This is a genomic window from Endozoicomonas sp. Mp262 (assembly GCF_025643335.1).
Classification (GTDB): Bacteria; Pseudomonadota; Gammaproteobacteria; order Pseudomonadales; family Endozoicomonadaceae; genus Endonucleibacter.
Window position 1 is genome coordinate 890,001 of the sequence record NZ_CP092489.1, and the last position, 115,343, is coordinate 1,005,343.

The following is a 115,343-nucleotide window of genomic DNA, read 5'->3' on the forward strand; positions in this document are numbered from 1 at the left end:
TTTTGACGATAGACTTAATGCTCTTGAATCCATATTTCCATGGCACCACCAGCCTGAACGGTGCACCATTTTGATTGGGCAATACCTGACCATAGAGACCTACAGCCAATAAGGTTAGAGGATGCATAGCCTCATCCATTCTTAGCCCTTCAACATAAGGCCAATGAATAGAGCCAAACTGATTTTTTTGCCCCGGCATCTGCTCAGGATCGAACAGTGTCGTAAACTCAACAAACTTTGCCCTGGAGGTGGGATTAAACCGTTTCAACAAATCACCCAGTGAAAAGCCCACCCAGGGAATAACCATGGACCAGGCCTCCACACACCTTAGTCGGTAGATACGCTCTTCCATCGTATGGGGCTTAAGTAGATCTTCCAAAGTATAAGTGCCGGGTTTATCCACCTCACCCTCTATAACCACAGACCATGGATCTGTCTTAAAGCGCCCGGCTTTTTTAGCAGGGTCTGTTTTCCCTGCGCCAAATTCATAAAAATTATTATATCCGGCCACATCATTAAATGGTGTGAGGGGTTCTTCTATTTGATATTGGCTTTTGTTAAAGCCCTTTACCTTTTGATCAAGCCAGCCTGGTGAAGGAAACTGGCTGGAAGCTCTGTCGCCAACAACAGACTCTGTAGCAGCAGTGACTTTGCTGTCATCCGAACATCCTGACATAGCAAAACCCAAACCTGCCAATGCATAATATCCGCTTTTTTTAAGGAATTTACGTCGCTCCCTATAAACAGGCTCAGGTGTTATTTCACTGCTGAAAACGTCATGCGCTTTTCTTATTTTTATCAACATAGTTGTAACCATAAAAAACGCTGCCCTGGGGCAGCGCCTAAATCAACTTTCTATTTTTGCTTTCCTGGCCTCATTCAGCCGCCAGATAGCGGTTATTGGTCCAGAGCAGGCATAGCCCAGGAAAACCAACATTAAGACCCGGGGAGGATCCGTAAAGATGACAGCAAAGGCCAGTACAATCACCAGCATAAAGATAAAGTGCACCCGTCCCTTCAGGTCAATTTTCTTAAAACTGTGATAGCGTATATTGCTGAACATCAGCACACCGGCCATAGCAACTATCACTGCCGCCATCAGAGCAATAAAGATCGACTCACCATCAACACCGTAGTCACTGAGAGCCCAGACCATTCCCACCACCAGCGCGGCGGCAGCCGGGCTTGCCAGCCCCGTGAAATAGCGACTGTCAGTCACCTCAATCTGGGCATTGAACCGAGCCAGTCGTAAAGCACCACAGGCTGCATAGATAAAGGCAACCATCCAGCCCACTTTACCAAGATCATTCAGCGCCCAGCTATAGGCCACCATGGCCGGAGCCACCCCAAAGGTCACCATATCAGCCAGACTGTCATACTGCTCGCCAAACTTACTTTGGGTATTGGTCATTCTGGCTACCCGGCCATCAAGACCATCCAGCAGCATTGCTACAAACACGGCAATACAAGCGGAGGAGAACAGGCCAGCCTGGGCAGCAATAATGGCATAAAAGCCACAAAAGAGGTTGCCAGTGGTGAACAGATTGGGCAGAAGATAAATACCTTTACGCCTGATGGTCTGACCACCCTCATCGATTTCTTCTACATGCTCATCTACGGGAAAAAGGCCATCAACGACATTGCTGTCTTCTTCTGGCCGCTCCTTTTTATCGTCCATTACACACCAGTATTAAAACATCGATAGATTGACACTTTACCATGAAAGAAATTTAGCGGGTATGCATTGATCTGAATCGGGAAAATGAGACTTTGCTTGCAAAGGTATCATGACAGCCACAGCGTGGATAGCAGGCTTAAAGCTGGGTTTATTATTTTGATCACATGGTTATAGCTAATTCCGGAAAGGGATAATATGCTGCACATGCGGGTATGAAAGCAGCTGATAGAACAGATAATCGGATTATGGTTTCAATACAAGCTGCCGAGATTGTTTGATCGTCGTTTTAATCATCTGGATGACAAGATCTCCACCTAATCCACCCTTAATTAGTTTGGCAGCTATGCTATGTAAAATCAGTTGCTTGTGTCGAACTCAGGCCATATGCCTATCAGAGTTACCTTCAATCCAATCAATTAGTAGGTTCACATAGTCTTGCCCTGCATCTTCCGAAGAAAAGTGCGACGCATTATCAAAAATAACCAGCTTATTGTTGGGAATGTGTTTGGCTAAAAACTCCCCATTATCAACCAGCACAAAAGGATCCAGCCTCCCCCAGGTGATTAAAGTCGGCACCTGTATGCCTTTCAGATGCTGTTCAATCCATGGCAGTTCTTTTGAATAAGTCCCGAAGAAACTGATCGCACATTGATGCCCTTGTTCGTTGTAGCAAATGTCATAGTACTCTTTTATTGCACGCCTGGAGGGCTTGTAGTGGTGATACCCCTCGCTAACAGCGGTCAGGAAATTGGTTTTCATCACGGGTTTTTTATTTAAACCTTGTGCTAGCCAGCGTACAAAACGCGATTTTATTACAGCCGTCAGAATGGGCGACAACCTGGGTGGAAAGTTTCCCGGACCATCAAAGATATTCAGACTCAGGAATCGCTCTGGATGGTTAATCACAGCGGTCAGGGTAATGGGGACTCCAACATCCGGCCCAACCAGATGAGCCTGCTTGATATTGAAGTGATCCATTGTCTGGATAATCACTTCACTCAGTTGACTGGCTGACATATCAGCTTCTTCCGCTTGCGACAAACCAAACCCGGGAATATCAAAGGCCAGCACATCAAACCGGGTACTGAAGTCTTCAAATGAGGATTCCCACATACGAATGCTCTGAGGCAGGCCATTCAGTAAGAGCAGTGCAGGTGCATTGGGCCTCTCGCTGCGCAGGAAGCGAATATTGAATTTCCCTACTTTTACAAACTGTGGTGCAAACGGATCAACAGCAGGTTCTGGTTGCTCAGAAGCAAACCGGGAAAGAGCCTTGTTTAAAAGAGACCGTGTCATGTCGTTGCCTATAGCTGCACCTTCAAGTGCTTATTTTTAATATTGGTTACTATTATATACTAGGTTATTCTATTAAGTGTTACTTCACAAGAAGGCATTATTTAGTGCCTAAGTTACCTTTTGATAACCTACGGGGAATGCGCGATGGGCTCACAAGCAGGCAGTGAAAGGCGAAGTTTCAGGAACAGTGAAGATTGTCCTATCCGTGATGTGGTTGCTCAGATTGGTGATAAATGGTCGATTCTGATTCTGTTTGCACTGGTGGATGGCCCGGATCGCTTTAACTCCCTTAAATCCCGCATAGAAGGCATTTCACAGCGTATGCTGACACAAACCCTACGGGACTTACAGCGTGATGGTTTTGTTCTGCGCACTGTGTACCCACAGGTTCCCGTAAAAGTGGAATATGAATTGACCGAACTAGGGAAAGGCTTATCCGCTTCTGTTTGGAAATTAGTATCCTGGGCTGGTGACCATCACAGCGATATCCGTAACGCACGCCAGCAATATGACGAAGAAACTGGAGAGTAGATTATTTAACTGTTAGTCATATAGATGTATCAAAGATATCAACTGAAAATACGGACTATACTAATTCTGTAATTGCAAAATAGTCTGTCTCTGTTCATGCAAAATATGTACAACAAGTATCTTGTATTGCCTATGTTGTGCTTTAGTGAAAGATGGATAAAAAATAGCAGGGTATTTTACATTCTGTTATTTTTAACGGGTGTGATAAATGACTACACCTTCGGAAGGTTTCGATTTTCTGATAGCTTTCCTCACTTCGATTACTGGAGCTTACCTCATATTGCCAGTTGGTTAATGTTAACCTCTCCAACAGAGGGTATATTGTCCCTTAGTGATCATCGACAACACTTCATACAAAAATTGAAACAGTTATATCCGCCTGTGTCAGAAGAGGATGTACTTGAGTATCTTCGGCGCGTGGAAGAACATAGTGTTGAGCAATTAGATTTCACACTATTGAGTGACTTCCAGCTTATGACTCCGGTTTTGTACGCTTTTTCTTCATCAAGAAATATTATTTTTATTCACTATAAAGCAAGTGCAGTCATTAAAGGATTTCTTATCAACACTACCCTTGATTACTATCCAATTCATCAAGAACAATGGATCCATGAAAGCAACTATGAATTTCTAGACTCACCCTCTGTTATTTTTGCAAAATCAGAAAACCAATGGTTTTTTAAGGATGTAGATGATCGAGAAGATTTAAAAGAATGGCTTGATATTTTAGCAGGACAAATAGAACAACAAAATGCAACTATTAAAGAAAGCATATCATTGCCTGACATAGTGCCAAATAGCTATGCTATTAAATGCTTTTACAACCATAAGAAATCAATTCTGCAACTTGCCAAGCTAATCCCTGGCTGCCCTCAAGGTTCACCAAGAGATGATATAGATAATTTCTGCAGATATACTTTCTATTTTCTCTTGCCAAATGAAAAAACTTATCAGCGTGAACAATTTTTGCAACCACATAGCAACTCGGAGATTTATCCTGATGACAAAGAATTTATTACTTTCACATCCCTCAAGACAGAGCATGTTAACCTCACAGAGTCATGTCAAATTCCAATCCCATGTTCAAGCAATGATTTTTCAAAAAGAACCGATCTTCCGATACCTGATCTGTCAACAAGTTCAGAAGAAATGATTCGTTATATGCAACGCAAACCGGCCATTACCATGATTCCAGACAGACATATGGTTGATCCTCTCCCCCATTCTCCTGCACAGCCGCCTGCTCCCTCTACCAGGAAAAGAAAAAGGAGTACGGATAGCGATACCCTTGATACTTTTGGAAAAAGAATACGCCATAGACATGGTAAAAATGAAGCGGTATATGACCAAACCGACCAGATACGACAGCATGAGGATACAAAAAAATATCTTTCTGAAAATCACCCAAATCTCTACAATACGCTAAAAGAAATAGAACAACTTCTTGAGAATCCATCCATAGAAGATAACGATGAAACTGGTAGTTTTGAAGAAAAACTGCAAGAGTATATTTACAAGGCACTTCATGCCTATCAGACGATGATGCGAGAGGATAAAAACCTACAGAGAACTGCCGCTGTACCTGAAATGACTGATAGCTACATTAACTTTTTATTAGAGCACCCTCTTTGCAAGTTCTATTATATGAGCGCTGACAGGCATCCCATTTTATGGCATGATGTAATTAACTATCTCAATAGTTTAAGCAATACAAAGGGATGGGGCGTAGAATTCACTGCCCATCCTCAACCCAATAATACACTTAATTTGATATACAAAGAAATTAACGCCCTATTAAACGAGAACGAGAACGAGAACTTAAACAAAACTCTATTAAGCCGACTTGATAGCACTAAAGAAGAATTAATCAAGCAATTAAAAAAAAGTCAGCCATTATCATTAGCTAGTGATAACCATATAAAACAAATACGCGCAATATTATTAAAACATAAAAGAAAAATATTAAGTATTGAGCAAGAAGATACAAGTGAGTCTGTAGTCGCATACAAAATAATAAAACAGCTTTTTGAGAGATTTGACAAACCGGATACTACCTTAAAAAAACGCCTCTCATCCCAAGATACAACCCCTCGCTGGTTTTATAGGGATTATGTTGATATGGCAAATTATCTACTAGGTGGAAACTGGTTTGATCTCATATCTATACAATGGCTGCCTGCCACCCAAGTACGCTTAATACAATCCTCAAAGCGGGTTATTCTGGAAATGACATCATATGAAAACGAGCGAGTTCGATTCAAGCCAACCCAAGCTGCACTTGCTCTTTTTACAAAAAAAATAAACCTATCTGCCTTGTTGAAAGTACCCTGTTTCAAAAGACTCCTCTGCATTGAATCAGGTATTGATGAGCTAAGGAAAAGTCTTGAAGTGGATCACACTTTTGTCTGCTCTTCGGGCAGCCTCATGGACTTGCACGCTGTATTTTTCAATGCCAGTGATACACTGCAACCACTATCAGAAGAAGAAATACAAGAGATTGAGCGATCTGATCATCTTATGGAAACAACCCCTTTAGACAGCGTTACCGAAGAAAGAGATTCTGTAGAAATTGGTGGAGAAACCATTGACTTTAGTCTGTTATAAACAGTCAGCTGGATTCAAACAATAAGCGCAATCATCGTAGCAGATTTAGGCCGCCTTCAAGCACAACAATAGCCTTTAGAGAGTATAATCAAATAATCCTCCGGCTATGCCGAAGATCAGTTAACTTTATTATTTTTTCTTTTTTATTATCTACCCCCCCAAACTCTTCATCATAAGGATATAATAGTACGCAACCGGTAAAGCATATTTATTTCACCAACTACATATGATTAAAAACCCGAATACTATTGCTTAGTTTATTACAAAGTCATATGGCTCATAGCTTTTTTAAAAACACTTCTAGCCATTGATAATCAGATAAAACAGGTACATTTATCAATTCATTAGTTGAAAATGAAGTTGGTTGTTGTGATTGGATTTTCAAATATTTATCCTGATATAAAAATGGTTTACGATTTCTATTCAAATTCATAAGCTGGCTTACTTTTACCTGAAACCCCTCTGCTGTACTCTTTATACTAATATCATCCAGCAAAGCCTCTTTATCAACTTTACCCATAAATGCCACTTTTATTTTCTCTGGTGTTCTTTCAAAAATACTAATAACTTTTAATCCTTGCTCGCTTTCAAATTTCTGATAACATTCAGGAACCTTACCATTTCCCAAAAGTTTGACCTTTAGTGTTTTTTCTTTTCCACAAACAAGAGCCTCGGACTCTAATTCGCTTTCGATAGCATCATCATAGAAGTCATGTGGCTGCATTTGATATATTGACTGAGAAAAGCGAAATACAGGGGACGGTGTTACTATAATCGGACCAATTGAGGTAATATAACATTGCGGTTCAGGAAAATACCAGCAAGGTTTAGCGCAGTGGAATTTAAAATTCAAAAGCAACATCATTATTCTGTTATCAGATGTTTTTTCTTCTGATAGATTTAGTTGTAAGTGATCATCTTCTTTACATGCTGATACAGTAAATTCCTTATCACTAGTATAAAGTTTATGACTTACCATTTGCTGTTGACTTGAGAAGTCTTTTTCATCAAAAGGCGCTGACATTTGATTAAATGTTACTTCTATCTTTTTTATATTACAAAAGGATACGTTATGAATCACAATACCTTTTATTAATCCTTGATAGCAGGTTGCGGTATCAAAGTTCCAGGTGTTTCTACGACTATCTCTAATTGTCAAATACCTGCCTATAGAACTTGTCGGAATGGGGTTGGCCGTTTCAAGTTGCTGCAAAATAACAACCTGTTTTTCAGGTATAGTTACAAGAGCATAATCGGGGGTAGTTTTTTCATGTTCCGGGTGACCTAGCACCAAGCATTCAGGCTTGGTCAATGACATATTTTCTATGTCCTTTACGATAGAAAACTCTATTTCTCCAAGGCTTGAGTGTTCTTTATAACAAACTAATACTCCAAATGGTTCATCTTTATTTATCGTCAATAATAGAGAGGCATCCAAGAAAGAGCTGTATAAAAAATAAGTAAAATAAAGTATTCCTTTTAAAAAAACATTACACATATCTTTCTATATCCAATGTACCGAAACGTAAGCGGTTGCTGGAGGTAGATTTCTTACCTCCAATAAATATAGTTCAAGCCGCTCTTTTCGCTTCTTACTTAATTTAAAAACAGGGGAAGCCATAAGCCTGAATCCGTGATTTCTTGATTTGCCCGGCAGTTTTGAAAATGTGCTGATTAATTTTTTCCTTTGAAAATAACTCGGGTTATTGATTGAAGTGTTTTTATGTCGTTTTTAAGCATAAATGCTGATCAAAATATCATCAAACTTGAAGACAGGTTGAAAGAAGCCCTACCGTTATCAATACAGTACTTTCTCATTTATGGCATTTTTTTCTATCTCGCTATTCAATCAACAAAGTGCATGCTGGCTTATTAATTGATGGAAAGACCTGAAACCAGGACAGTAACGACCAAAGCGTAGCCGGTATTGATGTCCTTTTTTCAGAAGACGGGCAGCCAGGTAGATGAGTTCCTGTATCACGGTTTTTAACCGGCGTCGTTTGGCTTTATGACGTACCGGCGCATCTGGCCCGAGCAAGCAACTCTGCCCCATGTAGCGCAGAATGTTATAGACCAGTGCACCCAAACACATCACCAGGTCGTTGGTGTCAAACTTGCCTGAAGGCAGGCGCTCTAAATCCATATCAGTCTTCAACTCACTGTGAAACTGCTCGCTGGTCGCATGATCCTCATAAAGATTAATGATCTGATCATCGCTGTAGTCAGCTTCGCTGAGTGTTGTCCACCATCCTTCCAGCTCATAATCGGGTGTCAGAAATCTCTGCCCTACAGTATCAGTGGTACGCTTGATAATGCGAATAATCAGACGCTGGTTACCATAGTTGGTTTCATAGACGGTTGAGAGTGTCGCATAACTCTTTCCTGGACGCGACTCCTCCCATTTGACTTGCTTTTCTTCAAAAATGGGGAGCCAGTGTTCCTTGGTGTGATACTTTCTTGGGTTGAGCTTGATAATGTGATTCACACCTTTGAACCCGGCGATTTCCCGGCGCGATTCCTCAGCATCGTGGCCACTATCAAGGCGAACCAGAATAGGCGCTCGGGTCAAACGTCGGCTGCGGTGCAGCACTGCTTGTAAAAAGCCAATAAAATCATTCTGGGAGTGCTGAGAGCCTGGGCGTAATTCACATCCCAGGCACCAGCCTTCGCAGCCAAAGTAAGCGGCAATAGGGGCATAACCAAAGAATTTTTTATACGTGTACTCGACCCCCTCCTTTTTGGTATTGCTGTTATCCATAGGGAATACGTCGATATCCAGTGGTATGTGCTGCTTCTTATCGAGTTTTTTCGGAAGGGGTGTGACGGGCACCTGAAGATTAACCAGGACATCGGTAAGGCTGTCCTCGATGAAAGGAATCAGTTGGGCGGCATCTTCATTGAAACGCTGTCTTAAGCGGCTGGCTGAAGGCATTTGTTTAATGCCCATTGCCAACCGGAACCAGTCGTTATCCCGGTTATTATCAACATTATCAAAATCACTTTTACCCTGAGCCAGTTGGCCGCAGTAAGCTCTGATCAGGTCGATATGAGTGATACGGTGCCTTTTTTTTATTTTGCGCAGGGATTTGCTTAACGCTGTCTTTTTGTTGAGTGCATGACCAACGAAATAAAGCCCTGCGACCGGTGTATAAAATTCCGTCTGTGATTGTTCAATTTTCAGTTTCACAAAAATGCACCCAGGTGGTGAAAATTAGAGTGGGTGCATTTTAACTTGGAACTTACGTTTTGTGGTTGATCCAGAGGAGTTGGGCTACAGTGAACTCACGGATTCAGGATAAGGATCAGTGAGGCTTTCAAATAGTGCGACTTTATCTAAATCGGCACAAATGCCATAGTGGCCAAGCCCTGAACCACTCGATTTATGGTTCGGTTGGTTTTTTGGGCCACCAGCGTAGCCATCATATCCTGACGAGCAATGAGTTTGCCAAATAGTCGCTCAAAGCTCAGATTGATGGCACCCGAGGTAGCGTTGGTGAGCAAATACAAGCCACCTTTTTCGTCCCGTCGCTGGTTGAGCCGCCAGATCAGTACTTCGATATTTCTTGCGCTATTGTATAGTTTTTGTTGATCTAGCTTACTGGTAATAAAAAACTCACGCTGATTATCATAGGCATCATCCAGCATGGTTGTTAAACCCACCATCAAGGCAAAAACCCTATCTCCCTCAAACTCCGGATCAAAGGCTAACAGCATGGCATCAACACTGCGCTGATAACCTAACTCCTCAAAGGCAAAGGTGGAGGCTGTCAGGAAAAGCTGCTGTTGACGGTCTTCAAGGGATTGACCCGGTATTTTTCTGAGTTCTCTGGGGTTACGGCTATAGAGCTTTACGGTTAATTCCTGAAGCAGGTTTTCTATGGCCAGGATATTGGCATCAGCAACCATATCAATATCTGTTTTGGCCAGGCTTTGAACATCAAACTCTGTGGCGCTGCGACAGCCCGTCAAGAATAGAGCACTGACTAAAAGACCCACTAAACCGGTCAACGAAGGTAACTTTAGTTTTTTTATTAATAGGGTAACCATCTCCTACCCTCATACCCTTGAGCCAACAATGATTACTATTGTAATAACACCTATTACAGAAAAAATACATCAACCTCATCACTGCACGGAGCCTGATTCCCCTACTATTTTTTCAGGTTAATGATTTTTTATTCAAAACCAGACCATTTATGTCATTAAAAACACCCAAGTATACCGCTCTCTATGTACCTGATACTTATAGAGACCTGGGTAATAAAGTTTATAAAATATGCCTAAATCTTATAAAGAATGGTCATCAGGTAAATATGTCGGAAATATTCCAATCAGAGAGGAGGTGCAGCCTTAAGCTCATACTATGGGCAACCCTGTTTCTCCCCCCGGTAGCAGCGCTGCTGCTATTAACCCCCCTGAACCAGGCACTGTTTATGTGGCTGAACAGCCACCTGGTGCAATGGCTGGGTGAATCATTCTGGGCTGTGTTTACCAATCTGGGAGACGGTTTTTTCCTCTTCCCGCTGGCCATGGTTCTGGTCATAAAAAACCCCAAGCGTCAGCTGGCGATGATTATTACCATTATTCTGGCCGCCCTGGCCCTGAATATTTCCAAAAGCATTGTGGATGCAGCACGGCCCTTTGCTGTGCTGGGTGATGCGGTATCTGTAGTAGGGCCAGAGCTTAAAAGCCATAGCACCCCTTCCGGACACAGCGGCACTGTATTCCTGTTGGCGGGGCTTGGCCTGATTTACCTTGGAAAACGTGGCGCAACCATTGCTGCCACTATTGCCATTTTGACCGGGATATCCCGGGTAGCCGTTGGTGCTCACTGGCCAGCCGATGTTGTTCTGGGCGCATGGATAGGGCTACTCTGTTCCGCATTAGGCGCCTTGGCAGCACACAGGTTAGAAGCTGGCATTAAGACCAGGGCATTCTTTATACTGCTGGGCTGTGTTGCTATTTGTGTACTGCCAACCTATGACAATGGCTTTCAGGATATCCTCTCGGTAAGAATACTCCAGTACAGCCTTGCCCTGGCCGCCCTGGTACTCACAGTGTCCGAGTCCATAAGCTTTGCCAGGGACCTCTCTGCTAAACGCACGCAGCAAAATGCTCCCGGGCGTTCCAATATAGTCTCTGGAGATTGACGGGAGATTTCGTGTCTAAATTGAGTAATACCATCACTGCCTCACTTCAGGATAAATACGGGTGGCTGATAAAAAGGCTACTGAAATTTGGCTTGGTGGGTGCCAGTGGTTTTCTGGTTGATATGGGGGTTTACACCCTATTATCCCTTGCTCTGGGCATTCCACACCTGGTAGCCCGGGGCAGTTCTTACTGGGTTTCTGCCAGCTGGAACTGGTTCTGGAACAGAAACTTTACCTTTTCCAGTGTAGAGAAAACCAAAAAGCTGCCCCAGTGGGGCAAATATCTGGGTATGTGTATAATTAGCTTTGTTCCGAATTGGGGTACCTATTATCTCTTAACCACCTGGATACCCTTCTTTTCCGACTATAAGCAACTGGCATTAATTGCCGGTGTAGGTTTAGGCATGCTGTTTAATTTTACCATTGCCTCTCTGTTTGTTTTTTCCAGTAAGAAAGATGCTGTTATGGCTGGGGAGCACTGAATGAAAGTCGATACCATGCGGGCAATCGACAGATACGTTGGCATTCCACTCTGCTTTGCCGTGAGCTGGGCATTCAGGATTAAGGAAAAACTGTTTCGTCCCAAAGCCCAAAAGCCTAAAAAAGTGCTTTTTGTTGAGCTGTCAGAAATGGGGAGTGCTATTTTAGCGGATCCGGCAATGCGCTGGCTGAAAGAACAGGGCTGTGAACTGCATTTTGTCATTTTCAAATCCAATGCGGTTAGCCTGGATCTGCTCAAAACCATTCCTTCTGACAATATCTACACGATCCGGTCTGACAGTTTTGTCACACTGACCACCGACACCTTAAACTTTCTTAAATGGTGCCGGAAAAAAGGCATTGATACCGTCATCGACCTTGAGCTGTTCTCTCGGGTAACATCACTGATGAGCCGACTGTCCGGTGCAGTGAACCGTGTTGGCTATGACGGGGTTCATGAAGAAGGACTCTACCGGGGCAACCACCTGACCCACCCGGTGATGTATAACCCCCACATGCACATTTCCAGAAACTTTATGGCCCTGGTAAGAGCGGCACTGCAACCCGCAGGAGAGCCTTACCAGCGTCAGTTAATCACCCAGGATGAAATTGATCTGGCTCGTGCAGAGGTTTCTGAAAAAGATCAACAGAAGGTTATTGAAAAAATCCGCTCGCTGTATCCCGAGTTTCAACCGGGGAAACAGCGCTTGATGCTTGTAAACCCCAATGCCAGTGACTTGCTTCCCCAAAGGCGCTGGATGGCAGACCGCTTTGCGGAAGTGATTCGCACGGTACTGGCCGATTATCCCGATGTTCTGGTTGTTATTACCGGTGCTCCGGCAGAAAGGGAGGGTGCGGAAAGCCTTAAAGCTGCCGTCAATAATCATCGCTGCCTGAACTCCGCAGGCGTATTTCTGTTTAACGAACTGGTGCCTTTGTACTCCATTTCAGCACTCATGGTATCCAATGACTCAGGGCCACCTCACTTCGCTTCGGTGACAGACCTTCCAACCTATGTCATCTTTGGGCCGGAAACCCCAAGCCTTTACGGCGCACTGGGCCATTCGACCCCTATTTATGCAGGCCTGGCCTGTTCACCTTGCGTTAGCGCTGGCAACCATCGAAAAACCAGCTGCACCGACAACCAGTGCCTGAAGGCCATATACCCGGAGCAGGTACTCAACGCCATCAGACCTGCCCTGGACCCTGTCATTGTTAAAACGCCTGTGCAGAGCTTAGAGGCTGATTTACAAAAAGCACAGAAGGCCAAGACAGAGGAAGTCAGCTAATGCTTATTGGGGAATAGAATATAGCGTTCTATTCCCCATCTTTCCCATCAATGATTAATTGATTTCCAGATTTTGCCCAGCACCAGGCTTTGGCGCTTCCACCCAGGGATAATGCGAACTATTCATCAATGACTGCTTTACTTCCGGCAACAAAGCGTCAAACAGCTCGGCTGTATGCTTTTCAATCTGGTTAATTTTTTTATTGACCCTGCGTGCCACTCTTTTGCGTAGTTTTTCTACAGGTTCACCCAAAAGTCCCCCCGCAAGGTCACCCACAATACCACCGAGAAAAGCACCACCTAACCCTGCAACACCACCACCAATAACAAATCCTGCTAATAAGCCAACAATACTGGTGTCTTCATCACCTATCCGATGCTTAATACCCAAGTTTAAATCTATAGCTGTTATAAGCTGCCGAAGCCAGGGCTTATAACCTTCAGATAAAACAATTATTGAGTTATCCAACTGATCAACCAGCTGCTCAATATGCTTTTTAATAATCAGGTTGGCTTCTCCGGGGAACTCCTTTTGCAAACCTGAGCTGGTGTAGTGATTATCTAATGCACTGGTTATCTGCTGGTTCATTGAAGCCAAAAGATGATTTTTATGCTCTAACCTGAATCCGTGAGTTCACTGTAGCCCAACTCCTCTGGATCAACCACAAAACGTAAGTTCCAAGTTAAAATGCACCCACTCTAATTTTCACCACCTGGGTGCATTTTTGTGAAACTGAAAATTGAACAATCACAGACGGAATTTTATACACCGGTCGCAGGGCTTTATTTCGTTGGTCATGCACTCAACAAAAAGACAGCGTTAAGCAAATCCCTGCGCAAAATAAAAAAAAGGCACCGTATCACTCATATCGACCTGATCAGAGCTTACTGCGGCCAACTGGCTCAGGGTAAAAGTGATTTTGATAATGTTGATAATAACCGGGATAACGACTGGTTCCGGTTGGCAATGGGCATTAAACAAATGCCTTCAGCCAGCCGCTTAAGACAGCGTTTCAATGAAGATGCCGCCCAACTGATTCCTTTCATCGAGGACAGCCTTACCGATGTCCTGGTTAATCTTCAGGTGCCCGTCACACCCCTTCCGAAAAAACTCGATAAGAAGCAGCACATACCACTGGATATCGACGTATTCCCTATGGATAACAGCAATACCAAAAAGGAGGGGGTCGAGTACACGTATAAAAAATTCTTTGGTTATGCCCCTATTGCCGCTTACTTTGGCTGCGAAGGCTGGTGCCTGGGATGTGAATTACGCCCAGGCTCTCAGCACTCCCAGAATGATTTTATTGGCTTTTTACAAGCAGTGCTGCACCGCAGCCGACGTTTGACCCGAGCGCCTATTCTGGTTCGCCTTGATAGTGGCCACGATGCTGAGGAATCGCGCCGGGAAATCGCCGGGTTCAAAGGTGTGAATCACATTATCAAGCTCAACCCAAGAAAGTATCACACCAAGGAACACTGGCTCCCCATTTTTGAAGAAAAGCAAGTCAAATGGGAGGAGTCGCGTCCAGGAAAGAGTTATGCGACACTCTCAACCGTCTATGAAACCAACTATGGTAACCAGCGTCTGATTATTCGCATTATCAAGCGTACCACTGATACTGTAGGGCAGAGATTTCTGACACCCGATTATGAGCTGGAAGGATGGTGGACAACACTCAGCGAAGCTGACTACAGCGATGATCAGATCATTAATCTTTATGAGGATCATGCGACCAGCGAGCAGTTTCACAGTGAGTTGAAGACTGATATGGATTTAGAGCGCCTGCCTTCAGGCAAGTTTGACACCAACGACCTGGTGATGTGTTTGGGTGCACTGGTCTATAACATTCTGCGCTACATGGGGCAGAGTTGCTTGCTCGGGCCAGATGCGCCGGTACGTCATAAAGCCAAACGACGCCGGTTAAAAACCGTGATACAGGAACTCATCTACCTGGCTGCCCGTCTTCTGAAAAAAGGACATCAATACCGGCTACGCTTTGGTCGTTACTGTCCTGGTTTCAGGTCTTTCCATCAATTAATAAGCCAGCATGCACTTTGTTGATTGAATAGCGAGATAGAAAAAAATGCCATAAATGAGAAAGTACTGTATTGATAACGGTAGGGCTTCTTTCAACCTGTCTTCAAGTTTGATGATATTTTGATCAGCATTTATGCTTAAAAACGACATAAAAACACTTCAATCAATAACCCGAGTTATTTTCAAAGGAAAAAATTAATCAGCACATTTTCAAAACTGCCGGGCAAATCAAGAAATCACGGATTCAGGTCTAACAGATCATTAGCAATAAGACTAAAGGTAGACTCAAACATTTTTGATCGGCCATCCTGGCTATCATCAAACAGCCCCTCGTTTTTATCCTCACCATTGAGCAGTGATAAAATCGGGTTCTGTTTCATATTCAGGCAGCTGTCCGACAGCGTTATATCCACAATTAATCCCCCATTATTTGTTCAGAACAATTTATCACTAAATTTATTGGGCAAGATTTAAACTGAACAATTTTCGTGCATGGTATTTTAAAATTATTTTTATCCATATGCCGGCTTGCTTGTTATTTCTAATCACCACGCCGGTATTATTTGATTTGGACGCGATACCCTTTAGTCAGTTACAAAAACAAACAGCACCGTATAAGGAAGCCGATCGTATCATGAAAAAATCATCCATTTTATTGCCCGGCATCAAGTATATTCACCATAAAAATGGTTGACTATCCGATAAAAAATAACACTACAAACCCAACTTATTATTAATAAATACTCAGAATTAGAACATATCTGATAATTTCGACTATTATAAATTAACTTGGCAACGTCATTAATCCCCAAGCAAATGCCCGTAAAGGAGAAGCTGTTAACTTTTATAAAGTGCTGTATATCTATAATTGTAATGGAACTATTGTGCCCTATGCCGATACACAAGAATACTGAAAATAATAAAAATCCATATCATCTGGTGGGACAACAGACAGCAAACAGTAAGCGTTGCTATCCAAAAACAGCACCCAGTATCGTCATCGCCCACTCACCGGCATCCTCTGAACGCTATATTGGTTCCCCCAGTATTACCATTCTGCCAAACGGCACATATGTGGTATCTCATGACTTCTTTGGTCCGGCGGCAGAGCACCAGTCAGCGCCTGTCACTATTGTCTACAACTCTTTTAACAGAGGAAAAACCTGGAATAAAATTTCCGAGATAAAGCCCCTATTCTGGAACAAATTGTTCACACATCAGGAAAAACTATACAGCCTGGGCATTCAGCATGAATATGGAAACGTTCTGCTGAGATGCTCGGAAGATGGCGGTCAAACATGGACACAACCAAATGATGCATCCAGTGGGCTGCTGAAAAAAGGAGCATACCATTGCGCCCCTTGCCCAGTGGTAATTCATCGGGGTCGAATCTGGCGATCATTGGAGCTTGCTGAAGGAAAGAGACCTGAGTGGTGTACAGTGGTTATATCAGCCCCCGTTGACTCAAACCTGCTAAATGCGGACAGCTGGACATTCAGCGAACCATTCAGTCATAGCTGGTCGCAAAGCCAATGGATTGAAGGCAACATTGTTGTTAATCCCTCTGGGGAGTTACTGAATATACTCCGAACTAACGGCAATGGTAATGATAAAGCAGCGATTACTCACATTAACCCTAGTGGGCTAACCCTGTCCCACCACCAGGATAAAGATATTATTCACTTTCCTGGAGGTGGTGTGAAATTTACTATTCACTTTGACCCAAAAACATCCCGATACTGGTCCATTGTCAATCAACAGCAAAGTGTAGATATTGGCCGAAACAATCTGGTATTAACATCATCCGCTGACCTGTACAGATGGCGAGTCGATTACCCCCTTTACTACCATCCCGATAAATATAAACATGCCTGGCAGTATGTAGACTGGCAGATAGACAATGATGATATTGTATTTGTCAGCCGTACCGCTTTTGATGATCAATATGGTGGTGCTCACAATGACCATGATGCAAATTTTTTAACATTTCATAGAATTATTAATTTTAGAAACCCTGAGGCCAGAAAGTTGGCTCAATAACAGGGAGTTATGGATAGCTAAAAAATAATAGAGTCCGATACCATAGCTTCATGTAATTGACCAGCCTTGGTTACAACGCTTCAATAACGAAGACCAAAATCGTTCCGCAGACTGATGCAGACGAATATCATTGCGATAAAGCACCACTTCAATTTCACACCACCAGTCCAGCCCTCCCACATCCACTAATGTTGTATTTTTCAGTTCTTTCTGAATGGAGTATTCCGGTAACCAGGCTATGCCTGAACCATTGAGTGCCATCACTTGCAAAAGACTGGTTAGGGATGACTCCATCACCGGCTCAAAACTGGCCGATTTTCCCAACCGACGCAGAATGCTATTGACCTGTCTTCCCATAAACGATGCAGAACTATACTTGAGCAATGGTGCAATTATTCCCTCATCAATACTAAATAATGGTTTCCCCCTATCATCAGGCGCACAAACGGGACGAAGGTTGGTTTTGCCCAGAGATAATCCCAGAAAGGGGGGTTGCATCAATGCCTCCATATTAAAGGCCAGCAAGAAGTCACTACGCCCTTCCTGCAATGCTTCTACCGCTAAATCAACATCAATGCTTTCAACACGACTATGAAAGGGCGCGCCATTGACACTCATTGACGAGATCAATTCTGGCAATAGGGTAACAGACAGCGAGTGGGCAGCTGCAAACTCCAGTGGTTGAAAACCAGAACCATACCCCTTTAACTGGTTTAAACCATCATCCATTTGACGGAGCAGATTTCTGGCGGTAGTTCTAAATAAACGACCTCCGGCGGTTAAACCCACAGGTGTGGTTCCCCGGTCTATCAACTCAATGCCTACCGCTTTCTCAAGAGAGCGAATTCGACGACCAAAAGCCGGTTGAGTGACATTACGTACCTCAGCGGCCCGGGAAAAATTACGCAATTCAGCAAGTGCCAGAAAATCTTCCAGCCATTTAGTTTCCAGGTTCATTGGTGCCTAAAGCGTGCCTGTTAGAAAGGTGCAGTTTGCCAGATTTGAGCTGGGCACGCTTTAGTAATCGCTGTGCTGGCTTTATGATTCGGGGTAAGGCAAGCAGGAAGCAGCAGACGAAAAAATCAGGCAGCGAGAGCCTGTTGATGGTGATACCAGTCTACACAGGCCTGTGCCAGTAATGCTGTTGCATCAATACAACGCCTGGGATTTTTTTTCAGAATAATCTCAAGGCCAACGGGTATTTCAGTACAACCAAGAATAACGGCATCGGCACCTTTGTTAATCAACGCATTAAACACCTCATTCATACCCAAATGCCCCGACTCCAACTGCCCTGCCTTAATATTGTAAATCGCGGTCATTAACTGTTGCTGATGAGAGGAATCTGGTTCAATACATGTTTTTCCAGTACAGGCCAGGCGCTGGCGGTACATCCCCGCAGCAACAGTAGCACTTGTCGCCATCAACCCCACCTGACGGAACCCTTGCTGCTCAACATAGTGCTCAACACAATCAATAATGCTGATCATGGGTACACGGGAAATGTCGGACAACCGGTCAAACCAGTAATGGGCGGTATTACATGGCATAACAACACATTGGGCACCACTGGCTTCAAGATTTCTGAGTCCCTTGTATAAAGCAGGAAAAGGGTCTTCTGCCCCTTTCAGGATACAGGCGCTACGGTCAGGAATTTGAGGTACGTTATGCACCAGCATGGGGATATGTTCCTGATCGCTGGACACTGTCGTGCATGCTATCAGCTTTTGCATAAAGTCCACTGTTGCCAGCGGTCCCATCCCCCCTAGAATACCTAACATGACTCCCGACTCCTGATGATAGTACTCAATGTGCCATCATCATTCTCTTCAGCGCCTTTTTTGTGAAATGCTAAAAATGATAGGGCTATGCAGAAAGAGCACAGATTTTGGGGAATAGGGAATAGTATGATTTCCTAGGGGCCTGTCGGGCTTAAGCGTCCGTAGCGAGGATCGTAGAAAATTGAGGATAAAAATTCACTTTTGTGAGGTGAATAGTGGTTCTATTTACCGAACAAAAGCGAATTTTTAGACCAATTTGCTTCGACCGCAGTAGGGCAAACTTAAGTCCGACAGGCTCCTAGGGAGTGACGCTCTCATCATATTCGACCATTAACCTTAATTCCTCGGTTCTCTCTTGAGTTAACAGCGCCTGCCATTGCTGCAACGACACTTTATGATTCAGCTCTGCCAGCATGACCGCTGTTTTATCCCGATAGTCGAGCCAGCGTTTTTGGACTTCGCGCACATCAGCCAGCTCTACCCGCATATTAAAGCCAGTAATAGGCATCATTATCAGCCTTCCCCTGACTTGCTGATAGACTTCATTCAATAGCTGGTTGGCTTTTTTCAGGTCAGGAAAACTCTTGGGAAAAACCCCTTTCAATACACTGGCTATTCGCCCAAAATAACGATCCTTTTGTTCACTGGCTGACTCCAGCCGCCAGGCAATATAACCTGTGCCACCATGAAACTCTTCTTTTAAGGCTTTGGTTTGAAAGAAGTCTGCCGCCTGATAATAGGCTTCCATCACAAGTGCTTGCTGGCTTGTATTCAGAGAACCAGTTATTCGAACCAACTCTTTTTCCCGCTCCTTGTCTTGTTCTCCCGCCCAGCGCTTTGCACAAAAACCGGTACCGACACCACTGGTACTATATCGACAAAGATCAAAGGTAAAGTCTGCTCCCGATTTCCAGTGCTGATAGGCATCATTTACCGCATCTTCTATCTCAGCCGGCGCAGCGAACTCCTCAAGACATATCAATTGAAGAACCCGCTTATTTTTATCTTTGCCATAGGCCCGGTTGAGAGAAACCCGCTCGGCAACCTGGAAAAACTGATAGATACCTCTCTCTTTCTCCGCTGAAAGATAGGCTTGGCGATCTTCTTTTTTTAGCAGGTTAACGGTGATTTTTCCGGTTTCCTTACAGTAGGCGTCAATGGCATCAGCTTCGGCAAACACAAAAGCCGGGCTACTCCATAGAACGGTGTGAAAAGCCATATTTTTTAGCAAAGAAGCAATAGACACCATAATTATCTCAGCAGTTCTTATCAGCTGAAACAATCATAAGACAATTATTTTAATTCGGTGGAATATTACAAAAAGCCGTGCAGGAAAACACGGCTTCTAGGGGCTGTTGACGTTACCCCTGGTTTAGCAGGCTGCGGGCAGCTTCTATCACAATACCAATGGCATTGGGCTCAACACTGGCCAGACGCTCAGGGTCAGGCGTTTCATCCAGAGTTCGATTAACAATAACACCGGCTACACAAGCAGCACGAAGGCCCTGGCTTGCGCACATGGTCAGCAGGGTCGCAGATTCCATTTCATAATTCAGCACTCCCATGGACTGCCACTCATCCATAGAACCACGGAAACGTTTGGAAACCCGGCCAGAAAAGGTGTCATAGCGCTCTTGACCTGGATAGAATGTATCAGAAGAAGCAGTGACTCCGGTAAACCACTTGATCCCTTTACCCTCAGCCGCTTTGACCATCGCCTGAGTACACTCAAAGTTTGCAACAGCAGGAAACTCCATTGGCGCAAAATGAGCACTGGCTCCATCAAGACGCACAGAGCCTGTAGTAACAATCACATCGCCAACACTAATGTTAGGCTGAATCGCTCCCGTGGTTCCTACACGAAGAAATGTGCGCACCCCCAGCTGTGCCAACTCCTCAACCGCTACAGAAGTAGAAGGACCACCAATCCCGGTAGAACATATAACCACAGGCTTGCCATCCAGCTTGCCACGCCAGGAAGTAAACTCTCGCAGGCTGGCCAGCTCAACCGGCTCCTCCAGCAACTCGGCAATACGGCGAACACGCTCAGGGTCACCGGGAACGATGGCCAGTTCTGCACCTTGCAGGTCGTTACGACAGATCCCAAGGTGAAATACTTTACTATCAGGCATCAGGAACTCCTGAAATTCCAGTGAAAAAACAGACCGGCTAGGGTATGGGGATTGTAGTCTTACTGGCAAGCCCTCTCCGCCATAAATTCTTGTTTTCAGGAAGAATCACTGTAATTCATGGCAGAGAGCCTGACAATATAACTACTGCTGATTTTAAAGCATGGTACTTTTACTAAAAAATGCGTCAGCAGCAGTTTTTAACAAGGCTAGCAGCCTGTCGGACTTAGCCGATCGTAGCGAGAAAAAGACCGGTTTGAGCCATTTTTTTTGCTGATTCGAGGCGAATAGTGGTTCTATTTAACGAGAATCAGCATAAAAAATGGCCAAATCCGGCTTTTTCGCAGTAGGTCAGAGCTAATTCCGACAGGCTGCTAGAAAACCGAATGCCCCGTTTTCTGGACAAAGAACTCCAACGCCCTCATGCCTGCGATAGAATTACCCTTGGCTCCAAGTTCAGGCCCCCAGACACAAATCGACATTTCACCCGGCATGATGGCAACAATGCCGCCACCCACACCGCTCTTACAGGGCAGACCCACCCGAAAAGCAAACTCTCCCGCTTCATCGTATGTGCCACAAGTCATCATCAATGAGTTAATACGACGGGCCTGCAACCTGGACACCACTTCCTCTTCACGGAAAGGGTGGGCACCATCCTGAGCCAAAAACCGAAAGGCTCTGGCCAAGTCAATACAGCTCATGGACAGGGAGCATTGGTAAAAATAGAAATCCAGTATTCTGGAAATATCATTTTTAATATTGCCGAAACTCTTTAGATAATGGCATAAGGCGGCATTACGATTACCATGATCAAATTCCGAACGATAGACTCGCTCATCATAATGAACATCGATATTGTTGGATAACCCCCTGACAAAATCCAAAAAGTCCTGATTAGGTGAACCCAGGTGTTCCAGCAAGATATCACTGGTCACCAGTGCACCGGAATTAATAAACGGGTTACGGGGAAGCCCATTCTCATAATCCAATTGTGATAAGGAGTTAAATGGTGTACCCGATGGCTCAACTCCAACCCGTTCAAACAGCGCTTCACCAGAATAATGAATCGCCATGCTTAGGCAAAATACCTTGGAGATACTCTGTATGGAAAACCGCTTCTCCGCATCTCCTATTACAAAATCACGGCCGTCTACAGTACTGATCGCCATCCCAAATTTGCTCCTGTCCACTTCAGACAGTGCTGGAATATAGTCTGCCGGCTTTCCTTGACCCTGAACATCAGCGACAACCCCTGATACAAGAGCAAGAATTTCTTCGATATTTCTTTCCATTACATATACCAGAATAAGTGGGCCGCAAGAGTAAGACCTACGGCAGCAAAAGATCAATATAGAATTAACAGGTTTGGCTAAAATGAATGGTTGCTAGCCTCACCCAAGTCAGATGTCGTAAAGTTGTTCTGATTGCAATGCCAAAACCCCTATAAAAGAGACATTCATGCGCTACTTCCTTGCCATTATATTGCCCCCTCTGGCAGTTTTTCTTTGCGGTAAGCCATTCCAGGCTGTACTAGGGGCTGTTGACGTTTGCTCGTGAGCTCAGTGGCTCGTAAAGCGGTTTTCCGCAAGGCGGACTGGTGCAGGCATAGTTATTCTACGTCAAGCCAGTCCAACGCAGTCGGAAAGCCGCTTTACGAGCCACCCGAAGGGCCAAAACCAGCGGTTCCGTGCCGTCGTTGCAGTAGCTTGAAAGACATGAGTCTTCCTGCGCTACTGCGTCTAGCCACGAAACCGCTGGTTTTGGCTGAGCACACGAGCAAACGTCAACAGCCCCTAAATATTCTTCTCACTATTCTTGGCTGGATTCCGGGTATAGTGCATGCATTATTTGTTGTACATAACCACCTGGCTGAAAAGCGAAATCAGGCGGTTATTGATGCCATAGAAAAAAAGGGTAACGAGTAATTATGAAACTTCTGCAAAACCATCGCTTTCTTGTTCTTGGTGTTCTTGTCTTTATGGCCGGATGCCAGAGTACCTATTACAGTGCAATGGAAAAGGTTGGTATCCACAAACGGGACATTATGGTGGATCGCATCGAGGATACTCAAAACGCCCAGGAAAATGCCCAGGAGCAGTTTAAATCGGCCCTGGAAAAATTTCGTAGCGTTGTTCACTTCGATGGTGGTGATTTGGAAGATGTCTACAATCAGCTCAATGACGAGTATGAAAATAGCGTTACTGCTGCCGAAAAAGTAAGAGGTCGAATAGATGGGGTCAAAAGTGTATCGGATGCTCTTTTTAATGAATGGGAAGAGGAGCTTGGCCAATATTCAAACAGTAAGCTGCGCAGATCCAGCGAGCAACAGCTGAAGACAACCCGGCAGAATTATAAGCAGATGCTGGCCAGTCTGGAGAAATCTGAACAACAAATGCAGCCTATTCTGGATGCATTTCACGATCAGGTGCTCTACCTGAAGCACAACCTGAATGCCCGTGCCATCGCTGCCCTGAAAGGTGAGTTTGGCAATATCAAAGCGGATATTGAACGGCTGGTAAGGGATATGCAGGCCTCAATAGACCAGTCTAAAAAGTTTATTGCGACACTTAAGAATTGAGAGATGACTATCAACTGTTCACAAATTTCATGAGGCAAAGAAGCCAGCTCCATACTATGCTGTAGGTTACGTAGCATTTGAGGTTCCCTGTTTTTTGTATACCCTGATACTTTCTGGCTTTATGGAGATTAGTATCTAAAAGGCAAGAGGACTCCATCCATTTTTATGGCTGTGGCTTTTGGTTTTCAATTATTCTCGTTTTGTAACTGCTCATATTTTGCTAGCAAGATTTACTCAAACTTATCTACAGCTAGTAAAACCGTTGAGTCCCCTAAAATCAAGCTGTTGCCAGTAAATTATGAGCAGTTACCTCATTTTTAGACGGGGACTACCACAAGTTATAGCATGTCAGGAAAATGTCTTTATGCTAACCCGGATATTTCATAAACGTACTCCCAACCTTGCTTGCCCTTTGCTGCTCTCGGTAACTTTTCCTGCATTACTCTATCTCCTGCATCCATGCAATCGTAAGATAGTTTTGCTCAGTCGACCCTACTCCCCGGTACGGTACGCCATTCCTCCACAAAATTTCATAGAGCCACAAAGCCCGGCGAAATGCTCGGGGCAATTTATGAAAAAAACTCAGCTACCAGCTAAAAGCAGACAGTTAAACAATGAGAACCTTTTTTAACATTTTTTCTTCAAAAGAAAATAAAAACATTATGTTCTTCATAGCAGGTATGATTATAACTAATGGAGCCACTGCTACCTTAATTTTTTCAAAAGAGGATGATGAATTATTAAATTCTTTATGCAGGAAAAACTTTGAAAGCGTGATAAGTGAAGTATCTGATGACCAGTGGAAGTTATGCACAGGATCTTCTACGTTCTCTTACCTGGAAGACATGAAGTTATTTTTATTAACAGATACATCTTTTTCTGAGAATCAAATATTAAATAATGCAGCAAAAAATCTAGTAGCAATTACAGGCAGCAACCCTTTTTTACCTGATATGGCTTTTAATATACAGAATTTTCTTAACGCGATGCTAAGTGAAAAAAAACTTTCTTATGTAATGCATTTATTGGCAACACGTTATCAGTTCACAGGGTTTGTCAAATTTATTCTTGATCTTTTTAAAAATAAAAGACAAGTAAAAACTAAAAAAGTGACATTTGAAACACATAAAACTCCAGAAAAACAACCAATGTATACGGCAAGCATGCCATGGCCAAAGTCAGATATTCATGATGATAAAACTGCAAATAATGGTGATGGCATGAACTCTTATTTAAATGAATATCTGGAAAATGAAAAACAAAAAGAAAATACTGTCCGTACAGACTGCAAGGGTATGTCATCACCTATTGTTCCTTCTGAAAATCTCCATCCAATGCTTTTATCAGAAAACAAAAAACAATTGATTGGCAAATTAATGGAAATACAAGACAAACTCCAAAAACATGAAGAAGATATGCCAGAAGTAAGTGAATACAGATTGGATTGTCAGACCCATTTAACAAGCATATTTACTGGGAATCACTTAGATATAAAAGAAATTAATTCCTTTATAACAAAAATGGAGGAACTTGATTGTGCAATAAATTGGTCACACCTATCAAAAGAAAAACCGCAATTTAAAAAAAATAATGATTCATCTGCTGTTGTTTTTCCAACGCCTCAAGCATTAAGAGAAGATAAGCAAGATGATGTGGTTGATTTTTTTTTACAAGAAAAGAATCAATTCGATGAAATTATTGAGCAAAACAATTGTTTTCATGAACCATGGCTCACCTTACTTAGAGAGTCACAAATATTATGGAATAAAATCACCTCTCAATCAGATGTCCAAAATAATGAAATAACTGATTTAACTCTTAAATTAAAAGCTGCAAAAAAAGAAATAGAGTCTTCTCAATTATATGATATTTCTGATTTACATTTAGAGGAGTTACTTAATGAAAGATCAGAAGATAATTTTTACAGAAATCCTGAACAAAACTTTCACAATCAAAAACCAGAAGAATTTCATGGTGGATTTCCTAGCCTCATGAATCGTGTGGAGCCTAGAGTTTTTGCATGTTATATGGAAGAAGATATCGCTTTCCGTATAGTTGAAGGAACGAAGGATGATACTTCATTGCTATCAGATATTTTTAATAAATGTAAAGTGAATATTTTTCAATTTGCTCATATTTTTAATAGACCTGAAGTCTCGATTAATTTTCAAGAAAACTCAGCCAGATTTATTTATTTAAGAACATTGCACTGGAACCTCCCTGCAAAAAAACTTATTTGTTACGCTAATAGCTTGCCAGCTGTTTCTGATACAGATGTTTTAACCAAAATCGATAAAATAGTTAGCCTTTCAAAAAAACATATAAAGAAAAAATACTCAAAATCTTTAGAAGAGAGATTGAAAACAAAATTAGTTACCAATAAAGAATTAGAGGAAATGGAATCTCAACAAGATAAGTGCAGAAGAGTTTTTTGTAGAGTTTGTGCCGAGATTATTCACTCCTTAGAAAACAAAAAACACGACAAAAAAATTAGAGAATCTGCTGAAAATATTTTGTATTTAATGAATAAAGACACTAGAAAATGCATCAGCGCTGTACTGGAAGAATTTAATTTCTATGCACTACATATATTAAGACTAGGTGATAGCGACAACAAACCTTCAGTATTTGATGATAGCTTATCTACGCGGCTGACTAGAATCATTAGATCATATCAGATGGAGTGTTATTCTGATATGCAAAAGATATATACAGCAATGCTTGAAAAAAAACACAACAGAACAGTTAACAACCAAATTCATGATGTTTTAGCTTTACAAGTGTATGCGTATCACCATCTTGGGGTTTTATTTGATGATGTAGATGATTTTACTACAGCCGATCAATATTCAAGAGATCTTATGGAAGATGAAATAAAAGTACTTCGTGATGGTTTTAATAAAAAATTTAATGTAGAAATGCTTGAGTCAGAAAATTGCCCTTTATATTCAAAAGTCTCTGATATTTTAGGTTCCGAAGAGGACTTTAGAGACTTAATGATATATTTTTTTGAAGGATGTCAGCCTATTATTGCTCCAGACTTACCGGAAAAAGAAAGTATATTGGCTCGGGTTTTTCCCACTGCAGAACAGACAGGGCAATGGAAGATAGAACCAGGGTACTTTATCCATCTATGTCAATCATGTGGTTTACTACGCCATAGAACGAAAAAACAATAACTTGAAGGTGCCTATAATCATTTACATAACCACTTTACGGACAGTCATAGTTATATTGATACCATATAAAATCACCTATAAACCTTAGCAATAGAAGGCCTTTGAGTTGATAATATTTGAAAATCAATCCTTTTCCCCTTTACACTTAATGACGTACATTTTCAAATGATATTTAAAGCGATCTTTTTCTTCTTCTTTTTCATCAGCCTCTCAGGCTATTCCATAAAATCACATAGTTTTGATTTTTTTGTCGACCATGAAGAACTCATAGCAAAAGCTGATACAACACACCCATTCCCAGGGGTATGCTTAATTTATAAAACAACCCATGGGCACCCCCCATTTGAAAGAGTCATATATTTTGATGAAAACGACAATAGCATAGCATTCGTTATTTTAAGGTTCCCAAATAGCTCCCATAAAGGTCGCCAGTATTTAACTGGTTATCATTGTCCTGAAGGATTAATTGCCACTATGGAAGCACCCCTATTTCATGACAAAAAAATACATGATATAGCTGCTTATATTGAGAGAAATCTACTTTTAAATGGTGTAAGTGCTGGCGCTTCAGGTTATAGACTACAAACTTTTGATGAGTTATCAAATTTCTATTATTGCCTGGACAGTAAGTTTGCCTTTATTTTAGAAGCTGATATTTTGTTTATGCTTCCAAATGGTGCTATTTTTTTTCCCACAGGTATTGATCGATATATAAAACTCCATCCCCAGGGATCAAAAAACCATGTAACCAACCTTGAAGGCAACATCTTAGGATATGACCTTTGTTCATCATTAAGTGAAGAACAACTTTGTGAATTCCATAAAAAATATAATAAAGCAACCACAAGCCTATCTTCCACATGCAGTCAATCAAAAGACAGAGAAAAAGAAGAAGATCAATTGCTAAGAGTGGTCATCACAGTATTAAACAGTGAAAAAAAAGCCATGGCTCTTATGAAGCGAATGCCTTACCTGACTAATAGGTGGCCAACCCGTCTTATCCAAGAAGTTGTTTGTGATTATTCCGAATTAATAAAAGAATTCCATATGCAACGCACTGGCAATAAAAAAAAACACCGCGTCACAATTCATGGAAAAGATGATGACAATCATTTCTCTATTTCTAAAATAACTTTAAATGAAATTTAATACCCATAGCAATTAGTAAAAAAAACATTCTTGGGAAATAATAAAATCATTTTATCATCAGGCTTATCTTGACTTAAGAAAGCCTGATGATTCAATCTAAAATTAATTCTTAACCTTATCCACTAGCTTATTTTCTGTAATCCAAGGCATCATTTCCCTAAGCCTTGCACCCACCTGCTCAATGGGATGGGCAGCATTATTTCTGCGGTAGGCGGTCATGGAAGGATAATTGGTTGCGCCCTCAAGAATAAATTGCTTGGCATACTCTCCATTCTGGATGTCCTTCAATGCCTGCTTCATGGCCTTGCGGGACTCATCATTAATCACCTTGGGACCTGTGACATACTCGCCGTACTCTGCATTATTGGAGATGGAGTAGTTCATATTGGCAATGCCGCCTTCGTACATAAGGTCAACAATCAGCTTTAACTCATGCAGGCACTCAAAGTAAGCCATCTCCGGCGAATACCCTGCTTCAGTGAGCGTCTCAAAGCCTGCCTTCACCAACTCAACAGCACCACCACAGAGCACAGCTTGCTCCCCAAACAGGTCGGTTTCCGTTTCATCCTTAAAGGTGGTTTCAATAATACCGGTACGCCCTCCACCAATGGCTGAAGCATAGGACAGCGCCAACGGCCTGGCTTTGCCAGAAGCATCCTGATAAACAGCGATCAAATCAGGAATTCCCCCTCCCTTCACAAACTCTGAGCGAACAGTATGGCCAGGTGCCTTGGGGGCAATCATAATAACGTCCAGATCAGCCCTGGGCACAATCTGGTTGTAATGAATGGCAAAACCATGGGCAAATGCCAGCGTTGCCCCTTGCTTCAGGTTCGGAGCTATATCCTGTTTATAAAGTGCTGCCTGAAACTCATCGGGTGTCAGAACCATCACCAGATCGGCCTGACGCACTGCCTCAGCCACTTCCTTGACAGGTAATCCTGCCTCTTCAGCCTTATCCCATGAAGCCGATCCCTTACGCAAGCCAATGGTTACCTCAACACCCGAATCACTCAGGTTGTTGGCGTGGGCATGCCCCTGGGAACCATAGCCAATAATGGCAACTTTTTTACTGCGGATAATGGCAAGATCGCAGTCCCTGTCGTAATACAGATTCATTTTATAGTTATTTCCTGATGCAACACTGACCCTGCCCTAAGCATTACCTTAAGGCGGGACAGCGTATGATTTATAATGCCAGTGTCTTTTCACCCCGGGCCAGTCCCGTCACACCACTACGAACCACTTCCAGAACCTGCGTCTGGCCAATGGCTTCAATAAAGGCATCGAGCTTATCGCTGGTTCCAGTCAGCTGTATGGTATATACCGAACTGGTGACATCAACAATTTGTCCCCTGAAGATATCTGCCGTCCGTTTCACCTCGGCCCTGGCGGGGCCATTGGCACGAACCTTCATCAACATCATCTCCCGCTCAACATGAGCCCCCTCGGTAAGGTCAACCAGCTTTACCACATCCACCAGCTTATTGAGCTGTTTAGTAATTTGTTCAATGACCTCAGAACGGCCAAAGGTGGTAATGGTGAGTCTGGAAAGGGTGACATCCTCGGTGGGAGCCACATTCAGCGTCTCAATGTTATAGTTGCGCTGTGAGAACAGCCCGACAATACGGGACAAAGCCCCCGGCTCATTTTCCACCAGTACAGAGATAATCCGTCTCATCAGGTTTTCTCCGTTTTGCTCAGCCACATGTCCCGCATGGAGCCATCCTTAATTTGCATGGGATAGACATGCTCGTTAGGGTCCACCTGAATATCCATAAATACCAGACGGTTTTTCAGGGAAAAGGCTTCCTCCATGGCTGGCCGTAACTCAGCAGGATCCGTCACCTTCATACCCACATGGCCGTAAGACTCTGCCAGTTTGACAAAATCAGGCAGTGATTCCATATAGGAGTGGGAATAGCGGCTGTTATATTGCATATCCTGCCACTGACGCACCATGCCCAATGCCTGGTTATTAATGTTGATCACTTTGACATGGAGATCATACTGAAGGCAGGTGGACAGCTCCTGGATATTCATCTGAATGCTGCCTTCACCGGTCACACAGGCCACTTCAGCATCAGGCAGTGACAGCTTAATGCCCATGGCTGCCGGTAAGCCGTAGCCCATGGTGCCAAGCCCGCCAGAGTTGATCCAGCGGTTGGGCTTATCAAAACGATAATGCTGTGCAGCAAACATTTGGTGTTGCCCAACATCCGATGTGATAAAGGCATCCCCTCCGGTGACTTTATAGAGGGTTTCAATAACCTGCTGCGGCTTTAATACCTGCCCACTGTCATCCTTGTCATAAGGAAACAGTCCACCACGGCTATCCCGCCATCCATTAACCTGCCGCCACCAGGCATTCAGGTCATCAGGATTGAGTTGATTGCCAGTGGCTCGCCACTGCTTAAGCAGGCTATCCAGAATGACATCCACAGGCCCCACAATGGGAATATCCACCGCCACATTCTTGGAGATACTGGCAGGGTCAACATCAATATGAATCACCTTGGCATCAGGACAGAACTTTTTGGTGTTGTTGGTGACCCTGTCATCAAAACGAACACCCATTGCTAAAATCAAATCTGCATGGTGCATGGTTTCATTGGCACAATAACTGCCATGCATACCTAACATACCCACAAACTGTGGGTCAGAACCGGGAAAAGCCCCCAGTCCCATGAGCGTATTCGTCACCGGGACATTAAGTTCCCTGGCCAATTGCGTCAGCTGCTCTGAAGCCCTGCCGAGCACAACGCCGCCCCCGGCATAAATAACAGGCCGCCTGGCATTCAATAACAACTCAATGGCTTTACGAATTTGGCCATTATGCCCTTTAACGGGCGGGTTGTAGGAACGAATGCGGATATTTTCGGGATAGGTATAAGGAAACTTATGTGCCGGGTCAGTGACATCCTTGGGAATATCCACAACAACCGGCCCCGGTCGCCCGGTTTGGGCAAGATAGAATGCCTTTTTGATAACGGATGGAATATCCTCAGCTCGTTTCACTAGAAAACTGTGTTTCACAATAGGCCGGGAAATCCCAACCATATCCACTTCCTGAAACATATCGCTGCCAATAAAGGCGGACGGCACCTGTCCAGAAAGTACCACCATGGGAATGGAATCCATATAGGCCGTTGCAATCCCTGTAATGGTGTTGGTTGCCCCCGGGCCAGAGGTCACCAAAGCAACTCCCGGCTTGCCTGTAGCTCTTGCATAGCCATCAGCCATATGGGTAGCAGCCTGTTCGTGACGTACCAGTATATGAGTTACCGCATCCTGACGAAAAATAGCATCATAGACATGTAGAAGTGCTCCCCCCGGATACCCATAAATATATTCAACTCCCTCATCGGCCAGTGAACGGACTACCATGTCCGCGCCCGATAAAAGCTCCATCTGTTACCCCAGGCATTATTTTTTTATGTTTATTGGAAAATGCATTCTTGACTGTACAAACAGCCCAGTCAATAGAAGGGCAAAAATATACTACGATATTTGTTTGTATAAAGATTAATTAAAACATAGAGATAAACTACAAACCGCTCATTCTCATTTAGATTTTTCAGCATTTAGCAACGCCCTGGTTTTATTCTCTGATGGCGGTCTGGTATAAATAAATGATCAACAGGGATAGTTGATCATGAAAAAAATCGTCTGGTTATTTCTTTTGCTGCCTGGCATTTTGGCGGCAGACAAGGTTTATAAGTGGCTGGATAATAACGGTGTCATACATTACTCAGTGGAACCACCGGTAATCACCCGCCCAGGTGATATAAAAATGGATGCGGGTGAGATTCTGTTTTATGAACCCCAAGTCAGCCCCGAGTACGACAAGACATCTTATGTTATCAATGCAGCGGATGAACCAGAGCCTTCCGCCTATTGCCAGAAGATACGGCAAAACCTGGTGACGCTGTATAAAAATGACCGGGTTCGTATCAAGCAGCCCGATGGCACCTATCACGAACTTGATAACCATCAGAAAAAAGCAAAGATTGATGAAATCAGTGCATTGCTAAAACAACATTGCCACTAAAAAAAAGGGCAGCAGATCGTAAACATCTACAGCCCAATGATTAGAAAAATTAACCCATCAGCTGGTCAAATTGGCCAATTATTTCCAACAGGGTGACTGATTTCACACCATCCACAGAAAATGCCTCTTCTGCATAGGGTTTCATATTCGCCCCCACAGGCAGTGCAGCCCCTTGATCAAGGATAGCCCGTACCCTGGGAATAAAAAGCCACTGCAACCATTGGGTCATACGAAGTGTGTCCATACAAAAGGGAGTAGCACTGGAGAGCGCTTCAATGGAAGGTGGCATGGTCTCCCATAAACCCAGCGTTTTGAGTTCCTGCTCCATTGCAGTCAATAGAGCCAATACATCGTTTTTCATAGCCATTAAAAATAGAGGGGTCAGAGTTGCCTGAGGAAAAGATTTAAATCTCGTTTCATACTGTTGTCAGGGTCAAGGCTCAATGCCCTTGAAGCAAGCTGGCGAGCCTGATCAGGCAGTCCCTGCTCTTTCCTTAACACAGCCATACGATAATAAACGGCAGGTTCACTGGGGTTGATACGCATTGCCCGCACCAACCAGCCATCGGCTGTATCATAGTCTCCCTGAGACTGGGCCGTCCAGGCATAATCCAGAAATGTCCCGAAAGCATCCTCACGCCCTGTATAAGGAGAACTGTTTTCCGGAGCCATAATAGCAGGCCCCGCACAGCCCACTAACAGGGTTAGTGTCAAAGGTATGATTAACCTGAATAATTGCATGCTCTAATTCCTATTGAAACCAGGCCTTGACCCGATCCATCATTGATGTTCCAGGCTGGGGATCACAGCCTCCGTACCGGGAAGGCTCCGAGTCCCTGATATATGGAATCTTTCTTGCCCCCTCACAATAACTGTGTGTTCTCTGGTTTTGGGCTGCCAGCACCCATTCATATTCCAGGCTATCGCTATTCAAGGGTCTTACGGGATTCAGGGGAACAGAAGACATAAGGCGAGTCCAGGCTTTCATGGCCCCGGTACTGCCATACAAATGGGTTGGGCTGTTGTCGTCATAACCTATCCAGCTGACCGCCATCAGGTTGCCTGAGTAACCAGCAAACCAGCTATCCCTCTGATCATTAGACGTGCCGCTTTTTCCTCCCAGGGCAACTGATGGGTCTATTGTCTGATAAACACGCCTGCCTGTTCCTTCTTTCATGGTAATACCCAGAGCATGTCGTAATAGCTCCATCGCATCGGCATCAATGGTTCTCTCTACAGAAAGCGTATACCGTTGCAGCGGCTTTCCCCTGGAATCCACTACTGCATCAATGGCTCTCAGGGGCATACGAAAACCACCACTGGCAATGGTCTGATACATTGCTGCCAGATCCATGGGAGTCAGAGAAGCAGATCCCAGCAGAATGGATGGATAAGGAGGCAGGTTTTCTTCAATACCGAGTTTCTTCAGGGTATCAAGAACATTATCAACACCCAGTTCCATACCCAGGTTAACCGTTGCCAGGTTGTAGGATTTTGCCAGCGCAATAAAAAGAGGCACCATCCCATGAGAGGTCCGGTCATTATTATGGGGCTCCCAGTAACCGCCCCTGCCATCTTTCACCTTAATAGCCACATCGTTAACGGGTGAGGTCAGGGTATAGCGATCGGGCTGCTCAAGGGCAGTGAGAAACACCGCGGGTTTCAAAAGGGAACCTACCGGACGCTTGGCTTCCAGAGCCCGGTTAAAACCGGCAAAGCCTGAATTACGGTCGCCCACCACAGCCAGTACATCCCCTGTCTGGGCTGATGTTACCACCATAGCCCCTTGCAGTTTTTTACCCTCTTGCCGGTCAAGGGACAGCAGTGTTTTCTGAATACTCTCCTGGGCCTGACGCTGAACAAAGGGATCCAGGTTGGTAAACACCCTCAACCCTTCACTGGTCAGGTCCTTCTCATCGTAATCTTTTCTCAGCTGCTGTTTAACCAAATCCAGGTACGCAGGAAAAACATTGGCGTTAAGCTGCTGACGACTGACAATGCCAAGGGGAAGTTCTTTTGAGCGAGCCACTTCAGTCTTGGAAACCAACCCTCTGTCCTCCAGAACATCAAGTACCAGATTCCGACGCTCAAGGGCTCGTTCCGGGTAGCGACGGGGATCATAATAAGATGGCCCTTTCACCATCGCGACCAATAGCGCTGTCTTGGCAAGGCTCAACTCCTGTAACGGCTGGGCAAAATAAAACTGGCTGGCCAGGCCAAACCCATGAATGGCACGACGCCCTTCCTGCCCCAGATACACCTCATTCAGATAGGTCTGGAGAATTTCCTCCTTGTCATAATGAAACTCCAGCAACAGCGCCATAATGGCTTCCTTGCCTTTACGCAACAGTGTTCTTTCATTACTTAAATAGAAGTTTTTTACCAGCTGCTGAGTCAGTGTACTTCCACCCTGAACCACACTGCCGGACTTCAGGTTTACCACCATGGCCCTGGCAATAGATGATAAGGAAACACCATGATGTTCATAAAAATTTCTGTCTTCTATCGCCAGCAATCCAGGCACCAGATACTCTGGCGCCTGACTGATATGAATCAGCAAACGGTCTTCATAACTTGAAGGATAGATACCGCCTATTAGCTGTGGATCAAGGCGAAGTACAGGAAGGTTATTACGTGCCTTATCAACTAAAGACTGAATCCGGTGATGTTGAAAGCTGACCCTCGCATAACGGGAGTTCTCTGTACCATCAGCAAAGTGGAAGCCACGGCTATAAATAACAAAATCATTACCATTCCTGGAAAATGTGCCGGGGCGTGAAACCTTACGTACGGCCTGATAGCCCTGTAGCTTCAGTTGAACCTGAAGCTGATTCGGCGACAAATCCTTACCCTTGTAAAGTTCCAATGGGCGGGCATAAACCTTGGCCGGAATATCCCATTTTTTCCCTTCAAACTGCCGGGTAACCACAGCATCCAGATACATCATCCATGCTGTTAGTAACACCCCGACCGTAAACGCGACTTTGATAAAAAGCGTACCCCATCTTTTAGCCGGTGATTTTTTTTTCTTTTTCCTGGCAGGTTCCTTTGCTCCTGCCGTTTTTTTACTCTGTTTCGCCATATTTGCACTATACGCTTTGATAACCAGCCCATGCATTACTTAACCAGTTAACGTATCATTTTCCCAGAACAAAAATAAGCAATAGGAAGTTTGCTGTGATTAAAACACTTACAACACTGTTATCCACAGGTGTTTTTTTATTTAGCACCTCGACATACAGCTCACAAAACATTACCGATGCCATTGCACCAGAAGAAGGGACAGGCGTTACAGAACAATCCCTGGTAACGGCCAAACAGTTTATGGTTGCTGCTGCTAACCCCTATGCAGTAAAAGCCGGATACCACATCCTGAAGAAAGGCGGGTCAGCCGTCGATGCCATGATTGCCACCCAACTGGTTCTTAACCTTGTTGAGCCTCAGTCATCGGGTATTGGTGGAGGTGCCTTTGTTGTTTACTTCGATAAAAAAGCCAATAAACTCACCACATGGGATGGTCGGGAAACCGCACCCCAGAAAGCATCAAAGGATCTGTTCCTAAATAAGAAAGGCGAACCTCTTGGCTTTTATGACGCCGTTGTGGGCGGGCGTTCGGTAGGAACACCGGGAACCCTCATGCTGATGTATACCATGCACCAGCGCCATGGACGGCTTGAATGGGGTGAACTCTTTAAGCCGGCAATAAAACTGGCAACCGATGGATTCAAGGTATCCAAACGGCTTGCTACTTTAATCGCCAGGGATAAGGAGAGACTCAGTCATTACCCGACAACAGCCAAGTACTTTTATCCCAATGGTCAACCCTTAAAACAAGGGGAGACCCTAACCAACAAATCCTTTGCCAATACGCTATCGATTCTTGCAAGCCAGGGGATAAAGCCTTTTTATCAGGGAGATATAGGCCATGATATTGTCAAAACCGTAAACACCACCGAAAATCCTGGTACATTATCCCTGGCTGATCTGGCAAGCTACCAGGTCAAGGAACGCCCTCCAGTCTGTCTCGATTATCGTCAGTACAATGTTTGTGGTATGGGGCCTCCCAGCTCAGGCGGTATTACCGTCAATCAAATTCTGGGCATGCTGGAATCTTATAATATGCCCGCCCGGTCTCCTGTTGCCGCAGAGAGCTGGCGGCTGATTGGCGATGCATCCAGACTGGCTTTTGCTGACCGTGGCCTTTATATCGCCGATACGGATTTTGTCGAAGTACCTGCCGGACTCCTCAATAAAAACTACCTTGCCAAACGGGCTAAACTGCTCAGTGGAGATCAAGCCCTTGCCAATGCGTTACCCGGCACCCCACCTGATACCAACTTGGTGGCACGCTACCCGGATGAGTCCATTGAGTTTCCCTCAACCAGTCATTTAAGTATTGTTGATCGAGCAGGCAATGTGGTCTCAATGACAACCACCATTGAAAACGGTTTTGGTTCACGCATAATGGTCAGGGGCTTTCTGCTTAATAACGAACTTACCGACTTTTCATTTTTACCTGAAAAAGATGGCAAAATGGTGGCTAATCGTATTGAACCGGGTAAGAGACCCCGTTCATCAATGGCTCCCACTATTGTTTTAAAAGATAATCAGCCCTACATGGCTATTGGTTCACCAGGAGGCAGTCGTATTATTGGCTATGTTGCCAAAACATTAGTTGCTCACCTTGACTGGAAATTACCTTTGGATAAAGCCATTAATTTACCTCATCTGGTAAATCGTTTTGGCACCTACGAGCTTGAAGCAGGAACCTCTGCACAAAATATAGTCACCAACTTAAACAAGCTCGGTTACCAAACCAGCATACGCGACCTTAACAGCGGTCTTCATGGCATTATCATAACCAACAAGGGATTGAAAGGCGCTGCTGATATGAGAAGGGAAGGAATGGTTATGGGAGATTAGGGAGCGTTGACAATTAAACGTTAATGCTCCATTTGAACTCTCGCTCACTTTTTGAGAGGCTCTGGTCAAATAATAATAAAAACTACAGAGTGATTAAAAAGTGAGCATAGAACTCCTTAATGCCATGAAAGCAGCTGCTTTATATGATCACAAGACGTCCGAATTCACACTTATTGAAACTCATATCTCATGGGTTCTGCTCACAGGCCCCTTTGTATACAAAATCAAAAAACCGGTGAATCTCGGCTTTCTTGATTTCAGTACCCTGGAAAAACGAAAGAAATTCTGTGAGCTGGAAGTGGCACTGAACAAAAGGCTAGCCTCCGATTTATATGAAGGTGTCATCCCCATTAGTGGTTCTCCAGAAGCGCCTAAACTGAATGACAATTCAGCCCCCTTTGAATATGCCATTAAAATGAACCAGTTTTCCCAAGCTTGCCTATTCGACACTATGCATAAGAATGGCCTGTTAGAGGTTGATCATTTGCAGGACATCGCACAGCAACTCGCAAGATTTCATGCCTCCATTGAACCCTGTAAAGAAAACAGTCAGTATGGAACACCTGAGCAAGTATGGGCACCAGTCCAGCAAAATTTTGAACAAATTAAACCGCTGCTTACTCAGGAACAAGACCTTAAGCAGCTAGAGAGACTGGAGCAATGGGCGAATAACGAGTTCAAAAAACATCAACCGGTTATAAAAGAAAGAAAGAAAAAGGGATTCATCAAGGCCTGTCATGGCGATGTTCATCTTGGAAATATCACCCTGTTAAATAATCAAGTGACCCTATTTGACTGCATTGAATTCAATGAGAGTTTTCGTTGGACCGATACAATGGCTGACCTTGCTTTTCTTGTTATGGACCTTGAAGCAAGGCAACTCAATCATTTTGCTGCCATCGTTATTGACACTTATATGGAGTATTCCGGCGACTGCTGTGGCCTCGCCCTGCTTCGCTTTTATAAGGCCTATAGAGCCCTGGTTCGAGCTAAAGTGGCCTTATTTGGACTATATAACGATTCACTTAATGAAAAGGACAAGCAATCTATAGTCAAAGAATACCGTCAATATGCCAACCTGGCGGAAAGTTACTGCTCCTTTAAAAAGCCTTTTTTAGCCACCATGAATGGGCTTTCAGGCTCAGGAAAAAGTACGGTCAGTGAGTATATAGTTTATACCCAGCAGGCCATTAGGCTTAGGTCTGATGTGGAAAGAAAACGACTGTTTGGCTTAAAGGCCGATGAGTCCAGTCAATTAATCAAAGAGGATATCTATAATCTGAACACAAACCAGAAAACTTATAAGAAGCTTGAATGGCTTACGAGACAGCTACTGGAAAGTGGTTACCCGGTTGTCGTAGATTCTGCTGCACTTAAGGAAGAGGAAAGAACCCTTTTTTATACGTTATCCAGACAGATATCTGTGCCTTTTATAATAATAAGGTGCCAGGCACCTGATACAGAGCTGATCCGACGTATCAAAAAACGCCAACAAAATGACTCCGATGCCTCAGAAGCCACACCTGATATTATTTATCAGCAACACAGCTGGCAAGACGAAATTACCAGCAAGGAGTTACCTCATACCCTAACTCTTGACACTTCTGACAAAAATTGGAAATTGCAGTTAAAGGAAAGATTCTTATCTTTATTAGCGACATCAGTGGAACCTGCGTTTTAAAACTTTTATACCAGACTGCGTTCAAAACGGTTAGCTTTACGTCAAAAAGTATTTCCTTACGGGCTACTCACTACAGCTGAGCTTACTACGTTCAGCTTTGAAAAGTTCACATCTTAAAAATTTATTAATATAAAAATGTCTGAAAATCTGGGCAGTTGTAAAGTAACGTCTATTATTAAAGTAAAGCTAATTCTGTTATTCAGGAATATTAAGCCTCTGGTACGGACGTCGGAGTTTTAATTAGGGAACTGGCATGTCTAATGAGCTGATAGAACTGAAAAACCTTGGGAAAACTTCTGTCCAGTGGCTTAATGCTGTGGGTATTAGAACACCAGATCAACTTCGCAACTCCGGATCTGTAGCCACTTACTGTAAAGTGCGGGATCGTGGGTTCAAAGTTTCAAAAGTACTGCTTTACGCTCTTGAAGGCGCCCTGACCAATGCTCACTGGAATGAACTATCCCCTGACCATAAGGCCCGCTTACTTCAAGAAGTCGAAAAGCATAGCAGCGAGCCAGGCAACATCTCCGTCCATAGATAGAGGTGGCTCCTTTTATATTACAAAGATGCTACCTCATTAATACCGATAGCTTTTAACCTACTCTTTCAACTGCAAACAGGGCAGTCCGGATCAGCTTCAAGCGATAGTTTTTGCCATTGCATGATTTCAGCATCAAATACAAGCAGGTAGCCATGAAGTGACTCTCCAAACCCTGTCATCAACTTCATCGCTTCAAGTGCCTGCATCGTACCAATAGTCCCCACCACTGGCCCCAAAATACCAGACTCGGAACAGGTCAGTTCTTCAGCCATCTCTTCGTTATACAGACAGCGATAACAGGGTCCCTGTTGTAACCGGTGGTCAAAAACAGTTAACTGACCATTCAAACCTATGGCTGCCCCACTCACAAGGGGCGTTGATGCTTGGTGGCATATCTCATTAATGGCAAAACGACTGCTAAAATTATCAGTGGCATCCAGCACAACATCTGCCTGTTTAACCCTATTAAGTAATGCATCTCCTTCCAGCCTGGAATTAATGTACTCCACATTAACATCAGGATTTATTTTCATTAAAGCATCTGCAGCTACCCTTGCTTTAAAAGCCCCCTGGTCAGTATGAGTGTAGAGAAACTGTCGTTGTAAATTAGGCAGGTCAATAACATCCGGATCAACTAACGTCAGTCTCCCTACTCCGGCAGCTGCAAGATAAGTTGCTGCCGGGCAACCCAACCCCCCCAGTCCAATGATAAGCACATGGGCATTTATTAAGCTGTTTTGTCCCTCGATATCAATCTGGGGTAATAGTATTTGCCTGCTATATCTCAGCAGCTGGTCATCTCTCATCATACATCCATAGGGTCACTAACACTTAAACTTAAGCACTCCCCTCATTCCCTTCAAAATTCAGAGAGTACCTAGCAGCCTGCCGGACTTAGCTCTGACCTACTGCGAAAAAGCCGGATTTGGCCATTTTTTATGCTGATTCTCGTTAAATAGAAACACTATTCGCCTCGAATCAGCTCAAAAAATGGCTCAAACCGGTCTTTTTCTCGCTACGATCGGCTAAGTCCGACAGGCTGCTAGTAAAAAAACAGGAAAGGGCGGCTGATCAGCCATCAAAACCGGTCAGTCTTCAGACTCAACAAAATCCGCGTAGCTATCAGCATCCAAAAGATCCCCGAGTTCACCGTCGTCAGACAGTTTCATTTTGAATAACCAGCCATCATTATAAGGATCACTGTTTACAATTTCCGGTGAACCCTCAAGGGCATCATTGATCGCAATAACTTCACCACTTAATGGTGCATAAATATCAGAGGCTGCCTTTACTGACTCAATAACACCCGCTTCATCACCTGCGGTTAAAGTGGCCTCTACTTCTGGCAACTCAACAAAAACAACATCACCTAAAGCGTCTTGCGCATGCTCGGTAATCCCCACCGTAACACAACCATCACCTTCAACTCTTACCCATTCATGAGACTGAAGGTATCTTAGCTCAGCAGGTATATTGCTCATACAGTGACTCCTTGGGTCAAAATTAGCACTGGGGGCTAAAGGTATGAATTCTAACCAGATTAGTATTTTTCCGGCAATATTTTCAGAATTTGTTTTAACCTAAATCATATCCTGCAAAAAAACTGTGGTGACATGGCAGGCAGTTGATGACCTATTCAGGTTAAGCTAACTTAAAAAGATAAGATCCCATACTTCTCCCTGACAAGGTGGTACTCAGGAAGGTTTATCAGATATTCCAAGGAGCGGAATTTTGAAACCTTTTATAACCTCCGTATTGGTAGCATCCCTCCCGAACCATCAACCTTTGTACTATTGGCTCCCGTGATTTTAGTAAGGCCATGATGACAGCCACCAATAATAAAAAGATAAAAGGCCATGATGACTTTCAGCTTCAAAAACCTGCCAATAAAACGAAAACTGCGTTATGCCATGCTGATTACGGCATACACTGTTCTACTGGTCACTTTATCCATTCAAACAGTCAGTGATCTGGTAAATGCCCGCTCCACCCTGGTCAACAATATGGAAACGTTGGCAGAAGTGATCGGAGCCAATGCCGAAGCCGCACTGATGTTTGAGGACACTGAATCTGCCGAGCGTTTATTAAATGGCTTTAACCTGGCTCCACATATCAAGTCAGCCTACCTGATCAATTCTGACGGCGACCAGGTCGCTGCCTACCATCGAAAGCAAACCAAGCCCTGGGCCTTTACTTTAGAAAATCTTGAAGAGCCGGTAACCGCCTTTAGTAGCAACCGCCTGCACCTTTACCGTCCCATAATAATAGAAGGACAGCTGCTTGGTGCTATTTACATACAGTCAGGCCTATCACAGCTTTACCAGCAACTATGGAAAAACCTGTTAATGGCGCTGCTGGCCGTTATTTTATCGGTATTAGCAGCCTATGTCCTGACCTCCCGGCTGCAAAAACTGCTTGGCCGCCCCATCATTCAGCTCGCGGAAACCATCACAGACATTACCGAGCATGGTCAATATGACCGGCAGGTTAATAAATTCAGCCATGATGAAATAGGCAAGCTGTATGATTGTTTCAATGAGATGTTAATGCGCATTAATGAGCGGGATCAGCGTCTGCAGCAACACCGGGATAACCTGGAAGCGGCAGTGGCTGACCGCACCAGGGAACTGGACAGCATTAACAGTGAGTTAAAAGCCAGTATTAAAGAAACAAACGAGGCCAAGGATGCCGCCCTTGAGGCAGCCAAGGCAAAAAGCATGTTCCTGGCCAACATGAGCCATGAAATACGCACACCCATGAATGGCGTCCTGGGTATGTTAGAACTCCTTAAAGACACTGAACTGGACAACGCCCAGGCTGAGTTCCTGAATACAGCATACTCCTCTGCTGATGCCTTGCTGCAAATTATCAACGACATCCTGGACTTTTCGAAAATCGAAGCCGGGAAAATGGAAATCGAATGCATTGACATGAACCCGAAGGCTTTGACAGAAGATGTCTCTGCCCTGCTGGCCAGTAAGGCCAGGGAGAAAGGGCTGGAGCTTAATTGTTATACTGATATTAACCTCCCCTCGACCCTTAAAGGGGATCCAGTACGACTAAGACAGATCCTCACCAATCTTCTGGGTAATGCCATTAAATTCACTGAAGAAGGGGAGGTTATCGTCCGTATTAGCCAACTTGAGAAAAACTCACATTCTGCAAAAGTTGAGTTCTCTGTAGAAGATACAGGCATCGGTATTCCCGATAAAATCCAGGCAAAGTTATTCAGTGCCTTTACTCAGGCAGATGGCACCACAACCCGCAAGTTTGGCGGCACCGGACTGGGTCTTACCATCTCCAGACAGCTTGTTAATCTGATGGGTAGTGATATCAAGATCATCAGTGCTGAAAACCTGGGTTCAACGTTTTCCTTTACCATTGATATGGAAATCTCGGCATCCCAGGAACAGGAAGTCGTTAATGTTGACTCCCACGTCCTTAAGGGCATTAAAACCCTGATCGTCGATGATAACACCACCAATAGAGAAATCCTGAAGCATTACCTGGCAGCGTGGCATATGGATTTCAATGAAGCAGCCAGTGGCAAAGAGGCTTTGGAGAAAATGAAAGCTGCTACTGACCAGGGAGCGCCTTATGAACTGATTTATCTCGATATGGATATGCCAGAGATGGATGGGCTGATGCTTAGTAAAGCCATTGAAGAAGATACCCGTCTTAACGCCGCCAAGCGGATTATGTTGAGCTCTATTGGTTCCATTGCCAGAAAAGTACAGGAAAACCATGGTATATCAGCCAGTCTAAGTAAGCCCTACCGGCAATCAAGATTACTGGAGACCACCATTGGAGTGTTAAAACAGCAAATAGCATCCCAGTCAGTCTCTCCCAAGAAAAAGGAGTCATCTACAAGTCAGTTTTCCGATACAACCCGAATTCTCCTTGTTGAAGACAACATCGTGAACCAGAAAGTTGCCTTAAGCATGTTGAAAAAAATAGGTTTAAAAAATATAGAGGTGGCCGATGATGGAGAAGTAGCTGTAGAAATGACGGCAGCTAACCATTACGACCTGATTTTAATGGACTGCCAAATGCCCAGGATGAGTGGATATGAGGCTACAGGCAATATAAGAAAAAGGGAGCAGGAGCAGCAGTTGTCCCATACGCCTATTCTGGCGATGACAGCCAATGCAATGGCTGGTGATAGAGAGAAATGCCTGGCTTCTGGAATGGATGACTATTTAACCAAGCCTATTAAAGTCGACTTACTTAAAGAACGTCTGCTTCACTGGCTAAATTTCAAACAGCCGGAAAGCACGGAAAAGCCTGAAATACAAAAACCGGCAAACAAATCAACCAGGGAGAATTTCTCAAATATGGATATTATTGATACCCAAACCTTCGACATGCTGAAGGAGCTGATGGAAGAAGAGTTCACCGGTTTGCTGGAAAGCTATATGGAAGATGCACCCAAGCTACTGGCAGACATTCAAAGCTCATCCCGTCAGGCTGACATGGAAGTTCTGGTAAGGGCAGCACACACCCTGAAGTCCAGTAGCAACAACATCGGGGCAAAACGCCTCGGAGAAATAGCCTCGAAAATGGAGGCTGTTGGCAAAGAAGGCAAGCTGCCTGAAGCCACCGCCATGATCCCTGACCTTGAGAAAACCCTGGAAGAAACAATGGAAGCCATCAAAAGCCGTTAAGGATCAATAAAGGGCTAATAATGAATATCATTGAGAAAGTAAAACTGAAAGTCCTGTCATCCTTCCTTGGAGAATCTATTCTGGGGGGCGTTACAGTTATTCTTCCCCTTATTATTATTGCTTTCTTTTTTAGCTGGCTATTAAAAATAACAGGGCATCTGCTGGAACCCCTCGCTCACCTCTTCGACTCCTTTGGGCTTCCCATGGTTCTTTCTGATATTGTCGTTGCACTGCTGCTTATCTCCGTTTGCGCGGGTGTAGGACACCTGGTCAGAACTCGCCTGGGAGAATGGCTGTATAAAAAACTGGAAACAGACTTTTTTGTAAGGATTCCAGGATACACCTCTTTAAAAGAACTCATTGAAATTCTTATAGGCAAAGAATCCAGCCCATTTAAAGGCGAAGTTGCTAAAGTATGGCTTTATGGCAGGTCTGTCCCCACATGGACAGTGGCCCTGATTACCAGCAAACACCCTGATGGCACTTACACAGCCTTTGTGCCCACCTCTCCAAGTCCTGCATCCGGCGTTATTTACCATCTGGGAGCCGATCAGGTGGAAATTCACCCGGAAATTTCCATCGATCAGGCGTTTAAAATCATCGTATCCTGTGGTGCAGGATCAGCGGCCATATTTGAAAAGCTCTCTGACCCTGCGCCCGAACAAAACGGCAATGTTTAAAGCTGGTTTTCATCCAGGTCATAGAGTACTTCTGAGCCTGAATCCGCAGTCTCTGCCAAAGCAAAACACCTGGGCAACAACCGGCGAAAATAGTATCTGGCCGTACTGACCTTTCCCTGATAGAACGCTTCATCTCCAGAGCCCGCCTTTAGCTGCTTGACGGAGGCGTCTGCCATTAATAGCCACATCCAGCCATAAGCAACGTAGGAGAAGGCATGCAGGTAGTCAACGCAGGCACTGTTGATGGCATTGGGGTCTTCCCTGGACTGAATTAACAATGATTCAGTCAGTGCTTCAAGCTTGTCCAGGGCCTTAGACAGCGGTATAGAGAATTCCTCCTGCTCACTGGCATCAATGGCCTGCCGGACTTCCGCAACAAACTGCTTAAAGTGCACACCATGATTTAACACTATTTTCCGGCCTAGCAGATCAAGTGCCTGTATACCATTGGTTCCCTCATAAATCTGGGCAATGCGAACATCACGAACCAGCTGCTCCTGTCCCCATTCCCGGATATAACCATGACCTCCAAAGACCTGTTGACCAGCAACACAGCTTTCCAACCCCATATCGGTAAAAAATGCTTTGGCTACAGGCGTCAGCAAGGCCACTCTGTTATTTGCCAGAGCCTTCTCTTCAGGATCGTCACTGAATTTTGCCGTATCCAGTTGCATGGCAACGTACGTTGAAAGAGTCCTGCCCCCTTCATTCAGGGCTTTCATATTCAGCAACATTCGCCGAACATCGCCATGGACAAGAATAGGATCTGCCGGCTTTTCTGTCTGGATGGCACCTGAGGCTGCCCGTCCCTGTACACGCTCCTTTGCATAAGCCACAGCGTTTTGATAAGACATTTCACTGCAACCAAGACCCTGGATACCCACAAACAGACGCTCATAGTTCATCATGGTAAACATGGCCGCAAGGCCTTTGTTTGCCTCACCCACCAGATAGCCCCTGGCCTGATCAAAATTCATGACACAGGTAGCCGACGCTTTAATTCCCATCTTATGTTCCAGGGAACCGCAGCTAACACCATTTGTTCCGGTGAGCGCCCCATCTTCTCCAACATTTATTTTAGGAACCAGAAACATTGAAATGCCTTTGGTGCCTGCTGGCGCATCAGGCAATTTAGCTAACACCAAATGGATGATATTGTCGGTAAGGTCATGCTCCCCACCGGTGATAAAAATCTTGGTTCCGGTAATGGAGTAACTGCCATCATTATTGGCAACAGCCTTTGTTCTTATAATGCCCAGATCCGTACCCGCATGAGGCTCAGTCAGACACATGGTTCCTGCCCACTCACCACTATAGAGGCGTGGCAAATAACAGGATTTCAGTGCTTCTGAAGCATGGGCATCCAGAGCCAGAGTGACACCGAAGGTAAGGCTTGGATAAAGAGCAAAAGCCAGACTGGCACTACAGAGCATCTCATCAAACTGGGCAGCCAGAACCTTGGGCATTCCCATGCCACCATACTCTGGGTTACCTCCAAGTCCCACCCAGCCTCCTTCTGAAAAGTTTTTATAGGCATCCAGATATCCCGACGGCGTGGACACAACCCCGGCATTCCACTGGCAGCCTGATTCATCTCCGGAGCGGTTTATTGGTGCCACTTCCTTTGATGCCAGTTTTGCCCCTTCCTCAAGAATGGCGTCTGCCGTATCCCTGTCAACCTGATCCCGGGTTCCAGGCCATTCAGCCCACTTTTCTGCAACGTTTAGCACCTCGTACATCACGAAATGCATATCACGCAAAGGTGCTTTATATTCACTCATAATTTGGTACTCCAAAAGGTATTTTGATTGCTGTTTTTTTAAGAAATACCATGCGTGTGCAGTTTGTGCCCTGCTCCTTCAACGGGCAAAAAGTAACTACCCATTCCCAAACTAACTGCATGACCGATTTGACTAGATCAGTTTACCCAAGAGCCAGAGAGCCTCAAAGCAGCATTTAATATCAAAGTGCTTAAAATCTGATTGAAAACCCCACTGTTGCCACTACACCAGCCCATGAAAGTTCAATACCCAGCCCTTTGTAATCAATATCTGTTATAACCTGAAATAAGGGAAAAAACCGTGTATTAAACAATGTCAGGTATTTGGTATAGCCGTACATCATGCCCAACCGGTAGCCCAGTTCAACTTGAGCCTCGCCATAGGATGTTTGTACCCAGCTTCTCTGCACGCCAAGGGTAACCACCCTGTCACTGTGCGTATTAATAAAAGTGCCGCCATAATAACCGTTATATGAAAAGGCCAGTAGTTGATTATTCCAGTCTTGCCCTTTCCCTTTTCCCTCTTTTTTCTTTTCTTTTTGAAAGTGGTAGGTCCACATCCCCAGGTAAAGGCGATTACTGGCAGGGGTTCCCCAAAACTTCTGTAGCCAGCCCTCTGAATCAACAGGTTCATCATCCAGAGGATATGGGGTCGGTTCTTCAGAAAAAGTTTCTTGATGTTGCGACAGTGAAAAACCGTCGTTATACACCCTGTAGCCTGCTTTTTCCCCAAACTCATATTGACCCACTGATACCTGTTCTATGCCGCAGGCTATAACCCTCTCCCCCCAAAAAACAGCAACACACACCAGAACCAAAACAAATTTGCTATTTTTTTTGACAGCCATATCTTTACCTTTTACTGCATTGGAAATCGTTAGATTCCTAATATAGCTGTGAGTTTTTTGTACTATTGTTTAAATAAGGGAAAAAGTGGAACTGCCCCCATAGGGCTTACAAAATACGTTGGTATAGCTCCTCATAGTTAATAAACAATTAATCAGAACGATTTCAAATACACTATGCTGCGTTATTGGTCAAAATTACTATTACACCTGCTGATTCCAGAGTTACTGGCAATGCGGCCCCGTGCTGTCAAATACGGTATCCATACAGATCACAAAGAAATACAACACCATAAAAAAAAGCTTATTTACGGCATTTGGAGCATTGCAACCCTTCTCATGCTCACTAACCCAGTGCTGCCCATTATTTTAATTATCGCCCTGCCTGCTACTTTTTTATCCTTTGTGATTCTTGATGAGAATACTTTCTAACCCGGATATTTTATAAATATCCGGGTTAGAAATGGCCTTACTGATGAATCTAAACCTCCCCAAAGTCCTCTTCTGCCATATCCAGCAAGTTATCAGGCCCTGACTCTACACAGGATTTATGACCCAGTATTCTTGGCAACAAGCGTTGGAAATAGAAACGGGCTGTCTGTACTTTGGCCGTATAGAAACCGGCATCTGTCGTACCCTCATCAAGCTTTTCCTTGGCCACCCGAGCCATATCTGCCCAAAAATAAGCCAGGCAGGCATAGCCAGAGTACATCAGATAATCCACCGCCGCAGCGCCCACAACCTCACGGTTTTGCATGGCTTGCATGCCAACCTTCATGGTTAGCTTTCCCCACTCTTTATTAAGGGCTGCCAGGGGGTCAATAAACTCACGGAGTGCTTCATTGTCACTATGAGCCTGGCAAAACTTGTGAACAACCTTGGTGAAGGATTTGAGAGATTCGCCCTGGGTCATCAACACTTTTCGCCCTAATAAATCCAGGGCCTGTATTCCGGTGGTTCCCTCATACAACATGGAGATGCGGCTATCCCGAACATTTTGCTCCATTCCCCATTCAGCAATATAACCATGCCCTCCATAACACTGAAGCCCAAGGTTGGCGGCTTCAAATCCTGTTTCCGTCATAAAGGCTTTAACAATAGGGGTCAGGAAATCCAGTTGCAGCTTGGCCTTTTCTTTTTCATCCTCATCTTTACTATATTGAGAAAGATCCACCAGCCTGGCGGTATAATAAGCCAGCGCCCGGTTGCCTTCAGTAAAAGCCTTGATGGTCAATAACATTCTGCGGACATCCGGATGAACAATAATCGGATCTGCCGGACCATCAGGATTGGCCGGACCACTCAATGACCGGCTTTGCAAACGCTCCCGGGCATATCTCAATGCGCCCTGAAATGCCACTTCCGAATGAGCAAGCCCCTGAATCCCCGTTCCCAGACGAGCAGCATTCATAAACGTAAACATGCAGTTCAGCCCTTTGTTGGGAGGGCCAATCAAAAAGCCTTTAGCGCCATCAAAATTCATCACACAGGTGGCGTTACCATGAATACCCATCTTATGTTCCAGGGAACCACAGCTGACACCATTGCTTTCCTTGCTGATACCGCCACCTTCCGGAAGTCGTTTCGGTACAATGAATAACGAAATGCCTTTGGTTCCCTTTGGCGCATCGGGCAGACGAGCCAGTACGATATGAACGATGTTTTCGCTCATATCGTGTTCACCGGCCGAAATGAAAATTTTGGTGCCTGTCACTTTATAAGAGCCGTCGGCATTTGGCTCAGCCTTGGTTCGGAGCATGCCCAGATCAGTACCACAGTGAGACTCGGTCAGGCACATAGTGCCCGTCCATTCACCGGAAATAAGTTTGGTGAGATAGGTTTGTTTCTGCTCTTCTGTACCATGAGCCTCAAGGGTATTCATAGCTCCGTGGCTTAATCCGGGATACATCCCCCAGGACCAATTGGCTTCTCCCATCATCTCACTCAGCACAAGCCCTAAAGAGCTTGGCAAGCCTTGACCACCGTATTCGGCATCGTTCGCAAGGGAAGGCCAGCCGCCTTCGACAAATTGCGTATAGGCTTCTTTGAAGCCTTCCGGCGTTTTAACGCCATCATCCGTCAAGGTGCAGCCCTGCTCATCTCCAACTCTGTTTAAAGGTGACAGAACTTGCTCACAAAACTTTGCGCCCTCCTCCAAAATGGCATCCACCATATCGGGTGTTGCTTCTTCCGCACCAGGCAGAGTGGCATAGTGGTCAGCATACTTCAGAAGGTCATTTCGGACGAAGCGGATGTCTCTAAGAGGCGCTTTGTATTCAGGCATAACTCTACCTCTGCAGTCTTATGATTATTAGTAATATTAGAGAGTATAGCAGCGATTCAAACGTACGTTTGAAACCTACGTTTAAAAAACGAGTTTGTCAACTTTTGTTACATATCGATATCTTTTATTGGTAGTTAGCTATAGGTTCGACACATTCAGCCAGGGCAGATAGCATTACCAATAACAGGGAAAATATATATTTCTTACATGGGCAGCCCCCCAATACACGCTAAAAATAAAGGGCTTGTGGGGTAAATAAAGCGAAACAGCGGTTGCAGAAACAAGCAAAACTCCACATTATAAATCAATGGAGCACAACAATCTTTGCCATTCTGTAGATCAATAATGGTTTAACTCGCCACTATTGTCTGATGTCAGCCATGGATACAGGCAGTCAGCCCTGGCCCTCTTCCCGGTGCCCCTGTGCTCTGTAACCATATGATATTCACAGGGGAAAAGAGGCCTGCATTTGGATTCTGCCGGTGTACTAGGGGCTCAGGTATCGAATACTATTTTATTACAGGGCGGGTAAAGGCATGGATATTTTCAATAATTACCAACAAAGATACCAATCAAAGCAACAAGAAGAACTATCCATTCAGGAATACCTTGAACTCTGCAAAAAAGATCCAGTGACCTATGCCAACGCAGCAGAAAGAATGCTGACCGCCATAGGTGAACCGGAAATGGTGGACACTTCACGAGACCAAAGACTCAGCCGCATATTTTCAAATAAACTCATCAAACGCTACCCCGCCTTCTCAGAGTTTTATGGCATGGAAGAAGCCATTGAGCAAATAGTCTCTTATTTCAGGCATGCCGCTCAGGGGCTGGAAGAAAAGAAGCAGATTCTTTATTTACTGGGTCCGGTTGGCGGGGGGAAATCATCCCTGGCAGAACGACTGAAGGCATTAATGGAAAAAGTACCGTTCTATGCCATTAAGGGTTCTCCTGTATTTGAGTCGCCACTAGGTCTGTTTAACCCCGAGGAAGATAGCAAAATACTGGAGCAGGAATACGGAATACCTGATCGTTACCTGCGGAGCATTATGTCACCCTGGGCAGTTAAACGACTCCATGAGTATGGCGGTGATATCAGCAAATTCCGGGTCATTAAAATTCATCCCAGCATACTGGATCAGGCAGCTATCGCAAAAACAGAACCCGGTGATGAAAACAACCAGGATATTTCCAGCCTGGTTGGAAAAGTAGACATCCGGCAGCTAGAAGAATACTCACAGGACGACCCTGATGCCTACAGTTTCTCCGGTGCTCTTTGCCGCGCCAATCAGGGGCTTATGGAGTTTGTTGAAATGTTCAAGGCTCCCATAAAAGTCCTGCATCCTCTATTAACGGCAACCCAGGAAGGAAACTACAACAGCACTGAGGGGATGGGAGCCATTCCTTTTGACGGCGTGATTCTTGCCCATTCCAATGAGTCTGAATGGCAATCTTTCCGTAATAATAAAACCAATGAAGCGTTTATCGACCGCGTCAATATTGTCAAAGTACCCTACTGTACCCGAATCACTGAAGAGATTCATATTTACGAAAAACTGCTGATAAACAGTTCGCTAAAAAACGCTCCTTGTGCCCCGGATACCCTTGATATGCTGGCAAAATTCTCGGTGTTATCCCGAGTAAAAGAGCCTGATAATTCCAACGTATACTCCAAGATGAGAGTCTATGATGGGGAAAGCCTGAAGGATACCGACCCCAATGCCAAGCCTTTACAGGAGTACAAAGATGCGGCGGGTGTTGATGAAGGAATGGAAGGGCTATCTACCCGTTTTGCGTTCAAAATTCTTTCCAAAGTCTTTAACTTTGACCCCACAGAAATTGCCGCCAATCCTGTCCACCTTCTGTACGTTCTGGAGCAACAGATAGAACAGCATCAATTTCCCAAGGAGACCCAGGAGCGCTATCTTCGCTATGTGAAAGAGTATCTTGCGCCAAAATATATTGAATCCCTTGGCAAGGAAATTCAGACCGCTTATCTGGAGTCATACTCTGAATACGGCCAGAATATTTTTGACCGGTATATTACTTACGCCGACTTCTGGATACAGGATCAGGAATACCGGGACCCTGAAACAGGCGATATTCTTGATCGTGTTGCGATTAATGACGAACTGGAAAAAATAGAGAAGTCAGCCAATATTGCTAACCCCAAGGATTTCCGCAACGAAGTGGTTAACTTTGTTCTGCGTGCCAGAGCTAACAACAAAGGCAAGAATCCAAGCTGGCTCAGCTATGAAAAAATGCGAACCGTCATTGAGAAAAAGATGTTCTCAAATACTGAAGACTTACTGCCCGTTATTTCCTTCAATGCCAAAGGCAGTCAGGAAGACCAGCGTAAACACAATGAGTTTGTGAAGCGGATGGTGGAACGGGGCTATACTGAAAAGCAAGTCAGACTGCTCTCTGAGTGGTATATTCGGGTTAGAAAATCTCAGTAAATGTCGCCAGGACGCGACCGGGGGTTCCGCCCCCTACAACTAACACAGGGAGCGTGTAAATGAGCATTATCATCGATCGCCGCCTCAACGGTAAAAATAAAAGTACAGTGAACCGCCAGCGTTTTCTGGATCGTTACCGTAAGCACATAAAAAAAGCCGTATCAGAGGCTGTAAACAAACGCTCCATCACTGATGTTGAGTCAGGCAGCCAGGTTACCATTCCCCGCAAAGACCTTTCGGAACCCTTTTTCCGGCATGGCCAGGGTGGACATCACAAACAGGTTCACCCCGGTAATAAAGAATTTACCGCTGGTGATCGTATTAAACGCCCAAGTGGCGGTAAAGGTGGCAAGGGTGGCGCGGGGAAAGCCAGCAACAAAGGAGAAGGAATAGACGACTTCTCTTTTCAGATTAACCACGACGAATTTCTGGAATACATGTTTGATAACCTGGAGTTGCCAAACCTGGTTCGGAAACAGCTGCAGGACGCCACTGAATTCAAGTATGTACAGGCCGGCTTTAACAATGACGGTTCTCCGGACCGCCTTAATGTTATCCGATCCCTGAAGTCCGCTCATGCCCGAAGAATTGCATTATCCGGGAAGGACCGGCGGGAAATTCGAGCCCTGAAAAAAGAACTCAGGGAAATGGAGGTCAGCCCTGATGAAACCGATATGGAGAAAGCGGAACAATTAAGGGCACGAATCAAAGAGCTCAATAGTAAACTCAAACGCCTGCCCTTTATTGACGACTTTGACCTGAAATACAACAATTTGATCCGGGTACCATCTCCCAGCAATAAAGCCGTAATGTTCTGCGTTATGGATGTTTCTGGCTCCATGACCCAGGAAATCAAGGATATGGCCAAACGCTTCTTTATCCTGCTCTATCTGTTCCTGCAAAGAAGTTATAAACAGATAGAAGTGGTATTTATTCGTCATCACACCGCCGCCAAGGAAGTTGATGAGGATGACTTCTTCTATTCACGGGAAACGGGGGGAACCATTGTTTCAAGCGCCCTGGAAATGACCCGGGACGTTATTGAAAAACGGTATAGCCCTACCGACTGGAATATTTATGTGGCACAGGCCTCCGATGGCGATAACTGGGAAGGGGATTCATCAGTTTGTTCAAAAATTCTCACTGAGCAAATAATGCCAAAGGTTCAGTATTTTTCTTACGTAGAGATTACCGACCGTGCCCATCAAAATCTCTGGCGTGAATACCAGTCTGTTGCAGAAGCATTCCCGGAAACATTTGCTATGCAGCAAATCAAAACACCTGATGACATTTATCCGGTATTCCGACGCTTATTTGAGAAAAAGGAGCATGCATGAGTCCGCCTTTATCCACCGGCTCCGAGTGGACTTTTGATCTTATTGAAAAATATGACCAGGAGTTAGCCCGGATTGCCGGTCAGTTCCGGCTGGACACCTATCCGAATCAAATAGAAATCATTAGCTCCGAGCAAATGATGGATGCCTACTCCTCTACAGGTATGCCCCTGATGTATCACCACTGGAGTTTTGGCAAACACTTTTTACAGACCCAGCAAAACTATCAACGGGGTCGAATGGGGCTGGCTTACGAAATAGTCATCAACTCTAACCCATGCATTGCCTATCTTATGGAAGAAAACACCATGGCAATGCAGGCACTGGTTTTAGCCCATGCCTCCTATGGACATAATTCTTTTTTTAAAGGCAACTACCTTTTCCAGACCTGGACAGATGCTGACTCCATTATCGACTATTTGCTCTTTGCCAAAAACTACATTGGCCACTGTGAAGAAAAACATGGAGTTGAAGCGGTAGAGGATATCCTTGATGCCTGCCATACCCTAATGAACCAGGGTGTTAACCGGTACCTTCGCCCTCGTCCCCTCTCACCTGAGCAGGAACAGGCAAGGCTGGAAGAAAGGGCAGAATATATCCAAAGAAACCTCAATGAGATTTGGAGTACAATTCCCAAAGCGCCAGAACAAATAGAGGAAAAAAAGGAACGCTTCCCTAAAGACCCGGAAGAAAACATTCTTTACTTTCTAGAGAAGAATGCTCCCCTCCTGGATACCTGGCAGAGGGAAATCATCAGAATTGTCCGAAAAATAGCCCAGTATTATTATCCGCAACGACAAACCCAGGTAATGAATGAGGGTTGGGCATGCTTTTGGCACTATCACCTGCTTCATGAGCTATACAAAGAAGACAAGGTGACCGATGGTTTTATGATGGAGTTTTTACATTCTCACTCCAGCGTGATTTATCAGCCTGAATTTGATAACCCACACTATAGCGGTATTAACCCTTATGCTTTAGGGTTCAATATATTTCAGGACATCCGCAGGATCTGTGAAGCACCCACTCCTGAAGATAAATTATGGTTTCCGGATATAGCGGGCAGTGATTGGTTAGAAGCAGTTCACTTTGCTATGAAGAATTTCAAAGATGAAAGTTTTATTTTACAGTTTCTTTCCCCAAAAGTAATGAGAGATATGCACCTTTTTTCTATCACGGATGACGAGGGCAAATCCTATCTTGAAATTGACGCTATCCATGATGACAGTGGCTATAAAGCCATTCGTGAAGCCCTCGCCAAACAATACAATATCGGAGAGCAGGAACCAAATATTCAAGTCTATGACGTAGATATTCGCGGCGACCGTAAACTGACCCTGAGACACTTTCAGCATCAAGGGCGCCCCCTTGATAATAATACAAGGGAATTACTCAAGCATATTCATAAATTATGGCAGTTCGATATAGAGTTACAGTCCGTTGATAATGGCCATATTCGCACCAGACATCATTGTCCTGAACCTGGAAACGTAAAGAAAAAGTAAGGTAGTTGTATTCAATTATTGACGAATAAACCTTGATAGTATGATCGTTGAAATAATCATCACTAATCTAATACTGGCTAGTTTTACAGGAATTTGATTCCACCACTAACAAAACTGTTTCCCTGGGCAGCATTTTCACTTTACGTTACCCCTTCATTGCTACGTTCATATCAACCACAAGCCATTGACGGCTATCAGTTTGATAATATAGTAAGCAAGCGATTAATAATAAATACTCTATTGTGGGTATCTTATTAGAAATTCAATAATGTTTCAGTTTTAATACTTCCATCATTTAAATGCTTCATGTATAAATACATGTACTAAATCTCGTCTATTCAAATCTGGAATCACGAGTCACATTAGGGAGTTACCTAGATGAACATTTTTGATGAAGTTCTTCATCGTTTAAGCAGCAAAACACGCATTCGCCAACTGTTCAAAGACGCTCACGTCTCAGATCTGGAACGTGTCATCTCCAGAATGAGAAGTGTTCTGGAAGAAAAGCAGAATGCCCGTGAAAAAGAAGAAGAAAAGCGCCAGGTAAAACTGGAAAGCATTGAAGCCATTAAACAAATAATGGCTGATCGCGGCGTATCCATGGGTGACCTGGGATTAGGTGAAGAAACAACATCCAAACGTCGTCGTAATATTCAGAAGTACACTTTCCAGTACGAAACTGAAACCGGTGACCAGGCTCAGTGGGAAGGCGCAACAACTGGCCGTCTGCCAAGAGAATTCCAGTCCTATCTGGAACGCACTGGCAAAAAGCGCATGGACTGCGTAATCGAAGCTCAAGACGAAGCTTAACAGTTATTTATGACCTGAGAGTTACCCGTACATCATTTCAATAAGTTTGATATACAAGTGTTGCGCTCAGGTCATTTATTTATTTTCATGACTCACCGAAGCAACAGAAGAAAAACGGTTTTCGGGAAAATGACATATAAAACAACTACCCTGCCCCGGATGGCTGGAAATCGTTAACCATCCATCATGCCTTAGCAATACATGCTTAACAATCGCCAGCCCCAGCCCCGTTCCACCAGACTCAAGACTTCGTCCTTTATCAACTCTATAAAAGCGCTCTGTCAACCTGGGAATATGAACCGGGTCAATCCCCACGCCATTATCTTCAACACTAATACAACATTCCTGATTTTTTACTTTTACTCCAATGTGAATGACCCCGCCCGCCTGAGTGTATCGCACGGCGTTAAATACAAGATTTGATAAAGCACTGCGCAGCTCACTTTGGCTTCCCTTTAAGTAGATACCCTTTACCCCCTCTAATGTAATCTCATGATCATCACTTCCACTTAATGACCTGGCATCATCGGCAACCTGGTTTAACAGTTCTTCCAGCTTTACCGGGTTTGACTCACAGGAAGTCGCAGACTCCAGGCGTGAAAGTAGCAATAAATCTGCCACCAGATTTTTCATTCTGGCTGATTGCTGCTGCATTCTTTTTAACGCCTTGCACCACATAGGTGACAAGGATTCTTCTATATCTGCATTATCCAACAGGGTTTCCAGATACCCAGCTATTACCGTAAGTGGTGTTCTTAGTTCATGGGAAACATTGGCCACAAAATCTTTTCGCATGGTTTCTAACTGATTGATTCGGGTAATATCCCGAATAAACAACAATCGACTTCCCATGCCATAAATCGTAATGTTGATCTGCAACTGCCTTTCGGTATTAACCGGTGAAGCCAGTTCTATCGCCTCTTCGTAACGACCCGAGTCAAAATAATCCAAAAACGAGGGATCGCGAACCAGGTTCGTCAATAATTGGCCTCTATCCCCAGGCATTTTCAAACCCAATAAATCTCCTGCCGCGCGATTCCACCACTCCAGACCGCCATTGTTATCCGCCATAACAATGCCGTCTTCCAGGGCAGCCGTTGACTCCTGTATACGATCAATAACTCCCTGCAAACGCTCATGGGAACCCTTCTGTCGCTTTTGAATCCGGTAAATACCATCGAAGATGGCACCCCATAAACCACGGCTTTCCGGAGGCTCTAATTCACTAACAGCTGTTTTTTCCAGCCAAGTCAACAGACGAAACAATTGACTCAGGCTCCACAATAGATAAACAGCCAGGACAAGTGTTATCCCCAGTAAAACATGCCCCAGCCCCCATCCAATGAAGGTCCCTATTGCCAGGCCCAGCAATAGTCTGCCCAGCAATAGTGATCTGGAATAAGTGATCACTCGCCCCCCCTTACAACTTGGTGGAAAAACGGTATCCTGTGCCCCTGACGGTTTGTATATATCCCTCGTAACCACTACCAAGTGACTTTCTCAGTCGTCGAATATGAACATCAACGGTTCGCTCTTCAACATATACATTACCGCCCCAGACCTGATCCAGTAGCTGACTTCGGGAGTAAGCCCGCTCCTGATGCGTCAAAAAAAACTGTAACAAACGGTACTCTGTCGGACCGATTTCTGCCGCCTCGCCATCAATGCTGACCCGGTGGCTTACCGGATCCAGCTTTAACCCCTTGATGACAATGGCTGACTGCCCATCAGATACTCCACTTCTTCTAAGAACCGCCTTTAACCTGGCGATCAACTCCCGGGGTGAAAATGGCTTGGTAATATAATCATCCGCCCCTGTTTCAAGTCCACGAATTTTATGGTCCTCCTCACCTTTTGCCGTCAACATAACAATGGGTATTTCAGAGGTCATTTCACTTCGCTTTAATCGCCTTGCCAATTCAATGCCGGATATATCCGGCAACATCCAGTCAAGTAACACCAGATCCGGCTTCTGGTCCACAATTTTAGCATGGGCTTCCCTGGCATCTGCTGCTTCAATACAATCGAAACCCGCCATTTCCAGGCTTATAGCTACCATTTCCCTGATGGGTTCTTCATCATCAACAATCAGAATTTTTTTTGCTGACATGATTTTACCTTTCCCGATAATAATTATTACGACGTCAAGGAGAGTACACCCCTTAAATGTTACAGCCAGATGACAAGTCCTCAAGACCGATTATCCAGACTATTTAACGGCTCAAAAAAATACCGGCAAACACAATGGCACCAACCCAGTGATTACTTAGAAAGGCCTTAAAACAACGATCTCTATCACGGTCATGGGTGAGAAACTGCTGGTAAACAAACAGCATGGAGGCGAATGCAAGAGCAGCATAGAACAACGCTCCCAGCTCCATTTTAATCCCAACGGCAATAAGGGTAATAATGGCTAAAAGCTGAAGGCCGCCAATAATGAGATTATCGAGATCACCAAAGAGGATAGCTGTTGACTTGATACCGATTTTGATATCGTCATCACGGTCTACCATGGCATATTGTGTATCGTAAGCCACAGTCCAGAATAGATTGGCAATAAATAAAAGCCAGGTCTCCGGAACCAGTGAGCCACTTTCTGCGGCAAAGGCCATAGGAATAGACCAGCCAAAGGCAGCACCGAGAACAACCTGGGGAAAATGAGTGTAACGCTTTGCAAATGGATAAAATGAAGCCAGGAACAGAGCGCTCACCGAAAGAACAATAGTTAGCGTATTGGTGGTCAATACCAGCAAGAAAGACAGGGCAATAAGTACAACAAAAAATAATAATGCCTCTTCTTCCGTCAGTCGCCCATCAGCTAATGGCCTTGTAACTGTTCTTTTTACATGTCCATCAAAATTACGGTCAGCATAATCATTGATGACACACCCGGCACTCCGCATCAAAATGACCCCCAGGGTGAATACCAAAAGATTGTGATGAGTTGGCATCCCATCCGCTGCCAGCCACAATGCCCACATGGTGGGCCAAAACAGAAGACAAATACCAATCGGCCGATCCAGGCGGGCAAGGCTGATAAACTCTTTAATACGGAACATGTCCAGCGTTTTCATAATAATTAGCTCGGGCTTCCTGTCTGCAGAACCATCAAGACGTCACTCATCTTATGGAAAGGATGGTTTGCCGCCTACCTCAGGTAAAAAAACTTCGCATACTGATAGGGGCCTGGAATTCAGATAAAATAAAGATCGCCTTGCCCAGGCCTTTTCTTCCCTGAAACAGCAACCAAGATACGGATTAACCTCATGTGCAGATAATTCCGCCAATTCGATGGCTCCTCGTTCCACGCTTTTCTGAACAAATAAATATTCCCCCAGAGGCTTATTCCCTAGCATAAGCAGCTCATTATTTGATCCACCAAGACTGCTCCGGGGAATGACACTCCTCGCAAATATTTTTGGCTTGCCACCACCCAGCAGCAAAACCTCGCGAATAGAGGCTTCTGTCTCGGAAACACCCAAAAATTCAAGCTCAGCTTCTGCTGGCTGACCCCACTGATGCTTAAGCACCTTAACCTCAAACTCACCACGATAGGTTTTCTTCAACCTTGCGGTTAAAGACCCCCTATCAAGCAGCCATGCTTGCAAATTATCCGGTATATTGTCCAGATTATGCAGACAGGACTGCCAGCGTAAACTCGAACAAAAATTTAATGGCATCGCCTAACCGCCCAATTATCCAAAAAAATGCCCTCTATACAGAAGAAAATGTGTTCATTTAGCACCAAAGGTTATTGAAGTGATAGCCCCATGGATTGATGATATTGGCAGTGGATCAAAAATCATCATTTTGCTCAAGGAATATAGACAAAATATATGGGCAAGCATCTACCAGTGAAAGGACTCAAAATGAAAAAAAATCCTGTGGTCTGGCGTGCGTCCACTCTGCACTTTCTTGATGATCCAGCCAGGACTCCCACCAAAGATGCCGTTGAGTTCCACGAGGACGGCGCTGTTGTGGTTGATGACGGTCATATCCTTGCTGCCGGTGCGTATCAAAGCATTGCCAAGCACTTGCCAGCGGCCTGTGAGACTTACCATTTACCGGGAAAGTTGTTAATCCCGGGATTCGTTGATACCCATGTTCACTATCCCCAACTGGGAATGACCGGTGCCTGCGGCGAACAGCTGATTCAATGGCTTGAGCGATATACCTTTCCCGCAGAGGCCGCATTTGACTCACCAGACTATGCCCGGGAAGTCGCCCGGTTTTTCCTGGATCAGTGTCTCGCCCATGGAACCACGACCGCCCTCGTGTTTGGAGCCGTATTCCCGGAATCAGTCACCGCATTTTTTGAGGCGGCATCGGAAAGACAGCTGCGCATGATCGCAGGCAAAGTCATGATGGATCGTAACGCCCCGGACTACCTGCTTGATACTGCAACAACCAGCTATGAAGAGAGTCAGCAATTAATCAGACACTGGCATGGTAAAAACCGTCTGGCCTATGCCGTCACTCCACGGTTTGCCCCGACCTCAACCCCCAACCAGCTTAAAGCTGCCCGGCGTTTACTGGATGAGTTTGATGGGCTGTATCTCCATACCCATTTGGCAGAAAATTTAAAAGAAGTAGCCTGGACTCATAAGCTATACCCCGATAGCCAAAACTACCTGGATGTTTACGACCAGTATGGCTTACTGGGTTCCCGTTCATTCTTTGCCCATGCTATACACCTTTGTGAAGCCAGTTGGCAGCGCCTTGCCGATACGGGTTCCTCCCTATCCTTTTGCCCCAGCGCCAACCTTTTTTTAGGCAGTGGGCTGTTTGATTTTCAAAAAGCATCCTCCCTGAATATCAACATAGGCCTGGGAACAGATATCGGGGCAGGCACCAGTTTATGCCAGCTTGAATCCATGAAAAGCGCCTATCAAGTGTGCCAGCTACAGGGAACAAGCCTGTCTCCACTCAGCGCGTTTTATCTGGCAACACTGGGTGGCGCAAGGGCTTTAGGGCTATCAGATAAAATAGGCAGCTTCACCCCCGGAAATGAAGCCGACTTCCTGATTCTCAACCCCAGAGCAACACCCTTGCTGGCATTTCGGATGAAGCAGGCAAAAACCTTGGAAGAGCGCCTTGGCATCATGATGACCCTGGGAGATGATCGCCTGATAGAAAACACCGTCATTATGGGAGAAACCTGGCAGAAGAAAACCGGAGAGTATAAATAAGCCAGCCCAAGGGATTCTGATTTGGTATAGTCAGCCTGTCATAGCAGTATGCAAAGCACTCTTAACTATAATCAAAAGATGTTCAACCAGTACTTTAAGCCTGACTAGCGTTTAATAATGAAAGGCTTAATGAAGGAGGCATAAGTAATGAAGAAATGGCAATGTCTGGTCTGTGGCTTTACTTATGATGAAGCGGAAGGTTGGCCAGAAGATGGTATTGCCCCTGGCACCCGGTGGGAAGATATACCAGATGACTGGCTTTGCCCGGACTGCGGCGTTAGCAAAAGCGATTTCGAAATGGTTGAAGTCAACTAAACAACACCCGGTTAGACAACCGTGATTTGATAGATCCGGGCAGGGTGTGATGGTAAGAGCCTCTTTTTACAGATACTTTGTTGATATGTTGTTCTTACCCCCCTGTTTCATACAATCGTTTGACTTTTCTCCCGGTTTAGCGTGAGATTCATCCCTTTAGGCTGCTCAACTGGCTACTGCTCTGCAATAGCTGGTATTCCTATCAATTACCTCTAATGATTAAACAGACCTGACAGATTCGGGGGAAATACGTGAAGTTCAGACTGCTACTATGGGCACTGGGACTGTTGATGAAACGGGCCGGGAATAAAAACCCCGCTTTCAGAAAAAAGCTCGAGGGTCAGACGCTCACTTTCCAGATCAGTAGCCAGGATGGAGCTGTACGCCATTACAATGTGAAAGATATGCGCGTAACAAGCCATTCAGGAAAAGCAACCAACCCCAGCTTTGAAATTGCCTTCAAAGATTCTGCCACAGGCTTCCAAACCTTGACCGCAAAAAATGCGCAACTGGCCTTTATGAAAGGCATTCAGGATAAAGACATTATTATCACCGGGGATTTTAGCAAAGTTATGTGGTTTCAGGGCCTAATGAAGTACCTGATGCCCAAAAAGAAGAAAAAATCCTGATAATCGCTGAGACTCGTTCCCAGACAGCAAAGGGTATCACGAAAGTCTCAGCGCAATGCCCTGTTTTTTGGAACCACGAAGAATACCAAGGCTTTCCTTAAATTTCTTCGTGGTTCAAAAAAGCCTTACAGGCTCAGCAGATAGTCGGGAGCGAGGAAAACAGTCAGGTGTCTAATGTATAGTGCAGGATGATGCCTCTTTTAGCATTTCCACATGGGGAATTCCCTCTTCCATATACACAGTAGAGTTCACTACAAAGCCCAGCTCCTGATAAAAGCCTACCAGATAATTTTGGACACTTACCTTAATATCCATTTCAGCCCAAAGGGTTGAAGCCATATCCAAGGCATTGGCCATCATAGCATGTGCGATACCCTGCCCACGCCCCTTCTCCGAGACAACCACACGCGTAATGCCAACTTCAGAAAAGCGGAGACCCGGTGGCAGAACCCTCAAGTACCCCATTAGCTCACCGGAATCCTCTGAATGGCAAAGCACATGCCGGGTCTCGGGATGTCGATCCATATTGTCCAGATCAGCGTAAGGACAGTTCAGCTCTACAATGAATACATCAACCCTTAATTTCAGTAGTTCATACAGCTCATAGGCATTGAGTTGCTCAAAGGTTTTGATATCTATTCTTTTTCGAAGGGGCGTCAACATAACCGTACAGCCTTTTAGCGATAATCAAGCCACTTGATTGTTTGCGGTATGCAGGGGCCAAAAGAAACACCCCGCATATAGCGAGGTTTTCAGGCATTTTTATTCTTTTTTATGACACCTGCTTATTATTTTTTGTCTGTGGGCTCACTCTTCTATCAATGCCCTTTGATAATCAAGAGACTCCCCTTCTCACTTCCCCCTACAGGCCACCTACATTATAGGTATTTCCCGAAGCGAAATTTCGTGACATAGCTCAATGTATTTGCTTTGCAATATCAGGAAAATTGATAGGTTTTTGCCTTTTTTTAACAATGAGACAAAATAAGGAGTATTTTATTCATCATCGGGTCACAGGGGATACAGAGGTTTATGAAATATCCGGGCTAGGAAATGGTGGCTCCAGGAATGGCGATATAACGGGAAAGCGTTCCCAGCAACTGTTGCGGATCAAAGGGGACTGCAAGATAATCATTCATTCCTGCCCTCAAGGCTTTACTGGCAAAATCACAGCTAACCCCATTACTCATTCCAATAATATTCACGGGTGCAAGATGATTGTTTCTCTCAAACTGTCTGATACTACAGGCCGCCGTATAACCATCCATAACGGGCAGTTCACAACTCATTAGAATAGCACCCCAACGGTCGGGATCACCTTCATAAAGACCAAGCGCCTCCTGACCATGACTCACAGACACGGTCTCCAGCTTTGCTTTCAGTAATATTTTTTCGACAATAGCCCTGTGTGGAATATCACTATCAGCGATTAATACAAACTTATGGGATAGAGACTGGCTGGAAGACTTGAAATGCGGCATACCGGTAATATTCCTTAAATACCCTTGTACCTATCAAGTCTTGCTTGTGATATTTCGGAGCACAGTACAAGGGCTTAATTATTAATATGTATCCCTCATCCTATCGGCCACCTTCAGCAAACCTGGAGCTTTTCAGCTTTCCAACCAGACCTCTCTGACCCACTGCCATATAGAGCCCCAGGACTCATCAGATTCCTCACCTGAGGACCAGTGCGAAATAGAACCCTCTTCATTGATACAATAGTAGCTGCCATTATCCTCACAAACAGGAATTAAATGCCTGGGCACACACGTATCCCAGGCTATAGCCGCCACTTCCGGCAAATAAGTGTGGGAATGGGGGTCAGTGACGGTCACCGGTTCAAGGGAGCCATAAACAACATCACTTAACTGCAGTAAAAACTCCCTCAAATCCTGGGGTAGGGGAATCAATAACTCTTCCTCAATGCTAACAAGATCATCCTCATCCGGTAGCGTTAAAGGCGCAGGAATATCTACCGCCTTTTCCCTCAGTATTTCAATAATATCTTCCAAGAAAATTCACCTTTATTGATTACACAGGTATGTGACAGCCTCTAAGATTTTCCCTCAGGGCTTTGAGAATCCGGGTTCTATTGATAATCCCCAGTAGCTGCCCCTCTTCAACCACGGGATAGATTTTAGGCTTATTACCCTGCATAGACTCAGCCAGCTCGATAATACCATCATTTGGCGAAACAGTTAGGACTTCATGATGCATCACATCACTGGCCATCAAGTCAAAATCACAGTGATAACTGCTGGTCAATAATTCATGAATACAGTCCTGCTCTGAAATAAAACCGATAAGTTTCTTTTCCCTGTCAACCACTGGCAAACCGAAAAGGTTATTACTACAGAGTATTTCTGTCACCTTACTTAACGAAGTATCACCATAAATCACAGGCATCTCGTGCAGCATATAGTCCCGCACCTGGATATGTGCATTCATAATTCAATTCCAAAATAGCGGAATCATGAAGGTATATGCCAAATAATCCCCTTTGGGAAATTAATAAACTGGATAACAATAATAGCAGTAAACTATCATGATCTTTTTTTTATCCAGCCTCGTATAGCCATCTCAAAAGATCACAACGTAACTTAATACAAGGTTTTCCAAAATAATGTTCAGGGCTTTCAGGTAGCCATAAACACAACAAATATTCACCTCAGGAGTATTGGTGTGACCACATCGTGTCCAGAAAAGGCTAGAAAACAGCCAGGTTTTACTCATGCATTGCTTACATTGGCAGCAATCATTGGCATCATCAGCATCGGCTTATTCTTTCTGCAAACCAGCCTTCATAGCCTGCTTATCATTTGTATATTAGTTGCCTCCCTGAGCGCCTGGCGGCTTGGCTATAATTTTCGTGCCATTCGACAGGCCATGAATGCGGGTATCAGTGATGCCCTTTCAGCCATTTACATTTTTATTCTTATCGGGGTATTAATTGCTGCTTTCATTGATAGCGGCACACTCGCCACTTTAATTTACTACGGAATAGAGTTTGTTCAGCCCGCGATATTTCTTCCTGCCGGTATGATTCTTTGTAGCTTTATGTCCATCGCCACAGGCACCAGCTGGGGTACAGTGGGTACTGTAGGTGTTGTCCTAATGAGCATAGGCACAACCATGGGGGTTCCCGCACCGATTATAGCGGGCATGATCATTTCTGGTGCATGCTTTGGTGACAAGATGTCCCCCATGTCAGATACCACTAACCTGTCAGCCATGACCTCCAGGACAAACCTCTATAGCCATATAAGCAGCATGTTATATACCACGGGGCCCACCTACATACTGGCCCTGATTACATTTACCTTGATCAGCCTGGGCTATGCTGACAGCCAAATACCAACGGCCGAGTTAAGCTCTCTGCAAGATGCCCTGACAGCGCATTTCAATATTAATGTATTGACCTTACTCCCCATCGTTATCATGCTGGTTTTGAGTGTCCTCAAGGTTGCAGCGGAACCTTCCATGATGGCCGCGTCAATCACTGCCGTTATTATCGCGGTTCTGGTTCAGGATCAAAGTTTTACCTCAGTCCTCAACAGCCTCTATAGCGGGGGAAACATACAAACGAACCACGAAAGCCTCGACTTACTGCTGGGCCGTGGAGGCATTGCCTCCATGATGTGGACACTTTCATTATCTCTTATAGCTTTGGCTCTGGGAGGAATACTGGAACGCTGCCAGTTCTTAAAAGTATTGATTACGGCCATTCTCAGCCGCATTAAGCATGGTGCCAGTTTGGTTGCGACAACAATCATTGCCTGCTTTATAGGCAATGTCACTATGGGTGAAGCCTATATGTCCATTATTCTTGGGGGTCAGCTGTTTGGCAAAGCCTACGATGAGAAAGGAATCGACAGGAGAGTCATGTCTCGCTCCCTGGAGGAAGGAGCAACCCTGACCACAGCCCTTATTCCCTGGACAACAGGCGGTGCTTTTTTTGCATCAACCCTCGGCGTGTCTGTTCTCGATTATGCACCCTGGGCCCTGTTGAACTGGATTAACCCGTTGCTCTCTATACTCTTTGCATACCTGGGTGTTGCACTTTTCCGGTCTGCAAAAAAGACCACGGTAGTCGATAAAGCACCTGTAGCAGCAACTCACTAGTGTATCATTTTAATACGTTTGGCGTATTACACCTCGTTCCCGGCGTCTCGCCGGGAATGCATACGGATATCTCTAACGGTTACGGCTTGGAAGTCAGGCACTCAAAGGCTGGAGAGAACAAGGCCAGACCGCATCAGGCAAAAGCTGGAAAACTTACTTCTTATAAGCTGGCATAGCTTAGGAACTGTTGAGGTTTTACTTGCCAAAAATGAACTAATTATAATATTTTAAATATTAAGGAATTGTTACAACAGCTATTAAATGGATCTTAATACTGCCACGACCCTCTCTCTTATTTCCCTGGCCATTGCTATCTTAAGTCCGCTAATGGCATTTTGGCGCATTCGTATTGAGCGCCTCAAGCTCGAGAAGAAGGACTCTAGTAAACGACAGAAGATGATTACAGACGCACTCCGTCTATACGCAAAGATATCAAAACGATCAAAGGTGATGTTACGGCTGGTTATTGAGAGACGGTATCAGTTATCACAGTCACCAAAGCAAAAAGAGGATATAAAACAACATATTCAAGCACTGGAAGGTCTGGAAAAAAAACTAAAAAAAAGAATTAAAAAAACCAATACCCTCTACACAAAAGTTGCGGCCTTACGAGTGGATGGTGACTGGGATGAAAACTGGCTCAGGGCAGAAATCGATCATTTAATGATCAATCATCGAAATAACTTCCTCTACGACAACCCGGAAAAAGAAATATCGACCTTTTCCAGGGTGGGACTACCCACCGTTCTCAATGACCATGACAACACTCCCCAGCTGGTTGTCACAGCACAGGAAAAAAGCTGGGTTAGCCACACAAGCAGCTAGGGGCTGTTGACGTTTGCTCGTGTGCTCAGCCAAAACCAGCGGTTTCGTGGCTAGGCGCAGTAGCGCAGGAATAACCTAAAGGTCACACGTACTCGCGTCTTTCAAGCTACTGCAACGACGGCACGGAATCGCTGGTTTTGGCCCTTCGGGTGGCTCGTAAAGCGGCTTTCCGACTGCGTTGGACTGGCTTGACGTAGAATAACTATGCCTGCACCAGTCCGCCTTGCGGAAAACCGCTTTACGAGCCACTGAGCTCACGATCAAACGTCAACAGTCCCTAACATTTAACCAACTGCCTTCGGGAACCGATAGCTCTTAAATTGATAAAAAGATTGTTGGATTACATAACATCCCAACACATTGAAATGATGTACTAGCCTTAATAAGTAGACACTATAAATTCAACCAGGTAGGGATGACATGTTGAAAAAACGACTATTAACATCAGGAATAGCCTTTATTATCAGTTCACTTCCTTTAATCGGTCATGCCGCTGGCAACCCTGATGCAGGCAAGACCAAGTCAGCCGTTTGTGCCGCATGCCATGGTATGGATGGTGATAAGGCCTTAATGCCCTCTTACCCCAATCTTGCAGGACAAAATGCCGCTTACCTGGAGTTAGCCTTAAAAGCCTATCGCAGTAAAACCAGAACCAGTGCTCAGGCTGTTGTCATGCATGGGCAAGCGGCTAATCTATCAGACCAGGATATTGCAGACCTGGCTGCTTACTACAGCTCTAAATAGTCGCTCTCTCGAAACCTTTGCTTAATAAAGTAGTCTCAAGCAAAGGTTTTATACCCTCTGTATATTCTCAGGCACTCCCATCTTGTTTAATAATTTTTTTTCTAAACGGAGAATGGCCTGCTGATGACGCGCCACATTAGCGGCATCACCATTCAGCACCGCTTCTTGCTGACGCTGCTGATGCCGGAGAATCGACCTTCGAGTACGCTGAATGCCAACCTGACAGGCCCCGGTTCCACAACCTCTGGTATTGCGATTTGCACAGGTTTTACAAATTGAACTCATCTACTTGAATTACTCAGATCTGAAACCGATATGGGCTCCCACTAAATCAAGCCCCATTAAAACCATATACTGCAATAAAAAACACCCGGTCATATTGATCCATGCAGTTATTTCTGAAAACAAACCAGCGCCTGAATTGGGCGAACAATATCACATCAAATTCCAGGCTCTGCTATAGACCTATCCACCTGAATAAATTCAATAGGCACGCCATTATCTTCTATAAAAGCAACAAGAACACCCGGACTAGGGCTATTTATCTCGATAATAATATTTTTCCCTTCAATGGCCTTCACTATATCATCCACTTCAAAAGCAATATGGGGCACTTTTTTCACCAACTCCGGGTAATCGGCGCCATCTTCAAACCTCACCCATTCGATGCCATACTCATTCCTTCCATAACCACTGACAAACATCTTAAGATGTGGCAAATGCCTCTCATCTTTAAGCTTTTTATCCGTAGGAACACCATAATGATGGTATTTCACTTGAACCTCCCCGAGACCATCCAATAAATTTAATCCGCTAGCAGCCGGAAAACGCTTTTACGAAAGACATAGCCGATTCATAGGCACCCTCAACTCTGCCACCACAGCACCAGGCCCCAATAACAGCAAGCTGCCGTGAGCTATCAACAAAGTGGGGTTCAGATGATTCACCATCCGAAACCAGGTTGGCATAGCGCCAGAAGTGCTGGAAATGATTAACAATTTCTATATCTGTATTGATTGCCTTTTTTAACCATTCCACGCCCACTGCCGGCAAATCGATAGTGCTCTCTTTTCCCTCTGTTCGTGACCAACCCGGTGAAAAATGCATCATCCAGAGGTCATTATAGTGTGTCGGTTTCGGCTGGCCCGGCTTTGCCGATTGCCTCGATACCCAGGAAACCTGGCTGTCTCCAAAAATACCCTGAACCTCAAAAGGAACCTTTCCTTTAGTTGCCAAACCTAGAGCCCAACATGGGGTATGCGGAGCAACAGGTAGCTCAGAAGAAATTGCACTATGACTATCAACTAAAGGCCTGCACTGCTCTGCGGGAATACTCAAAATCACCCAGTCAAAACCAGCCACTTCATCATCGCCAGCGACCAATGTCCATTTTGAAGCCACACGCTTTAATTGAGTAATGGCGGTATTAAAAGAAATAGTCAGCCCTGTGGAAAGAAAATGGGCAATGCTATTCATTGCTGGCATCCCCACATATCGCACAACGCTATCCGGTGAGGGCGATAATAGACCATCACTCATTTTACAGGGAATAAACGGCCATGGTTTAACTACCCCCTGAGCAACCCATTGACTGACCTCTTCCTGAAAGGCAGGAGTGCGTGCAGTGAAGTATTGTGCGCCAATATCCAGAACACCCCAGCCAAGTCGTTTGCAGGCCAGTCGTCCTCCCCGCCCCCGGGATTTTTCAAATACCCGGACGGTATGCCCTTGCTTCTCCAGTTCAAGAGCCGCTTTTAGTCCGGAAAGACCGGCGCCAATAACCGCTATTTTCATATTGTTTTTCCAAAGAAAATTTAGCAATGGCCTGATTGACAAGCCCCTTTATACCCGATACCTGTATAAGTCTGCCTTTTATTTATCATGCCAGTGGAGCGGCCATGAAAAAATTATTACTGGGATTTAGCCTGATTTTAATAGGAGCAGCGACCTCTGCCTCTTACTATATTGGCTTAAAAGCAGAGCAATATTATGAAGAGTTCGTCCAACTAAGGCAAAACAGTCCGATAATGTCCGGATTTGTTATTAAAAACGCTCATTTTGAACGAGGTATTTTTAGTAGCAACTGGCGCCTGGAGCTGTCCATAAAAGCTAAAACGCCTCAATTCGACTCCCTCATTGTTATAACCCGTTCAAAACTTCGCCATGGACCAATACTATGGACAGATCAAGGACTTAAACCAGGACTCTTTACCACCAGTGATACCGTAACCCTGGATGGTGTCCCTGATAAGACCATTCAATTTATCAACCAATACATGAATGGTCATATTGCAAAGGCAAAAAGTTATGCTGATTTTAACCGGCAGCTCACCATACACCTGAAAGTTCCTGGTTTTGATATTAACACCCAGGATACCCGGCTATCTTTTGGGGGGATTCAGGTTCACCAAAAAGGTGACCTCCTGCGTAACAGCATGTCTGCAACAATAGATATTTCAACACTGGCATTCACCAATCCAACCGGCTCACTGGAGTTACAGCCCGGCAAAGGCTCCTTTCAATATACCCGGCTGGATGAATTCATCACCCTTGGCAGCCTCGATTTAAACTTGCCAAAACTGGCTCTAGGATCACCCCAAAGCAACCTTACCCTGAACCAGATAGCATTTGGTATAAAGCAAACCATGGAAAATGAAAAGCTGAATCAGACAGGCGGCATCTCAGTCAATAACATTGATTCCCCTTTTCCCATCAGCTCGGCTTCCTATGATATTGAACTCAAACAGATCAACCCTGACGTTAATAAAACATTAGCGGAGATCACCTCACAACTGAATAACCTTGACGGCAGCTCTACGGGTTTGACACCGGAACAAAATGAGCAACTGCGTAAATTTCTATACACTTTTCTACAAAAAGGCCTGCAATTTAACCAACAGCTAACCATTGATGCCCTTGGAGGCAACCTGCTTGCTGACCTCGATATTGAATATCTTGGACTGACAAACAAAGATCCAGTAGCCATTCAAGATCCTAACCAACACCTGCGAGCGATTAAGGCACAGCTCAATATAAGGGCTGATGAAAGAGCCGTGATGTCCAGTCCTCTTAGTCAACTGGCATCCTCATACATCCAGCAAGGCTTCATTGCCAGAAGAAACGGCCAACTCACCGTTAAAGCGGAACTTAACCAGGGGCTGTTAACCGTCAACAACCAGTCAGTCCCCCTGGATAAACTGACTTCTCCTTAGCCCGGATATCCAGGCACAAAATCAATTGAGAATACCCCTGACTGAAGATACATTACCTATTAGAGCGGTCATTCTTTTAAAAAAAATAGCAGCTTGAGTCAGCAGATGATAAAAAAAACAATATTGGTTTGCACAACCCTCTTTCTGTCTGGATGCAATGAGATTAACCAGACAGAACAGGAACAAACGAAAGAAACCGTGGAGTTACAGGAAGCGGCCGACGAAACTGTAGGCATGCCTGTTATTGAAAATTTCAGTGAGAAACAATTTGCCAAACTCATCTATGAGCTTAAAGACCAGAAAATAAAAACCTACAGTTACTTTATGGATAACACCGGCCAGCTCCATCTACTCTGTGAGAGCGTAGGCTATGGACTCCCCGCCTCCACACAATACGTTAACCCGGAACGGGCTGCACTTGTGAGCCGAAGTGATGGCTATAAGGTATTGCCCCAGCCAGAACCCAACGGGTTATTTATGCCCCTTCAGCTTACCGCCACTTATGCCCTCTGTGATGACGGCAATGGCAACCTGCAACCGGTTTATTCAGAGGCGGATCTAATCATAAGTCCTTTTAAGCTCAAGCATGTGTCGAGCCTTAAATAGGATCATCACTTCTCCCATCCCAAAAACCGGTCAGGTGCTGTTCTGCTGAATAATTAAAAGTATAAAAGTACTTGCCACAAGCCTTGTTCTCCATACACAGGCATTTTCTTATAGCTCTTATGCAGCCTTGTATTAGCAACAGGCCGATGCTTGGCCCGTCCTGTTCTGTTTTAATTTGGGTATCCACCGCAGAAAGATAGAAGTTCAGCTGCCCCACATGCTCCGGCTTGAAATCACCTGTTTTCAGTTCCACCACGATATAGCAGCGCAACTTTAGGTGGTAAAACAACAAATCAAGATAAAAATCATCCCCTCCCACTTCCAGGTGCACTTGTTGGCCCACATAGGCAAAACCCGCCCCCAGCTCCAGCAGAAACTGGCTGATATGGCGGGTCAGCGCTTGCTCGATATCCCGCTCCCTGGCGGCTTCAGCCAGAGAGAGAAAATCAAACAAGTAAGGGTTTTTCTGGGTTTGCTGGGCCAACTCTGACTGAGGGTTAGCCAGCGACTGGTTAAAATTGGTCACTGCTTTGCCCTGACGCTCTATCAACTTGCTTTCAATCTGGTGTGCCAGCACATTGCGTGACCAGCCATTCTCTATCGCCTTGGCTGCATATTGCAGGCGCTGCTGACGTTCCTTGAGCTTGCTGAGCAACAGCAAATTATGACTCCAGGGCAATTGTCCAACCGACTGTTGGACATTTGGCTCCGTCTGGAAATCCGGCCAGGCATCAGCAAAAGAGCGCATATACATCAGGTTGGCACGGGAAAACCCTTTTAGCTCCGGAAAGCTACGTTTCAGGTCTGCCGCAAGCTGTTTGACCACACGGGTTCCTCAGCCTTGGGCCTGTTGGCGCTGCAAAATTTCATCACCCACCTGCCAGTATAACCCCAGCATTTCCCGGTTAACGGCCAGTACAGCCTGCTGTCGAGCAGTATGGATACGGTTTTTTATGGTATCGAGCCATTGGGAGTAGTTAGCTGGGAGTGGTTCAGGCACGTCTTTGCTCCTCTGAAATACTGTGGGATAAAAACACCTCTATCATGACCCAGTGCAGCAAAGCGTTGATAGGTATACACCCCGTTCATCCTGAGCTTGTCGAAGGATAGAGTCTCCGCATTTCGACAGGCTCAGTGCGAACGGTGTGTGGTCTTTAACGCTTGGCTGCACTAGAGGCTCTCAATATCAGCCGCCCATGTGCAACATCAACAACCAACTTTAATAGCTGCGCTAACATGTTATGATGGTTTGCTGCTAAGTACCAAACAGACCGTATTTCCAACGTGTATAGTCTGTCTTCCATTCTTTGCTGTTCTTCACTGTTTTTATCGGTTTTCCCCACTCCAGATTGAGAATATTGCTGACTGATTGCCGGGTTCCCCAAGAGCAGCGCTTTCTTTTGCAAAGCAGGAAGGATGGTAGTGTTGAATCCCGTCACTATGACCATGATGACCGGCTGCCTGAAAAACGCTATTACGCCAAAATCTACGATGATTACCTGCAAAAAATCATTGACGGTACTGCTGATGACGAGCACAACAGCAACGTTGTGGACATGGACCGATACCGCTTCAGAACATCCTCTTAACCCAGTGCCATCGATACATTAATCCATCATTGCCACTCCCCTGTTCCAGACTGGTACAATCGTTTAGCTTTATCAGTCTGAACCTGTTGTGCCTGCCAATGCAGCACCCGGACTGATTGCCTTTTCAGAATCAGTAGCTATGGGGGACGTTGGAGTGAATAAGGTCAATAAAAAGGAGTTCAGCGAACGCGACATCTGCACCAAATTTATTACGCCCGCTATCGAAAAAGCAGGATGGGATATACAGACACAGATGCGGGAAGAGGTCACATTCGCTGCCGGAAAAATCACGGTGAAAGGCAACCTTCACAGCAGGGGACAATACCGGCGGGCTGATTACCTGCTCTATTACATTGAAGAGCTGCCTATTGCCGTCATAGAAGCCAAGGAAAACAAAAAAAGTGTTGGTGCTGGTTTACAGCAGGCACTGGAATACTCTGACCATCTGGATACTCCCTTTGTCTTTTCCAGTAATGGTGATGGCTTTATCTTCCATGATAAAACCGGCCATTCAGATCCCATTGAAACAGAGTTATCCCTTGATGAGTTCCCTCCCCCAGACCAGCTCTGGCAATCCTATTGCAAATGGAAAGGGTTAACCACAGATGACCAGCAACGTATTGATGCACCTTACTACGTAGATAAATCCGGCAAGGAACCCCGTTACTATCAGGCCAACGCCATCAACCGTACCATAGAAGCCATCGCCAAAGGACAGCAGCGTATTCTGCTGGTAATGGCAACAGGCACCGGCAAAACCTACACGGCCTTCCAGATTATCTGGCGACTGTGGAAAACCCGACAGAAAAAGCGCATCCTGTTTCTGGCTGACCGCAACATTCTCGTTGATCAAACCAAAAACAATGACTTCAAGCCCTTTGGCGCTGCCATGACCAAAATAACCAACCGGCAGGTCAATAAATCCTTCGAGATTTATCTGGCACTGTATCAGGCAGTTACCGGAACAGAAGAAGAGCAAAATATATTCAAGCAGTTTTCACCGGATTTCTTTGACCTGATTGTGGTGGATGAGTGCCACCGGGGCAGTGCCAAATCAGATTCAGCCTGGCGAAAGGTTCTGGAGTACTTTTCCAGTGCAACCCAGATCGGCTTAACCGCCACCCCGAAAGAAACCAAAGAGGTATCCAACTCCACCTACTTCGGCGAACCGGTATACACCTATTCTCTGAAGCAGGGAATACAGGATGGTTTTCTTGCTCCCTATAAAGTTATCCGCATTGATATGGATGTTGACCTGAATGGCTGGAAACCGAAACCGGGGCAGAAAGATAAATACGGCCACCTGATTGAAGACCGCATATATAACCGCAGGGACATTAACCGCCACATAGCTTTTGATGAGCGCACCCAGCTTGTAGCCATGAAAATCACGGAATATCTGCAAAGAACCGGTGAGTTCCAGAAAACCATTGTCTTCTGTGAGGATACAGACCATGCAGAAAGTATGCGCCGGGCACTGGTGAACCTGAACCCGGAGCGGGTCAAAGAAAACCGTAAGTATGTCATGCGTATCACCGGTGAAGATAAAGACGGTAAAGCCGAGCTGGATAACTTTATCAACCCGGAGTCCCGCTACCCGGTGATCGCCACCACCAGCAAACTACTCTCCACCGGTGTCGATGCCAAAACCTGCAAACTGGTAGTGCTCGACCAAAACATAGAGTCCATGACGGAGTTTAAACAAATCATTGGCCGGGGCACCCGGATTGATGAAGAACACGGTAAACACTGGTTTACCATTATGGACTTCAAAGGCGCTACCCGATTGTTTCAGGATGAAGCCTTTGACGGTGAAGCAGAAGTTATTTACGAGCCAGAACCGGGCACTCCACCACTACCACCTGAACCGCCTATAACCGGAGAAGGCGAAGATGAAAGTGGCACATTGGAAGATCCTCCAGGTGGTGGTACTGGTGGTGACCCTCGCATCAAATTTCAGGTGAAAGGTGAAGACATCAATATTGCCAGTGAACGAGAGCAGCATCTGGTAAACAATGAACTGGTCACCACTTCACTCCACGATCACACCCACAAAAAAGTCAAAGAGCAATACACCAGCCTGAATGACTTCCTACGACAGTGGTCCGGAGCCAAACAAAAACAGGCCATCATTGATGAACTGACCGAACAGGGCGTATTCTGGCCAGAACTACAGGCCATGGTAAAAGATAAACAAGGCACCGAGATGGACCCGTTTGATCTGGTGTGCCATATCGTTTTCGACCAACCCGCCCTCACCCGCAAAGAGCGGGCTGATCAGGTAAAGAAACGGGATTACTTCACCCGCTACGAAGGCCAGGCACGGAAAGTACTGGAAGCGTTGCTCGATAAGTATTCAGACAACGGCATTGAACCCATAGAAGATGTTAAAATTCTGACCCTGGCTCCTTTTTCTACCATAGGCTCCCCTATGGAGCTTATTCAGGCGTTCGGTGGCAAGCAGAAATACCAGCAGGCGGTGCAATCCCTGGAGCAGGAAATATACGCCAACCGCGCATAACCACCTTCTTTCTTTGATTAGCAAATACTTTACAGGCAGCCAACTCAGGCTGCCTTTATTCAGGATACCGGCATGTCAATCAGTACCACCATAAAATCCATCCAGGACATCATGCGCAAGGACGTGGGTGTCGATGGTGATGCACAGCGGATCGGCCAGTTGGTCTGGATGCTGTTTCTGAAAATCTATGATGACCGCGAACAGGAGTGGGAGCTGTTTAACGATGCCTACAAATCCCCTATTCCCAAACACTTACGCTGGAGAGAGTGGGCAGCAGACCCTGAAGGTATCACCGGTAATGAACTGAAAGAATTTATCGACGATGAACTATTCCCCGGCCTTCAGGAGCTGAAAGCCAAACAGGGCGATCAGCGGGCTTTTGTTATTCGCAGTGTCTTTGAAGATGCCTACAACTACATGAAGTCCGGTCAGCTTATCCGGGAAGTCATCAATAAAATTCAGGAGGGTGTCGATTTTAACAAATCCCGGGAGCGCCACGCCTTCGGGGACATGTACGAACAAATTCTGAAAGACCTGCAAAGCGCGGGTAACGCCGGTGAGTTTTATACCCCCCGTGCGGTCACCGAGTTTATGGTAAACCGGGTAGACCCAAAGCTGAATGAAAAAGTGATGGACCCGGCCTGTGGTACCGGTGGTTTCCTGACCTGCACCATTGAGCATAAGCGTAAACAGTACGTCAGCACCCCGGAAGATGAAAAAGCGCTGCAAGCCAGCATACACGGCGTAGAAAAAAAACCACTACCACACTTGCTGGCAACCACCAATATGATCCTGCACGGCATTGAAGTGCCCAGCCAGATACTGCACGACAATACTCTGGCTCGCCCCTTAACAGACTGGGGACAGAAAGACCGGGTGGATGTCATTGTCGCCAACCCGCCATTCGGTGGCATGGAAGAAGACGGTATAGAAAACAACTTCCCCACTGCCTTCCGCACCCGTGAAACCGCCGACCTGTTTATGACCCTGTTCATCCACCTGTTAAAAGACGGTGGGCGTGCAGCCGTAGTATTGCCCGATGGTTTCCTGTTTGGTGAAGGCATGAAATCTCGCCTGAAGGAAAAGCTGCTGACCGAATGTAACCTGCATACGGTGGTGCGTTTGCCTAACGGTGTTTTCAATCCTTATACCGGCATCAAAACCAACCTGCTGTTTTTCACCAAGGGGCAGCCCACAGACACTATCTGGTTCTATGAACACCCCTACCCGGAAGGCTACAAGAACTACAGCAAGTCTAAACCCATGCGGTTCCAGGAGTTTGCAACGGAAATAGCCTGGTGGGGTGATGAAGCGGATGGCTTTAAAACACGGGAAACCACAGAACAAGCCTGGTCTGTAGACTTTAAGGCCATCAGGGACGATGCGGTGAAACGTGCCCAGCCCCACTGGGATAAAGCAGAGCAGCTTGGCGCACAGGTGTCAGACCTTACCGCACTGATCCGGCAACTGAGAAAACAACTGAAAGAGCTGGATAAGAAAAGCCCGGATCGTGCAACCATCAGCCAGCAAATTACCCAACACACCACCGAAGCCAACGCCCTGAAAGCAGAAGCCGACAAAGCCAAAAAAGCCGGTGATGCCCTGTACTGGCCCATCTTCAACCTGGACATTAAAAACCCCCATGTAGGCGAACAGGTCAGCCATGACCCGAACGAGTTATTAAGCCAGTATGCCCACCAGCAACAGGTGATGACTGAGATTCGAGAGCATATAAAGACTATTCTGGATGAAGCATTAACCAGCGAGTAATGGAGGTCTATGTGAGCTCAGGCTTGGGTGAGATTAAAATTGTTACCACTGACTCAGGGGGGTATCCGTGTTCAGTGAGTACAGAAAACCGTTTGGCTAACCCGGAAGCAAATGGGCGAGGTGTTTGGCACAACGCCCGAAAATATTCTAATGCACCTGAAAAATATCTATAAGGATCAGGCGCTTGAGCAAGGAGCAACGTCTAAGGATTTCTTAGTTGTTCAAAAAAAGCTGGCGGCTTTGTTAACTACCGAGGATTACTCAGTAATTCAAACGGAATGTATTGCTTACAGGGAGCGGCTAGTACTGCTAAGCGCTGAAGAGCACACAAGCTCCGTTCATCCTGAGCCTGTCGAAGGATGGTGACATCGCACTTCGACAGGCTCAGTGCGAACGGTATGGGTATCAGCGCTTAGCTACACTGGTGCAGTTAAGGATTTGTCTGGAAATAACTACCCGACTTCCGTTCACCCTGAGCTCTGAGCCTGACGAAGAGCTCAGGATAAACGGATATGGACACTGTTTAATGGTCAACGGTTTTGGACTACGAACTCAGTACGAACGAACTGAAATAGCATTAATTTGTAATCATACAACAGGACAGCCAATGGCTTTTTATGTCTACATCCTGCGCTGTAGTGATAGCAGTTACTACACAGGTCATACTGACAATCTGGAAAGAAGGCTGGCACAACACCACGCACGAGCCTTCCCGGATTGCTATACAGCCAACCGGCGCCCTGTTGAACTGGTTTATCAGCAAACATTCAGTACTCGGGAAGAAGCCCTGGCATCAGAACGCCGTATCAAGGGGTGGAGTCGAAAAAAGAAGGAAGCCATGATGTCTGGAGACTGGCAAGAGGTTTCACGCCTTGCCCGCAGGAAACCCAGCACTACTTCCGCTCATCCTGAGCCCGTCGAAGGATGTAAACACAGCCCCAACAACAACCCTTGTCCCAATCACCCTTCGACCCCGCTCAGGGTGAACGGAGATAATGCTCATAATCAAAAACATGATGACTAACACTTTGAGCACACCACTGCCCATCGCTGATCCTGAGCCACACAGCTCCGTTCATCCTGAGCTCGTCGAAGGATGTAAACCCCATACAAACCCCAAATCCCAAATCCCAAATCCCAAATCCCAATGCCAATCACCCTTTGCCCCAGCTCAGGGTGAACGGAGAAAATACATATGATCAATAACCTGATAACCGAACACCTGGACATCTGGATCAGCAGCCACCGCACCAAAAGCACCGTAGGCCGGGGCAAAAGCAGCAAGCTGGAACTCCACGGCATTAACAAACTGCGGGCACTGATTCTGGAGCTGGCGGTGCGGGGGAAGCTGGTGCTGCAGAATTCTGAGGATGAACCGGCGTCTGTTTTATTGGAGCGGATTGCGTCGGAAAAGGCGCGGTTGGTTAAGGAGAAAAAGATTAAGCGGCAGAAATCGTCTGAGCCGATTTCTAATGGGGAAAAGCCTTTTGGGTTGCCTGACGGCTGGGAGTGGGTGCGTCTAAGCCAGATTTTCTGCTCCATATTGAGTGGAGGCACACCAAGTAAACGAGAATCAAGATTCTGGAATGGGGAAATCCCTTGGGCAAGTGTCAAAGATTTAGGAGTGCAGCGTCATCTATCTAGAACCCAAGATTATATAACGCAAGAAGGGTTGGAAGCAGGTAGCAAACTTGCAGATACTGGAGATATCCTTATTTGTACGCGTATGGGGCTTGGCAAGATAGGTGTAGCCCTACAACCCTTAGCGTTCAACCAAGATCTGAAAGCTGTAAAGTTAGCCCATGGTGTCAATACTGACTTCTTTTTAAATACATACTCAACTATCAAAATCAAAGGAACAGGAACTACTGTTGCTGGTATAAAACAAGAGCAACTGCTTGATTATGTTATCGCTATTCCTCCAGAAGCAGAACAGCACCGCATCGTAACCAAAGTCGATGAACTAATGGCGCTGTGCGACCAACTGGAGCAGGAGCAAACCAGCAGTATTGCTGCCCACCAGACACTGGTGGAAACACTGCTTACGACATTGACTGACAGCCAGAGTGCAGAAGCGCTGGCCGAGAACTGGGCGCTGGTGTCTGAGCACTTTGATACCCTGTTCACCACCGAAGCCAGCATCGACCAGCTTAAACAAACCATCCTGCAACTGGCCGTGATGGGGCGGCTGGTATCACAAAACCCGAAGGATGAACCTGCCTCTGCACTGCTGGAACGGATTGCTGTGGAAAAGGCGAGGTTGGTGAAAGAGAAGATAATCAAACGCCAGAAGTCACTACCTACAATTACGGATGAAGAGAAACCGTTTCAGTTGCCGGTAGGATGGGAGTGGTGTCGATTACAGAATATTACATCCAAAATCACAGACGGCGATCACAAAACTCCACCAAGAATACAAACAGGAAGAAGATTACTCTCAGCAAAAAATATTCGTGATGGTTTTTTAGATATGAACAACTGTGACTTTATATTGGAAGAGCATTATGTAAAGTCACGTGAAAGGTGCTTGCCTGAGGAAGGTGATCTACTGATAGTGTCAGTCGGTGGAACAATTGGCCGAAGCTCACTTGTTCCTCAAGATAGTAAGTTTGCGCTTGTCAGGAGTGTTGCGCTTATTAAGCCAATGCTCTTTAACTCAGAATATTTAAAGTATGCAATGGACTCAAAACTACTCCAAGAGTCTATCCATAGCAATAAGCGAGGTGGTGCTCAACCCTGCCTTTATCTTTCGGAAATTAGCAAATTCTTGTTTGCGATGCCTCCCCTAAACGAACAACACCGCATAGTCACCAAAGTCAACCAGCTTATGCGCCTCTGCGACCACCTGAAACAAATGGTGCAACAAGCCCAGACCACCCAGAGCCAGTTAACCGATGCCATTGTCGAGCAGGCACTGAACCCTGAGCCGGTGAACAATGCTGAGCGTGATGCCCACATCCTTCGACGGGTTCAGGATGAACCGGGTTCAGTGGCATACTCTTAGCTTTTGGCTTCCGTTCAGGCTGAGCTCGTCGAAGCCCCTGTCGATGCACTCAGGATGAGCGGGATTTGACAGTATATTCACTCCAACCACTGACAGAACAGGTAGCCTAAGCCATGAAACCCGAAGAAATTATCCGAGAGCTGGCTGAAACGGAATGGCCCACCCTTCCCCGCAAGGCACTGGAAGCCGCGATTGCTGCCCCTGATGACATTACGCCCCTGTTACTGGAACAGCTTGATGCGGTAGCAACCGATATTGATATGGCGGGTGATGAAGAAGCCAATATCGCACTTTATGCCTGTTACCTGCTGGCCCAGTTTCGGGAAGCCCGTGCCTACCCCCTGATCGTCAAACTGGCCTCTGGGCCTGAAGACGCTGTTTCAGCCGTACTGGGCGATACCATTACCGAAAGTCTGGGGCGGTTTCTGGCATCAGTCTGCCATGGTGATACAACGCTGATTAAACAACTGGTGGAAAACCAGCAGGCCTACACCTATGTCCGAACCGCAGCACTGGGTAGCCTGGTGGTGCTTTATAATGAGCAGGCCATCAGCAAAACGGCCATTCACGACTACTTTGCCAATCTGTTTCACCTGTACCCTATCAGGGAACCCAGCCATGTGTGGGAATATCTGAGCCTCCTTTCCGGTTTTCTGGGCTTTACCGATCTGCTTCCGGATATTCGCAAGGCTTATAACGAAGGTTTAATCAATCCACGGTTTGCCAGCATGAGCACTTTTGAGAATGACATGGCAAACCCCGAAGAAAGCGAAAAACAGCTCAAGATAGAAGGTTTCTATATCACCGACACCATTGCCGAGCTGCAAAAAATTCAGCGCCGCTTTACGTCGATACCTGAAGCTAAACCCGGTGCCAACTTCACCCCGTCTTACGACCCCGTTGTGCGCGACGCCCCCAAAACAGGCCGCAACGATCCCTGCCCCTGCGGCAGTGGCCGGAAGTTCAAGAAATGTTGTGGATAATGGCAGGCCCCCCTGCCCTGATTTTATGACTCGGGGGTTGTTTTACTTACAGCCCCGACTGACACATACCCTTATTCGGGGGAGCTGCCTTGCCAGGGCTTGTATTATTAACAACATTTTTTGGTTATAACCCGCTAAAGCTGGCTACGATAGCATTACAACCAAGTGCCACTGACTGGCTTTGATGCCTGTAATAATTAATCACCTGATGAGGCTATATGGTTTACGAACGCCCCTGGAAATCATTTGATAGACAGCTTGAGATATTGAAGTCCAGAAATCTTGAAATTTCAGATGATGAAGCGGCCCGCAGATACCTGCAACGTATTGGCTATTATCGCCTTAGTGCCTATTTGTACCCATTCCGCGTATTCACATTACAGCAGGAACCCACTACAGGAAAATTAGTCTCCATCAAGGAGGATCGCTTTGTAGATAAAACCCATTTTGTTGATGCAGTTAACCTTTACTGCTTTGATAAAAAACTCCGGCTACACATGCTGGATGCCCTGGAGCGAATAGAAGTGGCATTACGTGTTGATATTGCCTATTTGCTGGGTGAACGGGACACATTTGCCTATAAAAATATCGAGAATTTCCACCCCACTTTTGCCAAAAGGCGTGATCAGCACAAACGCTGGCTGGAAAAATATGACCGTTTGCTCAAGCGCTCAAAGGAGGACTTTGTGAAGCATTACACCAAAGAGCATGGTCCTGACCTGCCCATATGGGTTGCTGTGGAAACATGGGATTTCGGCGCAATGTCCCAACTGTTTGCCATGATGAAAGTACCTGACCAAATAGAAATTGCCAGCAGGTATGGAGTCTCTGAGTTTAAGGTGTTTTCAAGCTGGCTTCGCTCCTTAAACTACCTTCGGAACCTGTGTGCCCATCATAGCCGTCTTTGGAACAGAAATATCATTGATCAGCCCAAGTTGCCTGAACGCGGAACTGTCGGTTAGTCCGATGCTTATATTGGCAGGGCTGAGTTAATTGCAAAACCATTTTTGTTAATCAATATAGCGACACACCTGGTGCGTAGCATCAGTACTTCAACTAAGTGGCATGAAAGGCTTATAGACTTATTGGGCAAGTTTCCTGAAATTCATTCAGAAAGAAAACTGAGCGTCGAAGAAATGGGCCTGCCTGAGGACTGGCAGAATTTACTGGCAAAGAGTGGGAAAATAAAGAGGTAGAAATAAGAACCCCCGCGTAGGTTGCAAGCAACGAAGAGGCAGGGGGCCGTGTTAACTGAAATATTAGCCAAACACTAAATTATGTCAATCAACATTACAAAAAAGGGCAAACATTCTACCTTTATAAGGCTGATAGCACAACATATAGTGCCCTAACTGAAAGGTAAGCACTAATCAGCATTTATAATAACACTGGTACGCCACTGACGCTGTGACCGACCATACCACAGACTTCTTAGCCCCTGTCATGGCGGACGTTAGAGGCGCATCCCCCCTAAACAGGCATTGCAATCGCTTAGATATAGGAAAGGCAATAAAGTTCCGCCAGGTTAGTGTTGGACAATCTGCTACTTCCAAATCTCAGGTTACTAAGCCAGTACTGATGTATGGCAAGGTGTTTTACTATCGACTGCTGGATGTACTGCAATCAGTGCTGGAAACCAGCTCTGACAACATTGGCCTGCACCTGAAAAACATCTACAAGGAAGGCGAGCTGGAGGCTTTGGCAACAACCGAGGATTACTCGGTAGTTCAAACGGAAGGTAAGCGGCAGGTCCGGCGTAAGGTTAAGCACTATAACCTGGACGCCGTTATATCAGTGGCCTACCGAGTGAATTCCAGAAAAGGAACCCAGTTTCGCCAGTGGGCCACCCGGCTGTTAAAAGAACACCTGACCCAGGGTTACACCCTGAATCAACAGCGCTTTGAAGCCAACGCCAGAGAGCTGGAAGCCGCGCTTAAACTGGTACGAAAGGCCGCCAACAGCATAGCACTGCAAATGGATGCCGGGCGTGGGCTGGTTGAAATTGTCAGCCGGTATACCCAGACCTTTCTCTGGCTACAGCGCTATGATGAAGGGTTGTTAAATGAGCCTTCAGGGGAATCGGGGGGTAAGTTACCCAGCCACGACAAAGCTATGGAGGCACTGGCGACACTGAAGACCAGTCTCATAGAAAAAGGAGAGGCCACTGAACTGTTTGCTCGTAGCCGTGGAGATGGCCTGAGCGCCCTGCTGGGCCCTTAACCAAACGGTGATGGGCAGCCCACCCCACCATTGAAAGTAAAGCGGCCCACCTGCTTTACTTTGTGGTGAAGAACCACCCATTTACCGATGGCAACAAACGCAGTGGTGCTTTCCTGTTTGTGGACTTTCTGCACCGTAACCAGCGCCTGCTGGATGCTGAGGGACTGCCTGTGGTGAACGACACCGGGCTGGCAGCCCTGACCCTGCTGGTTGCCGAATCCGCCCCCAACCAGAAAGAAACCTTAATCCGCCTGATTATGAATATGCTGGCCCGTGAGAATACCCTATAACAAACCCTGGGCCAGTGCTGGTTATCTTGCTTGATTTCGGCTGATGTACTAAAAAAGTGTGGACTAAAAAAGTATGGACTAAAACGGGAACTAAAATAGCAGATACAAAAAAACCCGAAGCGTTTACTAACGCTTCGGGCTTTCTGATATATGGTGCCGGCACCAAGAGTCGAACTCGGGACCCACTGATTACAAGCTGAGAAAATGGTATTCCCGTGCAATTCTTTAAAATCCTTCTATACTGCTACAAGCCTTGATATATAAGGGATTAGTAGATTTTAGTTATTCCGTACCATTTCAATTTATACTCTAAAATCCCGTGAGAAACAGGGCGCAATACTGGGCGCAAATTCATCAGCAAAACTCAAGAATAAAAACAGGTAATTTATGTCTCGACTTACTCCAGTTCTTATCAAGCATATGAAGTACCGACTTACAGAGAAAGTCGGTAGTCGTGGTGATGGCACCCTGCTATTTGAAAAACGGAACAGTGGCACTATTGAGGCGTATTACCGATACACCCACCAAGGGAAAGAAGCCAAGATCAAAATTGGTCAGTATCAGACAGCCAGAGATGGACATGGTTATTCTCTTGCCGAATGCAGGAACAAAGCCCAGAACCTGGCGAGATTGCGAAGAGAGTGCGGGGAAGACCTTAAAACATACCTGACAGCTCAAGAAACAATACGAGAACAGCAGCAAGCAGAAGAAAAAAGGCGCCAAGCTATCGAAGCAAGCCGGGGATCATTCAAAGAGTTAATTGATGCCTATGTGTCTGACCAAGAGCAGCAGGAAAAAGAAAGTGCAAACCAAACACGTCAAGCGCTTAAACTGAATGTCATAACAGCATACCCTGAAATTGCTGCCAAAAAAGCCCGAGATGTCACCAAGGACGACATAGTGACGATCTTACGCGCCATCCATAACAGAGGGGCAGAAGTTGAATCTGTAAGGGTTCGGGCCATTCTTCACGCCTGCTTTAACTTTGGCATCAAAGGCGACTATGACCCTACCAGCATATCCGATAAGCGCTTCTATATTGAGAACAACCCAGTTACAGGTACCAAGAAAAACACAAGGGCTGCAAAAGTTGGTGAACGTGTATTAAGTCATGAGGAAGTAAAGCTATTGTGGGAAACCATCAGAGACACTCACAGAGTTGGCTTTATTTTAGGCAGTTTCATTAGATTCATGCTGGCAACAGCAGGTCAAAGGCCTAAACAGTTATTAAGGGCAAGGTGGGAAGACTATGACTTCCAACGACACTGTGTAACATTAATCGACAGAAAAGAAGGCAATGGAACCATAAAGATTCATGTAGTCCCGCTGAGCCAAAGAGCGCTAACCATTCTGGAAGAGGTTCGATCCTACACTGGCTCGTATCCTGGGCCATTTTGTTCTGGTTCTAAAGGCAGGGCAGGCAAGAACAAAGGTAAACTTATTCCTTATAGTCTCTGTTCGCTCAAAAACGGATACACTCGCTATAACAAGCAACTTGCCGAAAAATTTAAATCTCAAGGCTTGCCAGCTCCTCAACCTTTCACTGCGAGAGATATCCGCCGGACAGTGAAAAACATCTTAATTGATGCTGGAGTAAACAGAGAGCAGCGTAACCTCCTCCAGTCACATGCCCAAACAGGCATTGATATCAAACACTATGATCGACATGAACATTTACCTGAAAAACGTGAAAGTATGCGACGATATGACGCTTTTCTGAACAAAGTACTGAATGGTGAAGAAATTACTCTGGTTGATATGGAAGAGTATCGGCAGAGTACCCTCAAGAAAAAACTGAATTAGTACTCGAAATAACACTCTGACACACAAACGTAACGAGCCTTTTCTGAGAGTTATCCACTTTCAGGAAATACTGATTATTATTTAACCACCAAGTTATACTTAACAAATTGATGAACAAAAATATGCACTCACATCATCAATATTCATAGGAATTTAGGTTCTATCACGGAGGTATAATTAAAATATGGGAGGGTATTACAGCGGACGTAAACCCAGCAGCAAGCCAAATATTGATGATCTTTATTCGTTAGATGTTTGCCAACTTTATCGGGATCATGGGTTGGCAGAAGGGAATACAACTATCGTCAGGTATAAAAATGAGTACTTTCTTCAAGTGCTTTGCCGAAAAGATCAGGAAACTGCTGATCTCCAACTTCTGATCAATTTTGATGTACTTTGCCATGGCGAACGTCAAACACGAGAGCAAATCATCAGAGTTGACTGGCTGGAGATGTTGAATGGTAAAGCCAGAAGGCCTTACTTTATCTGCCCCCAATCTGGGCGTTATGCCAGCAAACTTTATCTCAGCTATAAAGGATTTGCTCACCGCTTGCATTATAACCTGGTATATCGAACCCAGAGACTGGGACACTTTGATCGGGCAGTACAACAAATGAGAAGTATAAAAGCACACTTGAATAATGATAGTGGTGCTGCCACAGATTTTCCTCTCAAGCCCAAAGGCATGCACCGGAAAACATATCTGAAACTGCTTGGAAGGCATCAGCGAGCAGCAGTTCCAGTGCTGGAAAAGCTGAACAGATTTGATCTGGAATAAAAAAGCCTCTGTCTGGTTCGACTGTCCCCGATCCAATTCCGGGGCGTGATTCACCAGCTCGAAGGCTCTGATTAAAGGGTAGCCTCAGGAGGTCGGTTCATCAATATCAGGCTGATGGGCTGCCAAGCAGGTTATAAACGGTCTGACGACTAATACCGAACTGTTCGGCCAAAGCTTTTTTTGGTTCACCGGCTTCAGCTCTCCGTTTCAACTCCATAATTTGTGGAGAGGATAATTTAGGCTTGGCCCCAATTTGCTTTCCTTTTTTCTTAGCTGCTGCAATGCCTTCCCGCTGGCGCTCCCGAATCATGCTCCGCTCAAACTCGGCAAAAGCGCCCATCATTTGAAACATCAGCTTATGCATAGGGTTACTGTCAGCGGAAAAGACCAGGTTTTCCTTGTGAAAGTGGACGCTGATACCTCTGTCGATCAGTCCTTCTACGATGGTTTGCAGGTCTTTCAGGCTACGGGCTAACCGGTCAATGGAATGAACATGCAGCCGGTCACCTTTACGAAGGTGGCGAAGGCATTCCTGTAAGCAGGGCCGATTGGTATCCTTTCCGCTGCAATAGTCTTCAAATAGCTCATCCAGACTAATGCCTTCCAGTTGCCGGTCAGTGTTCTGGCCAACGCTGCTGACTCGTATGTATCCCACGTTTTGTCCTTTCATGGCTTACTTCCTTTACTGCTGTGTAAAATTAAATTTAGTATTAAATTTACATTGTGTCAAAAAAGACAATATGGACTTTCCTTGACACAGAAAATCAAGGGCTTGGGAAGGGTGTATAGTGTGTAAATCAAGTGTACTCAACTGGACACAGGCAGGCATAAAAAAGCCCCCGTCTGGTTCGACTGATCCCGGTTCAATTCCGAGAAGTGGTTCACCAGCTCGAAGGCTCTGACTCAACAATAGGTGACAGGTTTAAAGCTATCAACCAAGTAATACAAGATAGCCAGCACTGGCGGCATGTCCGAGCGATTGCAATGCAACCTACAACGGCCTACACCTGTACTGGCTATCAATGATATAGAGCCTGAATACAGGGAATGGTTCAATACCAGCCCCCCTGAACTTTCTCCCTATTCTGATATCAAACGTATTGCAGGCCCTGCTGTGGGGTGGAGTGAAACTTCGGTAATCGAAAGATTATGCAGACGATCGCCACCATAGCCCACAGGGCCTGCAACCTTGAGCTACTCTATAAAGCATGCCCCCGCAGCAGGCTGGATCACTGCGTCAATGGTTTCGAGCTATTGCCAGTCCCAGATATTCCGGCGGGGGCATACCTTTCTAATTTTTCCTGAAATAGATCCTGCCGTGTTATCTTTCCTGTAAGTTGCTGACAAACAGCAGACCCCATTGAATGCCTTAAACACACCTGGATTTTTTTCTGCATGACAAGCCTGATTACTTCCACCGAAGATATTGCCAGCTTAAGGGAAAGCTACGAGGTCGAGTTCAAACTTGCGGGTGGTAAAGATGGTAAGGGAGAGGTGCCTAAAGACATCTGGAAGTCATACAGTGCTATGGCCAATACGGAAGGGGGAGAAATTTTTCTTGGTATCCGTGAAAAGCCTGTGGGTGTTTTTTCTGTTGTAGGTATTGCCAATCCAGATAAAGTAATCACAGATCTCTGGAATACGCTTAATTCAGCAAAAGTCAGCGTTAACCTTCTCTCAAATGACGATATTTCCGCCATTGAGCTGGATGGAAAAACGGTTATTCGTTTCCGTGTTCCCAGAGCAGGTCGGTTACAAAAGCCGGTTTTTATTAATAGTAACCCAATGCAGGGAACATTCAGGCGGTTTAATGAAGGTGACCACCAGTGTGACCCTGAAACCGTCAAGCGAATGATGGCTGAGCAGGTAGAAGATAACCGTGATGCCAGGGTTTTAAAGAACTATGATTTGAACGATCTGGACATGGATTGTTTGGAGCGCTATCGCCAGAGGTTCCAAAATAGAAAGCCTGACCACCCTTTCAATAACCACGATAACAGGGAGTTTCTGCGTCTTATTGGTGGTTGGAAAAAAGATCGTGAAACGGGGGTTGAGGGGCTTACTCTTGCAGGCCTTTTAATGTTTGGCCAGCTTCCATCAATTCTTGATGCTGCCCCTAATTATTTTCTTGACTATCAGGAGCAGCCAGAAGCGGCAACAGACATTCGCTGGGTTGATAGAGTAACAACACAGGATGGCACTTGGTCAGGTAATCTATTTGACTTCTATCATAAGATTTATGCCAAATTATCTGCTGATCTGAAAGTACCCTTCAAGCTAAAACAAGGGCAGCGTAAGGATGAAACGCCAGTACATGAAGCTTTGCGTGAAGCACTGGTCAATACACTTGCCCATGCTGACTATTCTGGCGGAACTTCAATCTTGATTGTTAAGCGACCTGATATGTTTGAATTCCGTAACCCTGGTGGTATGCGCATACCTATTGAAAATGCTATTCAGGGTGGAGAAAGTGACTGTCGCAACAGCTCTATCCATAAGATGTTTTTCCATATCGGTTTGGGTGAAAAAGCAGGATCGGGTATCCCCAAAATATTCAGTAGCTGGGCCAGTCGACACTGGCGGCAACCACGGTTGTATGAGCGACTGGAACCGGAGCAAACTCTACTTGAGTTGCGCATGATTGACCTGTTTCCTGAGTCGGTTATGGAGGATTTATCCAGACGGTTTGGAGAGAAATTCAGGTCGCTGGAAAGACTTGAGTGCTTAATTCTTGCCACAGCCTCCGTTGAAAATGTCGTTAATCACAGCCGATTGGGAGAAATATGTACCAATCACCCCCGTGATATCACTGAAGCGCTTCAAAGACTGGTCAAGGGTGGTTTTTTGCAGTCAAAAGGCAGGGCGCGTGGGACGGTGTATTTCCTTGCAGGAACCCGTTTACCAACAGCAGATAGTCCTTTTATGGCTGCTCATTCAGATCTATCTGATAATTTTGCTTCTGACTCCGATACTTTGCCTGAGAACTCCGATACTTTGGGCCTGAACTCCGATACTTTGAGCCAGAACTCCGATACTTTGAGCCAGAACTCCGATACTTTGAGCCAGAACACCGATACTTTGCATCATGAAGCAAAGCATCCGGATGGAACACTGATCATCAGCAATTTGAAGGACATTGACGGCCAAATACATGAAAAATTGTTAAAAATCAGCGCCGTAGTGAGAGAAACGAAAAGACTGCCAGCCTCTCAGGTAGAGGAAACTATCCTCAAAGCCTGTCAGGAACATTATCTGTCCCTGCGTGTCTTGGCTGAATTGCTGAACCGTAAACCTGATGGCCTCAGGCAGAAATACTTGAATAAAATGGTCAATGACAAAAGACTCCGAAGGGCCTTCCCAACAGAGCCAAACTCTCCCAAGCAGGCTTACACATCGGCTGGTGCTGCCAGAAAAACAACCACCGAGTCATAAACCAAGGTAGGAACACGCCTGCCGCAGTCTTGATCAAATGGGCAAATCATACCAAGTTCCCCCATGTCCCCCTATTCCTGAAGCAGACCATCTTGTTAAGCTAACGAAAAAATTTTCAAAAAGGGGATCGTAAATGGAGCTGTTTGATATTTTTACCGACCTTATGGGAACGCTGAAAACTCAAAGACGAAAAATTAACGGCCATTTTCCGAATATGGTGGTAACAAATGAAACACTGGATAACCTGTACAACAGGTTACGCAGTACTATTAATAACGTCGAGCAGTACCTTTTGACTTCTGTAACATTTGATTTCAGTGATGCGCCCGAAAAATGCTCTGTCGGTATAGGCCCTTTTTTAGCAGAAGTAAACGGTATCGAATCTGTTGAGCAAATGATGGATTTATCTAAAGCAGATACTGAAGTTCAAAAGTCAGGGCTAAAGCCGTCGGTTATTCGTGATGTTGAAGTTATCAGGAATTTAACAGAGCTACTTGACTATTACGGCATAAAAGAAGAAGTTCCTGATAAAATGCAGTGTTTCGCACTGCTAGCTTATGATCACCTAAGGACTGCTTTAGATTGTTTAAAAATCAAACATGAAACGCTGCCAAGTGACTCCGAACAAATAGAGTATGCTCCCTTAATGTATTTTTTATTTCCGGAAGATGAACAGAGTAGAAATATTATTCTTGCAAGCCATCATGGATTTAAGGCCATTGATGCGCTAGACAGAGCCTATGTACTTCCCTTTATTGATAATGGTTTTGAGCAGATGAAGGCTGTTTGGATCCGAGAAATAGAAAGCAAAAAAAACAGGGCAAGGGTTCGTATACGTCATAAACCCAGTTATGCAAGGCAAGAGATTATTATAGAGGTCTACAAAAATGGCGACTACAAAGATGAATACAACAAGCCAAATAACAAATCCCACACAGCACGGAAAATCCTAAAGCGTGTGAATGAGCGCTGCCAACAAGAAAACTTACCTCAACTTAAAGACAGCAGCTCTGGGGGAATTAAAACCATCATTAAATGCATCGATGAGCACATGAAAAAAGAAGCAATGCACTGATGGATGTTTACTGGTAAACATCCATCTTTCTACCGGTAGACGTATAACGTTTACCGGCACAAGTTCAACTTTCTATCATGTCTCCCCTATACATTCTCGCTCAGCCGCTTATCTTCAAATCATGGCATTCCGACGAACACTACGGAAGGATCTGGGAAATGACCACGACCGATAAGACAACAAAGTACCTTACCCGGCAGCAGGTGCTGGCACGATATGGCATCGGCAATACCACACTTTATCGGTGGATCGGTGATGAGCAAGTAAAATTCCCGAAGCAGAAGCACCTGGGAATACGCTGCATCCGATTCAGTGAGTCAGAGCTTGAGGCATGGGAAGCAGAGAGGGCAAGAATCAAAGGGTAATCCCACCTACAGCGACTGTCTGGCTCAGCAAGTCTCAAGCCTATAGTTGAGCCAGCATCATACTGTGCATCTGCACACATTCACCCATCGCAGCAAATGTTATCGATCCCTGTAAAAGTGGGTTGCGGCGACTATTTGCCTGCAAAAAATGATTATTAGATTGAAGGATCAGTCAGTTTAATGAAAACCACTCTATTTACCGAACAGGTAAAACAGGCGGCTGCCGGACACTGGGATGACATATTACAGTCTGCCTGCCACCTGTCAGAAAAAGAAGTTAACCCAAAGGCCAACAACATTCCCTGTCCTCACTGCGGTGGACACGACAGATACTCATTCATGCGCATTGAGGATGGCAACTACATTTGCCGCCAATGCGGTTCTGGTGATGGCTTTAACCTGATCATGAAAATTCAGGAATGCGATTTCAGCAGCGCTGTTAAAAAGGTTGCCGAGGTACTGGGAATCGAACAAAAGCCATTCTACACCCCAACCAAGATCACCATGCATAAAGCGCAAGGCCAAATGCGGCAACAGGAAAGACAGCGCAGATCAGAAGTAGAGGCTGAAAAGCAGCAAAAGTTACAGAAGCTTGCCGCAATAGATGCCGCTGAAAAAATGGCTATTGGCTCTCCAGCAACATCTCATCATCCCTACCTGATGCGAAAAGAACTTCCACCACTGGGATCACTCCAGAAGGGTGAACTCCTAATGGTGGGTCTCTATACACACCACCACAAGCTGGTGAATATTGAGTTCATTACCGGTAAGGGGAAAAAATTTGGTCTCAAACATGGGCAGCGTAAAGCCGTTTACCACCGCTTTGGCTCCCCCGCCTGGACGGTTTATATCTGTGAAGGCTGGGCGACAGGGGCAAGCCTTTACCTGATGGAAAACGGTGCTGTCAGAGTCTATTCCGCAATGGGAAAGGGAAATCTTGAGGCTGTGGCTTGTATTGCCCGAGATCAAAACCCGGATAGCCGATTCATCATTGCAGCAGACAATGACGCCCACCTCCCTACTAACCTTGGGCTCACTTCCGCCTTAAAAGCGGCAGAAATCATTGGTGCCACAGTAATGCTGCCACCAGCCATGGCCTCCTGCCCTCAGGGAACTGACTTTTCAGACTTCTACCTTGCCAATGGAGGGCAGAACTATGGCGCTCTGTGATACACAACAGGTCACAGTTATTAACCCCGACGATACTTCTGAGGAACTCCAGAAAGTATCCAGCCAGCCTACTATTGAGTGGCCAGAACTGAGATTACTGACAACGAACCTGTTGCCTGTTGAGCCAATCACACCCGACATGTTACCCAATGAACTACGGGGCTGGCTCACTGATCTTGTAGAGCGAATGGATAACGCCCCCTTCGACTATGCTGCCATTGCATCAATGGTTTCTCTGGCCAGCCTGATCGGGCGTAAGGCCGGCGTCCAGCCCAAACAGTTTGATGACTGGACGATTATCCCCAACTTGTGGGGGTGCTGCATAGGCAGGCCAAGTCAGAAGAAAACTCCGGTAATTAAGGCAGTAACCAAACCGCTAGCTCGGCTTGAAGTAGAGGCTAGAACAGAGCAAAAAGAAACTCTGAAACGCTATCAGGCCCAAGAAAAAATAACCCAGATGGCAATGAAAGAGGCAGAGAAGAAAGCAATGAAGCTGATCAGCTCGGGTAAGGTTGAAGAAGCAGAAGCCCTGTTACTGGATGACAGCTCAGATCCTGAAAAACCCGTATGTCAGCGCTATATCGTCAACGATGCCACCATTGAAAAGCTGGGGATTCTTTTATCTGAAAACCCCCAGGGCCTGCTATTGCTTCGCGATGAACTGTCAGGCTGGATATCCGGGCTTAACCGTCATGACCGTCAGCAAGACAGGTCTTTCTGGCTTGAGGCTTTCAATGGCGACGGCTCGTTCAGTTATGACCGGATTACGAGGGATGACGTTTTCATACCATCAAACACGGTATCCCTGCTAGGCGGTATTCAGCCTGGGCGGTTGTTACCTTTGCTCATGAGCCAACATGATGGCTCTGGTGATGATGGACTTGTTGAGCGATTTCAGCTTCTGGTTTACCCCGACAAACCGACATTCCGGCATACCGACCGAAAACCGGATAAAGCCTGTAAGGAGCAGGCAGAAAAAGTCTTCAACCGGCTCAGTGAAATTCCTTTTGAAGAAGATGAAAACAGCCGGACAGCACTCCGGTTTGATGAGCAAGGGCAGGAAGTGTTCAACCACTGGTATTGCGAGCTGATGGCCCGTATTAACAACAGCAACATCGACCTTCATATGGAAAGTCACCTGAGTAAATACCCGGCACTAATGCCAGCATTAGCGATGATCTTCCACGTTATCCAGCACGGTATTTCAGGAAACATCAGCAAGCAATCGGCTGAATTAGCAGTACGGTGGTGTGATGTTTTGGAAACACATGCCAGAAGAGTTTATGGCCTGGTTAACGATCCAATGGCCAGTGCACGCATTCTGGCTGACAGGTTAAACAAACTACCAGCCTCTTTCAAAATGGCAGACCTTGAGCGGAAGCGCTGGGTGGGCCTGCTGGATGTAAAGGAGAGGGAGCAGGCCCTGCACTGGCTTGAAGTTCATGGCTATATCGTCAAAAAAATCAGCCAAGGTAACGGTCGTCCCTCTATTACCTATCATACCAACCCTGCCTGTTTGGCGGACAAGGAAACGGAAAAAACGTAACCGTTGATACCAGCAGAAACCAGTAAAAACACAGTCCATCCACTTTTTACTGGTTTTTACTGAGACCTAGGGGCTGTTGATGTTTTATCGCGTGCTCAGCCAAAGCCAGCGTTTTCGTGGCTAGGCGTAGCAGCGCAGGAATGCTCATGCCTTTCAAGCTGCTGCAACGACGGCACGGAAGCGCTGGCTTTGGCCCTCCGGGTGGCTCGTAAAGCGGCCTTCCGACTGCGTTAAACTGGCTTGACGTAGAATAACTACGCGCTGCACCAGTTCGCCTTGCGTAAGGCCGCTTTACGAACCACTGAGCTCGCGATAAAACATCAACAGCCCCTAGCCAGTGGTTTTTGAAATTTTCAGGGAAGACATCATGCTTATCAATGCAGAAGAAGCGTTCAGAAAAACACAGGAATTCATTATTCTGTTAGTAGCACATCACCTGAGCCTGCACCCCTCCAGAATCAGGATTACCCGACTAACTAACCATCCAGAACACTGCCTGATCATAGAGGGAGAATACAAAAAACACAGGAGTAAAAAGTGGAAGCCTTTTGAGCCACTGATCAGGGCTGATGAAAACCACCCAATCTATAAAAATAGCCAGAAAAAATAATAGGTGGTTGTCGTTTTAAAGGTAGGGATACCGATGTATCCATGCCACTGTTGTGGGTAAAATGAAGAAAATGCAGTGACCGGGACGTGCAGGCATGACCATCGACAAATCCAAGCTCACAGAAGCGGATATTATCAGTAAATTCATTTTACCGACTATCAAAAAGGCGGGCTGGGACGACATGACCCAGATCCGTCAAGAGGTCAAACTTCGGGACGGTAAGGTGGTGGTTCGGGGTCAGGCGGCAGCACGTAAAAAGGTCAAGTCAGCAGATATTGTACTTTACCAGAAACCCGGCCTGCCGTTAGCCGTGGTGGAGGCAAAAGCCAACAAACATGAAATTGGCAAAGGCATGCAGCAGAGCCTCGATTATGCCCGCCTGCTGGATATTCCTTTTGCCTTCGCTTCCAATGGTGATGGTTTTATCTTCCATGACAAAACCAACCCTGCATCGCTGGAAACAGAAATCGGTCTTGAAGATTTTCCCTCACCCGAACAACTCTGGATCAAACTCTGCCAGTGGAAAGGGTACACCGAACAACAACTACCGGTTATCACCCAGGACTACTACGACGATGGCAGCGGTAAGTCGCCCCGCTACTATCAACTTCAGGCGATTAACAAAACCATCGAAGCCATCTCCAAAGGTCAGGATCGCGTACTACTGGTCATGGCCACCGGCACTGGTAAAACCTACACCGCCTTTCAGATTATCTGGCGGTTATGGAAAGCCAAGAGCAAAAAGCGGGTGCTGTTCCTGGCAGACCGCAACGTACTGGTAGACCAGACCCGTATTAACGACTTCCAGCCCTTTGGCACAGCCATGACTAAAATCACTGGCCGAAAGGTTGACCCGGCCTACGAGATTCACCTGGCACTTTATCAAGCACTGACTGGGCCGGAAGAACACCAGAAAGCCTACAAACAGGTTGACCCCAACTTCTTTGACTTAATCGTTATCGACGAATGCCACCGGGGCAGTGCCGCAGAAGACAGCGCATGGCGAGAAATTCTGGAGTACTTCAGCAGTGCCACCCAAATCGGTCTGACCGCTACCCCAAAAGAAACCGATGAAGTCTCCAACAGCAATTACTTTGGTGATCCGGTCTATACCTATTCCCTGAAAGAAGGCATCGAAGACGGCTTCCTCGCCCCTTACAAAGTTGTACGGGTTGATATTGATGTGGATTTACAGGGCTGGCGTCCCACCAAAGGGCAGGTGGATAAAAAAGGTGAGGTTATTGATGACCGAATCTATAACCAGAAAGACTTTGACCGCACGCTGGTGATCGATGAGCGCACACAATTGGTAGCTGAAACCATCACCAGCTACCTGAAGCGCACTGACCCCATGGCCAAGACCATTGTCTTCTGTAATGACATTGACCATGCAGAGCGGATGCGTCGGGCACTGATTAATTTCAATCCAGATCAGGTAGCCAAAAACGATAAGTATGTGATGAAAATCACCGGGGATGATGAACTGGGCAAGGCACAACTGGATAACTTTATTAATCCCAAGAAAGCCTACCCCGTCATAGCCACCACGTCTGAGCTAATGACCACCGGAGTCGATGCCAAAACCTGCAAACTGGTGGTGTTGGACCAGTCCATACAGTCCATGACCAAGTTCAAACAGATCATTGGCCGGGGCACCCGGATTGATGAGCGTTATAACAAGCTCTGGTTCACGATACTGGACTTTAAAAAAGCCACCGAACTCTTTGCGGATGAGCGCTTTGATGGTGTCCCCGAAAAAGTCATTAACACCAGCCCCGAAACCATTAACAATAATGACTCGGATCTGGACGATATACTCAACGACCCCACCAAACAGGAAACAGATCACACCGTCAACGAGCCAGCCGGTGACTATAATACCGGCAGCACAGACAGCTCAGCAGACACCAGCACCGATGACTTTAAGGATGAAAACAAAGTCACAAAGTTCCACGTCAACGGTGTCATGGTGAAAAAGGTGGCCGAGCGTGTTCAGTACTACGATACGGATGGCAAACTGGTAACGGAATCCTTCAAGGACTACACCCGCAAAACCATGGCCAAACAGTTCGCCTCTCTGGATGACTTTGTTAAAAAATGGCAGTCCGCTGAACGCAAGCAGGCCGTTATTGATGAACTGGAGCGGGAAGGCATTTTCTGGGAAATGCTGGCCGATGAAATAGGCAAAGACCTAGACCCCTTTGACCTGATCTGCCATGTGGTCTACGACCAGCCACCCCTTACCCGCAAAGAGCGGGCAGAGAATGTGAAGAAGCGCAACTACTTCACCCAATATTCAGATACCGCCCAGACTGTGCTTAACTCTCTGCTGGATAAGTATGCCGATGCCGGTGTGCAGGAAATCGAGAATAAAAATGTTCTAAAGGTTGCCCCCTTTACCACCCTGGGTCGCCCCATTGAGATTGTAAAAAAAGGCTTTGGCAAACCGGCCAACTACGAACAGGCCATCAGCGAGCTGGAAGCTGAAATTTACCGTTCCGCCTGACTTTATTGGAACCACAAAGTCCACGAAGAACACAAAGCCTGTAATACCTGTCTTTGTGCTTCGTGATTTTTGTGGTTAAAACCGCTTTTTTTAAGAGAAAATTATGTCCATCAGTTCCGTTATTAAATCCATTCAGGACATCATGCGTAAAGATGCCGGTGTCGATGGTGATGCCCAGCGTCTGGGGCAACTCTCCTGGTTACTGTTTCTGAAAGTGTTCGATGCCCAGGAAGAAGAACTGGAGTTTGAACTGGATGATTACCGGGCACCCATTCCCGATGAATACCTGTGGCGTAACTGGGCCGCAGACAAGCAGGGTATGACGGGCGATGACCTGCTGGGTTTTATCAATAACGATTTATTCCCGGATTTGAAAACGCTGCTTGCACCTGTGGATAAAAACCCACGGGGCTTTGTAGTGAAAGAAGCCTTCAGCGATGCCTTCAACTATATGAAAAATGGCACCCTGTTGCGTCAGGTGATCAACAAGCTGAACGAGATCGACTTTACCGACTCCAAAGAGCGACACCTGTTCGGTGATATTTACGAACAGATTCTGCGCGACCTGCAAAGCGCCGGTAATGCCGGTGAATTCTATACCCCTCGTGCTGTCACCCGGTTTATGGTCAACCGCATCAACCCACAACTGGGCGAAAGTGTGATGGACCCGGCCTGTGGTACCGGTGGTTTTCTGGCCTGCTCAGTGGACCACCTGAAAAAACAGGTAAAAACCGCCACCGACCACCAAACCCTGCAACAACAGATTCACGGGGTTGAGAAAAAGCAGCTCCCCCACCTGCTTTGCACCACCAATATGCTGCTGCACGGTATTGAAGTCCCGGTACAGATCAAACACGGCAACACCCTCAATAAACCGCTATCCAGTTGGGATGAGCAGATAGATGTGATCGTTACCAACCCGCCATTTGGTGGCACAGAAGAAGATGGTATTGAGAAGAACTTCCCGGCAGAACTGCAAACCCGTGAAACCGCTGATTTATTTCTGCAACTGATTATCGAAGTTCTGGCAAACAAAGGCCGTGCCGCCGTGGTGCTGCCCGATGGCACTCTGTTTGGTGAAGGTGTTAAGACCAAAATCAAAAAGCTGCTTACCGAAGAATGTAACCTGCACACCATCATTCGCCTGCCCAATGGCGTGTTTAACCCTTACACCGGCATTAAAACCAATATCCTGTTCTTTACCAAAGGCCAACCCACCAAAGAGATCTGGTTCTATGAGCACCCTTACCCTGAAGGCGTGAAGAACTACAGCAAAACCAAGCCCATGAAGTATGAAGAGTTCCAGCAGGAAATGGACTGGTGGGGTGATGAGACTGATGGTTTTAGCGCTCGGGTTGAAAACGAACAGGCATGGAAAGTCAGTATCAGCGATATTATCGGTCGCAACTTTAACCTGGATATCAAAAACCCCCATATCGGTGAAGTGGTCAGCCATGACCCTGACGAGCTGTTAGCCGAGTACCACCAGCAGCAGCAAGATCTGGATAATCTGCTGGGGCAGCTAAAAACCACCCTGGCCGATGCCTTAATCCGCAAACTTTAAAGAACAACTACCGAGGATTCCTTAGTCGTTCACTTTATTGGGTATAAGCGGAGAATACGCTGATGATCAACACACAAATTACCGAGAACCTGTCCACCCTGGCGCGTACCGTACAGAAACGCAACGCCACAGGGCGCGGCAGCAGCAAAAAGATTGACCTCTATGGCATCAAAAAACTCCGGGAACTGATTCTGGAACTGGCCGTACGGGGTAAGCTGGTGCCTCAAAACACGGATGATGAACCTGCGTCTGTGCTGCTGGAGCGGATTGCTGAAGAGCGGGGTAGGCTGGTAAAAGAGAAGAAGATTAAAAAGCCGAAAAAGCTGCTGGAGATTGGGGAGGATGAGAAGCCATTTGAGCTGCCAGAAGGGTGGCAATGGGAAAGGCTAGGAAATTTTGTCTCTATAATCCGTGGCATCACATTTCCAGCTAGCGAGAAAAGCCACGAGCCTTCAAACGGTAGAATCGCCTGTTTAAGAACTGCGAATATTCAAGAACAAATAGATTGGAATGACTTAATTTTCGTTGATAAAAAGTTCGTCAAACGCTCTGAGCAGTATCTTGAAGTTGGCGATATTGTTATGTCTATGGCAAATAGCAAAGAGCTGGTTGGTAAAGTCTCTTTCACACTCCAAATACCAACTACAACCGCAAGCTTTGGTGGCTTTTTAAGTGTTATCAGACCTTATCAGATAAGTGCCAATTATCTGATGACAATATTAAGAACACCACACGTCAGGAAGACACTGATTGGTAGCGCAAGCCAAACAACGAACATAGCAAATATTTCTTTAGAAAAGCTAAACCCATTATTAATTGCTGTTCCACCACTTGCAGAACAACACCGCATCGTCGCCAAAGTTGATGAGCTGATGACCCTCTGCGACCAGATCGAGCAGCAAACCGAAGCCAACCTGTCGGCCCATGCCACACTGGTCGAAAACCTGTTATCGACCCTGACCAACAGCGCCAATGCTGAAGAGCTGGAACAGAACTGGCAGCGCATCGCCGAACACTTCACCACCCTGTTCACCACCGAAGAAAGCATCGACCAGCTTAAACAAACCATCCTGCAACTGGCCGTTATGGGCAAGCTAGTCCCCCAAGACCCCAATGATGAACCTGCCAGCCAACTGCTGGAACGCATCGCTGCTGAAAAAGCGCAGTTGATCAAAGAGAAAAAGATTAAAAAGCAGAAAGCATTGCCACCGATTACGGAGGATGAAAAGCCGTTTGAACTGCCGGAAGGGTGGGAGGCAGAGCGCATAGGTACATTCAGTATTGTCGGTACTGGAGCAACCCCCTCCAGAAGCCAGCCTCAATACTGGGAGCCCAAAGAGATTAATTGGGTCACCAGCGGCGAAACGGCTGAACTATTTGTTAGAGACACAAAAGAAAAAGTGTCCAAATTAGCCATTAAAGAAACTAATGTAACTATTTATCCAGTTGGCACACTTATCGTTGCAATGTATGGGCAAGGCAAGACACGGGGACAGATAACAGAGCTTCTTACAGAAGCAGGAACTAATCAAGCATGTGCGGCTATTCGCCTATTCGATAGTTCAGAGCAACATAAAAACTATGTGAAATTGTTTTTCCGTAAAGCATATGAAGAGCTAAGAAGTAATGCAGCCGGAGGAGCTCAGCCAAACCTGAATGTCGGAAAAGTTGCTAATACCATAATTCCCATTCCCCCCTTGGCTGAACAACAACGTATAGTCGAAAAGGTCAACCAACTTATGCGCCTCTGCGATCAGATAAAAGTCCACCTCCAACAACAGCAACAAACCCGCATCCACCTAACCGATGCCATGGTCGCCACAGCATTAGCATGACATACAACCCACTGTATGAATAACAGCAGAAAAATGGTTGGGTACACTGTCTGAAAGCATTTGATACCTATAATGTCCGTTCACCCTGAGCAACGTCGAAGGGTGACTGGCACGACCTATCTCAAAAGCGTGATGCCAGCATCCTTTGACTCCGCCCAGAATGAACAGGGACAGAAGGTAAGCAGGGAGCTCACTACGGTCAATTTTCAACAACGATGACACTGAAGTTATCCTGAGCTTCCGCTGTCAATAAAGGAATTTGCTGGTGAATAATTTGCAGACAACTATCAGCATGACCTGTCAGCAGGTGTTCGCATTCAGACCAGAACCCATCAGTGCATAAAATGACTGGTTGAGATGGAATCGGTAGTACTTTTGTTTTTAACTGTCCCTGATTGTGTTGGCCGGTTTTCAGTTTGCAGGTCAGGAGGTGTCGTGATTGATTATATTGCTCTTGTGTAAGCTTTCCTTGCTGATACATGGATAGAAAAGGAACATCATCCTCGGTAAGCCACTCAACTCCTTTGTTGGTTAATAGCCCTGCCCGACAGTCTCCGCAATGACCGATTACCATGTAGTCGCGGGTTAATAACACCATGCTCAAACAAAATGCTGTTCCCTGATCATTCGTAGAGAGCGATCTCATTGCCGAGAGAATATTGCGGGTAAGCTGAGTCTCAGGCGATTCCGAATGGCTCCAGTCAGTAGCCTTTAGCATTGTGCAGAATGTCTTAACAGTAGTGGCCGTGTGCTCCGTATGGTTAATGCCATCACAAATTAGGTAAATATGCCCCTTTTCAATAGGCCAATGTTCAACATGGTCTGCATTTAGCGACTCTACGCCACCTGCCTGACTGGTCAGTATCTTTGGAGTCAATCGTTCAACTCCCTGCCTGCTAGCTTAAAGAAGCGCTCTTCGATCATGTCATACCGCTCGGCTTCCTCTCCATTCAGTGCACTGTCTAAAAGATAATCAAAGCTAGAGTCACTGATGAATTTATGCATTTCACCGCGCACATAGTCTCTAAGATCTTCCGGCCCAGACAAGATTTCATCCACCAGTGCATCACGACCATTCACCAGAATCACAATATCTTCTGCATCCTTGCTTTCCAGAATATCAGTACCCCGACTGAAGTAGGCAGCGAGCTTGGTTGCCAGCAGATAGGGAGCAGGAACAACTCGAATAGTGATATGACCGGGTAATGTATATGGAATGGCCTGCTCTCTTCCAGTCTGAAACCACGGATTTGAGAAGCCTAATATTTTTTCTTCATCCGGCATAACATCAACAATCACACCATTGCATACAAAACGACAGATAGGTGATATTGAATCATCTTCAGGCTGACTGTCTTCTTTAAAACCACGCTCTTTTAGCTGTGTTGCCAACCTTTGAAAATCGCCATAACTGGTAACAGATACGATAAAGTCCACATCTTTAGTGCTTCGGATATCCATAGGCTGGGCGTTATCCAGGTGCAGTGATACTGTAGCACCACCAACAAAAGCGACTTCTTCTAAAAGTTCAGAGCCTAAAGCATCGGCAATACCCAGTAGCAGCATTTCATGTTCGGTCATTATTCACCTTTTAATTCATTCAGGAAAGGAAGTGCTTCCTCTTTTTCTCGGGCAGAACCTATTCGGTAGATGTCTACCAGTGCCAGTTGTTGGTATAGCCAGCTATCTATCATTACGGCTTTCGATACTGACTTGAAAAGAGGCGATATAGCAACGCCTTTCATTGTTCCTCTGGCACAAGGCCAGACAGGTGGGTAGTCTGATGAGCTGGCAAAAACCTGATTAAATACTGGAGCGGCATAGGCCGTTGGAATGCCGCGAACAATCTGGCCTCTCTCTGTGAAAAAAGAGATGCCGACACCATGCTGGATGAAATTGACTAGAGCGCGGCGATTCACTCTTACGCCTCGACGCCCTTTGCTGATGAGCAGGCCTGCTGCTATTGCTCTTTTAGCCGACTGATTAGCTTCGCTAAGTGACATAAATAGCTGGCTGGCAAGTTTCCGATAAGTCCATGTGACCTGTTCGTTTTCATTTTGGGAAAGAAACTCATCAATGACAGCCAAATCAGCCTGATCAAAGTCATCTATTTCATCAGATACGATAATTTCATCTTTTTCCCGGTCATACAGGCTGATTTTTTCAATGTCATCTTTGGGGTGCACCCAAGCCTTTCCGAGCATATCTTTAGCAATAACTCCTTGATCCTGGATGCTTTTTTCGTATCTAAGAACTTTAAGGGTTACCAATAGGTCTTGAGGTTTTAGCATATTGGCGCTCCATACCATCTTTTGTTCGCGAACAGCAAACATTTTAGCTCATTCCAACATTTTTATGTCAAATAAATTATTTTTTAATTCAGCTAATGATCAGTTCCTGATCATAAAGTTCCGTACAAGTGAAAACCTGATTCATTGCTGCTATGACATAAGGGCTTTGATGATTAAAACAGGTACAGTTTCTTTTCGGATGTATTCACTAAAAGCACATAAAGTCGCTTTTATATTTTATCACTGAGGCGGAAGCTTTTTCGGGAAATCTGGTATAAGACTGAAGATGTCGTAAATGAAACTAGGCGCAATACCAGGCGCAAATCGCAGACACAAAAAAGCCCGTAGTGTTTACTAACGCTACGGGCTTTATCGTATATGGTGCCGGCACCAAGAGTCGAACTCGGGACCCACTGATTACAAGTCAGTTGCTCTACCAGCTGAGCTATACCGGCGAAGACGGAACGAATAATATGTATACGAAGGTCTCTTGTCAACAAAAAATCCAAACCTACTGCCCTGTTATTTCTTATGGGCTACCACCGTCAGGACATATTCCCCCCACCAAAGTTCTTTATGATGCTGTTGACCGGATTCTTTAATAAATTCCTCTCTGTAGGGGACAATTATCCCTAACTCTTACTGTCGCAATGAGTGGCTGGCCTTACAGGCTGGCCAAACATCTCAATATGAAACATTAATTCTGTACTGGATGAAGTACGGTCAAACAGAAGGCTTGCCAGCCACTCCAGTCCATATCGAAAAATACTATTGGCAAGGCGTCCATGTTTTAGCCTTTTGATGGGCTTAATTTCAGCACGCCATTCTCCTGTGCAGTAAGCCCAACAATAGGCAAGGGTTACAATTCCCAGCAGGCGCTCAATACGCTCTCTGTCTGACAGGTGTGTACTCTCCAGATCGAAACCTCTACCCTTTAAAGCTTGGAATAGTGTCTCAATTTCCCATCGCCTCATGTAGTCACCCAGCGCCTCCTGACCTGCTTCATTGCTGATAATGATGACGCGTTCCTGCTCTGAGCGATAACAGGAAAGAAATACACGAACACCCCAGAGTTCCCGTGCATGATTCAGATGCATGCTTTCTCCCACTTTCAGACTGAAAAATCGATACGCTTTCAATTTTTCCGTTCGATGGCGGTTCATTGTGCGGGTGTCGTTTGGAATGCGGATACGGAAAGGAATTTTCTGCGCTATCAGCCACTTTAACCATTTTTCACCCCGAAACTCACGGTCTGCGGTTAAATACTGTATACGCTCTGTACCCAGTAAGTTGATAAAACGCTTCAGCAGCGTGATTCGTTCCTCCATGCTGGACATGCCCTTTTTGGGAAGGAGCGTCCAGACAATAGGAATGGCAGTGCCTTTATAAGCAATTGCCACCATCATGATATTGATTTTGAACTTTCCAAACTGCCAGTTGGAGCGATCCAGGCACACAATCCAGTTGCCTTCAGGCACCATCCAGTCAACAACCATTCGTGCCACACAATCCAGCTCGAAGCCTTTCCACATCAGGAAACGTTTGAGGCGCTTACGTCTGGAGTCTATTTCAGTGTGGTGCCCCATCGTTTGAGCTATACGGGACAAACTGACCGTGCCAACCTGTATAAGGCCAAAGATGGCGAGAGCCATAAGGTTAATACGGGATTGATGCCAGTTAAAAGAAGCTTTAAGCTGTTTTTCCAGAGAATGAGTATGCTGCACAAAAAGTAAACTGCTTGAGGTAAAGGACTTGCAGAATACTGATTGAAAGCAGCTCATTCTCCCTCATAGATCAACGTTTACCTCAGAATTGTCCCCTACAGAGTAAATTCCTCTACCAGCCTTTTCATAAAGCGGTCACGCAAATCCATTGATTTTCTAGCCAGATGTTTGGAATAAGGAAGCCACTGCTGAATCCAGAGGCGTAGTTCATTCCTGTCCTGATAACGCTTTACGTTGTAATGATAACCAATGTTCTCTACAAAAAAACCCGCCTGCTCAAGAAACCTCCTGTACTCATCCACTTCATAGAAAGTCTGGGTCTGCCTGAAATCCTTTAACTCTTTAGCGTAAGGGTGTTGGATAACAAGCTTATTCAGCGCATCCTGAAAAGGCAGGCGCTCCTTGGTGGGAGACATGATTAACGCCAGCTTGCCGTATTGTTTCAGGTTCCGCCCGATATTTTCCAAAGCCAGAAGCATTTCACTCCTTGGTATCCAGTGCATTAGATAGCCAGCAAACAAAAGGTCTGCCGGCTGCCCCGAATGAAATGAGAACGCACTGTCCTGAAGCAAAGTCACTTGATGATCATTGGCAAATAATTGCCGTGCCTTTCTGATCATGGTCGATTCCGGGTCAACACCTGTGATATGAGCCTCAGGATAATGCTCTCTCAACACTTGCATGCTATTTCCCGGGCCACACCCCAAATCAATAATTGTTTTTATACTGCCTGTGGGAAGCGACTGAATCAGCGATCTGGCATCAATAGTCTGGGATTTGGAGTTACTGTGGTACTGATCCCCCTGCCATTCATTTGGTTCAGAGGTGTCACTCGCATAAGAGCCGGTACAAACCATCAGAGAAAACGGAACAATAAGACTTATTCTTAACGGTTTCATAATCGTTCTATCTCTATACCAGTTACAACGACAGCCACTGGGCTGAGGTAAACTTGAAAGGATAGTCCATAAGAAACAAAAGGAAGGAAAACAAAAAAACCGGATCAATGATCCGGTTTTTTTGTGAATTGGTGCCCAGGAGAAGACTCGAACTTCCACGCCATTTCTGACACTAGCACCTGAAGCTAGCGCGTCTACCAATTCCGCCACCTGGGCAAACAACTTGTATCAAGAAACAGTAAGTTTCTTTGCTGTTATCGCTTATGAAGCCATAACATTGAATTTTGGTGCCCAGGAGAAGACTCGAACTTCCACGCCCTTTCGGACACTAGCACCTGAAGCTAGCGCGTCTACCAATTCCGCCACCTGGGCCTTGATGTTGCTGAACAACTCAAGATGCCGCGCATAATAGATACAGCGAACAAATGTGTCAACACCTTAAGCGCTTCGGCTTGTACTGATCTGTGGCAGAAAGCGGGTCTGAATCGTTGCCTCTTTTGCAAAGCAGGATAAATGACACACACCTGACACTGTCATCAAGGGCAGTTGGATAATTTGCCTCCGGGATTTTTTACTGTTTCCCGGGTGTGTCAGGTTGCCAATCAGGATAACCAAACAAGTGGCGAAATCTTTGCCCTAAGGTTTTACCCGGTGCAAAGGCATCCCTGAACATATCTCGCCACTCATGAAAGGTTAGGGTAACAGGGTTGTAAGTGTTAACCTGACGGGGAATGCCATACCGGCAGGCTTCTGTTTCCTTTTCTTCTACAAAGGTGCCAAACAACCTGTCCCAGATAATCAGAATGCCACCAAAGTTTTTATCAATATAATCCGCGTTATGGGCATGGTGCACCCGGTGATGTCTTGGTGTATTAAATGCCCATTCAAACCAGCCCAGTTTGGGAACCAGCTGACTGTGGATAAAGAATTGATAAAACAGGTTTAACAATACCACCATCACCACAGTTTCCGGTGGAAAACCCAGCATCACCAAAGGTACCCAGAATAGCCACATCCCGGAAATCGGGTAAGTCAGGCTCTGGCGAAAGGCCGTGGAGAAATTCAAACGCTGGGAAGAATGATGGGCCACATGGGAAGCCCACATCCAGCGGATATTATGACTGGCCCGATGGAACCAGTAATAAAGAAAATCCTGTAGCAAGAACAGTAAAGCCAGGCTCCAGGCGGTAGCAGGAATATCAAATAAACGAAAATCAAACAGGCTGTAATAAATAGCCAGAACAAATACTCCAGTCAGCTTTTCACTGGCCTGGTAAAAAATGCCCAAAGAGGCATTGGAAAAAAAATCCCGCCAGCTATAGTGGGCACTGGTGTATTTTCCCGGGTGTTTTCGAAGCCAGTAAAGCTCGGCAGCAATAGTTATAAAGTAAACGGGTGTCAGTAGTAACAGTAACAAGCCAACGTCAAAGTCCACTTTAATCCCCTATCATTTTTATAGTGTTATGCTGTCAGCAGCATACAAAAGAGTGGCGAGTATTGGCAATCGTTTATAATTCATGGCCGCTGCGATGGTGCCGAAAACAATAAAGGTCATTAAAAAACCGGGAAAAAATGAAACCAACGCTGCTGGCCTTTACAACCTGCTCTCTTTTTTTAGTTGCTAACTGCTGGAGCAAAAATACTCAGGATGAAGCTAAAACAATGCTCCAGTCACATAAAGATGCTGACTATGAACAACGTAAAATCCATGAAGTCATGTCAAACAGTGACCATAAGGATAAAGTGCATATCAATGGCAAATTAACGGGCAAGGCAAAATGCGGAACCTTTGTATTTGAAGATGAGCACGGCAAAGAAATCCATATCCGCGTTGAAGCCGATGAAATCCCCAACAAAGGCTTGTTATTTAATTATCCAACGGTCATCCACGGCGAAGTGATTAAAGTTCCGGATAAGCCCCCGCATGTGGATGTGGAAAAAATACATTATGTTTTTTGATGATATATTAAGTCATCCCTGAGTCTCCATTAGCTATGACAAATGGGCTTTATTCCAGAATTGCTGCCACTCCACTGCCTTGTCACCAAGAATCATAAAATGGCTGTTCTTCAGGCTTTCCTTAAAGTTATATTTAAATCGCTCACCATCGGGGTTGAGCATCAGGCCGCCAGCCCCTTCAACAACGGCCTGAACCGCTGCCGTATCCCACTCGGAAGTAGGCCCCAGTCGTGGATAGATATCCGCATTACCCTCTGCAATGCGACACCCCTTTAAAGAACTGCCGACACGCTCAAATTGAATGGAGGGATAGCGTTGTTTCAGCTTCTCGATAAACTGATCGGACTGACTATTCCCATAGCTCCGGCTACCCAGGGCAATGATGTCACCAGTGGCAGCCAGACTCCTTGTGGAGATTTGCTCAGCCGCTTCATCCCCTCTCTGTCGATAGGCTCCACAGCTGGCTCCGCCCCAATAACTGACCTGTGTCACAGGTGTATGGACAATACCAAATACAGGGTAATGCCTGTCCATTAACGCTATATTAACGGTGAACTGACCATTACGGTTAATAAACTCCTTTGTGCCATCCAGTGGGTCCACCAGCCAATAGTGCTGCCAGTTTTTGCGCTCCTGGTAAGGCGTATGGGCAGACTCCTCTGACAGAATGGGGAAATCAAATTCCAGTGAATTCAACCCTCTTTCAATCACTGCATTAGCCTTGAGGTCAGCCTGGGTGACGGGCGTTTTGTCATCTTTGGTCTGAATACCCACGTCATCCTGCCCATAAACCTGCAAGATGGCTTGCCCGGCCTGATACGCAATTTCTTTAAGTTGAGCTATAAGTTTTTCGTTTATCATCTGTCAGTCCTGAAAGAGTAGACCTTGCTGAAGCTGATCCCTCACCAGATAAAGCGCCGCCAAAGCACGCCCCTCAGAGAAATCAGGCCGTTCATTAAGTTCCAGTAATTGATCAAATGAGTGCTCTTCAACAATAAGCGGCTCTGGCTCATCACCTTCCAGCTTTTCTTCATAAAGCCCGCGGGCTACAACCACATGAATTGAACTGCACATATAGTTGGGAGACAGGGTAAATTGAGTCAGTTCATGCCACTGTGTAGCCCCGTGACCAATTTCTTCTTTCAGTTCACGGTTAGCACCTTCTATCAGGGTTTCCCCGGCTTCCACCAAACCTTTTGGCAGAGTCAGCTGATAATCCTCGGTGCCAGCTGCATACTCACGAATCATCAGAAAACGATTGTTATCTACTAACGGAACAACCATGACTGCTTTATGCCCGCCCCCAAAACGCCCCAGCCGCTCATAGGTTCTTTCTGCACCATTGGAGAATTTAAGTGTTAGTTCTTCTACCCGGAACAGCCGGGTTTTAACCAGCTCCCGGCAACCAAGAATTTCAGGTTTTTTCATAATTCCCTGCCTTTGTCTGAAAAAACAGTAGAGTCATTGTATAGAGAGACAACCATCCAGGCTAATAAGATACTGCCATCCGCTGGTTTAAAAACGCCTGACAGTTCTTTGTTATCTATACCAACACCCTTGTTATAACTCACCGGCAAATTATTCTGTCTAATCTCCTATGCAAGCTGTTAATTCCATTGGGACATACTATCACCGTAAATAATTTGGAATTAACACTAATAGTGGCAAGGAGAGCAAAATGAACATCAATAACTTTAATCAAATACAAAGGCTCCTACAATCAGGCGCTTACAAGATAAACGAGAGCACAAAAGCCATTCAAACCAATGATGGATATTCTGTTATTTGCAATGGCAGCAAGATTGAAATTTATAACACGTTTAACAAACTGCCTCCCGCTGCTAAAAAGTTAGCCACAAAGACTCTTAGTCAATTCAATATAACCAAGTCTAAAATACAGCTTGACTCTATGGACAAACCACCTCTGATGCACAAAAAAAATGATCCTGTATTAAAGACGAATGCCACTCAAAGTCATGGAAAGGCCGTTAATGAAACAGCTAAAAGAAAAATACCTGTCAAAGCCAATAACCCTTATTTAGTTAATATCAACCCATCGTTATATAGTAAATTTAAGGACATGGTAGACAGGATCAGGCCGATGGATACAGAGGGGGCTGATAAATTAATCGAAAGATTTAATGGCATCAGCACCCAAAGAGAGCTGGTCAATCTTATCGATGATGCCCGCGATGAGTTATCCCGTATAGCCGGTAAACGATTAACCGATCAAAACCCCAATATTGCAGACCTGAGTGACCCCAACAGACCCACAAAGCTGGCTGAGCAATTATCATCCCTTTATGACGATGAGTGGACAGACGCTTATGAGGAGCTGGAGAAGGCTGGCTATTCCGAGAAGGCTGGCATAGACCTATTAATGCGCAGCCTTTATAGCCTGGAAAAGCTGGCTGCACTGCATATGGACTCGGATAGCAGAAGTCAGTCAGAAGCAGCAAATGTTAACCATGTGCTAAATATGCACAGACAGCATCCTGATAATAAACATTCTGGCAAACATCTGGAGGCTTACTTGAGGCAGGCCTGCACTATCATGGTTCGGGCAAAAAAACTCAGACCGGCTGTGGTACTGATGCCTGAAGCCCATAAGGGAGCAGCTGTAGATAAGAACTATTACAGAATATATACGTCCTCAGGCTCCACTGTTGACTATCAGGTATGGCCAGCCCTGTTGCTCCACAAAAACGGGCCACTGCTTTCCAAAGGCATTGTACAGGGATACTCAAGGCCTGTTTCAATCAAAAAACCGGTAAAAGCCACACCTGCACAAAAGCATGTACTGACCCTGGATAGGCAACTACAAAACATAGTGATCAAAGTCTTACAAGATGACCGGATTACATTGGAACATGTGCGGTTCTGGTTAAAAAATCAAGAAGCGGGTATTCTGCGGTTTCTGCAAAAAAATATCGAAAGGTATACCGCCGGTTTCTCTGGATACAAAGCCAATATGCTGAAATGGCTGGTTAACCGGTCAGTGGTAAACGACGTACAACCCCATGCCGGTAATGATCCCCACGAAATGGCGCGTTTTCAGAAAGTCAGGCATTAACCACTGCTATGATACAATGGTGTGCTACCTACTCCCCCTGCCGTTAAAGTACGGCAGGGGTTCTACTACTCAGTGACGCTCATAAGCAATGATTAACTGGAATTCCATAGATACCGTTCTGCTTGATATGGACGGGACGCTGCTTGACCTCCATTTTGACAACTACTTCTGGCAGGAATATGTCCCGCTAAAATACGCAGAGAAACACGGCATATCCCTTGAGCAGTCAAAAGCAGAACTAGACCCCAGGTTTGCCCAGACCCACGGTAAATTACAATGGTACTGCCTGGATTACTGGCGTAAGGAACTTGACCTGGATATTGTGGCCATGAAACAGGAAATCGCCCACCTGATCTCTTTCCGCCCCTATGCAGATACATTCCTCCAGTCCATTAAAGATGCCGGAAAAGAGGTGATAATGATCACCAATGCCCACCGGGACAGCCTGTCATTAAAGCTGGAGCGCCTATCCATGGCCCACTATTTTGACCGGCTTATCAGCTCTCATGATTATGGTTACCCCAAGGAAAACCAGTTATTCTGGTGCAGGCTGGAGGAAGAGATCGGCCTGAATAAATCCAGGGCATTGTTTATTGATGATGGTGTCAATATCCTTGATGCGGCTAAAACTTTTGGTATCGCCAACCTGCTGGCCATACGCTATCCGGACAGCCAAAAATCCGCATGGGATACCGGAAGCTATAATGCGGTTGAAGACTATCGAGACTTGTTGATCAAACCCCATGAATAAAACATCCGAAAAAATCAGGCTGGACAAATGGCTATGGGCTGCCCGGTTTTACAAAACCCGCAGCATTGCCAAGGAAGCCATCGATGGCGGTAAAGTACACCTCAATGGCAGTCGCTGTAAGCCCGGTAAAGAGCCTAAGGTGGGAGATACCATTCGCTTACGGGCAGGCTGGGACGAAAGAACCGTGGTTGTTCAGACACTGTCTGATAAGCGCCAGAAAGCAGAGCTGGCACAGCAGTTATACCTTGAAACGGAAGAAAGTATTGCTCTGCGGGAAAAATCGGCTCTGGAACGGAAAGCCCTGCGTGGGGCAACACCAAGGCCCGATCATCGGCCAGATAAAAAAGAGCGAAGAAAGTTGAGGGAATTGAAGCCTCACTAATTCTTACGGGAATGGGGAATGGGGAATGGGGAATGGGGAATGGGGAATGGGGAATGGGAACAGTGTACTAACTGCTCCTACAAAAGTGCAAATAACCACTCAGTCAAAACTGATATAGCAACTCAGAAAAAATAATGACCTTCTATTCACCATTCCCTATTCCCTATTCCCTATTCCCCATTCCCTATTCCCCATTCACCATTCCCCATTTAATCAAAACTCATACCGGGCTTTAGCTGAGAAACTATGAGCCTGGTAGTGATCACTCCAGTTAAGGTTATAGGCGGCGTTCAGTGTCCAGCTTGCCATAATATCCATGGTCAGGCCAAGGGCACTCTGTAGGCGGAAGCGGTCTCTTTCTGTCTCAGCCACAACAAAGGGATCACCGCCGGCCAGGTAGGTGGACTCGAACTGGCTGCCGGTGCTTTTAAGGTCGTAATAGCCCATTACACTCAACTCGGGGCGGACAGCATTATTGAACAGTCCCCTGGAAGGATTAATCACCAGTCCCCCGCCTAGCTCCATCACTTCGTAGTCGCTTGCCTTAATCTTTTGTTCCCAGCCACTATTGCCTGTTTCGGTATAGGTTTGCTTATCAAATCCGACACCACCGTAGTTTAACTCGACCTGTGGCATCATATCCCACTGTCCCAGGTTGAAGGTGTGTCCAGCCACCAGCCTTAACCCCCAAAGGGTACTATCGTAGTCTGCTTCCACCTGCCTTGAGCCAATATATTTTTGTGTGTCATTTTTGCTCAGGCCCAGGGTCAACAGTGAGTCAAAACGCCAACCTTCCCGGCTCCAGTTGCTGTACAGGCTGCCAATATAGCTGTTGATTTTAGCGTCCCGGCCCTGGTCATTATTAAGAGTGGTTTTGGTCCAGGCACCTGACACACCCACACGCCATGACTCAGTGAAGTTCCAACCGGCTCCTAGAATATAGCCGTTGGTTTTTCCTTTATAACCCGCCGTGTCAGCCATTGTCGCCTGATCACTTTTGCTGTAGATCACCTGTCCCCACAACTCGCCGCCATTAAAGCCATCACCAAAGCTGAAACCATTAACCGCACCCTCCCCTTTCTTTAGGGTGATGTTCTGGGTGGTAGTCATTACACCCAGTCCGGCCCGGGTGGTGATATCCAACGGTTGGGCAACCTGGGAGGCCAGCTGTTTATAATCATTGGTGGAACTTAAGGAGGAAAACAGGGCTTCCGCCTTTTCACTGTCGGCCACCTGTCCTGTGGTAATAATGGAAGCACCACCGCCCACCAAAGAGCTTTCGGTTTCAGTAAGGCTGTCTTCAAGCAGCTTATGGGCAAAGGCTGAAGCATCCAATGCCGAAACAGTCACCTCAAGCTTAGTGCCATTAACCGCCACTGAGTCCACCTGTAAAAGTCTTCCTGCCGCTGACACATGGCCTTCCGTATGGCCTTTAATGCCGGTTGAAATATCATTCTCAATGTTATTTTGAATAGTGCCATCTGCTGTGCGATTGGCAACAATGACAGTTGTTGAACCGTTAGCCGCTAACTCCGTATAGGCTCCAAGGGTTGCGGCAGTAATATACAATTTACTGTCATCCGCGTTTAAATTTTTCACACTAATGATCGGGTCGGCTGGATCAAATCCTTCTTCTATCTGAAGCGTTGTTTCCTTCGGTATTGTAAAGTCACCGGTTAAAGTGACACTGGCATTAGTACTAATGGTCAGATCTTCAACATCTGTAATGGTCTGGCCGTTAAACGTACCTCCCAATATCGCCACTTTGTCATCGTTATGGACAGAACCCCGGATAGCCCCCGTCGTAGAAGCGGAGCTGCCTTCCTGAATAAAGTGGAGCGGGTTATTGGCCAGTAAAAAATCAATGGCATCCGCTGATGCATTCGCGGTTAATGAACCGTTATTGACACGAATCCTTCCTGACAGGCTTCCCACCACCTCTATGGCAGAATCATTGGTACTTTCAATTTTGCCCCCGTTCTCAATAAGAATGACATCCGCTCCAGTACCGGAATTCACTTCGCCAGCGGCAGCAATATAAATAGTACTGTTACTGGCTGCTGAAGAAATGACTGTGCCACCATCCACATGGATTTTACCGTAAACATCCCCTTCCACATTAACACCGTAGCGAGTGCCTGAAACCGTTCCGCCATTGGTAACCACAAGGGCTTTTGGATCGTTTGCCCCAATCAGGCTTGAAACCCCTAAATGACCGGTGCTGGCAATATGAATGGCATCCTGTGTGGTGCCAGTGGTCTTAATAGTGCCATTATCCACAAGGATATGACCCAGTAACCTGCCTTTGGTCTGGATTGCCGGACCGGAAGTACTTTCCATCATACCGGAGTTATCAACAATCACCGCAGAGTCAGTATCAGCCCTTCCTGCATTGGCACCACCCAGTTCAGCATCTTCTTCAATATAGAGCGCCGCATTATCGCTGCCTGTTGCCTTAAGCAAGCTATCGGTTCCATCCACTTCAATAAAATCCAGGCTGCTATACCTGTCCAGATAAACCGCATGGTTGCCTGCTGCTGTGACCGAGCCTCCTTCTACCACGCTATAAGAACCTGTCAGGGTTGCCTTGTCACTATTGGTTCCCATGGCCCGGTAAGCCGCTTCGCCATTAGTAGAACTTGTGGTTTGCGTACCTGAAACAAAAATGCCGCCGGTTACACTGCCTTCATTAACAATGGAGCCGGTATGGGTGCCGTGGTTCCAGATAGCCCCTTTATCTTTACCACCACCTCCTGCACCTGAAAGGGTTCCACGATCTTCAATATGAACCTTTCCTGCCAACGTCCCTTCGATATTAATGGCTGAGAATAATTCCGACTCTATTGTTCCCTCTGCCAGAATCACCGTATCGGTTTCTTCGTGAGTGACTGAACCGGAAATATTGGTTGGCAGGCTGTATTCCACTATTTTGTAGAGATCCGGCTTAATCTCATCACCTTCATCAAACTCACCATTGCTATTATTGTCAATATAATCACCGTCATGGTTATCTTCATTATCGTCATTATCAAAATCTACAGTGAGAAAATTATTGGGATTTTGTCCTGAAGCCAGGTCATCAGCATCACCCGCCCTTGGATAACCAGTAGAGTCAATTGGTAAATGTGGCGAATAATCTGGAATAACATTTTCCTGAGACTCTGGTTTGATTTCGTTTCCAGCCAGGGTTCTTAAAGTATCAATGCCATGGGTAAAACTAAAACTCCCTCCTAATTGACCACCAGCCCCCACATAAATAGCACTTCGGCCTGCTCCCTTTGCAGTCAACCGGCTGCTTTCACCCACCGTCACAAAATCCACATAGGCATCATTGGTTATTTTAATGGCATGGTCATTGGCCGCTTCAGCAATGCCGCCATTAATCACTGAAATTCCGTCTTCAAGGGTTGCTTTTTCCAGCCCCAACACATCAGAACCACCCGCAGCCTCATAAATGGAATTAGAAGACATTGCCGTGCTGGTAATATAAATACCACCTTTAATATTACCTGAATTAAGAATCTCTCCTGTCAGGCTTCCTGCTTCACCCACATGAATAGCCGCTCTATTCGGATCCTTTAATGAACCGGGTCCCTTCCATGACCAGACTGATTTATCATCAATGGTAATGCCATCTAAAGCCCCGTCGGTCACTTTTATGGCGGGATCGGAGGTAAATGAAAATATATTGGTTTTCAAAATCAATTTATTACCATTTTCAGCGGCCACCGAATCAATTTTTGGTTTATATAAAATAATCAGTGGCCTGCCATCGGCACCCAGCACCGGATCGCCATCACTTTCAACCAGTTCATCAGCCAGCTGAACCTGATCGGGATTGGTAAAAATCCACGGATGTGTAACCACCCAGTCAGCACTATAGGCCGGTGTTGCTGAGAGTGCAGCAACAACGATGGCAATGGTGCTCTTTTTTAGCTCTGTTAATTTTTGCACGTTCCCTGTGCCCTTTTTATTAAAAAATAGAAATCATCCAATCGAATCAATTAAAAGGAATACCTGGCTTTCGCTGAAAAATTATGGGACTGAAAATGCTTACTTAAATTAAGATAATAA

103 protein-coding genes, 3 tRNA genes and 1 pseudogene (2 of these 107 cut by a window edge) are annotated in these 115,343 nt (G+C 45.5%); 56 read left to right on the forward strand and 51 right to left on the reverse strand.

What is annotated here, in order from left to right; genetic code table 11:
* From msrP to MJ595_RS03895, 3 genes are all read right to left on the reverse strand, one after another.
* Nucleotides 1-805, reverse strand: the 5' portion of a protein-coding gene (gene msrP / locus MJ595_RS03885; protein ID WP_263081204.1) for a protein-methionine-sulfoxide reductase catalytic subunit MsrP. The gene continues 236 nt to the left of window position 1, outside the view; only the first 805 of its 1,041 coding nucleotides appear in the window; the start codon lies at nucleotides 803-805; its stop codon lies off the left edge, out of view.
* Between the two features lie 42 nt (nucleotides 806-847).
* Nucleotides 848-1,678, reverse strand: coding sequence for a CDP-diacylglycerol--serine O-phosphatidyltransferase (gene pssA, locus MJ595_RS03890; protein ID WP_263081205.1), 831 nt, complete (start codon nucleotides 1,676-1,678; stop codon nucleotides 848-850).
* 375 nt (nucleotides 1,679-2,053) lie between these two features.
* The gene (locus MJ595_RS03895; RefSeq protein ID WP_263081206.1) at nucleotides 2,054-2,974 is read right to left on the reverse strand and encodes an alpha/beta hydrolase; all 921 of its coding nucleotides are present in this window, start codon (nucleotides 2,972-2,974) and stop codon (nucleotides 2,054-2,056) included.
* A 144-nt stretch (nucleotides 2,975-3,118) separates the two neighbouring features.
* Here MJ595_RS03895 and MJ595_RS03900 point away from each other — a divergent pair, with 144 nt between their 5' ends.
* Nucleotides 3,119-3,505 carry a helix-turn-helix transcriptional regulator gene (locus MJ595_RS03900; RefSeq protein WP_263081207.1) on the forward strand — a complete coding sequence of 129 codons (387 nt, stop codon included), beginning with the start codon at nucleotides 3,119-3,121 and terminating at the stop codon, nucleotides 3,503-3,505.
* A gap of 381 nt (nucleotides 3,506-3,886) precedes the next feature.
* Nucleotides 3,887-6,109: a hypothetical protein gene (locus MJ595_RS03905; RefSeq protein ID WP_263081208.1), complete on the forward strand. Its 2,223-nt coding sequence runs from the start codon at nucleotides 3,887-3,889 to the stop codon at nucleotides 6,107-6,109.
* A 277-nt stretch (nucleotides 6,110-6,386) separates the two neighbouring features.
* On the opposite strand, the gene MJ595_RS03910 is transcribed toward MJ595_RS03905, so the two are convergent.
* From MJ595_RS03910 to MJ595_RS03920, 3 genes are all read right to left on the reverse strand, one after another.
* Nucleotides 6,387-7,607 carry a hypothetical protein gene (locus tag MJ595_RS03910; RefSeq protein WP_263081209.1) on the reverse strand — a complete coding sequence of 407 codons (1,221 nt, stop codon included), beginning with the start codon at nucleotides 7,605-7,607 and terminating at the stop codon, nucleotides 6,387-6,389.
* 351 nt (nucleotides 7,608-7,958) lie between these two features.
* Complete coding sequence (locus MJ595_RS03915) at nucleotides 7,959-9,296, reverse strand: IS1380 family transposase (protein ID WP_263078015.1); 1,338 nt, start codon at nucleotides 9,294-9,296, stop codon at nucleotides 7,959-7,961.
* A 146-nt stretch (nucleotides 9,297-9,442) separates the two neighbouring features.
* Entirely contained in the window at nucleotides 9,443-10,156 is a 714-nt protein-coding gene (locus MJ595_RS03920) for a hypothetical protein (RefSeq protein ID WP_263081210.1), read from the reverse strand.
* Nucleotides 10,157-10,422: 266 nt separating this feature from the next.
* Between MJ595_RS03920 and MJ595_RS03925 the strand changes: the two genes are divergently transcribed.
* Genes MJ595_RS03925 through MJ595_RS03935 form a run of 3 tightly spaced genes read left to right on the forward strand, consistent with a single transcriptional unit; the run spans nucleotide 10,423 to nucleotide 13,028 of the window.
* Nucleotides 10,423-11,259: a phosphatase PAP2 family protein gene (locus MJ595_RS03925; RefSeq protein WP_263081211.1), complete on the forward strand. Its 837-nt coding sequence runs from the start codon at nucleotides 10,423-10,425 to the stop codon at nucleotides 11,257-11,259.
* An 11-nt stretch (nucleotides 11,260-11,270) separates the two neighbouring features.
* Nucleotides 11,271-11,741, forward strand: coding sequence for a GtrA family protein (locus tag MJ595_RS03930; protein WP_263081212.1), 471 nt, complete (start codon nucleotides 11,271-11,273; stop codon nucleotides 11,739-11,741).
* Entirely contained in the window at nucleotides 11,742-13,028 is a 1,287-nt protein-coding gene (locus MJ595_RS03935) for a glycosyltransferase family 9 protein (RefSeq protein WP_263081213.1), read from the forward strand.
* Between the two features lie 54 nt (nucleotides 13,029-13,082).
* Here the strand turns inward: MJ595_RS03935 and MJ595_RS03940 are convergent, their stop codons facing one another.
* Nucleotides 13,083-13,625: a hypothetical protein gene (locus tag MJ595_RS03940; RefSeq protein ID WP_263081214.1), complete on the reverse strand. Its 543-nt coding sequence runs from the start codon at nucleotides 13,623-13,625 to the stop codon at nucleotides 13,083-13,085.
* A 129-nt stretch (nucleotides 13,626-13,754) separates the two neighbouring features.
* Between MJ595_RS03940 and MJ595_RS03945 the strand changes: the two genes are divergently transcribed.
* Nucleotides 13,755-15,092, forward strand: a complete 1,338-nt coding sequence (locus MJ595_RS03945; RefSeq protein WP_263078015.1) for an IS1380 family transposase — start codon at nucleotides 13,755-13,757, stop codon at nucleotides 15,090-15,092.
* A gap of 212 nt (nucleotides 15,093-15,304) precedes the next feature.
* Here MJ595_RS03945 and MJ595_RS03950 read toward each other — a convergent pair whose 3' ends face one another.
* Nucleotides 15,305-15,481, reverse strand: a complete 177-nt coding sequence (locus MJ595_RS03950; RefSeq protein WP_263081215.1) for a hypothetical protein — start codon at nucleotides 15,479-15,481, stop codon at nucleotides 15,305-15,307.
* A 478-nt stretch (nucleotides 15,482-15,959) separates the two neighbouring features.
* Between MJ595_RS03950 and MJ595_RS03955 the strand changes: the two genes are divergently transcribed.
* Entirely contained in the window at nucleotides 15,960-17,108 is a 1,149-nt protein-coding gene (locus MJ595_RS03955; protein ID WP_263081216.1) for a glycoside hydrolase, read from the forward strand.
* Nucleotides 17,109-17,156: 48 nt separating this feature from the next.
* Here the strand turns inward: MJ595_RS03955 and MJ595_RS03960 are convergent, their stop codons facing one another.
* The 5 genes from MJ595_RS03960 to MJ595_RS03980 all read right to left on the reverse strand — a co-directional run bounded on the left by MJ595_RS03960 (nucleotide 17,157) and on the right by MJ595_RS03980 (nucleotide 22,313).
* The gene (locus MJ595_RS03960) at nucleotides 17,157-18,065 is read right to left on the reverse strand and encodes a LysR substrate-binding domain-containing protein (RefSeq protein ID WP_263081217.1); all 909 of its coding nucleotides are present in this window, start codon (nucleotides 18,063-18,065) and stop codon (nucleotides 17,157-17,159) included.
* Nucleotides 18,066-18,190: 125 nt separating this feature from the next.
* The gene (locus MJ595_RS03965) at nucleotides 18,191-18,889 is read right to left on the reverse strand and encodes an amino acid racemase (protein WP_263081218.1); all 699 of its coding nucleotides are present in this window, start codon (nucleotides 18,887-18,889) and stop codon (nucleotides 18,191-18,193) included.
* Between the two features lie 298 nt (nucleotides 18,890-19,187).
* Complete coding sequence (locus MJ595_RS03970; protein WP_263081219.1) at nucleotides 19,188-20,108, reverse strand: DUF1311 domain-containing protein; 921 nt, start codon at nucleotides 20,106-20,108, stop codon at nucleotides 19,188-19,190.
* A gap of 142 nt (nucleotides 20,109-20,250) precedes the next feature.
* The gene (udp, locus tag MJ595_RS03975; RefSeq protein WP_263081220.1) at nucleotides 20,251-21,021 is read right to left on the reverse strand and encodes a uridine phosphorylase; all 771 of its coding nucleotides are present in this window, start codon (nucleotides 21,019-21,021) and stop codon (nucleotides 20,251-20,253) included.
* Nucleotides 21,022-21,392: 371 nt separating this feature from the next.
* Nucleotides 21,393-22,313, reverse strand: coding sequence for a glutaminase (locus MJ595_RS03980; RefSeq protein WP_263081221.1), 921 nt, complete (start codon nucleotides 22,311-22,313; stop codon nucleotides 21,393-21,395).
* 151 nt (nucleotides 22,314-22,464) lie between these two features.
* On the opposite strand from MJ595_RS03980, the gene MJ595_RS03985 reads away from it, so the two are divergent.
* The 5 genes from MJ595_RS03985 to MJ595_RS04005 all read left to right on the forward strand — a co-directional run bounded on the left by MJ595_RS03985 (nucleotide 22,465) and on the right by MJ595_RS04005 (nucleotide 27,927).
* Nucleotides 22,465-22,578: a YqaE/Pmp3 family membrane protein gene (locus MJ595_RS03985; protein ID WP_263322453.1), complete on the forward strand. Its 114-nt coding sequence runs from the start codon at nucleotides 22,465-22,467 to the stop codon at nucleotides 22,576-22,578.
* A gap of 5 nt (nucleotides 22,579-22,583) precedes the next feature.
* Complete coding sequence (locus MJ595_RS03990) at nucleotides 22,584-22,946, forward strand: YqaE/Pmp3 family membrane protein (protein ID WP_263081222.1); 363 nt, start codon at nucleotides 22,584-22,586, stop codon at nucleotides 22,944-22,946.
* Between the two features lie 2 nt (nucleotides 22,947-22,948).
* Nucleotides 22,949-23,599: a DUF2959 domain-containing protein gene (locus MJ595_RS03995; RefSeq protein WP_263081223.1), complete on the forward strand. Its 651-nt coding sequence runs from the start codon at nucleotides 22,949-22,951 to the stop codon at nucleotides 23,597-23,599.
* Between the two features lie 614 nt (nucleotides 23,600-24,213).
* Complete coding sequence (locus MJ595_RS04000) at nucleotides 24,214-26,778, forward strand: hypothetical protein (RefSeq protein WP_263081224.1); 2,565 nt, start codon at nucleotides 24,214-24,216, stop codon at nucleotides 26,776-26,778.
* 165 nt (nucleotides 26,779-26,943) lie between these two features.
* The gene (locus tag MJ595_RS04005; RefSeq protein ID WP_263081225.1) at nucleotides 26,944-27,927 is read left to right on the forward strand and encodes a hypothetical protein; all 984 of its coding nucleotides are present in this window, start codon (nucleotides 26,944-26,946) and stop codon (nucleotides 27,925-27,927) included.
* 102 nt (nucleotides 27,928-28,029) lie between these two features.
* On the opposite strand, the gene ilvC is transcribed toward MJ595_RS04005, so the two are convergent.
* The 3 genes from ilvC to MJ595_RS04020 all read right to left on the reverse strand — a co-directional run bounded on the left by ilvC (nucleotide 28,030) and on the right by MJ595_RS04020 (nucleotide 31,338).
* Nucleotides 28,030-29,046, reverse strand: coding sequence for a ketol-acid reductoisomerase (ilvC, locus tag MJ595_RS04010; protein WP_263081226.1), 1,017 nt, complete (start codon nucleotides 29,044-29,046; stop codon nucleotides 28,030-28,032).
* 70 nt (nucleotides 29,047-29,116) lie between these two features.
* Nucleotides 29,117-29,608, reverse strand: coding sequence for an acetolactate synthase small subunit (gene ilvN / locus MJ595_RS04015; RefSeq protein WP_263081227.1), 492 nt, complete (start codon nucleotides 29,606-29,608; stop codon nucleotides 29,117-29,119).
* A complete protein-coding gene (locus MJ595_RS04020) occupies nucleotides 29,608-31,338 on the reverse strand; it encodes an acetolactate synthase 3 large subunit (protein ID WP_263081228.1) in 1,731 nt (576 codons plus the stop codon). The genes ilvN and MJ595_RS04020 overlap by 1 nt, the downstream gene beginning before the upstream one ends.
* A 244-nt stretch (nucleotides 31,339-31,582) precedes the next feature.
* On the opposite strand from MJ595_RS04020, the gene MJ595_RS04025 reads away from it, so the two are divergent.
* Entirely contained in the window at nucleotides 31,583-31,978 is a 396-nt protein-coding gene (locus tag MJ595_RS04025; protein ID WP_263081229.1) for a DUF4124 domain-containing protein, read from the forward strand.
* Nucleotides 31,979-32,027: 49 nt separating this feature from the next.
* Here the strand turns inward: MJ595_RS04025 and MJ595_RS04030 are convergent, their stop codons facing one another.
* The 3 genes from MJ595_RS04030 to mrcB are packed head-to-tail and all read right to left on the reverse strand — an operon-like array spanning nucleotide 32,028 to nucleotide 35,060.
* Complete coding sequence (locus MJ595_RS04030; protein WP_263081230.1) at nucleotides 32,028-32,339, reverse strand: YqcC family protein; 312 nt, start codon at nucleotides 32,337-32,339, stop codon at nucleotides 32,028-32,030.
* A 20-nt stretch (nucleotides 32,340-32,359) separates the two neighbouring features.
* Entirely contained in the window at nucleotides 32,360-32,719 is a 360-nt protein-coding gene (locus tag MJ595_RS04035; protein ID WP_263081231.1) for a tetratricopeptide repeat protein, read from the reverse strand.
* Between the two features lie 10 nt (nucleotides 32,720-32,729).
* Nucleotides 32,730-35,060 (reverse strand): penicillin-binding protein 1B, encoded by a 2,331-nt coding sequence (mrcB, locus tag MJ595_RS04040; protein WP_263081232.1) that lies wholly within the window; start codon nucleotides 35,058-35,060, stop codon nucleotides 32,730-32,732.
* A gap of 95 nt (nucleotides 35,061-35,155) precedes the next feature.
* On the opposite strand from mrcB, the gene ggt reads away from it, so the two are divergent.
* The 3 genes from ggt (at nucleotide 35,156) to MJ595_RS04055 (ending at nucleotide 39,123) form a co-directional block, all read left to right on the forward strand.
* A complete protein-coding gene (ggt, locus tag MJ595_RS04045; protein WP_263081233.1) occupies nucleotides 35,156-36,901 on the forward strand; it encodes a gamma-glutamyltransferase in 1,746 nt (581 codons plus the stop codon).
* Between the two features lie 100 nt (nucleotides 36,902-37,001).
* Nucleotides 37,002-38,582, forward strand: a complete 1,581-nt coding sequence (locus tag MJ595_RS04050) for an AAA family ATPase (protein ID WP_263081234.1) — start codon at nucleotides 37,002-37,004, stop codon at nucleotides 38,580-38,582.
* Nucleotides 38,583-38,835: 253 nt separating this feature from the next.
* The gene (locus tag MJ595_RS04055; RefSeq protein ID WP_263081235.1) at nucleotides 38,836-39,123 is read left to right on the forward strand and encodes a TfoX/Sxy family protein; all 288 of its coding nucleotides are present in this window, start codon (nucleotides 38,836-38,838) and stop codon (nucleotides 39,121-39,123) included.
* 65 nt (nucleotides 39,124-39,188) lie between these two features.
* Here MJ595_RS04055 and MJ595_RS04060 read toward each other — a convergent pair whose 3' ends face one another.
* Together MJ595_RS04060 and gcvH are read right to left on the reverse strand one after the other, a co-directional pair.
* Nucleotides 39,189-39,932, reverse strand: coding sequence for a HesA/MoeB/ThiF family protein (locus tag MJ595_RS04060; protein WP_263081236.1), 744 nt, complete (start codon nucleotides 39,930-39,932; stop codon nucleotides 39,189-39,191).
* A 279-nt stretch (nucleotides 39,933-40,211) separates the two neighbouring features.
* Nucleotides 40,212-40,604 (reverse strand): glycine cleavage system protein GcvH, encoded by a 393-nt coding sequence (gene gcvH / locus MJ595_RS04065; protein WP_263081237.1) that lies wholly within the window; start codon nucleotides 40,602-40,604, stop codon nucleotides 40,212-40,214.
* A gap of 375 nt (nucleotides 40,605-40,979) precedes the next feature.
* Between gcvH and MJ595_RS04070 the strand changes: the two genes are divergently transcribed.
* Together MJ595_RS04070 and MJ595_RS04075 are read left to right on the forward strand one after the other, a co-directional pair.
* A complete protein-coding gene (locus MJ595_RS04070; RefSeq protein ID WP_263081238.1) occupies nucleotides 40,980-43,787 on the forward strand; it encodes a response regulator in 2,808 nt (935 codons plus the stop codon).
* Between the two features lie 20 nt (nucleotides 43,788-43,807).
* Nucleotides 43,808-44,467 (forward strand): DUF502 domain-containing protein, encoded by a 660-nt coding sequence (locus MJ595_RS04075; RefSeq protein ID WP_263081239.1) that lies wholly within the window; start codon nucleotides 43,808-43,810, stop codon nucleotides 44,465-44,467.
* Here the strand turns inward: MJ595_RS04075 and MJ595_RS04080 are convergent.
* The gene (locus MJ595_RS04080) at nucleotides 44,464-46,248 is read right to left on the reverse strand and encodes an acyl-CoA dehydrogenase C-terminal domain-containing protein (protein ID WP_263081240.1); all 1,785 of its coding nucleotides are present in this window, start codon (nucleotides 46,246-46,248) and stop codon (nucleotides 44,464-44,466) included. The two genes, MJ595_RS04075 and MJ595_RS04080, sit on opposite strands and share 4 nt — an antisense overlap.
* A gap of 190 nt (nucleotides 46,249-46,438) precedes the next feature.
* Nucleotides 46,439-47,095: a hypothetical protein gene (locus MJ595_RS04085; RefSeq protein WP_263081241.1), complete on the reverse strand. Its 657-nt coding sequence runs from the start codon at nucleotides 47,093-47,095 to the stop codon at nucleotides 46,439-46,441.
* A 174-nt stretch (nucleotides 47,096-47,269) separates the two neighbouring features.
* On the opposite strand from MJ595_RS04085, the gene MJ595_RS04090 reads away from it, so the two are divergent.
* Nucleotides 47,270-47,524 carry a hypothetical protein gene (locus tag MJ595_RS04090; protein ID WP_263081242.1) on the forward strand — a complete coding sequence of 85 codons (255 nt, stop codon included), beginning with the start codon at nucleotides 47,270-47,272 and terminating at the stop codon, nucleotides 47,522-47,524.
* A gap of 49 nt (nucleotides 47,525-47,573) precedes the next feature.
* Here MJ595_RS04090 and MJ595_RS04095 read toward each other — a convergent pair whose 3' ends face one another.
* Nucleotides 47,574-49,376 carry an acyl-CoA dehydrogenase C-terminal domain-containing protein gene (locus MJ595_RS04095; RefSeq protein WP_263081243.1) on the reverse strand — a complete coding sequence of 601 codons (1,803 nt, stop codon included), beginning with the start codon at nucleotides 49,374-49,376 and terminating at the stop codon, nucleotides 47,574-47,576.
* Nucleotides 49,377-49,912: 536 nt separating this feature from the next.
* Between MJ595_RS04095 and MJ595_RS04100 the strand changes: the two genes are divergently transcribed.
* The 4 genes from MJ595_RS04100 to MJ595_RS04115 all read left to right on the forward strand — a co-directional run bounded on the left by MJ595_RS04100 (nucleotide 49,913) and on the right by MJ595_RS04115 (nucleotide 55,484).
* Entirely contained in the window at nucleotides 49,913-51,835 is a 1,923-nt protein-coding gene (locus MJ595_RS04100) for a PrkA family serine protein kinase (protein WP_263081244.1), read from the forward strand.
* A gap of 59 nt (nucleotides 51,836-51,894) precedes the next feature.
* Complete coding sequence (locus MJ595_RS04105) at nucleotides 51,895-53,172, forward strand: YeaH/YhbH family protein (RefSeq protein WP_263081245.1); 1,278 nt, start codon at nucleotides 51,895-51,897, stop codon at nucleotides 53,170-53,172.
* Nucleotides 53,169-54,674 (forward strand): SpoVR family protein, encoded by a 1,506-nt coding sequence (locus MJ595_RS04110; protein ID WP_263081246.1) that lies wholly within the window; start codon nucleotides 53,169-53,171, stop codon nucleotides 54,672-54,674. The genes MJ595_RS04105 and MJ595_RS04110 overlap by 4 nt, the downstream gene beginning before the upstream one ends.
* 378 nt (nucleotides 54,675-55,052) lie before the next feature.
* On the forward strand, nucleotides 55,053-55,484 hold the full coding sequence (locus MJ595_RS04115) for an H-NS histone family protein (protein WP_263081247.1): 432 nt from the start codon (nucleotides 55,053-55,055) through the stop codon (nucleotides 55,482-55,484).
* A gap of 75 nt (nucleotides 55,485-55,559) precedes the next feature.
* On the opposite strand, the gene phoR is transcribed toward MJ595_RS04115, so the two are convergent.
* The 4 genes from phoR to MJ595_RS04135 all read right to left on the reverse strand — a co-directional run bounded on the left by phoR (nucleotide 55,560) and on the right by MJ595_RS04135 (nucleotide 59,164).
* Entirely contained in the window at nucleotides 55,560-56,894 is a 1,335-nt protein-coding gene (gene phoR, locus MJ595_RS04120) for a phosphate regulon sensor histidine kinase PhoR (protein ID WP_263081248.1), read from the reverse strand.
* A gap of 10 nt (nucleotides 56,895-56,904) precedes the next feature.
* A complete protein-coding gene (gene phoB, locus MJ595_RS04125; RefSeq protein WP_263081249.1) occupies nucleotides 56,905-57,594 on the reverse strand; it encodes a phosphate regulon transcriptional regulator PhoB in 690 nt (229 codons plus the stop codon).
* Nucleotides 57,595-57,697: 103 nt separating this feature from the next.
* Nucleotides 57,698-58,558, reverse strand: a complete 861-nt coding sequence (gene ubiA / locus MJ595_RS04130) for a 4-hydroxybenzoate octaprenyltransferase (protein WP_263081250.1) — start codon at nucleotides 58,556-58,558, stop codon at nucleotides 57,698-57,700.
* Nucleotides 58,559-58,609: 51 nt separating this feature from the next.
* On the reverse strand, nucleotides 58,610-59,164 hold the full coding sequence (locus tag MJ595_RS04135) for a chorismate lyase (protein ID WP_263081251.1): 555 nt from the start codon (nucleotides 59,162-59,164) through the stop codon (nucleotides 58,610-58,612).
* A gap of 189 nt (nucleotides 59,165-59,353) precedes the next feature.
* Between MJ595_RS04135 and guaD the strand changes: the two genes are divergently transcribed.
* From guaD to MJ595_RS04150, 3 genes are all read left to right on the forward strand, one after another.
* Complete coding sequence (gene guaD / locus MJ595_RS04140) at nucleotides 59,354-60,673, forward strand: guanine deaminase (protein WP_263081252.1); 1,320 nt, start codon at nucleotides 59,354-59,356, stop codon at nucleotides 60,671-60,673.
* Nucleotides 60,674-60,820: 147 nt separating this feature from the next.
* Nucleotides 60,821-60,988 (forward strand): rubredoxin RubA, encoded by a 168-nt coding sequence (gene rubA, locus MJ595_RS04145; protein ID WP_263081253.1) that lies wholly within the window; start codon nucleotides 60,821-60,823, stop codon nucleotides 60,986-60,988.
* A gap of 251 nt (nucleotides 60,989-61,239) precedes the next feature.
* Nucleotides 61,240-61,617 carry a helicase gene (locus MJ595_RS04150; RefSeq protein ID WP_263081254.1) on the forward strand — a complete coding sequence of 126 codons (378 nt, stop codon included), beginning with the start codon at nucleotides 61,240-61,242 and terminating at the stop codon, nucleotides 61,615-61,617.
* Nucleotides 61,618-61,788: 171 nt separating this feature from the next.
* On the opposite strand, the gene MJ595_RS04155 is transcribed toward MJ595_RS04150, so the two are convergent.
* The 4 genes from MJ595_RS04155 to MJ595_RS04170 all read right to left on the reverse strand — a co-directional run bounded on the left by MJ595_RS04155 (nucleotide 61,789) and on the right by MJ595_RS04170 (nucleotide 64,068).
* Nucleotides 61,789-62,280 (reverse strand): GNAT family N-acetyltransferase, encoded by a 492-nt coding sequence (locus MJ595_RS04155; RefSeq protein WP_263081255.1) that lies wholly within the window; start codon nucleotides 62,278-62,280, stop codon nucleotides 61,789-61,791.
* A 383-nt stretch (nucleotides 62,281-62,663) separates the two neighbouring features.
* Entirely contained in the window at nucleotides 62,664-63,098 is a 435-nt protein-coding gene (locus tag MJ595_RS04160; RefSeq protein WP_263081256.1) for a response regulator, read from the reverse strand.
* 132 nt (nucleotides 63,099-63,230) lie between these two features.
* Complete coding sequence (locus tag MJ595_RS04165) at nucleotides 63,231-63,632, reverse strand: SMI1/KNR4 family protein (protein WP_263081257.1); 402 nt, start codon at nucleotides 63,630-63,632, stop codon at nucleotides 63,231-63,233.
* A gap of 19 nt (nucleotides 63,633-63,651) precedes the next feature.
* A complete protein-coding gene (locus MJ595_RS04170) occupies nucleotides 63,652-64,068 on the reverse strand; it encodes a CBS domain-containing protein (protein WP_263081258.1) in 417 nt (138 codons plus the stop codon).
* Between the two features lie 234 nt (nucleotides 64,069-64,302).
* Here MJ595_RS04170 and nhaC point away from each other — a divergent pair, with 234 nt between their 5' ends.
* The 3 genes from nhaC to MJ595_RS04185 all read left to right on the forward strand — a co-directional run bounded on the left by nhaC (nucleotide 64,303) and on the right by MJ595_RS04185 (nucleotide 67,311).
* Entirely contained in the window at nucleotides 64,303-65,742 is a 1,440-nt protein-coding gene (gene nhaC / locus MJ595_RS04175; RefSeq protein WP_263081259.1) for a Na+/H+ antiporter NhaC, read from the forward strand.
* Between the two features lie 261 nt (nucleotides 65,743-66,003).
* Nucleotides 66,004-66,567: a hypothetical protein gene (locus MJ595_RS04180; RefSeq protein ID WP_263081260.1), complete on the forward strand. Its 564-nt coding sequence runs from the start codon at nucleotides 66,004-66,006 to the stop codon at nucleotides 66,565-66,567.
* Nucleotides 66,568-66,987: 420 nt separating this feature from the next.
* Nucleotides 66,988-67,311 carry a cytochrome c gene (locus MJ595_RS04185; protein WP_263081261.1) on the forward strand — a complete coding sequence of 108 codons (324 nt, stop codon included), beginning with the start codon at nucleotides 66,988-66,990 and terminating at the stop codon, nucleotides 67,309-67,311.
* Nucleotides 67,312-67,359: 48 nt separating this feature from the next.
* Here the strand turns inward: MJ595_RS04185 and MJ595_RS04190 are convergent, their stop codons facing one another.
* The 3 genes from MJ595_RS04190 to MJ595_RS04200 all read right to left on the reverse strand — a co-directional run bounded on the left by MJ595_RS04190 (nucleotide 67,360) and on the right by MJ595_RS04200 (nucleotide 69,105).
* Nucleotides 67,360-67,596, reverse strand: coding sequence for a hypothetical protein (locus MJ595_RS04190; protein ID WP_263081262.1), 237 nt, complete (start codon nucleotides 67,594-67,596; stop codon nucleotides 67,360-67,362).
* 155 nt (nucleotides 67,597-67,751) lie between these two features.
* A complete protein-coding gene (locus MJ595_RS04195) occupies nucleotides 67,752-68,087 on the reverse strand; it encodes a hypothetical protein (RefSeq protein WP_263081263.1) in 336 nt (111 codons plus the stop codon).
* Nucleotides 68,088-68,124: 37 nt separating this feature from the next.
* Nucleotides 68,125-69,105, reverse strand: coding sequence for an NAD(P)-binding protein (locus MJ595_RS04200; protein WP_263081264.1), 981 nt, complete (start codon nucleotides 69,103-69,105; stop codon nucleotides 68,125-68,127).
* 104 nt (nucleotides 69,106-69,209) lie between these two features.
* Between MJ595_RS04200 and MJ595_RS04205 the strand changes: the two genes are divergently transcribed.
* Nucleotides 69,210-70,523 (forward strand): YdgA family protein, encoded by a 1,314-nt coding sequence (locus MJ595_RS04205; RefSeq protein ID WP_263081265.1) that lies wholly within the window; start codon nucleotides 69,210-69,212, stop codon nucleotides 70,521-70,523.
* Between the two features lie 105 nt (nucleotides 70,524-70,628).
* Nucleotides 70,629-71,129, forward strand: a complete 501-nt coding sequence (locus MJ595_RS04210; protein ID WP_263081266.1) for a hypothetical protein — start codon at nucleotides 70,629-70,631, stop codon at nucleotides 71,127-71,129.
* On the opposite strand, the gene MJ595_RS04215 is transcribed toward MJ595_RS04210, so the two are convergent.
* Both MJ595_RS04215 and MJ595_RS04220 read right to left on the reverse strand, forming a co-directional pair.
* Entirely contained in the window at nucleotides 71,122-71,706 is a 585-nt protein-coding gene (locus tag MJ595_RS04215) for a DUF1016 domain-containing protein (RefSeq protein WP_263322454.1), read from the reverse strand. The two genes, MJ595_RS04210 and MJ595_RS04215, sit on opposite strands and share 8 nt — an antisense overlap.
* Nucleotides 71,680-72,129 (reverse strand): annotated as a pseudogene (locus MJ595_RS04220) (DUF1016 N-terminal domain-containing protein); the annotation flags it as partial. The pseudogene MJ595_RS04220 and the gene MJ595_RS04215, both read right to left, overlap by 27 nt.
* Before the next feature lie 358 nt (nucleotides 72,130-72,487).
* Here MJ595_RS04220 and MJ595_RS04225 point away from each other — a divergent pair.
* The 12 genes from MJ595_RS04225 to MJ595_RS04280 all read left to right on the forward strand — a co-directional run bounded on the left by MJ595_RS04225 (nucleotide 72,488) and on the right by MJ595_RS04280 (nucleotide 86,087).
* A complete protein-coding gene (locus MJ595_RS04225) occupies nucleotides 72,488-72,718 on the forward strand; it encodes a hypothetical protein (RefSeq protein WP_263081267.1) in 231 nt (76 codons plus the stop codon).
* Between the two features lie 139 nt (nucleotides 72,719-72,857).
* The gene (locus MJ595_RS04230; RefSeq protein WP_263322455.1) at nucleotides 72,858-75,239 is read left to right on the forward strand and encodes a DEAD/DEAH box helicase family protein; all 2,382 of its coding nucleotides are present in this window, start codon (nucleotides 72,858-72,860) and stop codon (nucleotides 75,237-75,239) included.
* A gap of 72 nt (nucleotides 75,240-75,311) precedes the next feature.
* On the forward strand, nucleotides 75,312-77,009 hold the full coding sequence (locus MJ595_RS04235; RefSeq protein ID WP_263081268.1) for a type I restriction-modification system subunit M: 1,698 nt from the start codon (nucleotides 75,312-75,314) through the stop codon (nucleotides 77,007-77,009).
* Nucleotides 77,010-77,120: 111 nt separating this feature from the next.
* The gene (locus MJ595_RS04240) at nucleotides 77,121-77,375 is read left to right on the forward strand and encodes a hypothetical protein (protein WP_263081269.1); all 255 of its coding nucleotides are present in this window, start codon (nucleotides 77,121-77,123) and stop codon (nucleotides 77,373-77,375) included.
* 241 nt (nucleotides 77,376-77,616) lie between these two features.
* Nucleotides 77,617-78,033 carry a GIY-YIG nuclease family protein gene (locus MJ595_RS04245; RefSeq protein WP_263081270.1) on the forward strand — a complete coding sequence of 139 codons (417 nt, stop codon included), beginning with the start codon at nucleotides 77,617-77,619 and terminating at the stop codon, nucleotides 78,031-78,033.
* Nucleotides 78,034-78,204: 171 nt separating this feature from the next.
* Nucleotides 78,205-80,013, forward strand: a complete 1,809-nt coding sequence (locus MJ595_RS04250; RefSeq protein ID WP_263081271.1) for a restriction endonuclease subunit S — start codon at nucleotides 78,205-78,207, stop codon at nucleotides 80,011-80,013.
* Nucleotides 80,014-80,126: 113 nt separating this feature from the next.
* Nucleotides 80,127-80,996, forward strand: coding sequence for a DUF1186 domain-containing protein (locus tag MJ595_RS04255; protein WP_263081272.1), 870 nt, complete (start codon nucleotides 80,127-80,129; stop codon nucleotides 80,994-80,996).
* Between the two features lie 218 nt (nucleotides 80,997-81,214).
* Nucleotides 81,215-81,958: an Abi family protein gene (locus tag MJ595_RS04260; protein WP_263081273.1), complete on the forward strand. Its 744-nt coding sequence runs from the start codon at nucleotides 81,215-81,217 to the stop codon at nucleotides 81,956-81,958.
* A 481-nt stretch (nucleotides 81,959-82,439) separates the two neighbouring features.
* Nucleotides 82,440-83,216 (forward strand): virulence RhuM family protein, encoded by a 777-nt coding sequence (locus MJ595_RS04265; protein WP_263081274.1) that lies wholly within the window; start codon nucleotides 82,440-82,442, stop codon nucleotides 83,214-83,216.
* 29 nt (nucleotides 83,217-83,245) lie between these two features.
* On the forward strand, nucleotides 83,246-83,506 hold the full coding sequence (locus MJ595_RS04270) for a Fic family protein (protein ID WP_263322456.1): 261 nt from the start codon (nucleotides 83,246-83,248) through the stop codon (nucleotides 83,504-83,506).
* Nucleotides 83,507-83,893: 387 nt separating this feature from the next.
* Nucleotides 83,894-85,309 (forward strand): integrase family protein, encoded by a 1,416-nt coding sequence (locus MJ595_RS04275; RefSeq protein WP_263081275.1) that lies wholly within the window; start codon nucleotides 83,894-83,896, stop codon nucleotides 85,307-85,309.
* Nucleotides 85,310-85,493: 184 nt separating this feature from the next.
* Nucleotides 85,494-86,087, forward strand: a complete 594-nt coding sequence (locus MJ595_RS04280; protein WP_263081276.1) for a hypothetical protein — start codon at nucleotides 85,494-85,496, stop codon at nucleotides 86,085-86,087.
* A 106-nt stretch (nucleotides 86,088-86,193) separates the two neighbouring features.
* On the opposite strand, the gene MJ595_RS04285 is transcribed toward MJ595_RS04280, so the two are convergent.
* The gene (locus tag MJ595_RS04285) at nucleotides 86,194-86,757 is read right to left on the reverse strand and encodes a recombinase family protein (protein ID WP_263081277.1); all 564 of its coding nucleotides are present in this window, start codon (nucleotides 86,755-86,757) and stop codon (nucleotides 86,194-86,196) included.
* A gap of 725 nt (nucleotides 86,758-87,482) precedes the next feature.
* On the opposite strand from MJ595_RS04285, the gene MJ595_RS04290 reads away from it, so the two are divergent.
* From MJ595_RS04290 to MJ595_RS04330, 9 genes are all read left to right on the forward strand, one after another.
* Entirely contained in the window at nucleotides 87,483-89,519 is a 2,037-nt protein-coding gene (locus MJ595_RS04290) for a putative DNA binding domain-containing protein (RefSeq protein ID WP_263081278.1), read from the forward strand.
* Nucleotides 89,520-89,652: 133 nt separating this feature from the next.
* On the forward strand, nucleotides 89,653-90,594 hold the full coding sequence (locus MJ595_RS04295) for a hypothetical protein (protein ID WP_263081279.1): 942 nt from the start codon (nucleotides 89,653-89,655) through the stop codon (nucleotides 90,592-90,594).
* Between the two features lie 158 nt (nucleotides 90,595-90,752).
* A complete protein-coding gene (locus tag MJ595_RS04300) occupies nucleotides 90,753-90,959 on the forward strand; it encodes an AlpA family phage regulatory protein (protein WP_263081280.1) in 207 nt (68 codons plus the stop codon).
* A gap of 180 nt (nucleotides 90,960-91,139) precedes the next feature.
* A complete protein-coding gene (locus MJ595_RS04305; protein ID WP_263081281.1) occupies nucleotides 91,140-92,129 on the forward strand; it encodes a toprim domain-containing protein in 990 nt (329 codons plus the stop codon).
* Nucleotides 92,116-93,675, forward strand: a complete 1,560-nt coding sequence (locus MJ595_RS04310) for a YfjI family protein (RefSeq protein ID WP_263081282.1) — start codon at nucleotides 92,116-92,118, stop codon at nucleotides 93,673-93,675. Before MJ595_RS04305 ends, MJ595_RS04310 begins: the two co-directional genes overlap by 14 nt.
* 367 nt (nucleotides 93,676-94,042) lie before the next feature.
* Entirely contained in the window at nucleotides 94,043-94,285 is a 243-nt protein-coding gene (locus MJ595_RS04315; protein ID WP_263081283.1) for a hypothetical protein, read from the forward strand.
* A 94-nt stretch (nucleotides 94,286-94,379) separates the two neighbouring features.
* Nucleotides 94,380-96,791, forward strand: coding sequence for a DEAD/DEAH box helicase family protein (locus MJ595_RS04320; protein ID WP_263081284.1), 2,412 nt, complete (start codon nucleotides 94,380-94,382; stop codon nucleotides 96,789-96,791).
* Between the two features lie 103 nt (nucleotides 96,792-96,894).
* Nucleotides 96,895-98,355: a type I restriction-modification system subunit M gene (locus MJ595_RS04325; protein ID WP_263081285.1), complete on the forward strand. Its 1,461-nt coding sequence runs from the start codon at nucleotides 96,895-96,897 to the stop codon at nucleotides 98,353-98,355.
* 62 nt (nucleotides 98,356-98,417) lie between these two features.
* Nucleotides 98,418-100,190: a restriction endonuclease subunit S gene (locus MJ595_RS04330; RefSeq protein WP_263081286.1), complete on the forward strand. Its 1,773-nt coding sequence runs from the start codon at nucleotides 98,418-98,420 to the stop codon at nucleotides 100,188-100,190.
* Between the two features lie 199 nt (nucleotides 100,191-100,389).
* Here MJ595_RS04330 and MJ595_RS04335 read toward each other — a convergent pair whose 3' ends face one another.
* The 9 genes from MJ595_RS04335 to MJ595_RS04375 form a co-directional block, all read right to left on the reverse strand.
* Complete coding sequence (locus MJ595_RS04335) at nucleotides 100,390-101,067, reverse strand: hypothetical protein (protein ID WP_263081287.1); 678 nt, start codon at nucleotides 101,065-101,067, stop codon at nucleotides 100,390-100,392.
* Complete coding sequence (locus MJ595_RS04340) at nucleotides 101,064-101,771, reverse strand: nucleotidyl transferase AbiEii/AbiGii toxin family protein (RefSeq protein ID WP_263081288.1); 708 nt, start codon at nucleotides 101,769-101,771, stop codon at nucleotides 101,064-101,066. The genes MJ595_RS04335 and MJ595_RS04340 overlap by 4 nt, the downstream gene beginning before the upstream one ends.
* Nucleotides 101,771-102,523: a hypothetical protein gene (locus MJ595_RS04345; RefSeq protein WP_263081289.1), complete on the reverse strand. Its 753-nt coding sequence runs from the start codon at nucleotides 102,521-102,523 to the stop codon at nucleotides 101,771-101,773. The genes MJ595_RS04340 and MJ595_RS04345 overlap by 1 nt, the downstream gene beginning before the upstream one ends.
* Before the next feature lie 337 nt (nucleotides 102,524-102,860).
* Nucleotides 102,861-102,936 (reverse strand) — tRNA-Thr (locus tag MJ595_RS04350).
* Nucleotides 102,937-103,113: 177 nt separating this feature from the next.
* Complete coding sequence (locus tag MJ595_RS04355) at nucleotides 103,114-104,262, reverse strand: IS4 family transposase (protein WP_263079026.1); 1,149 nt, start codon at nucleotides 104,260-104,262, stop codon at nucleotides 103,114-103,116.
* A gap of 38 nt (nucleotides 104,263-104,300) precedes the next feature.
* Nucleotides 104,301-105,104, reverse strand: a complete 804-nt coding sequence (locus MJ595_RS04360) for a methyltransferase domain-containing protein (RefSeq protein WP_263081290.1) — start codon at nucleotides 105,102-105,104, stop codon at nucleotides 104,301-104,303.
* A 129-nt stretch (nucleotides 105,105-105,233) separates the two neighbouring features.
* Nucleotides 105,234-105,320: transfer RNA gene (locus MJ595_RS04365), tRNA-Leu, on the reverse strand.
* 69 nt (nucleotides 105,321-105,389) lie between these two features.
* Nucleotides 105,390-105,476: transfer RNA gene (locus MJ595_RS04370), tRNA-Leu, on the reverse strand.
* A 199-nt stretch (nucleotides 105,477-105,675) separates the two neighbouring features.
* Nucleotides 105,676-106,539: a sterol desaturase family protein gene (locus tag MJ595_RS04375; protein WP_263081291.1), complete on the reverse strand. Its 864-nt coding sequence runs from the start codon at nucleotides 106,537-106,539 to the stop codon at nucleotides 105,676-105,678.
* Between the two features lie 137 nt (nucleotides 106,540-106,676).
* On the opposite strand from MJ595_RS04375, the gene MJ595_RS04380 reads away from it, so the two are divergent.
* Nucleotides 106,677-107,063 carry a hypothetical protein gene (locus MJ595_RS04380; protein ID WP_263081292.1) on the forward strand — a complete coding sequence of 129 codons (387 nt, stop codon included), beginning with the start codon at nucleotides 106,677-106,679 and terminating at the stop codon, nucleotides 107,061-107,063.
* Nucleotides 107,064-107,096: 33 nt separating this feature from the next.
* Here MJ595_RS04380 and cysQ read toward each other — a convergent pair whose 3' ends face one another.
* Complete coding sequence (gene cysQ, locus MJ595_RS04385) at nucleotides 107,097-107,924, reverse strand: 3'(2'),5'-bisphosphate nucleotidase CysQ (RefSeq protein WP_263081293.1); 828 nt, start codon at nucleotides 107,922-107,924, stop codon at nucleotides 107,097-107,099.
* A gap of 3 nt (nucleotides 107,925-107,927) precedes the next feature.
* Nucleotides 107,928-108,491, reverse strand: a complete 564-nt coding sequence (gene nudE, locus MJ595_RS04390; protein ID WP_263081294.1) for an ADP compounds hydrolase NudE — start codon at nucleotides 108,489-108,491, stop codon at nucleotides 107,928-107,930.
* 250 nt (nucleotides 108,492-108,741) lie between these two features.
* Between nudE and MJ595_RS04395 the strand changes: the two genes are divergently transcribed.
* The 3 genes from MJ595_RS04395 (at nucleotide 108,742) to MJ595_RS04405 (ending at nucleotide 111,269) form a co-directional block, all read left to right on the forward strand.
* Nucleotides 108,742-110,136 (forward strand): hypothetical protein, encoded by a 1,395-nt coding sequence (locus MJ595_RS04395; RefSeq protein ID WP_263081295.1) that lies wholly within the window; start codon nucleotides 108,742-108,744, stop codon nucleotides 110,134-110,136.
* 88 nt (nucleotides 110,137-110,224) lie between these two features.
* Nucleotides 110,225-110,887, forward strand: coding sequence for a GMP/IMP nucleotidase (gene yrfG / locus MJ595_RS04400; RefSeq protein ID WP_263081296.1), 663 nt, complete (start codon nucleotides 110,225-110,227; stop codon nucleotides 110,885-110,887).
* Nucleotides 110,880-111,269 carry a S4 domain-containing protein gene (locus MJ595_RS04405; RefSeq protein WP_263081297.1) on the forward strand — a complete coding sequence of 130 codons (390 nt, stop codon included), beginning with the start codon at nucleotides 110,880-110,882 and terminating at the stop codon, nucleotides 111,267-111,269. Before yrfG ends, MJ595_RS04405 begins: the two co-directional genes overlap by 8 nt.
* Nucleotides 111,270-111,482: 213 nt before the next feature.
* Here MJ595_RS04405 and MJ595_RS04410 read toward each other — a convergent pair whose 3' ends face one another.
* Together MJ595_RS04410 and MJ595_RS04415 are read right to left on the reverse strand one after the other, a co-directional pair.
* Nucleotides 111,483-115,223: an autotransporter domain-containing protein gene (locus tag MJ595_RS04410; RefSeq protein WP_263081298.1), complete on the reverse strand. Its 3,741-nt coding sequence runs from the start codon at nucleotides 115,221-115,223 to the stop codon at nucleotides 111,483-111,485.
* A 50-nt stretch (nucleotides 115,224-115,273) separates the two neighbouring features.
* Nucleotides 115,274-115,343, reverse strand: the 3' portion of a protein-coding gene (locus tag MJ595_RS04415) for an autotransporter domain-containing protein (RefSeq protein ID WP_263081299.1). Its footprint extends 3,074 nt past the window's final position; only the last 70 of its 3,144 coding nucleotides appear in the window; its start codon lies off the right edge, out of view; it ends in the stop codon at nucleotides 115,274-115,276.

Bases quoted from the DNA above. Each gene is read 5' to 3' on its own strand.
- pssA (WP_263081205.1), bottom strand. From the start codon at position 1,678: ATGGACGATAAAAAGGAGCGGCCAGAAGAAGACAGCAATGTCGTTGAT.
- MJ595_RS03895 (WP_263081206.1), bottom strand. From the start codon at position 2,974: ATGACACGGTCTCTTTTAAACAAGGCTCTTTCCCGGTTTGCTTCTGAG.
- MJ595_RS03900 (WP_263081207.1), top strand. From the start codon at position 3,119: ATGGGCTCACAAGCAGGCAGTGAAAGGCGAAGTTTCAGGAACAGTGAA.
- MJ595_RS03910 (WP_263081209.1), bottom strand. From the start codon at position 7,607: ATGTGTAATGTTTTTTTAAAAGGAATACTTTATTTTACTTATTTTTTA.
- MJ595_RS03920 (WP_263081210.1), bottom strand. From the start codon at position 10,156: ATGGTTACCCTATTAATAAAAAAACTAAAGTTACCTTCGTTGACCGGT.
- MJ595_RS03925 (WP_263081211.1), top strand. From the start codon at position 10,423: ATGTCGGAAATATTCCAATCAGAGAGGAGGTGCAGCCTTAAGCTCATA.
- MJ595_RS03935 (WP_263081213.1), top strand. From the start codon at position 11,742: ATGAAAGTCGATACCATGCGGGCAATCGACAGATACGTTGGCATTCCA.
- MJ595_RS03955 (WP_263081216.1), top strand. From the start codon at position 15,960: ATGCCGATACACAAGAATACTGAAAATAATAAAAATCCATATCATCTG.
- MJ595_RS03960 (WP_263081217.1), bottom strand. From the start codon at position 18,065: ATGAACCTGGAAACTAAATGGCTGGAAGATTTTCTGGCACTTGCTGAA.
- MJ595_RS03965 (WP_263081218.1), bottom strand. From the start codon at position 18,889: ATGTTAGGTATTCTAGGGGGGATGGGACCGCTGGCAACAGTGGACTTT.
- MJ595_RS03970 (WP_263081219.1), bottom strand. From the start codon at position 20,108: ATGGCTTTTCACACCGTTCTATGGAGTAGCCCGGCTTTTGTGTTTGCC.
- udp (WP_263081220.1), bottom strand. From the start codon at position 21,021: ATGCCTGATAGTAAAGTATTTCACCTTGGGATCTGTCGTAACGACCTG.
- MJ595_RS03980 (WP_263081221.1), bottom strand. From the start codon at position 22,313: ATGGAAAGAAATATCGAAGAAATTCTTGCTCTTGTATCAGGGGTTGTC.
- MJ595_RS03995 (WP_263081223.1), top strand. From the start codon at position 22,949: ATGAAACTTCTGCAAAACCATCGCTTTCTTGTTCTTGGTGTTCTTGTC.
- MJ595_RS04000 (WP_263081224.1), top strand. From the start codon at position 24,214: ATGAGAACCTTTTTTAACATTTTTTCTTCAAAAGAAAATAAAAACATT.
- MJ595_RS04005 (WP_263081225.1), top strand. From the start codon at position 26,944: ATGATATTTAAAGCGATCTTTTTCTTCTTCTTTTTCATCAGCCTCTCA.
- ilvC (WP_263081226.1), bottom strand. From the start codon at position 29,046: ATGAATCTGTATTACGACAGGGACTGCGATCTTGCCATTATCCGCAGT.
- ilvN (WP_263081227.1), bottom strand. From the start codon at position 29,608: ATGAGACGGATTATCTCTGTACTGGTGGAAAATGAGCCGGGGGCTTTG.
- MJ595_RS04020 (WP_263081228.1), bottom strand. From the start codon at position 31,338: ATGGAGCTTTTATCGGGCGCGGACATGGTAGTCCGTTCACTGGCCGAT.
- MJ595_RS04025 (WP_263081229.1), top strand. From the start codon at position 31,583: ATGAAAAAAATCGTCTGGTTATTTCTTTTGCTGCCTGGCATTTTGGCG.
- MJ595_RS04030 (WP_263081230.1), bottom strand. From the start codon at position 32,339: ATGAAAAACGATGTATTGGCTCTATTGACTGCAATGGAGCAGGAACTC.
- MJ595_RS04035 (WP_263081231.1), bottom strand. From the start codon at position 32,719: ATGCAATTATTCAGGTTAATCATACCTTTGACACTAACCCTGTTAGTG.
- mrcB (WP_263081232.1), bottom strand. From the start codon at position 35,060: ATGGCGAAACAGAGTAAAAAAACGGCAGGAGCAAAGGAACCTGCCAGG.
- MJ595_RS04055 (WP_263081235.1), top strand. From the start codon at position 38,836: ATGTCTAATGAGCTGATAGAACTGAAAAACCTTGGGAAAACTTCTGTC.
- MJ595_RS04060 (WP_263081236.1), bottom strand. From the start codon at position 39,932: ATGATGAGAGATGACCAGCTGCTGAGATATAGCAGGCAAATACTATTA.
- gcvH (WP_263081237.1), bottom strand. From the start codon at position 40,604: ATGAGCAATATACCTGCTGAGCTAAGATACCTTCAGTCTCATGAATGG.
- MJ595_RS04070 (WP_263081238.1), top strand. From the start codon at position 40,980: ATGATGACTTTCAGCTTCAAAAACCTGCCAATAAAACGAAAACTGCGT.
- MJ595_RS04075 (WP_263081239.1), top strand. From the start codon at position 43,808: ATGAATATCATTGAGAAAGTAAAACTGAAAGTCCTGTCATCCTTCCTT.
- MJ595_RS04080 (WP_263081240.1), bottom strand. From the start codon at position 46,248: ATGAGTGAATATAAAGCACCTTTGCGTGATATGCATTTCGTGATGTAC.
- MJ595_RS04085 (WP_263081241.1), bottom strand. From the start codon at position 47,095: ATGGCTGTCAAAAAAAATAGCAAATTTGTTTTGGTTCTGGTGTGTGTT.
- MJ595_RS04090 (WP_263081242.1), top strand. From the start codon at position 47,270: ATGCTGCGTTATTGGTCAAAATTACTATTACACCTGCTGATTCCAGAG.
- MJ595_RS04095 (WP_263081243.1), bottom strand. From the start codon at position 49,376: ATGCCTGAATACAAAGCGCCTCTTAGAGACATCCGCTTCGTCCGAAAT.
- MJ595_RS04100 (WP_263081244.1), top strand. From the start codon at position 49,913: ATGGATATTTTCAATAATTACCAACAAAGATACCAATCAAAGCAACAA.
- MJ595_RS04105 (WP_263081245.1), top strand. From the start codon at position 51,895: ATGAGCATTATCATCGATCGCCGCCTCAACGGTAAAAATAAAAGTACA.
- MJ595_RS04110 (WP_263081246.1), top strand. From the start codon at position 53,169: ATGAGTCCGCCTTTATCCACCGGCTCCGAGTGGACTTTTGATCTTATT.
- MJ595_RS04115 (WP_263081247.1), top strand. From the start codon at position 55,053: ATGAACATTTTTGATGAAGTTCTTCATCGTTTAAGCAGCAAAACACGC.
- phoB (WP_263081249.1), bottom strand. From the start codon at position 57,594: ATGTCAGCAAAAAAAATTCTGATTGTTGATGATGAAGAACCCATCAGG.
- ubiA (WP_263081250.1), bottom strand. From the start codon at position 58,558: ATGAAAACGCTGGACATGTTCCGTATTAAAGAGTTTATCAGCCTTGCC.
- MJ595_RS04135 (WP_263081251.1), bottom strand. From the start codon at position 59,164: ATGCCATTAAATTTTTGTTCGAGTTTACGCTGGCAGTCCTGTCTGCAT.
- guaD (WP_263081252.1), top strand. From the start codon at position 59,354: ATGAAAAAAAATCCTGTGGTCTGGCGTGCGTCCACTCTGCACTTTCTT.
- rubA (WP_263081253.1), top strand. From the start codon at position 60,821: ATGAAGAAATGGCAATGTCTGGTCTGTGGCTTTACTTATGATGAAGCG.
- MJ595_RS04155 (WP_263081255.1), bottom strand. From the start codon at position 62,280: ATGTTGACGCCCCTTCGAAAAAGAATAGATATCAAAACCTTTGAGCAA.
- MJ595_RS04160 (WP_263081256.1), bottom strand. From the start codon at position 63,098: ATGCCGCATTTCAAGTCTTCCAGCCAGTCTCTATCCCATAAGTTTGTA.
- MJ595_RS04170 (WP_263081258.1), bottom strand. From the start codon at position 64,068: ATGAATGCACATATCCAGGTGCGGGACTATATGCTGCACGAGATGCCT.
- MJ595_RS04180 (WP_263081260.1), top strand. From the start codon at position 66,004: ATGGATCTTAATACTGCCACGACCCTCTCTCTTATTTCCCTGGCCATT.
- MJ595_RS04185 (WP_263081261.1), top strand. From the start codon at position 66,988: ATGTTGAAAAAACGACTATTAACATCAGGAATAGCCTTTATTATCAGT.
- MJ595_RS04190 (WP_263081262.1), bottom strand. From the start codon at position 67,596: ATGAGTTCAATTTGTAAAACCTGTGCAAATCGCAATACCAGAGGTTGT.
- MJ595_RS04200 (WP_263081264.1), bottom strand. From the start codon at position 69,105: ATGAAAATAGCGGTTATTGGCGCCGGTCTTTCCGGACTAAAAGCGGCT.
- MJ595_RS04205 (WP_263081265.1), top strand. From the start codon at position 69,210: ATGAAAAAATTATTACTGGGATTTAGCCTGATTTTAATAGGAGCAGCG.
- MJ595_RS04210 (WP_263081266.1), top strand. From the start codon at position 70,629: ATGATAAAAAAAACAATATTGGTTTGCACAACCCTCTTTCTGTCTGGA.
- MJ595_RS04230 (WP_263322455.1), top strand. From the start codon at position 72,858: ATGGGGGACGTTGGAGTGAATAAGGTCAATAAAAAGGAGTTCAGCGAA.
- MJ595_RS04235 (WP_263081268.1), top strand. From the start codon at position 75,312: ATGTCAATCAGTACCACCATAAAATCCATCCAGGACATCATGCGCAAG.
- MJ595_RS04240 (WP_263081269.1), top strand. From the start codon at position 77,121: ATGGGCGAGGTGTTTGGCACAACGCCCGAAAATATTCTAATGCACCTG.
- MJ595_RS04245 (WP_263081270.1), top strand. From the start codon at position 77,617: ATGGCTTTTTATGTCTACATCCTGCGCTGTAGTGATAGCAGTTACTAC.
- MJ595_RS04250 (WP_263081271.1), top strand. From the start codon at position 78,205: ATGATCAATAACCTGATAACCGAACACCTGGACATCTGGATCAGCAGC.
- MJ595_RS04255 (WP_263081272.1), top strand. From the start codon at position 80,127: ATGAAACCCGAAGAAATTATCCGAGAGCTGGCTGAAACGGAATGGCCC.
- MJ595_RS04260 (WP_263081273.1), top strand. From the start codon at position 81,215: ATGGTTTACGAACGCCCCTGGAAATCATTTGATAGACAGCTTGAGATA.
- MJ595_RS04265 (WP_263081274.1), top strand. From the start codon at position 82,440: ATGGCGGACGTTAGAGGCGCATCCCCCCTAAACAGGCATTGCAATCGC.
- MJ595_RS04275 (WP_263081275.1), top strand. From the start codon at position 83,894: ATGTCTCGACTTACTCCAGTTCTTATCAAGCATATGAAGTACCGACTT.
- MJ595_RS04280 (WP_263081276.1), top strand. From the start codon at position 85,494: ATGGGAGGGTATTACAGCGGACGTAAACCCAGCAGCAAGCCAAATATT.
- MJ595_RS04285 (WP_263081277.1), bottom strand. From the start codon at position 86,757: ATGAAAGGACAAAACGTGGGATACATACGAGTCAGCAGCGTTGGCCAG.
- MJ595_RS04290 (WP_263081278.1), top strand. From the start codon at position 87,483: ATGACAAGCCTGATTACTTCCACCGAAGATATTGCCAGCTTAAGGGAA.
- MJ595_RS04295 (WP_263081279.1), top strand. From the start codon at position 89,653: ATGGAGCTGTTTGATATTTTTACCGACCTTATGGGAACGCTGAAAACT.
- MJ595_RS04300 (WP_263081280.1), top strand. From the start codon at position 90,753: ATGACCACGACCGATAAGACAACAAAGTACCTTACCCGGCAGCAGGTG.
- MJ595_RS04305 (WP_263081281.1), top strand. From the start codon at position 91,140: ATGAAAACCACTCTATTTACCGAACAGGTAAAACAGGCGGCTGCCGGA.
- MJ595_RS04310 (WP_263081282.1), top strand. From the start codon at position 92,116: ATGGCGCTCTGTGATACACAACAGGTCACAGTTATTAACCCCGACGAT.
- MJ595_RS04315 (WP_263081283.1), top strand. From the start codon at position 94,043: ATGCTTATCAATGCAGAAGAAGCGTTCAGAAAAACACAGGAATTCATT.
- MJ595_RS04320 (WP_263081284.1), top strand. From the start codon at position 94,380: ATGACCATCGACAAATCCAAGCTCACAGAAGCGGATATTATCAGTAAA.
- MJ595_RS04325 (WP_263081285.1), top strand. From the start codon at position 96,895: ATGTCCATCAGTTCCGTTATTAAATCCATTCAGGACATCATGCGTAAA.
- MJ595_RS04330 (WP_263081286.1), top strand. From the start codon at position 98,418: ATGATCAACACACAAATTACCGAGAACCTGTCCACCCTGGCGCGTACC.
- MJ595_RS04340 (WP_263081288.1), bottom strand. From the start codon at position 101,771: ATGACCGAACATGAAATGCTGCTACTGGGTATTGCCGATGCTTTAGGC.
- MJ595_RS04345 (WP_263081289.1), bottom strand. From the start codon at position 102,523: ATGTTTGCTGTTCGCGAACAAAAGATGGTATGGAGCGCCAATATGCTA.
- MJ595_RS04355 (WP_263079026.1), bottom strand. From the start codon at position 104,262: ATGAGCTGCTTTCAATCAGTATTCTGCAAGTCCTTTACCTCAAGCAGT.
- MJ595_RS04360 (WP_263081290.1), bottom strand. From the start codon at position 105,104: ATGAAACCGTTAAGAATAAGTCTTATTGTTCCGTTTTCTCTGATGGTT.
- MJ595_RS04380 (WP_263081292.1), top strand. From the start codon at position 106,677: ATGAAACCAACGCTGCTGGCCTTTACAACCTGCTCTCTTTTTTTAGTT.
- cysQ (WP_263081293.1), bottom strand. From the start codon at position 107,924: ATGATAAACGAAAAACTTATAGCTCAACTTAAAGAAATTGCGTATCAG.
- nudE (WP_263081294.1), bottom strand. From the start codon at position 108,491: ATGAAAAAACCTGAAATTCTTGGTTGCCGGGAGCTGGTTAAAACCCGG.
- MJ595_RS04395 (WP_263081295.1), top strand. From the start codon at position 108,742: ATGAACATCAATAACTTTAATCAAATACAAAGGCTCCTACAATCAGGC.
- yrfG (WP_263081296.1), top strand. From the start codon at position 110,225: ATGATTAACTGGAATTCCATAGATACCGTTCTGCTTGATATGGACGGG.
- MJ595_RS04405 (WP_263081297.1), top strand. From the start codon at position 110,880: ATGAATAAAACATCCGAAAAAATCAGGCTGGACAAATGGCTATGGGCT.